Below are 113,349 nucleotides of genomic sequence, written 5' to 3'. Positions count from 1 at the left end.
TCGCTGCGTCTGCCCTCTCAGCCAGCTTTTGCAGCAAGGACATGAGATGATCATTGCCCTCCTGCGGAACAGCGAACACCGGCCTGCGCAGCTGGCGCGAGGCTTCCTCGTATATGGCGTAGTTAGCCATCAACTTGGCAAGTCTGCAGCAGATTGGGTCATGCGAACTCAGCCACTTTCATGTTGACCTCCATTTGCTGTTGCGATTTCCGGGCGGTCAGCTTTTTCGGGAAACCCGACGGCTGCTATCGGCCTTGCCCTTTGCCGAAGATGTCTTCGCGTCATAAGCCTGGCCAAAGTTCGTGCCGCCGAGATGGCCGCCGCCACTGGTGTTCTTCACCTGGCGCACTGCTCTCTGGATCTGCTGTTCGGCGCTGGTCTTTTTCATATGAGATTCCTTTTCAACAAAAAAGGCCGAGGACATCCCTCGACCTTTCGACATGCGGTCAATGCCAGTACATCCGTGTCAATGACCGATCATCGGTCAGGCTGCCCGAAGATTTTCGGCAGCGCTTTTGCCTGAGCGGCCATCGGCGACGATGTCGTAGCTCAATTTCTGGCCCTCGGAGATGAAGCTCATCCCGGCGCGTTCGACCGCCGAGATGTGAACAAAGATGTCCTTGGAGCCGTCAGTCGGCTGGATAAAGCCGAAGCCTTTGGTGGTGTTGAAAAACTTTACGATGCCGGTGTTCATGACGATTATCCTTTCAATCGCACGATTAGTCGCTGCCCGGCGAGAATCGCCGACAGTCATTTGATCGATGTCTGAAAGAAAAGATCCGCCAGCTGCGCTCAAGCGCAAAGCAAAGCTCTAAAAGCAAATTCGATAATCCAATATATAATCGGAATGTCGCGTTCTGCAAGAACGCGGAGGTTTTTATTTTGTACACCGGTCTCTTAAGGAATTTTGCGAGCGTCACCCGTCATGACTTTCCTGATGCTGAGACCGGGCATATTTGCTGCTAAATAGACCCAGTAGGCCTGTTTGCGGAGGCTCATCCGCATTCCAGTCTTGAACCAGTAGCCAACAGGGAACTCGCTTCCTCAGGAGAAGAGGCGCAGGCGACAAACGGCGAGCGCAGTGGACGTAGCGGTTGATTACAGACGGCGGAAAACGCCAGCGATTATGGTTTCGCTTGGGTCACGCCAATCACGCCAAAGATGCGAGCAAGGGTCGCGTTGTGGAGCGCCGGCAGCGGCACGACCACTTTGCTCTTTGAGAGGAAACAGGGCCGATCTCCTCCGCCCCGTGGTTTGGGGCAGCGGGACGGGATTCCGCAAACATTCGTCCTGCTATGTCAAGCCGTAGATCTGAGAGCCGATTTCGCCCCTAGACTCGATCAAGCCCAGGTCCTGAGCTGCGAAGGCTGTCTTCAGCCCGGCATGTCTGGGGCTGCTACGCCATTCTGCTTCATCAAGGTGTTGCAGGAGCCTTGCGAGCCGGTTCGCACGTGTCGGCGTAAATCCGGGAACGTTAGACCCATCCGAACGAGTAGAAGCGCGAATGGTTTTGGAAGCTTTACCCCTCAAGGCGCTCCTCCGTCGTTCAGGCGGGAGCACTTGGAAACCCTGAGCCGCCACTGCCTGGGAAGTCGTGACGGTTCCCGATTATGGAGACCCCGTGAGAAAGCGCAAGCGGACCGAAAGGTTTGTACGCGAACGCACCGAGTCGCGCCGCCCAGGTCACCCGCCTTTGCAAGCGTTTCGACAGGGTAGGGCTTCGTGATTGGTCCGGGGACTGTCAGCCGAATTGATTCGCTAATGTTCTGGATATGTGAGCAGGTAGTAACTGCCCGGTGCGGCCCGTTCCTGGGGACCGACCTCTGAGCTTTTTGGAGCCCGCAAAGCACCCCCTTTGCGGGCTCCTTTCGTCGGCACGGGCTGTAGCGTCAGGCGAGTAATTGGTCCATCAACGAGTTGAAGAGAAGGACGATCGCGCAGGCGGCGCGTCAGCAGACGTAACTGAAGCTCTTGTTAAAGCGGAAATTGTACCCATATATCTCTAATCGACCAATGATTGTTATGTCGAGCTGGAGCAAGTCTCCGCCCGGATTTCCCTTCAAAAGATCGATCTGTCCGGCAAGTGTCGCCGGGGACACGCCGGGTTTAGCCGTTCCCGTGAGCGTCATTTTTTTGTTGGCGGCCTTACCCCAAACAGAAGGAGGACAAGATGTCTTCCAATCAGTATCCCGCGTGTATCTCGCAAAACTTGGTGCGAATAAGTGCATTCGGCTATCATGAACAAGCAATGATCGCTGACTGCGTGTTAACGACGGCCGTCGTGCGAAAGCTGCCTCTGGCGAGCATAGGGCCCTCTTCCACGTCTCAGTGGAAAGCTCGAGCGCCGACGACGGCATAAAAATCATGCCGGAATGCGCAACCTCTCAACAGACGAAATCAAAGCGCAGCAAGCTGACAAAGTGGCAACCCGCATAAATTGCGGCGGATCAGTCGGTTTGTTGCCACGGCCCCTGCTCAAAGGAATCATAATGAACTACACATTCCGCCAATCTGCGGAAAAGCTGTTTCGTGCTGCCGAGATAGGCTCAAACGCGGAGAAACTCACGGCTCTGAGAAAGGGAATGCAGCTGCGACTGCGCGAGCTGCGAGAAACGGAGCGCACCGTCAGGGAAGCCAGCCGGGTCAATGCTCAGTCTCCTTCTGCAACGTGGAGGACAACCCCTTGAACCAGTTCGACTACACAGGCGTGGCAGGCCTGTATTCGGGCAAATCTCTCCGCGGGAGCAGGGGGCCACGTTACCGGCGTTTTGAGACGGCGGCCGAGGCTCTGCGTTTCGCGGTTGAAGACATGCCCAGCGCACAACAACTAGGTTCTCTCCTCGAAGTCGATGAGGCGCGGTTCGACCATAGACAGATCCGGGCGCTTTACGACGCGCCGGCGTATCCGCTGGCGCGCCGCATCAAGTAATTCCCCGTCTCCCGGCTCTTGCTACGTGCGGCGCTTATCCCAGGACGCAATAGGTATAGTTTGACCTCAATTAAACCGTCGGCCAGCCCAGGCGCTGATCCCGAATTGGCTTGGCTCAAGATCATCGCCGGCTACCGCAAGCCTATGTTGGCGCGAAGTGTGTACGAGCTTGCCGTGACCCTCATCCCGTTCGCGCTTCTGTAGGCCACTGCGGCGATCGCGCTGCAGTTCGAATACTGGATTGGCCTACTCCTGATCATTCGTGCGGCTGGCTTTCTGCTACGCATCTTCATGCTGCAGCATGACTGCGGGCACGGTTCGTTCTTTGGCAAACGACGCTTGGACGATTGGACCGGCCGCGTACTCGGTATCCTGACGCTCACACCCTACGACTACTGGCGACGCGCGCACAACGAACATCATGCCTCTGCCGGGAACCTGGATGAGCGCGGCGTTGGCGACATAACAACCCTCACGGTATCTGAGTATCGCAATCTGACTCCGAGGGGACAGCTTGGCTATCGCTTGTATCAGAATCCGTTCGTGATGTTCGGGATCGGCCCCGCCTTTCTGTTTCTCCTCAAGCAGAGGCTACCGTTCGGGATGATGCGCTCGGGCGCTCTGCCCTGGGTCTCGACCATGGCAACAAACGTCGCCGTTACCGTGTTGACGGCGCTATTAATCTGGAGCGTCGGGATTATCCCCTTCCTCTTGATCCATCTGCCGATCGTCCTCATTGCCGGATCCGCAGGCGTCTGGCTGTTCTACGTCCAGCATCAGTTCGAGGATACGCACTGGTCGAGACCACCGGTCTGGGCTTTCCCTTACGCTGCCATGCATGGGGCCTCACACTATGATCTGCCGCGCCCCTTGCGGTGGGTGAGCGGCAACATCGGCATGCATCATATTCATCATCTCTCCAGCCGGGTGCCGTTCTATCGGCTGCCTGAGGTGCTTCGAGACCATCCCGAGCTTGCAGATGTCGGCCGCATCAGCATTCGCGACAGTCTGGCCTGCGTCAAACTTGTTCTCTGGGATGAGAAACGGCAGCGACTGATTTCCTTTCGGGAGGCAAAGATGGCGTGATAGCAGCCTGTTGATAGCCTGGTTACCGCTCTTGTCGTTTCGCTGTTGCCAACGCTGAGCAAACGACTTGCACCCATCACTCTGCAAGTCTTGCAATTGTGCACTGCAGCATTACCTACAGCATCCGGGACGTCGGTTGGCTTTCCGCGAGCAGCGAGGAAGCCCTATGAGAAGTCTTTCGGATACTTTGCAGCGCCTGCAACGGTTTCGCACCGCGCCAATCAGGTCTACGGGTTCAAACCGGTTGAAGAAGCTGCAGAACCAAACCGTTAATCCCGGCGATCTGCTGGGGTGGTATCGTGTTCCCGGATCCGCGGATGCATCACGTCCAATCCCGCTTGTAGTAGTCTTACATGGTTGCACTCAGACGGCTGCCGGCTACGATGCCGGGTCGGGATGGTCGAAGCTGGCCGACGAATTTGGTTTTGCTGTTCTGTTTCCGGAGCAAACCCGCCAGAACAACTCCAATCTCTGTTTCAACTGGTTTTCCGATGGCGATATCCGGCGCGACGGCGGCGAGGTCCGCTCGGTCCGTGAGATGATCGGCGTGATGATCTCCGACCACAGCATCGACCCTACGAGGGTGTTCATCACGGGACTGTCAGCTGGCGGCGCCATGGCGAATGCCATGCTTGCCGCCTATCCGGAAGTATTTGCCGGGGGAGCTATTATTGCGGGCCTGCCCTATGGCGTTGCCTCGAGCATCCCACAGGCGTTCGACCGGATGCGCGGTCACGGTCTACCCTCTTGTGAGCAACTTCAGGAGCAGCTTCGTTCGGGGTCGAGCCATGCCGGCCCGTGGCCTACCATCTCCGTCTGGCATGGTACGGCCGACAAGACCGTGGACGAGCTCAATGCTCGGGCCATCATCGACCAGTGGAAAGCTACACACGAGGTAGGCAATCAACCCGGACGGTCTGGCGTAGTCGACGGGCAGGAACACCACGTCTGGACAAACAAGGCTGGCGCGGATGCCATCGAGCTTTACCGCATCGGCGGCATGGGACACGGCACCCCTATCGACACGTCAAGCGGCTACGGCTCGCAGGCACCGTACATGCTCGACGTCGGCATCTCGTCGACGGAGCACATCGCCCGCAACTGGGGTCTCACACCATCGTTTGAGCGTCGTGCGAATCCCGAAGCCGCGGGCGAAAGGCTCACGGGAGCGAAGTCTGATCGCAAGATCACGAATAATGTCCAGGACGTCATAGAGAGTGCGCTGCGGTCTGCGGGGCTGTTGAAATGACGCATCCGTGGCAATCAAGGCCCAGCCGCACGTTCTCACCGGATCGGCATCTTCGCAATCTCGGCTGAGCTTGGTGGCGGCACAACGAACTGGCGATACCTGAGCATACCCAATTGGGTTTGTGCATGTGAGGTGCGGAAATGCCAAAACTTTCCATACGCCATCGGACGACCTACAGCTACCGTAGCTGCGTTCAGCTCTCTCCTTACCGACTACTGCTGCGGCCGCGCGAGGGGCCGGAACTCCTGCTGCAAAGGCACCAGATTACAGGTTCTCCCCGAGGCAGGATTTCCTGGACAACCGATGTCTTCGGAAACGCAGTTGCGACCATGACGTTCTCGGAGCCGACCAAGCAGCTCGAAATCGTCAGCCGTGCCGATGTCGAACTGAAATCGGAAGCCTGGCCCGTGTTCGATATCGCTGCGCGGGCCGCAACCTACCCCTTCCTTTATGACGACCAGGACTGGAAGGATCTCGGCGCCCTCAGGGATATTCAATATCCCGATCCTTCTGGCGAATTGCAGCAGTGGGTCAAGGGCTTCGTCATGGGGAATTCGACCGATACGCTGTCGCTGTTGAAGGATCTGAGTGCCGGGGTCTCGAACGGCGTCGCTTACCAAGCGCGCGATACAGAAGGAACGCAGCCTCCGTTGGAGACCATTTCGTTGCGGTCCGGGAGCTGTCGGGATCTTGCGACGCTCTTTGCCGAAAGTGTCCGGGTTCTTGGCCTCGGGGCGAGGATCACGTCCGGATATCTCCACGACCCGGCGCGCATCCTCGTCGGTTCGTCGGCGGGGGGCTCGACCCATGCATGGGTTGAAGTGTTCCTTCCGGGTGCGGGATGGATCACCTTCGACCCGACAAACAGGAGCATGGGCAGCGCCAACCTGATCCCCGTGGCGGTCGCGCGCGACATTACCCAGCTCCTGCCGGTATCGGGAACGTTCATCGGTCCCGCGGACGCCTTTCAATCGATGGACGTCGCCATAGACATCGCCTTCATTGGCTGATGAAAGGTGAACGAAAGCCAGAAACGCTGTGACCCTGAATGACCCGGGTTTAAATTCAACGCGTCCCTTGCAAAATCAGAACTTGTACCCACATACCGTTCATCGACCATTGCTTGTGATGTTGGTCTGGAGCCTGGCTCCCGTCGGATTTCCTCTCAAATCATCGATCTTAACCCGCAAGGCATCGCGGGAACCACAACGATTGTTCTGAAAGGAAATCGTCATGACTACTGGTACCGTCAAATGGTTCAACACCACCAAGGACTTCGGCTTCATCCAACCTGACAATGGCAGCACGGACGTCTTCGTCCATGCATCCGCTGTCGAGCGCGCCGGAATGCGTTCGCTCTCGGATGGCCAGAAGATCTCCTACGAGGTTGTTCAGGACCGCAAGTCAGGCAAAAGTTCCGCCGAAAATCTTCAGGCAGCTTAAAGTTTTCATTCGCCGCGCTGACCACGGATGTACTGGCAGCAGAGCTGAGTGACTGTGAGAGGCCGGGTTAGCGCCCGGCCTTTTTGCTTTTGGACCGGGCTCTGACGGCTTTGATCCAACCCGACTTCTTAGGTGCGTCCGAGCACCAGACCGAAAGAAGATTATCATGACCATGACGAAGCAGGCATTTTTCAAGTCCGAAAAGATCTCCGCACGAGACAAGGCCGCGACCACGAGTGAGGTCGCGCGGCGGATCATTGAGACGGAGACGGCTAACCGGACCCGGAAAACAGCGCGTCTGCGCCAGTTGCGCGAAGCCCAGCCGATCGAGCCAAAGCCGATCCGCCCAACGCGGCGCCGCAAGACAGCAATAGCGGCTTGATGGCAACCGTTGACCGAAGCTGGTGGGGCAAACACCGCTTTCCTCGGATCAATGCCGTCTCGACGCATAACCGGAAGGACCGGATATGACTCCCACTCCTACAAATTTTCTACCAAGCTATCCCAATGCCGCTCCAGTAGCCGTCACCGTGATCAGCTTTGTTTTTGTCATGTTTTTGATCACGGAGGGCTGGCTGTGGTGAACATAACTCACATAAAGGAGTCGCTCCTGCGCAGGCTTCTTAAAAGAGCGGACTATGCGACGCTCGACCTGAAGCCCGAAGCGGGAGCAGACCACTTGGCGGAAACCACTCTCATAGAGCAGATCCGGTCCGGCATGATCGCGCCGGATGACTATCCCGCCTCGACAAGCACAGGCGAAACGCAAATCGCAGGCGAGCCAGCGGATCAAGCGACTATCTCGCGCGAGCAGGCGCATTCCCTCAACGAGATAAGCGCTGTCGGGGAAAGCTCCGGACCGGAAGAACAGATCGAATTTGCTGCGAGCTCCAACGGGGACCGTTGGTTCTTATGCGGGGACGGCAAGAACGGTGGCCGCTCTGTGCTGCATCGAGCCAATCCGGCGTCAGGAGGACACGAGACACACAGGTCTGTCGATGCCTTCCTCGCTTTGAAGCCCAATGGTCCTGAACATGAGGCGCTAAGAGTCCTGCTGAACGTCGTTGATTAGGCACGCCGGTCGCCGGCTATCGTCCTTTTGAACTTAAACATTCGGTTCGCTCCACCAGAGGTGTTAGCCCGCGAGCCGCCCAGGCTTGCTCACGGTACGACTTCACAAAAGTCCCTCATGCCAAGCCTGGTGCACCGTACGTATGCTGGGGCGAAACCCCAGGCTGTGTGCGAGGGACGTATCAACATGCAGGTACCAGGGATTTGCAAGAGGCTCGGAGTTCGGCGCCAACCTGGATCCGACCATACTAGTGAGTTCGTAGATAGATGAGGGCGCCTCGTCGGCCAAGTTCACGATGTGCCGATCGAAAGTGCCTTTGAGCCCCAGCGTGATTGCGTGAGCGATGTCACGATGATGGATCGTGCTCATGCGTTGCGCCGGATGCCAGGTGCTGACGTGCTTGGGAAGAGATTGAAGATGCCCATCACCGTCGCCATAGACGAAGGGGAAGCGAAGGATCGACCAGTTCAACCCGCTTTCGCGCAGTGCTTTCTCCGCGGCAACCTTGCTTGCGGGATAGGCGTGGTGAGGGTCGACCGGGTCGTCTTCTCTTCCCGGATGCGGATTGTCCTTGTTGTAGACGTGGCTGGTGCTCGACATGATGAACCGCGCATCGGGAGCATGCGCCTTCACGGCGGCAATCAGGTTGCGTGTCCCGTCGAGGTTGCTCTTCCAGATGAGGTCGGTATCCTGCGTGCGGAACACGGCGGCGAGATGCACGATAGCGGAAACCCCGTGAACGGCATTCGTCAGGGTCGAAGGGGTAAGGATATCGCCTGTAATCGCTTCTATTCCTTCTGGGCAGCCCTTGCCCGCCCGGAGCAGGACACGGCAGGCAAAACCGGCCTTCAGCAGTCGCGGCACAAGTCGCTCGCCAACGAGCCCGGTGGCTCCGGTGATCAATACTGTCATTCGTTCAATCCTTTCGCAACAGGGTCTGCAGTCGTTCGGTCGCTGACTTGAGGACACGGATGGTCGTGGCCAGATCGGCCTCGTCGATCCCGCCGAACGCAGCGTCGTGAATGAAAGAAAGATCAGGAATTTTACGCCACAGGGCCTCACCTGCGGCTGTCAGGGTCAGGAGGCGTTGACGCTGATCGCCTCCATTCGCGGTCTGCGCGACCAGATCCTTGCGGACGAGCGTGGCGATAATTCCGCTCAAGGTCGCGCGTTCAAGTTCAAGTGCGCGGCCGAGGTCTCGCTGGACGGATGGGCCGTTGTTGACGAGATACCAGAGAACATACCATTGCGTGGATCCCAAATCGAAGGGCCGCAAGCGCTCGTCCATCAGGGCCCGGCCCGCGAAGTAACACCGCTTCGTCCACGCTCCCACGGAAAGATCTTTGGTGTCCGCGTGATCGTCCATGAAAAGCGCCTATTCATTTCGTTCGCTACCATACGATAATTGCAAGGTAGCGAACGAATGTCAACGCTCAATACTGTCGGATTCGGATGAGGTGATCTCAGGGTGGGGCCAGAAAGCTGGACAGCCGTGTTGGACGGAAGCGACGGGCGATCAGGCGGGCATTCAGGTGACCATCCGCGATGCGGCCACGGCTTCAAGGTAGCCGCAGCCTCGGGCGTTCTGCATCGTAGTGCCCGACGCGGCAGTGACTGTGATGACCACGATGTCGTGGGAGCGCTATCGCCACCGCTTCACATGGTCGACAAGCGCCCGAAGCTTGGGAGCGAGGTTGCGCCGGCTGGGATAGTAGAGAAAGAAGCCGGCAAAGGGTGGGCAATAGTCCTGAAGGAGAGGGACCAACTGACCCGATCCGACATAGGGTCTGAACGTGTCTTCCATACCGAAGGTGATGCCGCCGCCGGCACAGGCCGTGCGGATCATAAGCCACATGTCGTTGGTGGTGATCTGCGGGTCGACAGCCACGTCGAATTCGCGCCCGTTTTCGCCGAATTCCCAACGATAGGGCGCGCTATGCGGCGCGGGGCGCCAGCCGATACAGCGATGGGCGGATAGTTCCGAAGGATGTTCAGGCTTTCCGAAGCGTTCAATGTAGGACGGCGCGGCGAAGGCGCCCTGGCGTTGGTCGCCCGAGACTGAAACGGCAATCATGTCCTGATCGATGACTTCGCCCAAACGTACCCCCGCGTCATAGCCTTCCGCGACAATGTCGAATTCCTCGTCCGTGACGGTTACGTCGATCTGAACTGAGGGAAAGGTGTCCGCGAAACGCGCCAGCAGCGGCCCGGATATGAACTGCTCGGCAATGGATGACACCGCCAGCCTCAACAGTCCACTCGGTGCGCTGTCGCGATCCGCCGTCGCGTCGAGCGCCATTCCAACTTCCGAAATAGCCGGTGCTAGCCGCTGATACAATTGCTCGCCAGCCTCTGTGAGATTGACGCTGCGCGTCGTTCGCTGCACGAGTGCGACACCTAGCCGATCTTCAAGGCGTCGGATGCTCTGGCTGACCGCTGGCCGTGTAACGCCTAGATTCTCTGCTGCCGCGCGAAAGCTCCGCGCTTCAGCGACAGCAAGGAAAACGGAGATGCCATTCAGATCGACTGCCATTGGTTAGACAGATTTACCAGAGTGGTCATCATTAGGCAAATTGTCCGATCTCATCGAGGCGCCTACCTTGGAACACGAGCTAGGACGAGGCCTGTCGACCGTTCACGCAGCTTCAGTGCCGGTCGATGGCTCTCATCAAGCTTTCAGCAGCCAGGAAAGGACCGAGACCATGACCAATCTCCCGGCATACCACCAAGTCGCCCGCGCTAGCCGAGCAGCTCTGATCACACTGCCATTGCTGTCGCTCTCCTTGCCGGGCGCAGCTATTGCCAACACCGCGGGAACGCAGGTGCAATCTGCGGAAAGTGCGGCAATCGAGCAACGGAACAAGGCTATCGTCGAAGCCGCCTTCGAAAAATGGCGCGGGGGCACCTATGTCTTCGGAGAGCTTCTCGCTCCCGACGTTATCTGGACGATCCATGGTTCCGGACCGGTCGCTGGCACCTATCGCAACCAAAAGGATTTCATCGAACAGGCATCGCGTCCCCTGACCAGTCGGCTCGCGACCCCGATCGCGCCCGAGGTACACAACATCTTCGCCGACGGCGACACGGTCATCATCCGCTTCGACGGAAGAGCGACCACGACGTCGGGCGCACCTTATCGCAACCAGTTCGTCTGGATACTCAAGATGAAGAACGGCCTCGTCGTCAGCGCGGAGGCATTTCTGGACCTCGTTGCCTATCAGCAGGTCGTCGACAACAACGCTCCACGGTCCGAGTGACCGACGCCTGCGGTTCGGCGGACCAGGACGTCTGCCGACCGATAGCCGCGCACCCATCCGCGATCGCCCTCAAGCCGAGAACGCTAACGCTTTACGGAGCCCGACCATGCGACAGCCATTTGCAGCAGTCATCACAGCGGCCACCCTCTCGATTCAGCCCGTAGAAGCACAGGAGACGAATTTGCAGCCGAACCATCCCTACGCCGGCATGTGGGTCACCGACGATAACCGTGTTCGCCATGAACTTCTGCCGAACGGGCGCTATGTCGAGGCCCGCGGCCAGCGCGAGCGAGCCTATGAGGGCCGTTACGAAGTCGGCGGAACGCATATCGAGTACTGGGACGACACAGGCTTCACCGCCGATGGGGATTTCGTCGATGCTAACACGCTTCACCATGGCGGTATGATATTGCGCCGCAAGTCGGCGACGCCCTGACATGCCGGCGAGCCTTCGCGATGCGAAAACGGGTGAGAGCAATGGTTTCCGCGGGCTTTCCCTCCGACATGGGCAGCCGCCATTCACCGTTGCCCTGTCATCGTTGCTTGTCTACCTCTCGCAGGAGATCGATGAACGCCCGTAGCGGTGACGGCACGTGGCGGCTGCGCGGGTAATAGAGCGCCAGCCCCGGTATCGGCGGGCACCATTCGTCAAGGACGGTCGCGAGCTGGCCGGACTCCAGAAACGGCCGGGCGAAGTACTCCGGCACATAGGCAATTCCACGCCCGTCCGCCGCCGCCTGCACGAGAAGATCACTGTCGTCGAGGGTGAGATTGCCCGGCGCGTCGATCGCGACTTCGGCGCCGCGTCTGGAAAACTCCCAGCGATAGCGCTTTCCGCTCGGTAGGCGCTGGCGGATACAGCAATGCCCGTGAAGATCGTCGGGCGTGTGCGGTTTTGCTCTGCCGTCGAGATAGGAGGGCGCCGCCACGGCGATGAAACGGACGTCGCCACCGAACTTCACCGCGACCATATCTTTCGGGACGGCTTCCAGCAGACGTACCCCCGCATCGAAACCCTGTTCCACGATATCGACGAGCCGACCTTCCGAAACCAGATCGAGCTCCACGTCGGGATAGAGATCCATAAAGCGCGGCACGACGTCGGAAAGGAGAATGCGGGCGCCGCTCTTGTTGGCATTGATCCGCAGGGAGCCGCTGGGGGTTCCGCGCTCCTCCGAGAGAGTATCGAGCGCCTGATCGAGATCCTGAAGGACCGGATCGAGCCGCGCGAGCAGGCGTGCACCGGCCTGAGTGAGCGACACGCTGCGTGTCGTTCGGTTGAAGAGCCGCACGTCCAATTTTGCTTCCAGGCCTATGATCGCGTGGCTAAGGGCGGAGCGTGAAACGCCCATGATGTCGGCCGCTCTGCGAAAGCTCTGGTGATTGGCCACCGCCGCAAAGGCCGCGAGATCGTTCAGACTAGGGCGCATCATTCGTGAATTATCCTCACCAACTCATACCAAACTGAAGATCTTATACCACCAATGTTGCTGTTCTACATCTTGAGGGACGAATAGATGAGGAAAATCACATGCCAAAGACATGGTTCATAACCGGCGCTTCTTCGGGGCTCGGTCTGGAGATGACGCAACAACTGCTCGCGCAGGGGCACAAGGTGATCGCAACACTTCGCCGCCCGGGAACGCTGGCGCAGCTGGAGCAGGAATACCGCGAGCGACTGGACATCGTTCAGCTCGATCTGGTCAAGCCGGAGAGCATTACCGCCGCCGTGGAAGGAGCCTTCCAGCGGCACGGCCAGATCGACGTGATCGTCAGCAACGCCGGCTATGGCCTGTTCGGTGCTGCGGAAGAGCTCGCGAATGATCAAATCGACCAGCAGATCGCCACCAACCTTACCGGATCCATCCATCTCATCCGTGCCGCACTGCCTCTTCTTCGAAGGCAAGGCGGCGGGCGGATCGTCCAGGTCTCGTCCGAAGGAGGGCAGATCGCATATCCGGGGTTCAGCCTCTATCACGCGACCAAATGGGGCATCGAAGGCTTTGTCGAAGCGGTGGCACAGGAAGTGGCTCCCTTCGGCATCGACTTCATCATTGCCGAGCCGGGACCGACCGGCACGAATTTCGGGGCCAATCTTGTCCACGCGACACCGATGGATGCCTACGATGAAACCCCGGCCGGCGCCGTTCGCCGGGCGATCAGCGACCGAAGCTTCGAGATCAGAGGAGATGCGGCGCGCACCGTGGCGGCAATCATATCAGCCGCCGAGAGCGCAACGCCACCACTGCGACTGACGCTGGGCAGCACGGCCTATTCCTCTATCTCGCAGGCGCTTTCCGCGCGCCTGTCCGCTCTCGAGGCGCAGCGGAAGGTGGCGAATTCCGCCGACAGGCAGGACCTGTGAACCCACCGGCGGTCTGGAAGCACCGACCTCATGAACCGGAAAGGAAACACCATGTTCATTCGACCAGTAATATGGGCGCTCGCCGTCAGCATTTCGTCTTCTGCTTTCGCGCAGGCAGCCGCTGAAAACCAGGTCGTCGGCACGTGGCGGATGATGTCGGCGACGATCGACCCCGGTGGAAAAAATATCGCCGCCTATGGGGAAAAGCCCAATGGTCTTCTCGTCTTCACGCCCGACATGCATTTCGTGGAAGTCCTGACCGATGCCGACGTCCCCCGGTTTGCTTCCAATGCTCGCGGCGAGGGTACAGACGATGAGAATCGCATGGCTATGGCACGCAGCATCGGGTTTTTCGGAACCTACACCGTCGATGAGAAGGGAGAATTCAGCGGCAACCGCGTCGAAGGCGCGACTTTTCCGAACTGGGTCGGCAGCGTGCGAACACGTAAAGACCTGACGCTCGATGTGAAGGGTGACCGCATGACCGAACAATTTCGCAGGCCAGAAGGTACCGAAATCAGGATCGAGTGGCAGCGCGTCAAATGAGGCCCAGGAGCATCCGCGCAGCTAGCAATTCCTTATCTGACGCGTGCAGGAACGGCGTCAGACCTGGCCTGCCAGTTGTAACTCCGCATGTAGTCGAGGAAGGCGCGCATGGCAGCGCTCGGAAGACGGCGGCTGGGATAGTATAGAAACCAGTGAGGCAAGATGGGGCTCCAGTCGGATAAAAGCTCCACCAGCCGTCCGCTTTGGACGTACGGCTTGGCGTAGTCATCGAAGACATGAGCGATGCCTCTGCCCGCAAGTGCCGCTTGCAGTTCATTGTGCGCAGAGCTGACCGTCAGGCGACCCGTCGGCGTAACTTCGATATCTTCGCCGCCCTCGTTGAACCGCCAGGTGACGAGCGTGCCGCCCGGAAAACGACGCCGTACACAGTCGTGGTCGCCGAGTTCGTGCGGCGTCTGCGGCTGTCCGCACCTCGCAAGATAATCCGGCGAAGCGACGATTGCATAGCGAAGCGCGGGTCCAAGCGGGAGCGCGATCATATCCTGCGCCAGTTGCTTACCGAACCGGACGCCGGCGTCGAAACCCTGTTCGACGATATCGATGACGGCCGCATCGCTGATGATCTCGATCTTCACCTTGGAATAAGCATCCATGAAGTCGAATACCAGCGGGCAGAGGAAATGATCGACAGCCGGCGCCGGCGCGTTGATTTTGAGGGTTCCAGATGGACTATCCCGCAACTCGTCGATCTCTGCGATAGCAAGCCTGATATCGCCAAGCGCAGGCGCCAGACGTTCAAGGAGACGCTGTCCCGCCTCCGTTGGAAACACGCTCCTCGTCGTTCGATTGAGAAGCCGGATGCCCAAAGCCTCCTCCAGATTATTCATTGTTTGGCTCAAGGCCGATGAAGATATCCCTCGCTCGAGGGCTGCCGCGCGGAAGCCGCCACAGCGCACGATGGCAACGAACACATCGAAGCTGTCCAGTCGGATTGGATCCATTGCGAAGTTTTTCTAATCAAGCTGATCAACTCATCACAGGTTATCAGAGCAATGGTCCCGTGTCATGATTGCCGAAATGAAAGCACTGTCCTGCGGAAACCTTCCTCGCCCACCATTCTCCGATCGAGGAAGGGTCGATGCAGTGCGCCCAGAAGAAGGAACGACAGATGAATGCCTTCACCCTCAACAGACGCGCCATCATGCTGTCCGCTGTCGCCGGCGCATCCAGCATGCTTCTGCCGAGCCTAGGTGGTTCTGACAAAGCCAACGCTCAGGCCGCGTCCCCGATGGCCGGTAATGCCGGGCATTATCGCTTCCGCGTCGGAGAGATCAGCGCCACTGTCTTGAGCGATGGCGTGATTGGCGGTCCACCACGCGTCTACGCCAGCAACGCCCCGGAGGCCGAGCTTCAGGAGGTACTGCGCCAAGCATTCCTGCCGACCGACCACATGACGCTCAATCTCAACACGCTGCTGATTGAAACCGGCGGCCGGCGGATCCTGATCGAGGCAGGCGCCGGCAAGACCATGGGGCCGAATGGTGGCCGGATCTTCGATAATCTCGCGGCGATCGGTCTCAGTCCTGCCGACATTGACGCCATCGTCATCTCCCATACCCATCCGGACCATGTCGGCAACTTGAGAACCGCAGACGGCGGCAAGGCGTTTCCCCGCGCCACGGTGTTTGTCCCGAAGGCCGACTGGGATTTCTTTGTCCGCACCGATCCGGATCTCTCCTACATGCCGGTCCCGGAGGAATTCCGTTTGCGTTTCGCCGCCAACATCAAGAACAGCCTTGAGCCGACCAAGAACGATGTCGAGCTCTATGAAGCCGGCGCCGAGATTGTGCCGGGCCTGACGACGATCGTCGCGTCCGGCCACACACCGGGCATGGCCACCTTCCTCGTTCATTCCGGAAAGGACCAACTGCTGCTGACGGCGGACCTTGCCTATCATCCCGTTGTCAACGTCGACAGGCCCTGGGTTCCGGGTCCGGACCGCGACAAGGAAACAGCCCTTTCCTCGCGTCGTCGCATCTTTGACAGGGCAGCGGCAGAGCGCATGCCGGTGCTTGGCTTCCACTATCCATTCCCCGGCCTCGGCCGGATGCTGAAGACCAATGGCGGCTACGCCTGGGTACCCGCCAACTGGCAGTTCTGACGGTTAAGAAAACAGGAGAGATCTCATGGACCGGGCAAAGATCAACAGACGCAGCTTTCTGGGAACGATGGGGGTAGCAGCAACAGGGCTGGCACTCGCCGCTCACGCCACGGCGCAGGCCCAGGAAACGAATGTCGTGTCGCCGGCCACTGGATCAAACCCTGATGTGCTGACCCGCACCTTGCCGCGTACCGGCGAACGGGTCACGACCCTGGGTCTCGGCACGTTTCTCACCTTCGATCTGAAACCCGGCGACCGCCGCGACGCCCTTCGGCAAGTCTTCGAACGTTATGTTGCCGCAGGTGGACGGGTCGTTGATACGTCACCGCTCTATGGCTCGGCCGAAGTCAGCGTCGGGCAGTTCATGGGCGAGTTCGAAGGATCGGATGAGATCTTCCTCGCCAACAAAGTCTGGTCGACAGGGGAATATCTTGGAGACGAGAGCCACGCGGTTGAAAGCTTTCGGCAGTCACGCATGCGGACATGGCGTGCCACGATCAATCTCATGCAATGCCACAGCATCACCAACGCCCCGGTCGTCATCCCGCTGATGAAGGCATGGAAGAAGGAGGGCCTGATCCGCCATGTCGGTGTGACCCATCACGAGTCGGCGGCGCAGGACCAGCTATTAGCGATCGTCCAACGCGACGAGGTCGATTTCATCCAGACGAACTACTCAATCTTCAACCGTGACGCCGAGCGCCGGCTTCTCTCCGCCGCCGCCGAGAAGGGCGTCGGCGTGCTGATCAATCTGCCGCTCGAAAAGGCCCGGCTGATGAAGGTGGTCGAGGGACACCCGCTTCCCGGTTTCGCAGCCGAGTTCGAGGCGACGAGCTGGGCGCAGTTCTTCCTGAAGTGGGTCATGGCGCATCCCGCGGTCAGCACCGTGCTCTGCGGCACGTCCAACCCCGACCACATGAGTGATAATGTCCAGGCGATGACAGGCTCGCTTCCCGACGAGCGCATGCGTGCCCGCATGGTCGCACATATGGAAACGATTCCCGGCTTCGGCTCTATCGGCACGATGCCGTGGTATCCCGGCAAGGAGAAGATGTATTCCGGCCTTATCCGGGAAGCACAGGCGAATGCCGCACAGCGCCTGCAGTGACCCACCTCGATTAACCGCCATTAAACCGGGAGAACGGTCTTGCCTTCCACCAGACGTTCGCTTCTGACGACCTTTCTGACGCTGCCCCTCATAGATGTGGCGAGAAGTTCGCCGTTTGCGCAGGCCGCTCCCGAACTGCCGCTGACGCCTGCATGTGACGATGAAGACGAACTGACCCTCGAACGGGAAGCCGGTCCCTTCTTCAGGAATTCCCCGCTCGAGCGCGATCTCTATCCGGATGCGCCCGGAGGCGAACGCATAACCGTCGCCGGTTTCGTCTTCGACACTCGCTGCCGGCCGCTTGGCGGCAGTCTCGTCGAGATCTGGCACGCGGACGAGAACGGCGACTATGACAGCGTGGGTTTCCGTCTGCGCGGGCACCAGTTCACCGACGGCCAAGGGCGCTGGTGGTTCAACACCATCGTGCCAGCGCTTTATCCAGGCCGTACGCGGCATTTCCATTTCAAGGTCCAGCGCCCCGGTGGGCGAGTCCTCACCACCCAGCTCTATTTTCCCGGAGAGACACGAAATGCTGGAGACAGGCTGTTTGACGAAGCGCTGCTTCTCGACATCAAGCAAACCGGTGACGGAAAGTTCGGACGGTTTGACTTCGTGACCTGAGGAAGGACAGCCGTTGGAAAGGATAGGGTTTAGTTGCGATACGAGCTTAAAGCCGGACGCCGCAAAACACGACGTCCGGAGGATGCGAGGCCTAAATCAGGCGTTGAAGCCGGCGTCTACGCTGAGAACTGCGCCGGTGATCAGACTTGCACCCGGACCTGCCAGAAACGCCACCGCGCTGGCGACTTCGCGGGGCTCGCCAAACCGGCCGAGCGATGTGAGGCTTCGCTGATAATTGGCATTCTCGCCATTTGCCGGGTTCATATCGGTGTCGGTCGATCCGGGGAGGACGAGATTGACGGTGATGCCTTGAGGTCCGAGTTCGCGCGAAAGGCCTCGCGTGAAGGACAGCAGCGCCGACTTCGACATGGCATAGGTCGTTACGCCCGTGAAAGGCACGCGCTCAGCCAGAGCTGAACCGATCGAGATGATCCGCCCTCCGGATGACAGATGTGGGATCGCCGCCTTGGCGAAGAGGACCGGCGCGCGAACATTCACATCGAGCATGGCCTGCAGGTCGGCGAGCGCCAGATCCGCGGTCATGCCGGCGGTTCCGATGCCGGCACTGTTGACGAGAATATCGAGCCCTCCAAGTGTGTCGACCGTTTGACTGACGGCGTGCCGAATGGCGTCCGGATCGGCACTGTCGGCCTGGATTGCAAGCCCACGCCGGCCTTTTTCCTCGATGGCCTGCACCACCGATGCCGCCCTGTCTGCCGAGCGTTGATAGGTGAACGCGACATCAGCGCCCTTTTCGGCGATCGCGATCGCGATCGCGGCTCCTATTCCTCGCGAGCCACCGTTCACCAGGGCACGCTTTCCAAGCAATTCCATCATCATTTCCTTTATGCAGTGATCGATGCATAAATAGGTAGCGGCATTGCAAATCGTGGTCAACTGATTTATGCAGTGGTCGATGCATAATAATTTTTCGACGCCTCCACCCAGCTTAACATCGATCCGTCCTGCGCGCGGGCGGCCGCGGGAATTCGACCGCCAGGCTGCACTTGCCGCCGCGACACGGCTGTTCTGGATCAAGGGTTATGAGGCGACCTCGATCGCGGACCTGACGGAAACGATGGGGATCGGGACCAAGAGCCTCTATGCGGCCTTCGGCTCGAAGGATGAGCTTTATGCGGAGGCGCTCAAATATTACTACACGACCTACGAAGGCCTGGTCTGGACCCGGTTCCGGAAAGCTGCGACCGCGAGGGAGGCGGCGCTGGCATTTCTTCAGGATTCCGCGATCGCCATGACCGGTGGAGATTGCGATTTGCCGCATGGTTGCATGGCAACGCTCGCTACCGTCGGCAGCGAAGGACACTCCGAACTGAGTGAACTCATGCGAGCGACGCGCGCAGGCGGTTTCGATATCCTCAAGGCGCGCTTCGACAGAGCGAAGAGCGACGGCGACCTTGAGGCCACGGCCGACACGACCAAACTGGCGAGATTCGTGCAAACGGTTCAAAGTGGGATGGCGATCCGCGCCCGCGACGGAGCGGATCGCGACGAACTCCATGCCGTGGCGGAAATCGCGCTTTCTGGCTGGGACCATATCACTGGCAACATCGATCACCGGATGCAGGGCAAGGCGTAATCCGTCGGATGAGTCCAGGTCGAACCGCTGCTCGTTAGAACGGATTTTTCTGAACATTGAATAACGGATACTGATGCGTCCGTTCGAATGACCTGCGGGTTCGACGTCGATTGATGCGATAGACGGCTGCGGGCGGAACATTGGCGAGGGTGCAGCCGATATACGTCGCTTTCAGGCCCAGACGGTCGAGCAAGGGTCTGGCGATCGGGCATCGTGGACCGTAGGTGAATTGGTAGAATGCTCCACCCGGGCGAAGATGCGAGAATGCCCCCTCCAGGATAGCATGCACCTTGCGCAACGGCATCGATAATAGAGGAAGTCCGCTGACGACGGCGCCCACCGGCGCTGAGGCATGGATCGGCAACTTGCGCAGTTGAGCAGCATCCATCTGAACGGTTTTTGCGGCTGGAAAACGGTCGCTAAGTTGGCTCGCAAACTCTGAACCATATTCGACCAGCACGAGATTTTCTTCAGCGACACCTCGATTCAGCAATGCTTCCGTAAAAACGCCTGTTCCCGGACCGAGTTCAATGACTGTGCCTGTGTCCGCAGAGATTTCGGTCGTCATGAGTGAAGACAACGCGCGTCCTGATGGCGTAACCGAGGCGACGCGAAGGGGCGCGGAAAGCCACGCCCGAAAAAACAAAAAGGCATCAGCAGTCCTGTTCGTCATCGCTCACTGGCTCCCGGATTAACGCGCATCGCGGATCGTCGCTGAAGCCGCCATAACACGGCCACAAGTCCCTCTGTGACAACAAGCAGGATGAGTATCTTCATTGCGAGCATGGATGAATTGATGCCGGGACTGGCCAAAACAGCGAGATAACCTGCGGCGATGAACAAGCCGTTCCACAAGACTATGCCGACTGCCACGCCAGCGGCAAACTGCAGCGTACTTGTGCCCAAGAGCCCTGCCGCCACAGGCGCGATCAGCCGAACTGTGGGAATGAGTTGCGACAGAATCGTCAGCGATTGTTCGCGGTCGCGCAGGGAGGACAATGTCCAGTCGATGCGAGGTTGCGATAGACCCACCCATCTGCCGACCGCGTAGAGAAGCGTTGCGGACCTCTTTCTCCCGATAACACGCACGAGAAAATAGAGACTGAGGGCGCCCATAAAACTCCCGAGCGTCGTTGCGATGACAGCGGTGTGGAGGGACCAAAGATCGCCGGCCGCGATACCTATGGCAACGAGAACGCCATAGGAGGGTAGGGCAGGCAAGAAACGCTCCGCCAGCCCGATCGCGATGAGGCCGAATATGCCGTATATCGCAATCCAGTCGACAAGATTTCCGAGCGGGTCCATCTCTTACCCCTCCCGCGCGACCGCTGTCGCGCCCGGGTCAGAGAGCACCGAGGTTGGAGCCTGCGTTTTGAACGAGATCCCGGTCAGTTTTTCCGACATCTCCCACAGCTTGTGCGCCACATGCTTTTCAATCGCCTGTGCCGGGATTTTTGCCTCCGTTGGATGTCCACGGGTTTCGCCCAGTCTATCGGGACCGTAATATCCGCCGCCTCGGGCCTCTGGGGATGTGGCTGCAAACAACGTCGGCAGCGCACCCTGTGCAACGGGCTGGAATAAGAACCACAAGAACGTTCTGAGAAGGCCTTGAGCACTGTGGCGCCCAGGGGCATTGTGAAGCAGATCGGTGCGTGACACGCCTGGGTGGGCAGCGATGCTGGTGATACCCCAACCCGCTTCTTCACTTCGCCGTTGCAGCTCGAAAGCAAACATCAGGCAGGCCAGCTTCGACTGAGTGTAGACGGGCATCGGCTTATAATGCCGTTCCGCTTGCAGATCGTCGAAGTTGGTTGCGGCGCTTGCGCTCCTAACAGCAATGCTGGAAAGCGTGACGACGCGTGGGGCTTGTCCAAGCTTGAGCAGCGGCAGCAAGTGGCCGGTCAAGGCGAAGTGGCCGAGATAGTTGGTGCCGAATTGAAGTTCGAAACCATCCCTCGTCGTCTGACGCGTCGGCGGCGTCATCACGCCGGCGTTGTTGATGAGCACATCGATGTGATCGCGCGTTTCCTTCAGTCTGTTGGCCAGTGCCTCAATCGACGCGAGATCACCAAGGTCGACGATCTCCAAAGCGACCGATGCCTGGGGCGCCTGTTCCTTAATGCGCCGGACAGCGTCTGCACCCTTCGTCGGATTGCGTCCTGCGATGATGACGTCGCCACCGGCGCGAGCCAGCGCAAGTGCATCTTCGAAGCCCAGACCACCAGTGCCGGTGATCAGGATCGTCCGCCCCTTCTGAGAGGGCATATCGTCAAGTCTCCACGATTTCGACATCGTCAGTCCCTTCGTCTTTCTGCTGGGGCAAGATCGTCCGCCGAAGACGCTATGTTCAGGGCACGTCTCCGGCGGACGGGAGGTCGCTGTGGGGTAAAGCGACCTTTCGCGGATCCGGAACGGGGCGGTTCCGGGATCCGAACCTATGCGTTGACATCCATCGGTCCGCCGAGAGGTGGCTTTGTGGCGATCTCGCGTGTTCGCCGCATCCATGCCGGAGACTCGGGAGTGACCCAGGTGGCTGCGAGGCAAGTTCACAGGGGTCGTCCGTCAGGCGATCCCGCCGTTTGCGAAGACGTTTTGACCATTGATCCAGGTCCCGTCCGGCGAGCAGAGAAGGCCTATGACATTTGCGATATCCTCTGGCTCGCCCAGCCGCCGGAGCGGGGTTGCTTCCGGTATGCCGCGAAGCGCTTCCTCCCCGTGCTGGCGAAGGAGTTGGGTATCGACAGCGCCTGGTGATATCGCATTGACCGAGATGTTACGGCCGCCCAGTTCCTTGGCGAGAACGTTCGAGTAGATCTCCTGCGCCGCCTTGGTTGCGGCGTAGGCTGCTGTGCCAGGAGGGCTCATATTGATGATAGTTGAGCTCAGGCTGATGATCCGTCCGCCATCGCGAATTCGTCGTGAAGCCTCGCGCAAGACATTGAAGCTCCCCTTGACGTTGGTAGCCATCATCCGGTCAAAGGCCTCGTCGGACATCTGCGCGAACGGACCGACATTCATAATCCCGGCATTGTTGACCACCACGTCCACGCCGCCGAAGGCCTCGTCATTTGCGTCGAACAGGGCCTTGACCGCAGCCGGATCTGCGACGTCTCCCTGGCGAACGATGGCCCGACCGCCCGCCGCCTCGATATCGCGAACGACCGCTTCAGCTAATTCGCGGTTGGTGAGGTAGTTCACCGTCACAGCGTACCCGTCCCGCGCCAGACGGCGGGCGGTCGCGGCACCAATGCCGCGGGACGAGCCGGTGACGACCGCGCCACGTTTGTCACTTGGTTGAGCGACAACGCCGGTATCGGACGACTGGGCTGATGCAATGCCGCTCATGGCGATAGCGGATGGCACGGCCGCTGCGAGGGCGAGGAACGTGCGCCGCGAATTGTCTGTGTTGGACATTTTCAATATCTCCTAAAGAGTTCGGATAGTTCGGCCTGCGACGGCGGTTGCCGGTCACTGACGGCGGAGGAACGTCGCGATACGTTGATTTGTGATCATGTAGACAATGCCTGCGAGAGCGCTTGCTAGTGGCACGATCAACAGACCAAGCCCGAGGCCGTTGGGAACGTCGGCTGCTGTTGCTGCATCACTCACAATACCGACGACCAGGGGACCGAGTGCCGGCCCGGCAAGGCCGGACGCGATCATGACGAGGCTGGTCGCCTGTGCCTGCCGTCCTGGACCGGCGATCAGATGCGCGGCACCAAAGCCCCATGGCAACATGAAGGAAAATGACAGCATTCCGGGCACGAAGAGCGCAATGGACATCCATCCAGTCGGGGCAAATAGTGCCGCTGTTGTCGTTGTACTGGCGATGAGGAACAGAATAGCCGGGGGACCGAGCACCCTGCCGCTACCTGAGCGGACTGCGTGATCAAACCAGCGTCCGCCGCCCAATGTTCCGAGAATACCCATCAGTCCTTGCAACATGCCGAACGAAACGCCGACTTCCGTCGCGGTAAAACCATGGGTGCGGATCAGAAACGGTATGGAGAAGGCATAAAAAGGTGCGCCTGCGAAGCCCAGGAAAACGGCGCCTGCGAACAACCAGCGGAAGGCCGAGGATGACAACAGGTAAAGGCTGGTTCGCAGAAAGGGTTCGTCCCGAGAGGATATACGTGGAAGCGAAGGGGTAGGACCGGCCACAAAAATGGTCAATAACCCGATCAGGACGCCGATGCCTCCGGCACCCATCAGAACAACGCGCCAACCAAACACGTCTGCTATCGCGCCACCCGCCGCAAACCCGGCCATCGTGCCGAGCGGAATGCCCATCGCGAACAGACCGATTGCAAGACCACGCCGCTCGGGACCGATCTTGCGGCCGATGAGAGCATGGCCTGCCGGCACCGCGCCAGCCTCGCCGAATGCGACGCCGAAGCGCGTGAGGGCGAGGAACATGAAACTGGCGGCAAAACCTCCGAGTGTCGTCATGACGCTCCAGATGAGGACGCAGGACACCAATACGAGCCGGGGAGAGCCCCGATCTGCTGCTCGGGCGAGCGGCAATGAGAGGAGTGCGTAGCAGACGGCAAACGCAAGACCGGTGAGCAGGCCCATCTCGGTGTCGGTCAGCTCCAGATCCCCTTTGATCTTTTCCGCCAGGATGAATGGCAATATTCGATCGATCTGCGAGAATGCGTTGATCAGCAAAAGGACGATGCATATAGCGGCCATTCGCAGGCCTGTTACGTATTCTCTGTTGGACGCAATGGGCGGCGCTCGTGTCTCTACAGGGTCTATTGACCGGGCGCCAATTTCTGTCATCTTGAGGTCACTCCTCGCTTGGTTGCACCCTTAAGCTAGATGGAGTGACCAATGACCAGAATGCCCGAACCTTCAAGAAACTTGCCTATTCCTACAAGTGAGGTGATAGTGCCGGCGAGGAGCCACATATTGCCATGGCCCCTGAAGCAAGCGGAGCCCCGCTTGAATACGCCATTGCTTTCAGCCGTCACCGCCTACATCGAGGACCAGGGAGGCGGCCAAGGCCTGTTTCCGACGGCCATAGAAGGCTTCAATATCGTCCGTTCGTTTCAGTCGATGATGCCAATGCGCAACATCTATCGGCCGTCGCTCTGCGTCGTCGTTGAGGGCGGCAAAGAACTGCAGCTGGGCGAGGAGCTGCTGCGCTACGGAACGATGGAGTGCCTCGTCGTTAGCGTCGGCGTACCAGCAACCGGTCAGATCGTCGAGGCGAGTGAGGAGACCCCGTACGTCGGGGTGATGATTGACTTTGACGTAGCAACCGTAAGGGAAGTCCTCGAACAATTGGAGGCGCTCCCTCCGCAGTCGGACACATCAGGTCCATGCGCCTTCGTCGCGAAGGTCGACCAGCCCTTGGAAGATTGCATCCTTCGCCTCGTTCGGCTGCTGGCGACACCGAAAGCGATTCCTGTTTTGGCACCTTCGATCGTCCGGGAGATCTGCTACTGGTTATTGAGCGGGCCGCACGGCGGCGAAATCTGCAAGCTTGCCTTGCCCGACTCGAACATTGAGCGCGTCGTCAGAGCTGTATCAGTCCTGCATACCAATTTTGCAGAGACGCTGAGAGTGGAAGAACTGGCTGATATTGCTCGGATGAGCCCGTCTTCGTTTCATCAGCATTTTAAGGCGCTGACGGCTATGACACCTCTTCAGTTTCAAAAGCAACTACGGCTGCTGGAGGCGCGCCGACTCATGGCAACGCAAGCTGTGAATGTCACTGAGGCTGCCTACAAAGTAGGTTACGAAAGTGCTTCTCAGTTCAGTCGAGAATACTCTCGAACCTTTGGTATCGCGCCCAAGCAAGATGCTTTGAAGCAACAACAACTCCAGGACCTGTATGCTAGCCGTGCCGTGCGTCTAGCGTAGTGTACTAGCGGAGCCGGTTATATAGCAATGCCCTGTCGACTCTCCTGCCTCGTATTGCAGCTGCCTTCGCGAGAGATGTGGCAGCGAAGACTTGTCTCAATCAGGTGGCCAGATTAACCGATTTCACGCGCATATCCTGCAAATCGCGAATAACTCCAGCTACTCTTCCAAAAAGGGTCGCGTGTCGGCGGTTCGGGTTGGTTCAAGGCGGGCATCTCGACAGCCGCCCTATACTATGCTTGAGAAGTTAGTATAGCGAGGATCACGGTGGGTAGTGCCTCGTTGGAGCGGAAGCGGGCAGCGTCCACTGGGGTAAAGTCGTAAAGCTTGCTTGCTGATGGCAACTATACTTGATGTGCTAAAAAGATATAGAGGCCGGCGTGATCAAGCAGATCCTGTGGCGCCCCGGCGCGGCAGGCTATCGCCTCGGCCACTGGTTCAGGCCCGCGAGCCGAGAATCCATTCGTGCCGAAATGAGTTCCGAGCGAAATGAACCTTTTCGGCTTCGCACACCTGCAGCTCAGCTTGCTGAACGAGCACTTGACTACACGCCTTATCGTGATGGTGGAAGCAATCGCCAACGCGTTCGTTATCTGTGCGTGAGGCAGTATCGTGAATCAGCCAGCGCTCCACTGCTGCGCCGCGGCTTCGTGTATCGTCTTCGAGGCGATCACTCAGAGCCCTCACTGGTAGCTGGCGCGTTTGGCGGGACGACCCTTCCAGGCGTAAAGAACGTGAGATATGCGACGGCCATAATGATCCCGATGACGAAAATGGTCAGTACAAACTTGATCGTGCCTTTGTTGGCTTTTTCCTCTGCACTGTTCATGGCCATGCAACAAGCCAGGGAGTAAAAGGTTCCTCCATCGCTCCCAGATGGCAGGGCTGGCGTAAGCTTGAAGCATCGAACTCTATAACAACGTGTTCGCAACGGGCAGCAGTTGAAAGTGCTCGTCTATTTGGCGCCCGGCGTGCGCATGCCTGCGGGATCGCAAAGACCGCCGCTTTTGTCTAACGACATTTGTGAATCGATCCAAGCGAACCGATTCACATTGCCGATGTCGTCTCGTTAGCTCGCAGGCCAACGAACAATCGGCAAATGCTAGATCAGAGTAATAGCGCAGCCTCCGGACTTCTATTCGTCGTTACCCGATGATGAACAGACGCTAACCCAGGAAAAGCTCCAGGACTCAGTGCGCGCCCGAGGCAGCAACCTCGCTACGCGAGAACATCGCGGCCTCATAGATGGTCAGTGCATTCGCGATGTCTCCAGGCCGAGCGGCCATGGCCTCGCCGAGCAGCGTCCCACCTGGCGTAAGAGTCAATCGGTAACCGACTGGCAGCGCGTTGATCGTTCGCGTGAACGATTGCGCGGAATGCGTCCTTGGTGGCTTCTTTCTGCGCGACTTCCTGACATAAGCCGCGCTCGATTGGAGCCTCCATCGACAGATCGTGCAGTTCCTCGACGATCCATTCTTCAGTCACCAGAGCAATTGCCTGTGGGCTTCACCAGCCAAATATAGGTTGCCGCGGTCCAGGAAAAGCTCAGGCCGCCGCAGCCTTCGCCTGTTGTGGGGTCAAAGTATTCGGCGAAGCCTTCGGTTTCGATGGCTGAGATGGTCGATTTGCGAAGCTGTTCAGCGAATTCGGGGCGGCCGTTGCGCTGCAGGCCGTCGATCAGCAGCCAGTTGATGATCGCCCAGGAGGGGCCGCGCCAGTAGCGTTTCGGCTCCCAGCCGGCAAAACCCGGCTTAGTGGTCGGGAAGGCGACTTTGAGACCCCTGGACCAGACGCTCATTTCGGCGACGAGCGCATCGGTGATGGACCTTTCGAGGTCGAGCGAGAGGAGGGGGATGAAGCCCGCTTGCGTCGGTGCCTCGATATCCTGACCGGAAACGAGATCGCGCGAGACGAAGCGCGAGAGGGCGGGGCGCCATTGCGCGAGGATCGCCTTACGGGTCTTTTCGTTGAAGGCGGCAATCTCGGCCACGTCCTCCGTTCGGCCGAGCTCGCGGGCGAGCGCTTCCAGCTCTTGGCCGGCCTTCAGCAGAATTGCCGTCGCCTGGATTTCGGCGACCTTGAAGGGCGCCTTCTGCCATTGCGCCTCCGGATTCCAGCCGCAGGCAGCGTAGTTATCGACGAGGTGGATGAAGCGCCTGTAGTCCTCGTCGCGCGGTCGCATCGAGGCGTTGACGTGGCCAGTATCCTTGCGCAGCACCGGCGTATCAGTCGTCGTCGGCACGCGGGCGAGCGCGACATCCCAGGCGGGCGAGTTGTCGCTGCCGCTTTCCCAGGGATGTAGTAGAGCGACGAGACCGGTGCCTTCAGGATCGCGGGCCGCATACCACCAGCGATGCCATCTCAGCGCCGCTTCGTAGAGCGGCAGGCTGCGCGCCTTGTCGCCGGCGGCGTCGTGAAGCTTCTTCAGGGCAATCGCAAATACCGGGGGCTGGGTGATGCCGGAGGTCTGGATCGTGTGGCTGGTCCGCCAGACGTTCGGGCCGGGGAAATAGGTGTCGCTCTTCTGGTGGAAGACGATATGCGGGATCATTCCATCCGCCCACTGACCTTCTGCCAGCCGCTCCAGTTCGCGATAGGCCCGGTCAGTATCGTAAAGCGCGAAACCCATGGCGACGAAGGCGGAATCCCAGTTCCATTGGAAGGGATAGAGCCGCTCCGTCGGCACGGTGTAGCCGCCTCTATCGTTGGCGACGAGGATGCGCTTGGCTTCGGCAATATGCACGTTCATTTATATGCTCCGGTATCTCAGGCCGCTGCGGCCGGAAAGGCCTTGCCGCTTTCGGGCGAAAGCCAGGTGATGCGTTTGCTATCGAGTTTGAGGCCGATCGTATCGCCGCTTCTGACGGTTTCCGAAGCCGCGAGGATGACACGCACCGGCTGCTCGTGGATCGAGCCGGTCAGGAGCAGATGCGAGCCCATCGGCTCGGCGACCCGCACTTTCATCTCCAGACCCTGTGGCAGTGGCGCGAGCTCGACCGCCTCGCCACGGAGGCCGAGAATGATCTCGCCGCCGGATTGAGCGGGGGTGGCGAGCCGTTCGCTGCCTGCGCAAACCTGGCCATTTGAGACCGGCATCCTGATGAAATTCATCGGCGGATTGCCGATAAAACCGCCAACGAAGCGTGTGGCGGGATGATTGTAGACGTCGATCGGCGTGCCAACCTGCTCGACGATGCCGCCGTGCATGACGGCAATACGGTCCGAGAGGCCCATCGCCTCCGTCTGGTCATGGGTGACGTAGATCGTTGTGGTTCCAGACGACTGCAGCACTGTCTTAAGTTCCGTGCGCATTTCCAGACGCAGCAGAGCGTCGAGATTGGAAAGCGGCTCGTCCATCAGCAAGACCTTAGGCTCGACAGCGAGTGCGCGGGCAACCGCCACGCGCTGGCGCTGCCCACCCGAAAGCTTGTTCGGGTAGCGGTCGAGATACTGCTCGATATGCAGAAGCCCGGCTGCCTTCTCAACCTGCGCCTTGACGCGTGCGTCCTCGGCCTTCTGCATTCGAAGGCCGAAGGCGACGTTTTCATAAACGCTCATGTGCGGGAAGACCGCATAGTTCTGGAAGACCATCGCGAGCCCGCGGTCCCTGGGTGCCAGTCCGATCACCGACTTGTCGCCGATGCTGACATCACCTGTGGAGGCGGTTTCAAGGCCGGCAATAATGCGCAGAAGCGTGGTCTTGCCGCAGCCGGAAGGGCCGAGCAGCGAAACGAATTCGCCGTCATTGATCGTCAGGGAGACCTCCTTCAGCGCGTCGAAGGCACCGAAGCTCTTGCGGATGCGGTTGATGACTATATTGGCCATGGGTGGAATCCCGTTATTTAGAAGAGATGCCCCAGATCGCGAAGAGGTAGCGTCTGACCGCGAAGATGAAGACAACGGAGGGAAGGATGAGCATCAGACCGCCGGCAAATCGGTAATGCATCGGGCTTTCGGACAGCACCGTCAGCAGATAGGCCGTTAGCGTTCGGTTGCGCACCGTCAGGACCGAGGCGGCAAAGACCTCGTTCCACGAAATGACGAAGGCGAAGACGGCGGTTGCGACGATGCCAGGCAGTGCCAGCGGCGCCACAACCTTGAAGAAGGCCTGAATACGCGTGCAGCCGAAGACCCAGGCGGCCTCTTCGAGTTCCTTCGGTACGCCGAGGAAGATGCCCTGGGTGACGAGCGCCGCAAAAGGCAGCGCCAGCACTGTGTGAATTAGGCCAACGCCGATGATCGTGTCGTAAAGGCCGAGCCGGATGAAGGAGACGGTAAGCGGCAGGGCCAGGATAGCCAGCGGGAAGGCACGGGTCAGCAGCACCAGGAGGCGGTAGCTGTCCTTGCCACGGAAATTGAAGCGAGCTAGCGCATAACCCGCCGGCGCTCCGAGCAGGATTGAGAGTGCCACCGTGATGCCCGCCGCTCCGAGGGAGTTGAGAAAGGACTGGACGACACCTTCGGTCTTCAGGAAGAGAACGAAGGGCTCCAGCGAGACCCTCGTCGGCAGTCCGGTTTTTGGCCAAACGTAGACGCCTTGGCGGCCTCCGAACGCGCCGAGTGCGACGAGATAGATCGGCACCAGTACCCAGGCGCAGAGAGCGGCAATGCCGCTCCACAAGAGCCAGCGGCGCGATGAGCTGAAGCTCGCGGGGCTGCCTGCCGCCGCCTGTTCGGTTGGGATGGCTGTTGTGCTCATGGCAGGCGCTCCGGATCGACCTTGATGGCTTTGAGGTAGATGAGGGTAGCGGCGAGCGAGACCATCATAATCATCACCGCGTAGGCCGCGGCGACGCCGTAGTTCTGGTTCTGGCTCTGCCAATTATAGGCTTCGCCGACGAGAACGGGGAAATTGCGTCCCCCCAGCGCGTAAACGACCGCGAAGACCTCGAAGGCGAGAACAGTGCGAAGGATCAGCGCCGATTGCAGTGCCGGGCGGATCAGCGGCAGGGTGATTTTCCAGAACCGCGTCCAGGGGCCGGCGCCGAAGATTTCAGCGGCTTCCTTGAACTCCTTCGGGACCTGGTTGAGACCGGCGACGATGATGATCATGACAATCGCCGTACCGCGCCAGATTTCTGCAATAGCGATGGCGATGAACAGCGCAACGGGCGTCTGGTAGGAAAGCCAACTCGCCTGCCGGTCGATGACGCCGAGGCCGAAGAGCAGCGAATTGAAATAACCGGTATTCTGCAGGATCGACAGCCAGACGAGGCCTGCCGCAAGGTCCGATATGCCGAGCGGGATCGTCCAGATCCACAGGATCGTCTCGCGGCCACGGCCGATTTTCGAAACTATCGTGCCCATGGCGAGCGCGATGGCGACTTGCACCGGCACGACGGCGATCGTTAGCAGGAAGGTATTTTGTACTGAACGGGTGAAATTGATGTCGCTCGCCATGCGTTGCATATTGGCGAGCGAGGGAACCCCGTCATCCGAAACCGCCAGCCAAATCGTCTGCGCTAGCGGCATGACGAAGAGTAGCGCCAAGAAGACGATGGAGGGCAGGATCAGCAGATAGGGGATCCAAGGTCGATTTTGGGTCATTTTTTCCCGCCTAGGAAAGCAGGTTTGCGGAAGGAATGTCCGGGCATTCACACCCGGACATCACGGCAGGATTACTCGACCGGGCAGGCGCCGTCGCTCTTGGCGTCGGGAGCCCAGCAGGGCGCCTTGGTCTCGCTCATGAGCTTGGCCATGGTTTCGCCCTGGGCCTTCAGGACGTCGGCGACCGGCTCGTTCTGCAGTACGATGCGCTGGAAGCTGTCCATGTAGACCTTGTTGAACTCGCCACCCTTGTCGCCGAGGCCGGCTGGGAGCAGGGAGATCACGGCGTCCTTGGAGGCCTGGGTCGCGGTGACGGCGCCGGCGAGAAGGGCCACACCCTTGTCGAGATCGGGCGGCAGCTGGACGTCCAGCGTCGGGAAGAAGCCAACTTTGTAAGCCGTGAGCAGCTGGGTCTGGGGCGTCGTCAGGGTTTCGATGACCTTCACGGCGCCGGCAGCATCAGGTGCGCCCTTCGGGATCGCCAGACCCGCGAGTACCGGCATGTAGCCGCGGCCCTTCGGCCCTGCAGGCGCCGGGAAGACCACGTAATCGTCAGGTGCCGCGGAGATCGCGGTCTTCAGGCGGGCGATGTGGTCCCAGGCGACCATGACTTCGCCGGCAGCCAGCGGCTCCTGCATAAAGTCGTAGCTGGTCGAATTCGGATTGACGTAGGCCCACAGTTCCTTGAGCTTTTCCCATCCTGCCGCAGCATCCGCGCTCCTGAAGGTGCGTACGACGCCGCCGGTAAAGGACGGGTAGAAGTAGCCTTGAAAATAGCGCGCCATCAGCCCTTTCGGTCCGGCCGGAAAACCGATTTGCGGCTGGCCAGTGGCTTCCTGCATCTTCTTGCCCCACTCGATGAGCTGGTCATAGGTGAGCGCGTTCACCTCAGCGCCTGCAGGCAAATACTGCAGGGCTTCCTTTTTGGCGGCCATAAGATAGGTCGCCTGCATCCAGGGGATATATTGCTGCGTCGGCTTGCCGAGCTTGCCGAGATCGAGGACCGGCTGCGGCATGCCTGAAGCGGCGAGCTTCTTGGCGAGATCGTCGAGGGGTTCGAGCTGCTGCTTGTCCGCGAGTGGCGAGAGCTCGCCGTGCAGGGCGCCGACAAGGCTGACCGTGTGCTTGCCGGTCCGGGCCTCGGCTTCCATGCGGACCGCGAATTGCGGCGGCTCCTCGACTACATAGTCGACGTCGCCGGCGTCCTTCAGAAGTTCTTCACGCACGACGGTAGCCTCCTCGATCGGACGAAGCTGCGTGGAGACGAAGACGGTCTGGGCAAGAACCGGTGGGGCGAATGCCACCACAGTCGAGGCCAAAACTCCGAATGACATGAGACGTTTCATTTTCTCCTCCAGTTGTTTTTGTGTGAATTATACCCCCCGGAATGGGCGGCGATGGCTCTCGCGGTCGACGAACTCGATTGCGTGAAGTTCCTGAAGCTCTTCGGCCGGTTCGCCATCGATGGCACGCAGCAGCAGCGACGCGAAATTCGCGCCGAGGTTTTGGCCGGTCATGCGCATGGTCGAAAGTGCCGGACTGGTGAAGGCGCCGATCGGCAGATCGTCGTGGCCGACGATGCTGATCTCGCTGCCGCCGTCTATCTCCCTCAGTGCCCGGAGCGCGCCGATCGCCATTTCATCCGTCGCGCAGACCAGCGCCGTCGGCCGTGATGGCTGGCGCAGCAGCTCGAGAGCGGCAAGATATCCGCCCTGTTCGGTTGGCGCGCCCTCGGCGCAGAGATCAGAAGAAAGGCCGACCTCATCCATGGCGACCTTCCAGCCCATTCGACGCACATGCGCAAAGTAATACTGCTGAGGCCCGGCGATATGGCCGATGCGGCGATGGCCGGAGCCCTGAAAGCGGGTGGTGGCCGCATGGAAGCCCGAAAAGCCGTCGCCGTCGATGAAGGGGTGCGGCGTTGGGCTTTCAGTCCGACCATTCGTGACGAAGGGAATGCCACGGGATTGAAGAAACTCTACGCGCTCATCGCGCCGTTTCGTACGGACGAGCAGCATGGCGTCGACACGGCGCCCGTCGACGAAGCGGCGGCAGATATCAAGCTCGCTTTCGCTGCGCGGCACCGGCGCGATGACCAGATTGAGCCCAAAGCTGGCCAAGTACTCGGCGCAGCCGGACAGCATGTCGAGGAAGTGCGGCGGGCCGACTTGGCCAGGATCGCTCGGAAGCGTGACGGCGACCAGTTCTGCGCGCTGCTTGCGCAGCCGGCGGGCGGACGCGTTCGGCCGGTAACCAGCCCTCTCCGCCGCTTCCCGCACCCTTTCGCGGGTAGCCACGGAGACATCGGAATAGCCGTCGAGCGCACGAGACACCGTAGTGATCGATAGTCCTAAGGACTGGGCCAGCTGTCGGAGGTTTGCCAAAGTCTCTCTCTCCAAAGATTTTCTGAGGATTTTCCAAAACGTTTTGGGAGTCAAGCGAAAACGTTTTGGCAGAATGCGTCCTTGGAAAAGTGGGAATGACCAATCTCAGCCGTCCCGACGAAGCGCACTGGATCGCACTTTCCATGCACATGGTCGCCACCCAGCCGCCGCCTGTCGTTGAACACCTCATGTTGGGCGTTCTGCGGAGCTGGGAGCGAATCCTTAAAATTTCGCCGCCGTCCGTCGCGCTCAAAACCTGCACTGGCATATAGAGGTCGAGCTGCAGTTTTGCGTGGCAAGCCCGGCGAGCAGGATGTCCGCTAAAAATGAAGCCGTTCGATCTCGTCTATCGGCACTGCAGGACGAACGACCTCTCTCTGGCGATGCCGATGGGTTTTTCTAAGAGCCGCGACTTGTTCCTTCAGGATCGCGCTACGACCCTAAAGAGCAGTTAAGCGAACCTTCGGAGCGAATGGTGTCAAAATCGGATAGCCACATCGAGCACTGGTCCCTTGGGGGTGCGCCGCCGTCCAATCTCCGACGAGCAAATGCCCGCTGCCTAAGATCTATTAAGCTCGATGCTCGTCGCCCCAAGCCATCAAAGGCAAAAATGTCTATCTTGCCAAATTTTGCCATTGCAGCTATGAGTATTCATATGAGCACAATGAACATTTCTCTCCCGGACCACCTTAAGAGCTTCGTTGATGAGCAGGTCGCGGGACGTGGTTATGGGACCAGTAGCGAATATATCCGCGAATTGATTCGGAGAGATCAGGACCGTCTTTTTTTGCGCGGGCTTTTGGTTGATGGAGCATCGTCCGTACAATCTGATCCCGCCGATGAGCGCTATTTCGGCGAATTGCGTGATCGTGTGCGTGGCCGGCACAGCAAGTGACAAACAAGTCCGTCATCCCTCGGGAGTTGGCTCGTAGTGACGTCGAAGCAGCCGTAGACTACTATATACTCGAGGCTGGAACTGAGATTGCCCTTGGCTTTATTGACGCCTTGGAAACAGCTTATGACCTGATCGCAAGGCATCCGGAATCGGGATCGCTACGATATGGATACGAGCTGGGATTGCCTGACCTGCGCAGCATTTCACTGAAACGATACCCCTATATCGTCTTTTATCGTGATCAAGAAGATCATGTTGATGTGTGGCGTGTGCTCCATGGGAAGCGGGACATTCCGCCGTCGATGCACGAGCCTGAGAATCATTGATTATAGGACATATTTGCAGCTGCCGATTTTCCTGACTTCTGGTTCCAATTCCGTCAACTGCATCCGTTTAGGTGGCCTCGTGCACAATTGAGTCTACGGATTTGGTTCCAATGCCGATAAATCCAAATGCGTGCGAACGAGCAAAAGTAGGCAGTGCTTATTGCTGCGCCTCGATTATCGACAAGACCGTGTTGGAAGATGCCGGCAACGCGTATCAGATTGAAATTCAGTTCGGCTTTGCAAAGCGTTCGATACGAAAGTTCTGCAGAGGAATATCCGTTCGGCCCGTCGCCATGATTTCGCCCATGACGTCGCCAACACCGGGTCCGAGTTGGAAGCCGTGGCCGGAAAAGCCGAATGCATGGAAGAGCCCCGCTGTCGTCGACGACGGCCCCATCACCGGAAGACCGTCTTCTTCATAGCCCTCGCAACCTGACCAGGTGCATATCACGGCGACCTCTTTTAGCGACGGGGGTCGGCAGCAGCGAACGAAGCTGACCCGGCAAGCGAGCCGGGTCTGCCTTGGCGTATCCGGTATCGAGTGAAACGTCGGTGCGCTCGGCGCCGCCACCGAAGACGATGTTGCCTCGTTCCACCTGCCGCAGGTAACCGCCGCCGTGATCATGCGCCCAGACGCCGACGACCGGGAGAATGTGATGGGGGAGAGGTTCGGTCACTCCCATTTGCGGGCCTCTGGCAGTAATCGGAACCGTCTCTCCGAACAAGCCCGCGACGCGCACCCCAGGCACCCGTCGTGTTCAGCAACATCGAGGCTTCATGCGAGCCCTTCGACGTTTCGACCTGAAATCCATAGGCACGTTTTCTGATGGCCCCGATATCGACATTTTCGATGATGTCGGCTCCCAGCTTTCGGGTAGCACTGGCAAAGGCAGGTGCGATCAGACGCGGGTTGCCGCTTCCATCGTTCGGGGAAAAGGATGCTGCGATCGCATCGGGGCCAAGACGGGGAAAGCGCGACCGCACGTCCTTTGCGGTCAGTTCCTCCAGTTCAAGCCTGGATTTCAAACGCGTGGCTTTTTTAATAATAGGGTCCTCGGTTCTGATCCAATCAACTGCCTCGACGCGGACACATCTAGACCGCGGCTGGTCGTCCAACGCGATTTTTGAATCGATCAAGACGGACCGATTCACTGGTGATGTCGTCTCGTTAATCCTCTTGCGCCATGAACGATCCGGCAAATTCCGGATCGACATAATAGCAGCTTCGTGGCCGCGATCGACCGTTGCCCACGCACTTCAGGGAAGCATACCTTTCAGTTCCTCTCGGGTCGACAAGAGTGACGGAATGTATCGGCTGATCACGGTCTCCATTCCCTCGGCAGTTGCCGCGAGCCCGACGTTCAATGCTGCGACAATGCGCCCGCGCGAGTTTAGCAAAGGGACCGCGACGGATCTCAATCCCAACTCGACCTCCTGGTCGATTGATGCATAGCCGCGCTCTCGCGTCGCCACGATCTCCGCCATCAGCGCCGAAATGTCGGTGATTGTTCTTTGAGTTCGCTGTGTCCGCGGGGAAGCTTCGAGCAGCCGGCGGATTTCATTATCAGGCAGCGCGGCAAGCAGCACGCGCCCCATCGATGTGCAGTAGGCTGGCAAACGGGAGCCTGGCATCAGGGAAATGGACATCACCCGGCGTTGCGCCGCTCGAGCCACATAAACGATCTCAGTCTCGTCAAGTATCGAGACTGAAGCGCTCTGATCAATGCTCTCCGACAACTGGTCCAGAAAGGGTTGGACGATCCGGGGCAACGGCATTGTCGCAAGGCATCCGGTTCCGAGACGCAACACGCGCGGCGTCAAGCTGAAGAACTTGCCGTCGTAAGCTGCATAACCGGCCGCAGACAGGGTGAGCAGGCACCGCCTCGCTGTTGCTCTGTCAAGGCCCGTTACCGCCGAGGCATCCGAAATGGATAGGCGCGGCTTCTCGAGACTAAATGCCTCGATGACTCTCAGACCCTTTGCGAGCCCACCCATAACGTCGCGTTCCTTGATTTCCATCCCAAGCCCCTCTCTTGTGCGATATTCGTACAAATTTCATATAACGCACAAAAACTTTGTCGTCCACGGGTCTGTTGATGTACACGATCACCGACAGACACCTGATCCTTGGTGGGAGGCAAAACGCGATGGACAAAACTGCCGAAAGTTTAAAGGAGGCGGTCGCCGTGATCCGTGACGGTTCGACCATCATGATCGGCGGCTTTGGCGGATCGGGGGCACCGATTGAGTTGATCCACGCGTTGATCGACAGCGGCCCGAAGAACCTCACGGTTATCAACAACAATGCCGGCAACGGTCGCATCGGCATCGCCGCCATGATCGACGCGGGCATGGTTAAGAAGATGATCTGCTCCTTCCCACGCTCTTCGGATCCGCGCGCATTTACAGATAGATACCTGGCAGGCGAGATCGAGCTGGAACTTGTGCCACAGGGAACGCTCGCAGAACGCATCCGCGCCGGCGGCGCCGGCATCCCCGCCTTCTACACCCCGACGAGCTTTGGAACGGAGTTGGCCGAGGGGAAGCCCATCGCAGAATTTGACGGTCGCCGCTATGTGCAGGAGCGTTGGCTGAAGGCGGATTTCGCCATCGTCAAGGCGCATGTCGGCGATACCTACGGCAACCTCACGTACAACAAGGCGGCCCGGAACTTTAACCCTCTGATGTGCATGGCGGCAACCCAAACGATCGTGCAGGTCTCCAGGATCGTACGGGCGGGCGAGATTGATCCGGAACAGGTCGTGACGCCCGGCATCTTCGTTGACCGCGTGGTTCAGGTGTCAAACCCGCAGCAGGAAGAAGAACTCATCCGGGCAGGCGCAGCTTATGCTCCGGCATACGAGGGAGTTAAGGCATGACCGTGAACACACGAGAAGACATCAAGCTTTCCAACGCTCAGATCGCCTGGCGGGCAGCGCAGGATATCGTCGACGGCGCCTATGTGAACCTGGGTATTGGCTTTCCCGAAATGGTGGCCCGTTACCAGCCGCCTGGCCGGCAGGCGATCTTCCATACCGAGAACGGAGTCCTTAATTTCGGTGAGGCACCAAAGGAGGGGGAGGAAGACTGGGATCTCATCAACGCCGGCAAGAAGGCCGTGACATTGAAGCCGGGTGCAGCCTTCTTCCATCACGCCGATAGTTTCGCCATGGTGCGCGGCGGCCATCTCGACGTCGCGATCCTGGGGGCTTACCAAGTTGCTCAAAGCGGCGACCTCGCGAACTGGCGGGTAGGCAGCAAGGGCGTCCCTGCTGTCGGCGGTGCCATGGATCTCGTGCACGGTGCGAAGCAGGTGTTTGTCATCACAGAGCACGTGACCAAGAACGGCGAACCGAAGCTGGTCGAGAAGTGCACCTTTCCGCTGACGGGGGTGGCTTGCATTACGCGCGTCTATACCAGCCACGCGGTCATCGACATCGTGGATGGCCGCTTCGTGCTGCGCGAGAAGCTGGCCGGAATGACGGTTGAAGAACTGCAGGCGATGACCGGCGCGCCGCTGGTCGTGGACGGTCCCCTCGAGGACCTCCTCGTACCCGAACTTTGAGGACTCGAAATGGCTGACGCATTTATCTGCGACTACATCCGCACGCCGATCGGCCGCTATGGCGGCGAGCTTTCTACTGTCCGCGCGGATGACCTAGGCGCGGTCCCATTGAGGGCGCTGATGGAGCGCAATCCGAACGTCGATTGGGAAGCGATCGCTGACGTCATTTATGGCTGTGCCAATCAGGCCGGGGAAGACAACCGGAATGTCGCTCGGATGTCGTCGCTGCTGTCCGGTCTCCCATCGAGCATCACCGGGACCACCATCAACCGGCTTTGCGGCTCAGGGATGGACGCCGTGATAACCGCTGCTCGCGCCATCAAGTCGGGCGAAGCGGATATCCTGATTGCCGGCGGCGTAGAAAGCATGAGCCGAGCTCCCTTTATCATCCCCAAGGCGGAGTCGGCCTTTTCCCGCAGCGCGGAAATCTACGACACGACGATCGGCTGGCGCTTTGTCAATCCTCTGATGAAACTGCAGTATGGGGTCGACTCGATGCCCGAGACTGGCGACAATGTCGCGATCGACTTCAACGTATCCCGCGAAGATCAGGACGCGTTTGCCGTCCGTTCGCAAGCGAAGGCCGCCGCGGCCCAGGCGAATGGCAGGCTTGAAAAAGAGATCGTCTCAGTAACGATAACGCAGCGCAAAGGCGACCCGGCCGTCGTTTCGAGGGACGAGCACCCACGGGCCACCAGCATCGAAGCCCTGGCAAAGCTGAAAACGGTGAACAAGCGCGAAGGCGCGACCGTCACAGCGGGTAACGCGTCAGGCGTGAACGATGGCGCGGCCGCCCTCATCATCGCCTCAGAGGAAGCCGCCAAGAAATACGGTCTCACGCCGATCTCACGCATCCTCGGCGGAGCGACAGCCGGCGTCGAACCGCGCATCATGGGGTTCGGACCTGCTCCGGCCACGAAGAAGCTCTGCGCTCGTCTGGGACTTGCGCCCTCGCAGTTCGACGTCGTCGAACTCAATGAAGCATTCGCCTCCCAGGGCATCGCCGTGCTCCGCGATCTGGGGATTTCCGAAGACGCGGAGCACGTGAACCCGAACGGTGGTGCTATCGCTCTCGGTCACCCCCTCGGCATGTCGGGCGCGCGTATCGCCGGTACGGCCGCGCTTGAGCTGTCACTGGGCGGCGGGACATACGCGCTCGCAACGATGTGTATCGGCGTAGGCCAAGGAATCTCGATCGCGCTCGAACGAGTGTAAGTCGGAATGCGCAAGCGACGGACGGACGGCTGCCTGCGCATCAGAATTAAGCTACCCTTCACCAGACAAGAATGAGGGACCTATGAGTAATTCTGATGATCACAGCGCTGCGGCGCGTCGCCGGGACGTGGGTATCGCGAAAGGCTACAGTGTCGAGGACCTCGCGGTCGCTACCGGACTGACGGTGGCTGAAATAACGGCGGCCGAGGAACCGAAGGGATCGACGCCGAAGCCCCACGTCGCACGGATCGAAAACGTACTAGGCTTAAGTTGAGATCAGTCAGGAGGGGCGATGGCCTTCTACTACCCGGTTGGCCTTCCGCTGAGCCTTGCTCAAAAGACTAGCAACAGGGTCAGACACTTCCTGAGGTGATGTAAACCTTCACCAGTCGCGTGGTCGCCACTTAGGGACGCCAATTATGGGAAGCCCGCGCGATGGTTTAGATTCATTTTACAAGCGATTTTATGTGGTGGTCATGAGTTCGAATCTGATCGAGAGCTGCCATCTATGCTCCTCTCTCTCGACTTAGTATCATTTCGACAATAGAGCCGCGGCCGGGTGGAGCGACCCATTTCATCGAGGGCGCCATTGAAAATAGCGAGGGATGATATATATTGCCGATATCATATATCGGAGCTTATCTCATGAGAACGTTAGTAGATATCGGCGACCCAGAAGTAAAAGCGCTGGACCGGTTGGCACAGCGGGAAAAAATGTCGAGAGCAGCGCTGATCCGAAAGGCGATTGATGACTTCCTCGCCAGGAACAATGCCGATATCGAAGCAGAAGCCTTCGGACTTTGGGGCGATCGAAAGATCGATGGTTTGACCTATCAGGAAAACATGCGCAGCGAATGGTAAAGTCTCTGTTCGACACGAATGTCTTGATCGATTATCTCAACGCAGTTCCACAAGCGCGAGACGAACTGGCAAGATATCGCGAAAAGGCGATCAGCATTATCACCTGGATGGAGATTCTCGTCGGTGCCAAGCCTGAGGTGGCAATCGGAACGCGCGCTTTCTTGGCCGGCTTTGCCGTCATCGCTGTCGATAACGCCATAGCCGAACGAGCAGTGTCTCTGCGACAACTTCATCGTGTCAAGCTTCCAGATGCCATTATCTGGGCAACCGCCAATGTTCACTCGATGTTGCTGATCACCCGAAACACGAAGGATTTCCCTCGCGAAATGCCGGACATACGGGTGCCATACGAAATTTGACCGCAATGTCTGGGCTGTTGCCAGCGCGTTCGGTTGCAGGCCCGGCAGCGGTTCGATTCCGTTTCAAGGCGCCGGATGGCGAAATGGCGCGATGGGCGGTTCTGATCCCTTATGTGGACGGCCCCCGACCCGCAAGATATTTCGAGATAATTTGATCTGATCGCTTGCGTCCATATGTCCGGCCTGTTGTTGCGTTCGCACATGAACGCTGGCCAAGATGGTTTCCGCGACACAGGTCCCAAACATCAAGACGGCCTTGACGGGCCGAAGGGATCACCGGGGTATCTTGTGTCTCGGATCGATCGATCACACCATCTGCTATTATCTTGCAAGTTGTAGTATTGCCTACACGTGATGAAGATCAGGGTACACGCGGTTTTTGCTTCCAGGTCTTCATGTGGCGCACCCGTTCAAAGCCGATCCTGATTGTGAGCTGTACGTTTCTCCGGAGACCATGAGTTTCCAAGCTATGCGCGCCATCTTGTTGGCGAGTGCGACAGCTGCCAGTTTAGGCGGCTTGCGCTTGAGCAGTTCCACCAACCAACGAGAGGCTTTGCCGGATCGCCGCGCGTGATGAATGACAGCGGTTGCTCCATTCACCAGGATAGCCCGCAGCGCTTCATCGCCGGCTCGCGTGATGCCACCGAGCCGCACCCTGCCGCCGGTCGAGTGATCCTTCGGCGTCAGCCCTATCCAAGCTGCGAACTGACGACCAGATTTGAAGAGCTCTGGAGCGGGTGTTTTCATTATCAAAAGAGCCGAACCGATTGGGCCAATGCCGGGAATGGTGTTGAGGCGTATGCTGCGTTCGTCGTTACGCTGCCATGCCTTTACCTTGACCTCCACATCCGCAATCTTTTTCTCCAGTTCAGCGTATTCCTCGGCCTGGCTGATGAACAATTCCTGCGCGAGCTCTGGCACAGTTTTCTCAGCTTTTATCCTTTCGAGCAGCATCGGAATATGTGCTAGCCCCTTAGCTGCGGAAATGCCGAATTCATTGGCGTAGCCTCGGATTGCGTTGGCGAGTTGGGTGCGGTTGGCTATGAGGCGGGTACGGACGCTGATCAGCATGAGTGCTGCTTGGTCATCACCTGTCTTGACTGGAACAAACCGCATCGTTGGGCGGGCCATCGCCTCGCACAGCCCTTCGGCGTCGGCAGCGTCATTCTTGTTCCGCTTAACGTAAGGCTTGGCGAGTTGTGGCGCGATCATCTTCACCTCATGTCCAAATGAGGCGAGTAATCGCGCCCAATGATGGGAACCACCACAGGCCTCGATCGCGACCGAAGTTGGCGGGCAGGTCGTGAAGAAGTCGATCATCTCCTTGCGTCGCATTCTCTTACGCAACACCGGCTCCTCTCCGGCATTCACGCCATGCAACTGAAAGACATGCTTTGACGTATCCATGCCAATACGAATAATCTTGTCCATGGGCGGCCCCTTCGATTGAGATCTTAACAGCTCATTCTGGCACATTTCGATGCCGTTCAGGGGCCGTCCACTCCAACATCAACTGCAACTGCGCCAGCTATCCTACTTCGTTGGGGTGGCTGGGGAACTTCGCCAGCATAGTTCCCCGTGCCGCCAAGCGGTTGTCTCACTCCCGGCTATGCACGTCAGAACTCGCTACAGGCCTTCGTTCACGCATACGATACTTCGACGCGCGACGAAGTAACTCGATCGACGGAGGGTTATTATCGGAGTGTCGAGAGGAACAGACTATGAAAACCATCGAACCGAAAATCCTGTATTTCGGCACCCCTGTCGCCATCGTCAGCACGCTTAACGAAGATGGTGGCACTAACCTGTCCCCGATCTCGTCCTTTTGGACATTGGGCTGGACGATGACCCTCGGCGTGCTCAACGATGCCAAGATGGCGGAAAACCTTCAGCGATATGGCGACTGCGTCGTCAATTTGCCCACGCCCGAGATGTGGGAGGCTGTCGAAAAGCTCGCCCCGCTAACAGGCAAAAACCCCGTTCCCAAAGAAAAGTCGGAACAGTTCCACTTCGCGAAGGACAAGTTCGCAGCAGCCGGGCTTTCGCGCCTCGAGAGCGAGCTCGTCAAGCCTCTTCGCGTGCGCGAATGCCCATTTCAGATGGAGGCGAGAGTTCTGTCGCTGAACGAGCTCGGCGGCGACAAGGTCGCTAAACTCGGAGGCGGGATGGCGGTCGTCGTCGAAGTGCTGCGTATCCACGCGGAGGAGGAGTTCGTCCTCGAGGGAACAGACCATATCAATCCCGACAAATGGTCGCCTTTGGTCTATAACTTCCGTCACTATTATGGCTTGGCGGACGAGGAACTAGGCCGAACCTTCAGGGCATAGGTCAGAAGGCGCTGCGGCTCATGAACCAGCGGGCGTTCAGGGAACACCGCAAATTATGGTATGCGCTGAAGAGAAAGGGAGAGGTCATCGAACTAGGCCAGTTTCCATCCTTCGTCGCGGTGGCCGAGGAGTTGCATTCGGCAGAGCCGCATCGAAGGTGAGTATCACCCAGTCCGGCTTGTCAGGCGCGATTCCCTCTGACACCGTTCGGAGGCGCTCCCTCATCCAGAAAATGCCGCGTTCCTAGTAGACTCGTTTGATCCTTCAATAGTCACCGGCTGCGGTCCTGCTCTACGCGGTTCACTGTATTGGCGATGACCTTCGCCGACCGGATGGATACATCTCTGAAAAGCCCAGGTGATCACAGAGACTACTCCGACTTCAAAGACTACACGCTTGCAAGATCTTGTCGGGGCCTTATGTCTGAAACCATGTAGACTAATATCTGGGATATTGCTTGAACAGAGCTCGGCCAGCGCTTCTTCTTCTCAGCGCATCGCTCATACCGGTCATCATCCTGGCAGCGGGAATGGCATGGTTCTTCGTGGCCGAACAGCGACAATCGCTGGATAACGAGCTCCGGAACATGGCAACTGCCATCGCGGCGACCGTTCAGCGGGAATTGGACACGCAGATCCAGCTGTTGTCGGTGATCGCTGATTCGCCGCGGTTCGATCTTCCGATTTCCCGCGCCAGTTTCGCCGAGACGGCCCGCCGTCTGCGTGAGCGGATCCCTCGGTGGGAGCAGATCCGCGTCTCGGATGAAGACGGGAACGTCGTACTGGCCTTCCCGCCAAAGGAGGCGGCCGCAAGCCGAGACGTCGATCTCGAAAGCCATGAGAGGGTTCTGCGTTCTGGAAACAGTGTAATCGGAAATGTCGTCGTCGGAGCGAGAGGACAGACGGCCTTTGCCATACGGGTTCCTATTCGGCGTGAAAATAACCTCCGCGCGGTCCTTTCGGCGGTTAATCGGCCTGCGATGGTGACGGATCTCATTCACACCACCGGTCTGCCGGAAACCTGGTCAGCCTGGATCGTCGACGGCGAAGGACGGCTGGTGGTGACGACGGCGGCCACCGATCTTTCCGGCAAGGGCGACAAAGAATTCGCTCGGGTTTTGGGAGATGGTACTGCTTCTCTTGCGACTGGCGGCGACCTTCGGATTGCCGAGGCACCTCTTGCCGAAACGCCTTGGCGAGTGATTGTAGGTATCCCTGTCGGACAATACGATCGGTTGGCGCAGAAGGCCTGGATGCTGGTAATCGCAGGCTCCGCTGTTACCGTCGTGCTCTCCGGCGCAGCTGCCTTTCTCTTGCAGCGGGAGGTCAGCGTACGCAACCGCGAACGGGAGAGTATTGCAAATTGGCAGCGGATGGACGCGCTTGGAAAACTCACGGGCCAGGCGGCTCATGACTTCAACAATCTCCTGATGGTGTTTCAGTCAGGTATCGAAGGGGTCAAGCGGCGAAGAGGCGATGAGCAGCGGGTAACGCAATTGCTTAATCATATGTCCGACGGTGTCTCACGGGGTAAGGCTATCACGCAACGGCTCCTGTCGTTTTCTCGGCGCTCGAACCGGGGTGCCGTGCATGTCGAACTCGACGTCAAGCTTTTGGACCTGAGGCCGCTGCTGCGCCAGGCGCTCAATGATGCCGTGGTGTTGGACATCGAAATTCCCGACGACCTTTGGCCTGTTCATGTAGATGATTCGGGCCTCGAAATCGCGCTGATTAACCTCCTTACCAACGCTCGGGAGGCAATGGAAAACGGTGGGCGAGTTACCATTTCGGCCCGAAACGTCCCGGAGGGAGCTGACGAGGATCGCTCCCTTCGAGGCGCGTTTGTGGCTATAACCGTCACGGACAGCGGACAAGGTGTTGATACCTCCAATCTGTTGCGAATATTCGAACCCTTCTTCTCGACAAAAGGAGACGGGCGCCCTGGTCTTGGCTTGACTCAGGTCCATACATTCGCCCAGGCGGCGGGCGGCGCTGTGAAAGTCACGAGCTTGATCGGCCACGGGAGCGCATTCACGCTTCTGCTGCCGAAGTCAAACGCGCCGCAGATACCTCGAGCGAGCGACAGATTGACCTCACAGCTGCCTAAGACGATTCTGATCGTCGACGATACGGCTGCGTCGCTCGACTCCGTGCGCCTTTCCCTGGAAGGGCTGATCGCGACGATTTATACCGCATCCGGCGGAAAGGACGCGCTCGCGATTCTGGAGCAACGTAGCGATATCGAAGCAGTGTTAAGCGATATCATGATGCCGGAGATGTCGGGCATTGATCTCGCGGAGGAATTGGGCAAGCAATATCCGCAAATTCGAGTCGTGCTTATGACCGGATACAGTGACAAGCTGGAGGCGGGACTGAAGATCGCGCGCCCGGTCCTCGTAAAGCCGTTCAAGATTGAAGACCTTGCCGCTGCTCTGGCCGCGGAGCAATCGAAGGCAACATTCTCCGACAATGTCGTGCGGTTGGATACGACGTGTCCTAAGATATGAATCGTAAAGAGCGAGAGGGTTTCGTTCCCTTGCGAACAAGAGCTGCCCCGGGTGGGAAATAAGACTTTAGTAGAACCAGCTTTCGCCAGGGGATCCGCTCGCTGCGTTCGCTCGGTTTCTGCCACCGGCACGTTGGCGCCGATGGCAATTGCAAGCATGTGCCGATGGTAACCGTCCCGCCTACTTTGCGCTCTCGGGAAAGGCGGGCAGGCGTGAAATATGGGTGGGATCGTGCTGGATGACGAGCGTTGCGTTCAATCCCGCCGTAACCGCCTCGAGGCGTTCCATTGACGCGAGCGAATCGGCACGGTTTTCATTGAAACCCGGCACACCGTGAATGACCAGATTATCCTCGAAATGCACCACATCACCGGAAAGCAGGACCGGACCCATCTTTGCAAGCTTTACGAGGAGGGCGGTTTCCCCTTTGGTATGACCGGGCATCGACAGCATCATTACGGAGCCATCGCCGAAGACGTCACGGTCGCCCGTCACGAGGTCGAGTTTCGCCTTGCCGTCGAGCCACGGTTTGACAAGGTCCGGTACGACCGCGAAGGGCGGGGGATTGTCGTGAAAAGCCTGCCAATCGGCGGCGCCGATCATTAGCGTGGCTTTCGAAAAGGTCGCAGCCTGTCCAAGATGGTCGAAATGGTTGTGGCTGATGCCGACGGTTGCAATTTGCTCCGGTTTGATGCCGATCTGCTTCAATTGTATCGGGATGTCGGTTTTGAGCGAAGCTCCGATCGGCTGATCCTCAGCCGGTGCCTTACCGATGAGATCGGCTGGAAGCCCGGTATCCCATAACAGGTAGTCGCCACCGTGGCGGATCACGTAGCAACTATCCGTTAGGACGCCTTTCTTGCCGGCAGAAGCGAACGTGTCCGAAAATATCGACAGGTCTTTGACGGCGATGTCTCCGCAATCGAGGCGCCAGAGTTCGAGGTCCGGGGCAGCGCGTGCCGGTGTGGAGGCGAGGGGCAGCGACACGGCCGCTAGCGCCATTGCAGAGGAAAGTTTGAAGGTCTTCATGAAGGTCTCCTTGTCTTGAAGGTCCTTCATGTGGCGTCCTTCGTCGCATGCTGTGCGCCAGATTCGTGATCACTTGGGCCCGAAACGCTCACCTGCGGTATTTTTTCTTGTTAGCCCTTCCTATAGATTCGCGATCATGAACATGATGATCCGCGACCACGGTTCCGAGCTTTCCCGCCGCCTGCTCGATCGACTCCGCCCGGTGGTGTCGGGAAAGCTCGATGTTGGGATGCATCCCTATGGCGGGCAGCTTTTTGCCTATTGCTGCTTCGACCGCGAACGGATGGCGGCTCTTCGACTTGATTGTCCGATGATCTGCGTCGTGCTTTACGGCCAAAAAGACGTGTGGCTTGGCGATCGCAGCCGCTCCTTTACGGCCGGCTCGCTCTTCATTTTGCCTGGCGGCGTGCCGATGGACGTGGTCAATATTCCAGATGACAAAACCGGCGTCTACGCGGCGTTGCGGCTTGACGTGCCGTCCCTGCCGGAAGGCATCCGACCGCTGTCGGTTGCTGAGCGAGCCCGTGGTGGCGTCGATCTGGACTCCGTGCCGCTCAGCGTCGATCTCGTCGAGACGATTGGCCACGCTGCATCCACGATCGCTGATCTAAGCGTCGGTGAAACGATCAAACGGCTCAGGCTGACGGAGGTCCTGGCACTATTGCGGCCACTTGCCGAGGCACGATCACTCTTCAGACAAAGCCTGTCGGACGACGTCGCCTGGCTGATCGCGACAGCCCCTTCGCAGGCGTGGAACGTTTCTGATGTCGCGTCAAAGCTAGGCATCGGCGCGTCAACGCTTCGACGTCGACTGACGATGGAGGGCACATCGTTTCGGGCGATCTTGCGACGCGAGCGTCTTAAGGCTGCGCAACATGCAATCACATCCGGCGCCACTGCTATCGCCGCCGCCGAGGCTGCGGGCTACGTCTCGCGCTCGCATTTTTCCCGGCGCTTTCGCGAAAGGTTTGGAACGAGTCCAACAGGGCGAGCCTAGCATCAAGGTCTTTCCACGCCGGCTGTACCTCCATAGGCGTCGTCACTTTGCGTGCATCATCCGAGGCAGTCGGTAAACTTAGGTTCATGGGTGGCCTCCAGGCGATTGATCAGGCATGGTGCGCCACCCAATGCCAGCATCTCCAATAGAAACCGCCGCCTTGGTGCAAGCGCCGCACCGTCGGCGCTTGCTACGGTTATTGCCCGTGCTTTCGTTCAGCTTGTCGTGATGCCCGCTGGCTCGCACCGACTTTGGGCTGATCGACGTCCGCCGCCGGAGGAGGCTGTAGGTGCCTTCATCATCAGCGATATAGACGGGCAGGCCTTCATCATGGCGAAAGATGGAACATTTCCTCGCGAAGCGGCGTATCCATCCGGTTTGATCATGTTGCGATCTAACGGATCGCGTTCGTTCATGGAGGAAATCGTGGCTCGAAAGAAAGAAGCGACATCACTCATTTCCGAAGGGGCCAAACTGGGAGAGCCGGTGCCACGGGGTATCGTTGACACCAACACGGCGTCAGTCGGCGTTAAACCGCAGCCGGAATTCGACGTGCAGGAAGAGCTCGGCGCTCTGCGAAAGCAGGTGGAAAGCATAAAACATCAGCTTGCCCAGGCCACTCGGCAGACGAAGGCGACCGTGAAGCGCTATCCTATTTCTAGCCTCGGTGTGCTCGCTGCCGTTGTCAGTGGCTTCGCCGTTGCGATAGTCGCATCACGTTCGACCATGCCCCGGTCGCGCTACGACCGGAGCCTCGGGGATCTTCGCGATCTCTACAACAGAGCACGCGGCCGCGTCGTCTAGTCAGATTTCGGTATTGCAGAAGAGCAGCATTCCCTTCAGCTTCGTTCCCGGGCGACGCAGGGGGAAGACATGCTCGACATCATCATTCACACCAGCCTTGCCATCATTGCGAAGACGGAGCGCCTGATAGAAAACGTCCAGCGTCATTGCGATGGCTTGGAGGACGTCCAGGAGGAGCTTGATCGCCTGTTGGACGTCCTGTTCCTGCTGGAAGACGCCGTGAACCTGTTGCGTCGAACCTTCGAGATGCGACCCGAAATCGCGCGCGGGATCATCCACGCCACCCTCCAATGAATGAGCAAGGATAACGAAAACCAACCTCCTTGCACGCCGATAAGAACGATTACTGATCGAGAAGCGGTGATGCGCTGCTCATTCCACGGACCGGTTAACGCCAACTCTGATTTCCGATGGCTTTCCGATGAGGAAAAAGCCCCCCAAGGGTGAGGCTGACCGTGATCAACGCAGTATGCCCGCAATTTAACCCCCGGGTGGTTGTGCGATGCTTGCGAACCTCATCCAGAGGTCGGCGTTATCGCTCCCTCTTTGTTCATTCGGTGAAACCCGAGATTGACTATTTCCTCGAAAATAAGAAGTAGATGAGCTGACGCAAGGCCCGACGACGCAGCTCTCCACCGCCCACAGGCGTGGCTCACCATCGCTCCGTGGCATTCATGATCGTGGCATTCGGGGCTCCCTCCGCTTGGCCGCCGAAGTCCGGGGTCTACGCCAGCGCAGTATTGCTGCGTCCGGCATCGTACAGACAATGGATTGCATGCGCGATTGCGGGCGGAGCGCGGAACTGTCGTTGAGCCAGAACGTTAAACTGCGGCCAAAGTCGAGGACAGGAGCCCATGCCCGGCAATCGCAATGAATGGATCGCAGCTCGAGCCTATTCTCTTTGGGAACAGGCGGGAAAGCCTTTCGGCCAAGACCAAGTCCACTGGCAACAGGCGGTCCTCGAACGCGACCTGCTCGAAAGGACCCAAGCATCTGCCGATGGATGGGAGGTTCTCGACCGGTCGCGGCCAGCAAGTGTAATCGAGCCGGAACCGCGAAGCGTGCTGGTTGTCGAGGACGAGGTGCTGCTCCGCTATGATATCGTGGATTTTCTTGATCAGGCGGGATACAAAACTCTGGAGGCGGCCAATGCCGACGAGGCGCTCGTGCTGCTCAACGCCAATCCGGTTGATACGCTTTACACGGACATCGATATGCCCGGCAGCATGGACGGTCTTGGTCTCGTAGCCAAGGTACGGCGGCAGTGGCCATCGACACGGGTGATTGTGACCTCGGGCCTGGTCAAGCTGTCGCACAAGGACACGGAAGCTGGGGTTACCTTCGTTTCCAAGCCGACTGCCGGCCCGGAGCTCTTAAAGCTCATCGCCTAGCCGCTGTCAGCGGCCCGCTTGATTCCGCCAAGGATCCTTCCCGCACGGGTCGTTCCGTCCCATGGCTGTTGAAATCGCTGCGATCGACACGATCCTGGCATGAGAGAGGTGATAGGAGACATCGCAGCGGAGGCGACGCCGGCGTCGGACCGGGGGCGGTCCCGCGCCAGCCGAAATAATGCGATTGTTAGATCTCAGAAGAATTTGTACGTCGCAGTCCTTGCCGCGGGCCGACAGCAAGGACGCGCCTGAACAAGTTGCCAACCTGAGAACGGCTTAGCAATTGGTTGCATAGTATCGTGGCCTGTATCGTCGCAAAGATTGGCAGGAACATTCGGCAGACTCATGGCGCCTCGGGACTTGCAGCAATCAAGGGCCGTGGTGGGATCGCCATGTGCCAATGAGGCGCTGACATCGCCAAGCGATCTCGACGCATCGATCCGGAGCGCGGCCCAACTTGGAAAAAAGAGGGCGGAAGTTGCACTCTTGGCAGTTTTGAGGAGTTGCGGTGGGAGCGTACAGATTGGAGGCAGGTGAGAAAGGGAGAGAGACACCCGCTGCACGATCCCGATTACAAAAGAAGTTGGCCTTTGTTCCCGCCTCCAGCCCGAATGAAAAGATGGGATGATCGCGCCTCAGAATATGCCGAATAACGCGATCATGTCGGAGGGTTCACAGTCTGCCTGGAACGCATGTGGGTAGCCAAAGGGAGGCACATGTGACCAGCCAAATGATTGGGCAGCGGATCCTCCTGGTAGAGGATGATTACTGTCAAGCGAGAGTCTACGCAACGGGTTTGAAGGGCCTGGGTGCGGACGTCGCTGGACCGTTTCGTGGCGTCAGCGACGCAATTAAGCAACTCCATTCCGGCGGGCCTGTAACGGCTGGCGTTCTGGACATAGACCTGAGCGGGGATATGGTTTATCCCGTCGCCGATGAACTCGCACACCGGGACATCCCTTTTGTCTTTGTGACAGGTTATGATCCCGGCGTCCTACCCGCCCGATTTGAAAACAAGACCGTTCTCAGCAAGCCTTTGACCTCCGAAGACATCGCTAGAGCGCTGGACAATCTCGCAACGGGCGAGGAAATCAGGAGGCAAGAGGTCTCACTGAACTCCATACTCAGGCGACTTCCGCGCTACGAATTAGATCTGGCGCTGCCCCATTTGCATAGGGTCGAGCTTCCGCAAGGCGAGATCCTGGAGCAGCCCGGGCACAAGATCAGCATGGTTTACTTCCCGCTTGAGTGCGTAGCGTCGATGATTGCGGTCGATTCGGACGGCAAACGCATCGAAGCAGGATTGGTCGGTAGAGAAGGAATGACGGGATTTGGTTTCGCTGTCGATGATGAGCAAACGCCTTATGATCTGGTCAATCAGATCCAAGGCACCGCTTTAGCCATGACCGCCGAAAACTTTCTTCCGATATTGGAGGTTTCAAGAAGCCTTCAGGCCCTTGCGATGCGATTCTCCAGGATCGATCCAACGCCAATCCATTCGTTCTCACGCACGACTATCTCGCAGTTATGCTAGGAGTTCGCCGCGCCTCGGTGACAAACACGCTGCATATTCTGGAAGGAAAACGACTGATCAACTCGACGAGAAGCCAGCTCGAAATCCGAGACAGAGAGGTTTGGTCGAAATTGCCGGCGGGGTCTACGGCATTCCAGAGGCCGAATACGCCCGGCTGATGGCTCTTCCGTTGCCTGGTGAGGGGCCCTTCTCTTCAGGAGCCGGTTAACGTGCTTCAGATGCTCGGCCAGTGTCCTCCGGATGCGCTAAACCTGGCGATCACGCGCGTCGTCCCATGGGAACCTCAAAGGCGGCGTGCGGCAGTGAGAGACTATGTCCAGCCGCAGGCGGCCCTGACTGCCCGGGGAACACGGCTTATGCGACGACCTCGTCGGGCTGGCGATTGCTACACGCGGCGGGAACCGCCCTGGTTCAACAACGTTGCGCATTAGGCCGAAGGCCGATCGGGGCTTGCAGGGGCGCTGACGCCAGGAGTTCTTCCATTCTGGAGTACGCAGAAAAAAGCGATACCGAAAGAACGGGGGGCTCGGGACGGAAAAGACGAGGCCGCCCGGCTGCGCGTCACCAGTTCAGCGTTCCTGGCGGAACGCTGTTACCGCCCCCGACTGACTGCTCGCAATCGAGCAACGTTGCCTAGGCACGTCTCCGCCTCCGCTGACGACCACTGTTTAAGCGCGTTGGCAACCCAATCGAACAAACGGTCCGGACCGATCTCGTCGAGAACCAAACGAGGACCTGGAGGTTCGAATCTCAGTGTCAGTGGAGGTAGAGTATGAACACCGCGCTCAAAGCATTCCTGTTGACCTTGGCCATCGGCCCAACCGCCATGCCATCAGTAGGTCATGCCCAAGTCGAGTTGCGGGGCCTGGCGGGGTCGAAATGCAACATCACGATCGCAACCGGTACCCAGATCCGAACTATGATTACGGCCCGCGGCGCGGCTGCGATCTCCGTGATGCCTTAGACAATGCTCGCGCTGCCGGTCTTCGCCGACCGCACATCATCAGGGAGACGCGCCGCAGCATCACCGTCGAAGGATTTACACGCAGCGGCAGGCCGGATCGCATACGCTTTGCCAATATCGGGGGCTGCCCCGAAATCTAAGTGTCAAAGCGCCCAGCCTGCTACGCGTTGCCCGGTCACGGTGGAGAGGAAAAAGACCGGCGGAAGATCCGGCGTCCTTCGCCTGTATGCCGGCAGACGGCAGAGGCATGAGATCCTCGCCTCAGATCTGCGTACGGCGGAGCAGGTAGTCCAGGCCACCGACGCGGAACCACTTGTAAGCATAGCCTTCGAGATAAAGGTGGTGGACACCGGCCTCGTCTGCCCGGCTGTCGGAGCCGTCGGCAATGTCGACAAGCAATTCGCTCCCTTGCCCTCGACCCGGATCGACCCGCACTTCAATGGGCTTTTCGTTGAGATTATGGACGATCATAACGGCATTGTTGCGCCAGTCATATCGGATGGCGAGGACACCTTCTTCCTCAACATCGATAACGCGGTAATCCCCCCAGCCGATCTCGGGCACCTCCTTGCGCATCCTGATCAGACGCTCCATCCAATTCAGCATCGAATCGGGGCTTCGGCGCTGATCGGCAACATTGATATGCTGAAACCCGTAGGCACCGCTGGATATCACCGGAACGACCGGCGCTTCGCTCTTGGTAAAACCAGCTTGCGGCTCGGTCGACCATTGCATTGGTGTGCGAGCACACTTGCGTTCCGGCAGTGAAAGATCTTCTCCCATGCCGATCTCATCGCCGTAGCGCAGCACGGGCGTGCCCGGCAGCGAGAACATTAGTGAATAAGCCATGCGCATGCGGTCACGGTTGCCATCGAGCATCGGCGAAAAGCGGCGCCTGATGCCGCGGCCATAAAGCTGCATATTCTTGTCGGGGCCGAAGGCTGCAAAAACCCGGTTGCGTTGCGCCTCGGTCAATCGACCAAGATCGAGTTCGTCATGGTTCCTGAGGAAATGGCCCCACTGGGCGGTCTGCGGTCGCGTCCGGGTCGCCTCGAGCGCTTTGGCAAGCGGCGCGCAATCGCTGCTGGCAAGGGCGTAGAAGAGTGTCTGGTTGACCTGGAAATTGAACATCATGTGCATTCTGTCGCCGTCCGCGCCGAAATAATTCACATCCGTTTTCGGTAGGACGTTGGCTTCGGCAAGGATGATCGCGTCGCCCTGGCGCCATTGCAGGAATTCACGAAAGGTCCGCAGCATGTCGTATTGTTCTACCGCTTTGTCTATGTCGGCTCCCTTCTTTGCAATGACGAATGGAACGGCGTCCATCCGGAATCCGGAGACGCCGAGCTGAATCCAGAAGCCCATAATTTTCAGGATCTCTGCTTGCACCTGCGGGTTGGCAGTATTGAGGTCGGGCTGAAAGTCGTAGAAGCGGTGGAAATAATATTGCCCGGCGACCTTGTCGCGGGACCAGGTTGTCTTCTGAACACCGGGAAAGACCATTCCCTGATTGGCATTTTCAGGCTTTTCCTTCGACCAGATATACCAGTCACGATAGGGCGAGCTCTCGTCCTTGCGCGCCGCCTGAAACCAGGGGTGCTCATCTGACGTGTGGTTGACGACGAGGTCGATCAAGACCCTGATGCCGCGCTGCTTTGCGCCATGCGTGAACTCGACAAAGTCGCCGAGCGTCCCGTAGCGCGGATCGACGTTATAATAATCAGAGACGTCGTAGCCATCGTCCTTGCCGGGCGACGTCTGGAACGGCATCAGCCAGATCGCGGTAATTCCGAGACCCGCAAGATAGTCGAGACGGCGTGCAAGGCCCTGGAAATCGCCGATCCCGTCACCGTTGGCATCCATGAAGGTTTCGACTGACAGACAATAGACGACGGCATTCTTGTACCAGAGATCGTTGATCATCGCATCCTTCCTTATTGGAGAACGCAATGGCGTATGCCGTTGATTGTTCCGCAGCCACTCAGCCCCTGGTTGGTCGCAGCAGGGGGGAAGAGGCGTGGAACGCTTCGCGTGTCGTTACGAACAGTTGCATCGGGCTTGGACGCCGCCCATTGATTCCAAGCGTACGAATTCTTGACATCCAATAGCTCACCATCCGAAAGTACCGCTTCGTCAGATCATGAGGATTGGATGGGCCCCACCAACGGCTTCACGATTGTCGGCAGGGCCGCCATCTCCGCACTAGCCTGCCTATTTGCCGCCCTGTGTTTCGTCTTGGCAGTCTGGCTGCATTCGAGCTATTCGGCGGCGGTCAAAAGCGGTGAGGATCAGGTTACCGCAACCGCCAAGATCGTCGCAGCCAATGCTGTCTGGATCAATTCACTTGCGCGTCAAACCCTTTATCGAATGGATGATGCCTTCGGGGCGGCAATTGGCCCGGACAATGGTGATCGCCTGAGGCGGCTGAACCTGGCAACGGCAGAGCTGCCAAGTGCAGCGACAGCCTATGTCCTGGCCTCCGACGGGTCGCTTATCTATTCGACCGACCGGGAGGGCACGCCGGCCGATATTGTCGATCGGACCTACTTTCAGCGGCTGGCCAACGGGGCAGAAGACTACACCTCGGCGATGACCGAGATGGCCAATACCGGAAAACGCGTCTTCCTGTCGGCTGCCCGTATCGAACGCGACCACAAGTTCCTCGGGGTTGCCGTTCTAGCCTTCGATACCGGAATGTTGCGTTCAATCTGGGACGCGTCACCGCTTGGACCCGGTTCCACTGTCAGCTTTTTTCGGCGAGATGGCAAACTGATCGCGCGCCATCCCGAACCGAAAGAAATGGTCGATCTCGGCAACTACGTGCTGTTTACGGATTATATGCGCAAGGCGACGTCCGGAACCTATAGTTCAGTCTCGCCTGTTGACCATGTTCGGCGTCTGGTGGCCTATCGCATTGTCGAGCGGACGCCATTCGTGGCGATCGCCTCCGCCGAGACTTCGCTAATCCTGAAACCCTTCTGGACGGATGTTGCGATCGTGGCGCTCATCACCGTGCTTGCCCTTGGCGCAAGTCTAGCCGCTGGATGGAAGATCCTTAGCCTGGCACGGGCCGATGCCCGTCACATGGCCCAATTGGCAGAAGCGCTGCGCACCAATCAGATCCTGATGCGTGAAATTCACCACCGCGTGAAGAACAACCTACAGACAGTCATGGCACTCGTGCGCCTGCAAGGCCTCCGGCCGGAAACGGTACAGAAGTTGAATGACCGGCTTCAGGCCATGTCCGCCGTTCACGAACAGATGTACGGCTTCGATCAGTTCAAAAGCGTCAATGCCCGCCAGCTCGTTCCGAGCCTGGCGCGCAAGCTGGTTGGGCTCAACGATCGGCCTATCGACCTGGCTTTCGAACTCGATGATATCGAGATCGATGCGGAAAAGGCGACGCCTTTTGCACTTCTGCTCAACGAATTGCTGACAAATAGCATGAAATATGCCTTCACTGATCGGCCTCAGGGGCTGATCCGCGTCCGGCTTTTGCGACAGCCAAACGATCTCGTGGTGTTCGAACTTGCCGATGACGGCATCGGATACGATCCGGCGGCGGCAAAGGCTGGCATGGGCAGCCGGCTGATCAAGGCCTTGGTCTCCGAAATGAGCGGAACCTTCACGATTGAGCGCATTAATGGCACCCTGTTCAGGGCGCAGTTGGCAGTGACGCGCTAGAGTAGGTCCGCCCGGAAGCGCCCGTTGGGCGGCAGTCGCGACGTCTGGCTGACGGTTGATGTGAAATCTCATCCGCCCTCCTTCCGCCGGCGGATGTGCCACGGGTGATCACGATCACGATGGCAAGGCGTCCTTGAACCGGACGACGGCTGCCAGTCTTCCAGTATCATCGACAATCTCGAAGGACTGCCCGTCGAGTTCCTTGCCGGACCTCAACCGCTCTGCCATGAGTTCGCGCGCATCGGCCTTGGCCTCCTCTATGGCGACCGCAAGGTTCGCGCAGTAGCTTCCCTCCTGATCCAGGATCAGATCCTCGCCGTCACGTATGTGGAAAAAATACCGCATGCTTCACCGTATCATTGTCTGCTGGGGGCCTGGCACCGCTTATGCCGGTTTGTGACTGCTTGCGCGGCTGCCGATAAGCCGTTCGAATTCCTGTTCGGGGACCCCATAGGATCCGGCGGCAAACGCCTCGAGACCGGCGCGATTGAGAATGACGACGGAGCCGCGCAGGGAGCGGATCAAACGATGCCCTTCCAGGACATGCAGGGCCGTCGTCACACCGGCGCGCCGGGCGCCGAGCATCAATGCGATATAATCATGGGTAATGGCCATCTCGTCGCTATCAAGGCGATCGTGGCACATTAGGACCCAACGGGCGAGCCGCTGTTCGAGGAGATAGCGACTGTTGGCAAGCGCGGTGTAGGCGACCTGCGTGGCAAAGACATGCATGTATTTGACGAGCGGGACCTGGAAAGTAGAACTCTTCATCGTCGCCTGCCGCATCGCCTCGATCGGCACCCGATATCCCGAACCGGCGATGTTCATTTCGACAACATAGGGAACGACATCGTCGCCGATGATGGTGGCGGTCGGCACGAAGCCTTCCCTCCCGAACATGCCGGCCTCCGCGGTCTGGCCTGTGGAAGAGACCGCCATGACCGCTCCGATCCCGCTTTCGGGAAAATAGACATAGTCGAGCTTTTCACGCGGTTTGGCGATCTGGAACTGCGAGGGAAGATCGACCCGTGCGAGATACGGTGCAAGCAGCGCAAAATCAGGTGGCTCGAGCGCGCTGAGCACGCGGTTTGATATTTGTGCTTGGCTTGGCGCCATCTCTGTCTCCCGAATGCCCATCGGGCGAGCTGCAATCGGCAGCTTGCGCCACGACAGTATCGAGTGAACTTTCGTGTGAGCTTCTGGTTCCCCAGCAACAGCATTCGCCGCCCTTGCGGCAGCAAGGTCGAGGTAGAGGCCGGCCACGCCAGCTTCTGTGCGTTAAGCCGCCTGCCGTGGGCCATCGGGCGATGCCACGGGGATTGTCGAATGTCAGCGCCGAAAAACGATCGTGCCCCGATAGCTTGGGCCTCATGCGGACAAACTATCCTCACTTAAGAAAATCATCGTCGACAGCGGCGGAAGGTCGAGTAGAAGCGATTGGCTGCGGCCATGGGCAACGATATTCTCGCTGCTGCGATCTCCACCGCTCGCCCCGGTGCCCCCGTAGATGGATGCATCGGTGTTGAGGATCTGCCGCCAATGACCCGGCAAGGGGACGCCCACCCGGTAACCGTGACGCGCAACCGGCGTGAAGTTGGAAATGACGAGGGCGACCGAACGCCGCTCGCCATCATAGCGCAGCATGGCGAGCACGGAATTCTCCGCATCGTCGGCGATCGCCCATTCAAACCCCGAGGGCTGGCTGTCGCCATGCTGCAAACAGGCGAAATAGCGGTAGATGCGGTTGAGGTCGCGCACCAGTCGCTGCAGAGCCGAATGACCCAGATCATCAAGAAGATCCCATTCCACCGAACCGTCATGGTTCCATTCCTTCGTCTGGCCGACCTCAGAGCCCATGAAGATCAGCTTCTTGCCGGGATGGCCCCACATGAAGCCAAACAGGGCTCGCATATTGGCCATCTTATGCCAGGCGTCTCCTGGCATTTTGGCAAGAATGGATCCCTTTCCGTGCACGACCTCGTCATGCGAGAACGGAAGAATGAAGTGCTCGCTGTAAGCATAGAGCATGCCGAAGGTCATCGAGCCGTGGTGATATTTGCGATAGACCGGATCGTCCGACATATAATGGAGCGTGTCGTGCATCCATCCCATATTCCATTTAAAATCGAACCCGAGCCCCCCGTCCTGCAGTGACCTGGTAATGTTCGGAAAGGCGGTCGATTCCTCGGCGATCATCAGCGCATGGGGAAAACGTTCATGGACGATGCTATTGAGATGCTTGAAGAACTCAATGGCCTCGAGGTTTTCGCGGCCGCCGTAGCGGTTCGGGATCCATTCGCCAGCCGCCCGGCTGTAGTCACGGTAAAGCATGGATGCGACGGCATCGACGCGCAATCCGTCGATATGATAATGCTCGAGCCACTCAAGGGCGCTAGCGATCAGAAAGCCTTTGACCTCGTTGCGACCGAGGTTGTAAATCAGTGTATTCCAATCCTGGTGAAAACCCTCTCGCGGGTCTTCGTGCTCATAGAGCGCCGTTCCGTCGAAACGTGCCAGCCCCCAGACATCCGTCGGGAAATGTGCCGGCACCCAGTCGAGGATGACGCCGATCCCGGCGCCATGGCAGCGGTCGACAAAATAGGCGAAATCCTCAGGCGTCCCATAGCGGCCGGTTGGGGCAAACAGGCCGAGCGGCTGGTAGCCCCATGAGCCGCCGAACGGATGCTCCATGACCGGGAGCAATTCGATATGCGTGAAGCCCATGTCACGAACATAGGGTATAAGGCGTTGCGATAGCTCGACCCAGTCGAGCATGCGCGCCCCATCGCTCATCTCGCGCAGCCACGAACCGGCGTGCACCTCGTATATGCTGACCGCCTCTACCTTTTTGTCGGTGCTGCGGCGGGCGGCCAGCCAGGCTGCATCGGTCCAGGCGAATGGATCGGCGGAGGCCACAACCGAGGCCGTCGATGGCGCCGGCTCCGCCGCCCTGGCGACCGGATCGGCCTTCTGGGCCAGCAGATTGCCGTACTGATCGAGAATCTCGAACTTGTAGCGCTCGCCAATACTCACCTGCGGAATGAAGATTTCCCAGACACCCGCCTGAGGCCGAAGCCGCATCGGATGGCGCCGGCCATCCCAACTGTTGAAATCGCCGACGACCGACACGCGCCGTGCATTTGGCGCCCAGACCCCAAAGCGCACGCCGGCAACGTCGTCGACCGTCATCGGATTGGCCCCGAGCGCACGCGTCAGATGGTAATGCGTGCCTTCGGAAATGAGGTGCAAGTCGAGGTCGCCGAGCAGTGGGCCGAACCTGTAGGGATCGTCGGTTACCTGGATCGCGTCAGGCCAGTGTACCCGCAAGCGGTAGGAGGCCGGTTCCGGCAGCACGGCGCCGAACAGGCCCGGAGGATGGGCGAGATCCGCAGCTGCGAGAAACCTGTCACTGTCGCGGGCGATTAAATCGACTCCGGAAGCCCCAGGTAAAAATATCCGGACACTCAGGCGACCATCGCCGCATTGATGGGGGCCGAGGATGGAAAATGGATCGCCATGGCGTCCCTCGGTGAGGGCCTGAATGGCATCCGGCCCCACACCGAAGAAGATGTCGCCGAGGTCTGTCGTCATGAGCGGCTCTCCGAGAGTCGGGTCAAGATATTGGTAAGGCCGTTCAGCGGTATCGGTAACCACTTGGGGCGATTGCGCGCTTCATAGGCGATTTCGTAAGCTGCCTTTTCCAAGAGGAAGACGTCGAGGATGCGTCTGACGTCAGCTTCCGAACTGGGCAGATCCGCAGAGGCTGAAAGCGCCTGTACATAGGCTTGCAAGAAAACCTGTTCAGCTTTGGCGCCAAACCGGGAAATGACCTCGCGCCGGCGTGCATCATGATGGTCGGAGATCGCATCGTTTTCGAGTTTTGCGGTCGCCGAAAGATAGTCGAGCGAGCGCAAAAGCCCGGCTACGTCCCGCAGAGGACTTGTCTTTGCCCTGCGTTCGGCAAGATTGCGCGCCGGTTCTCCCTCGAAATCGATGATGACGGCGTCGCCTTCCGTCACCAGCACCTGGCCAAGATGGAAATCGCCATGGGCGCGTGAAAGCAGCGTTCCTTTGGCTCCGTCAGCCAGTGCTCCTGCAAGCTCGATGATGGCGTCCCGTCGCTGAAGGAGAGATCCGGCCAGCCCATCCATTCCCTCGTCGATCCCCGTACCCATGTCGGCGAGCTTGGAGAAGGCGTATTCAATTTCGCCGGTGACGGATTTGCGGATGGTTTCAACGTCGGTCTCATCGGCCCGACGGGGCGAAAAGGCCTCGTCATCCGTTGGCCGGGACAGGAGCACATGCAGTTCGCCCAGCCGCTCCCCGATCATCGCGACGAAATTGACAAGCGGTCGCAACTGCTCGTCGGCCGTCTCCACGGCGACTTCCGTCATGACGATCTCGTCGGCGACACGTCTGAGGTTGGCAAGCATCCAGTTCCAAGCATCGCCCTGGTTGCGGATGGCGCCCTGGACGATGATCAGCGTCGAGCGCCGCCCGTCGCGATCGGTGCGGACGACTTCCCCTAACCAGGGCGCGGTATGGTCGTAGCCGTGCTCCGTCAGGTAGCGGGTCATCTCGACCTCCGGGTGAATGCCGACAAAGACATGTCGGATGAGCTTGATCATCGCCGCGTCGCCGACAATGAGCGAACTGTTGGATTGCTCCGCCGATAGCCAGTGGATCGGCATATCGTCTGACAGCGCCAGGCGGTCGAGCTTATCGGTCCCGATGAACTCGATCTGCCCCGTGCGCCCGCTGACGACGGACCGGTCGCGCAGGCCCAGCAGGACGCCGCGCGCCATCGTCTCGACAGCAAAACCATCCGTCAGGAAGCCGACCCGCCGACCTTGACGGATGCGAGCGAGCGATAGTTGCTGGCCGAGCACGTTGGGAGGTGTATCATCCCATTCGGCCGCAAGCGGTAGCTGATAGCTCTCCACATGATCGGGCAGCACGGCCTCAAGCTCGCCGAGAACGACGCCATCGGCGAAGGGAATAGGTGTGGCAGACACGAGCCGAGCCTCCTGAAGCGCCTGATCTTTGGCGCCGAACCAGCGCCGCTTGGACAGGTAGGCCGGCAGGATGTCGCGGCTGAGCATTGCCGCGTGCTGGGGCTGTTCGACAAGTTCGCTCAGGCTGCGTCGGATGACAACAGTAACGAAGTCGGCCAGTTGCTCGGGCGGCGCCGTGCGCCAGGCTGGGCCATCCGCCTCGCTGTTCAGCTGGAACCAGAAGAACCCGTAGGGCGGAAGCGTCAAAAGATAGGTGAGCTGCCCGATCGGCGGAAAGGGCGACATGCCGGTGAGTTCTATCGGGATGCGGCCTTCGAAAGCTGACAGATCGAGTTCGACGGCCTGGGGAAGGCGCGAGAGATTAGCAACGCAGAGGATGACCTCGTCTCCATATTCACGCAGATAGGCGAGGATCCGGCGATTGCTCGGCGTCAGGAACCGCAACGACCCACGTCCGAAGGCACTGTGACGACGCCTGAGCGCCAGCATACGCCGCGTCCAGTTCAAGAGCGAATGGGCGTCGGCGACCTGTGCCTCGACGTTCAGTGCCTCAAACCCGTAAAGGGGATCGGCAACAGGCGGCAGGACGAGGCGTGCCGGATCCGCCCGCGAGAAGCCGCCGTTGCGGTCGGGCGACCATTGCATCGGCGTGCGCACGCCATCCCTATCGCCGAGATAGATGTTGTCGCCCATGCCGATCTCGTCTCCATAATAGACGACGGGTGTACCGGACATCGACAACAAGAGCGCGTTCATCAATTCTATCCGTCGCCGGTCACGCTCCATGAGCGGCGCCAGCCGGCGACGGATGCCGAGATTGATGCGGGCCCGCTTGTCGGACGCGTAGGTCTCCCAGAGATAGTCGCGTTCGGCATCCGTCACCATTTCCAGCGTCAGCTCGTCATGGTTTCTCAGGAAGATCGCCCATTGACAGGTTTGCGGAATATCCGGCGTCTGTCGCATGATATCGGTAATTGGGAAGCGGTCCTCCTTGGCGATCGCCATATACATGCGCGGCATCAGCGGGAAATGGAACGCCATGTGGCATTCGTCCCCGTCACCGAAATATTCCCGCGTATCTTCCGGCCATTGATTGGCTTCGGCCAAGAGCATGACGCCCGGATGAGTGGCATCGAGGGCTGCGCGGATCTGTTTGAGGATCGCATGAGTTTCCGGCAGGTTCTCATTATTGGTGCCCTCCCGCTCGACCAGATAGGGAATTGCATCCAGCCGGAAACCGTCAATGCCGGTTTCGAGCCAAAAGCGCATGATATCGACGAGCTCCTCCATCACCGCCGGATTATCGAAATTGAGGTCGGGCTGATGGGAGTAGAAGCGATGCCAGTAGTAGGCGCCAGCGACGGGATCAAATGTCCAGTTCGATTTTTCCGTGTCGAGGAAGATGATACGGGTCTCGGGAAATTTGTGGTCATTGTCCGACCACACATAGAAATCACGCTCGGGACTACCAGGGCGCGCTTGGCGGGCGCGCTGAAACCAGGGATGCTGGTCGGAGGTGTGATTGATGACGAGTTCGATGATCACCCTGATATGGCGCTCGTGGGCGGCTTCGACGAACCGGCGAAAGTCATCGAGCGTACCATAGTCGGCGCTGACATTGCGGTAATCGGCAATGTCGTAGCCGTCGTCGCGGCGCGGCGAAGGAAAGAAGGGAAGAAGCCAGATGGCGTTGACACCGAGCGCTGCGATATAGTCGAGCTTCTGGTAGAGGCCTTGGAAATCGCCGATGCCGTCGCCATTGGCGTCGTAAAAGGATTTGATGTGCAGTTGATAGATGATCGCGTCCTTGTACCAGAGCGTATCGTCGGTGGTCGTCTTCCTGTCTTCTGCGAAGGCTGTATCCATTTCAGGCCTCTCCTGCCCTGACCCGCCATATGGCGAAGGGCAAATGGGCCGGGTCCAGCCTGATCGTTTGCCACTTTCCGGTGCGCTTGAAATTCTGGCCGCTGACGAGGTCTTCGAGTGCCAGCCCGCCTATATCGCTGAGGCCGAACTTCCAGAGCGGAAACTCGACGCTGCTCTCCTCGATTCCATGCGGGTTGAGAGTGACGGCAATCAGCAGGACGTTATGACGCCCGGCGTCTGCCTTCTCGAAAAACATGACGTTGCTGTTCGAAGAGGGCAAAAGCGTCAGGCCGAGATGCGAATGGAGCGCAGGATTGTCTCTGCGGATGCGGTTGAGCATGGCGATTTCCGCCTTGATGTTGCCGGGGCGGTCGTAATCCCAGGCGCGGATCTCGTATTTTTCGCTGTCGGCATATTCCTTGCGCTTGGCGTCGGGGCGTCCCTCGCAAAGCTCGAACCCGTTGTAGACGCCCCAAAGGCCAGACAGCGTAGCGGCGAGCGCGGCACGGATGACATAAGCCGGCCGCGGCGCGTTCTGCAGGAAGTCCGGGTTTATGTCGTGGGTATTGACGAAGAAATGCGGCCGGAAGAATTCGCGCACCTCGCTTGCGGTAAGCTCGCTCATATATTGTTCGAGCTCCCACCTTTCGTTGCGCCAGGTGAAATAGGTGTAGGACTGCGAGAAGCCGATCTTGGCCAGTCGGTACATGACCTTCGGGCGGGTGAAGGCCTCTGACAGAAAGACGACATCGGGGTGGCGCGCGCGAATGTCGCCGATCAGCCATTCCCAGAACGGAAAAGGCTTTGTGTGCGGATTGTCGACGCGAAACAGCCTGACACCTGCGTCGACCCACATCTCCACGATATCGCGCAATTCCACCCACAGGGCCGGGATGGCATTCTTGGCGTAGAAATCGACGTTGACGATATCCTCGTATTTCTTCGGAGGATTTTCGGCGTAACGAATGGTGCCGTCCGGACGCCAGTCGAACCAGCCGGGATGTTCGCGAAGCCACGGATGGTCGGGCGAGGCCTGGATCGCGAGATCAAGGGCGATCTCCAGCCCAACCTTTCTCGCCTCGTCGACCAAATGTTCGAAATCATCGAATTCCCCGAGCTCGGGGTGAATGGCCTCGTGGCCACCGGCTTCCGAGCCAATGGCATAGGGACTGCCCGGATCGTTGGGTGCGGCGACGAGAGAATTGTTGCGGCCCTTGCGGTTGGTGCGGCCGATCGGGTGGATCGGCGGAAAATAGAGCACGTCAAAACCCATGTCGCGAATGGCCGGCAGACGGGGGATCACGTCCTCGAATGTGCCGTGCCGGTTCGGATCGCCGCTCTGCGATCGCGGGAAGATCTCGTACCAGCTTGAAAAGCCGGCCTCACGTCGCTCCGATTCAACGCCGTAGACACCTGTGCGGCAGGAAAAGGGGCGCTGGTCGGCTCCCGCCATCAGCTCGGCAGTGCGCGGTGCCAGCAGGATGTCAAGCTTTGTGGCGCCCTCGCGGCGATCGAGTTCGCCAAGAAGCGCCTCAAGTTCGATCCGCTCCTCGGCCGCCATCGTCGCAGCCGGATCGGCCGCCGCCCCGCGTATCAACTCTTCCCCCTCGATGATTTCCAGACTGAGGTCGAGGCGGGCTTCGTGTTTCTTGACGAGCTCGTAGCGGAAGATCGCAAATGGGTTCTTCCAGGCTTCCACGCAGAACTCGAACCGGCCGACACGATCGAGAACGAAACTGCCTTTCCACCGATCGTTTTCGAAAAGGCCCATGCGCGCTTGGCGCCACTCTTCTTGTCCGCGCGGACGGAAGAGAAGCGCTGCCGACAGAAGATCGTGCCCATCGGCGAAGATATCGGCCTCCACGACCACCGTTTCGCCGATGATGCGCTTGACCGGGAAACGACCGTCATCGACTGCCGGCGCGACTTTTTCGATAGCGATGCGCGGCGAGGACGTCGCCTGGTCGAGCGGCAGGTCACCCTGCTTGGCCGTAATGGCGGCACGCGCTTGGGTCTTAATCAAACGGGCCTCGCCAGGCTTCAGGCGCAGGTCGGATGGGGCTGCATCCACGGGAACGAAGGGAGCGGCGGCCCGGTTGAGAATGGTCTCGGGAAGGAGGGCCGAGTGGCGCAGATCTCGGTTGACTGCAAGTAGCTCCACGGAGCGGGCGCTCCTGATGTCAGCCGCGTCAGCTTGCGAGATGACGGTCACATGGCTCGCAATCTCGCAATTGACAAGCTGCTTTGCCGCTTTGCCGCGGGCTGAAAGCAGATCGCGCAGCGCGCCGGTCAGATCGAAGGCGCCCTCGGCTCTTAGCCTGCGCAAGCCTTCGCCGTGCCCATATGTCGGGTCAAGCGGCAGCACTGCTCCGAATTCGAAACCCATCGGCACAAGAATACCGTCGCCGATCTCCGCGGCCAGGCGCAGGGCGCGGCGCGACCGCCGCTCGCGGATCTCTCTGCTCTCCGTGCCATGCGCAAGCCGCTTGCCGAAAGGGGGTTCGGGAAAGGCGATCTGCGGTCCGAGCAGGCGCTGCAGCCGATACTCTTCAAGCATCCAGCTTTCCCGCAGGTCCCACCATGCAAGCGAGATGAACGTGGCGTCGAGCCCGCAATCGCGCAGGCCGTTTCGAAGGGCAAAGGCAGTGCCGGGCGTATAGGCAAGAAAACTCGTTGACGCGTTTACGGCTCTCGCGGCACCGATCAGTTGCTGCCACTCGGCGATTTCCAGGACGTCGAGGCCGACAAGACGATAGCCAGCAATCCCGGCAGCGGCCAAGCGCGAAAGCCTTCCCTGCCACGCCTCGATCAGCCCGGGCGAGGTCGACGAGGGCGAGTCACGGAACGGCATCAGCGGCGATTGCCGCGGGTCGAGAGACGTGAGCGTGCGATCGCTGCCTTCGGCGCCTGCGCTGACCGCGAAGTCCAGCATCAATTTGATCCCGCGGCCGTTAGCCTCACCGGCCAGCATCGCAAGCGCTTCCTCGGCATCGCCCGAAAGGCCGAGGGCCGGATCGAGGCTGCCGTATTCCTGTGGGAAGAAGAGGCTGTCAGCCGTTCTATGAAACGGCGGGGCCGACAGCACGATATCGAAGCCAAGAAAGGTCGCGTGGTCGAAAATCTCAAGCCAGCGGTCTCTGCCCGACAGCAGAAGCGGATTGACATAGTAGATCCGCGGAGATTGAGGGAAAGCGGTCGAAGAGATTGCTGTTGTCATCACTCGGTCTGTCTCCGCGCGTCCGGTCGCATGAACAGTCTTTGAAGATTGCCGAGGTGAACCTGCAGGCGCTTTACTTGTTCCCACTCAAGGTGACAGATGGTGCAGAGAGCGGGATGGATCGGTTGCCGAGCGCCACGCATCATCGGATCCACGCGGCACGCGACCAACTGCTCGTCCCGCCTGCGACCCCTCTCCATACTGAAGTCCAGGCTCCGGTCCGACGACAGGTGGCGTTGCGGAAACCGACGATCGGCTCCATTCGGCTGAGGCAATGCGCGTCAAGGTTTCTGATGACGTTTGAAACCGGGCAGCGTCCCTTCCAGGACCAGCGGGGTCAGGATCGGCAGAGATCTGCTTCTATCGACTGGAGCCGATGATCCATGCGACGGCGGCAGTGACGGCGACGGCTGCGATCGGATTGTCCTTGACCCAGGCTCTCACCGCACCCAAGAGGCCTCCGCTGTGCGCCTTTTCGGGGGCCGGTGGCGCGCCGGCCACGGAGGTAACCGCGTGCGAAACGGGGTCGGAGGCTGGAAACGTATCCTCGAGTGCCTTGTCGAGTTCGCCCTCCTTTTCTTGCTCTTGCTTCCTTGCTTTGTCGAGTTCGTAGGCCTGGACGGCAGGGGATTTGGGTTGGTTCATGTCTTCCTCCATCTAATGGTCGCCTAACGCCGCCGAAAACTCCGAAGTTCCCAGGGGTTCCGTGCGGCGTACGGATTCCGTCTGCCGACGTCACGGTCTTTTGGCCATACAAGACCACCCGGTACCGGTGCCTGCGACGGTCGCGTAGTCCGGGAGTCCAAATCGACTGCAGCGAGCGGTGTCGGTGAGTCTCATCGCCAGACGGGCGGCGCAGGCGGTGGCGTTTGTGAGATTTCCTCGAAATCAGCCGGAATTCGGCAATCGGGACACGATCTTCATCGAAAAGGTCGACAGAGATCATATTGAGGGAGCCTCCGGCAGCCCTTCCGCAAGCCATTTGGGCAAGCGCCAGCCTGGCCAGGCGTAGAGGATGCTGGGCGTCGATCGGTCGGCTTATCAGGATGCCTGCGAGATCATAGCCGCAACGGTCATTGCCTGCATCCTTGAAGGGGCAGGGCACATCAATTCGGCTGGCGGTTGCTTTCGTGAGCTGGGCCACGAGCCGAGCTTGCGAGTTTGCGCTAGGTCCGATGCTGATGGTACTCGTGAGGGCAAATGGCATTACCGCCAGAAGAACGGGATGATCATCAGACACACTGGGCGCTGAAGCATTGGATCGGTCAACGCCAGGAGTTCAAACACGCCGCTTGAAGCACGTGGAGCCTAAGGAGACGTGCGGTTGCGACGCTCACGCGTTAATGATCGATGTTGGCCATTTCTGATAGACGCGCCTGTCCGACGAAGCTGGGAGAAGTCGCGCTGGTTCGGCATCATCGGCTGATGACCGCGGCCTATATGAACCGATGGCGCGATGTGCTCTCGCGAGAGGGCTGGCACCGGAAATGGTGTGCGGCAAAAAGGCAGACCAGCATTTCATTTATGCCCGTTCTGCGAACATGGTTAAGCGGAGCTAAATTCGGCGGGAACCGGAACGGTCGAGGGATATCGAAATGGGCGCAAGCGACGAATGTGTGAGACCATGGGAGCTGCGAAGAACACCTATTGCCGTACGGATTTCCTGCGCCATTTGAGTGTGCAGGTCACGGTTTCGATGGAGGCAGAGATGGCATCGAACGAGGAGCGCATCAGACAAAGGGCCTACGAGATATGGGAACGGGAAGGCCGGCCGCATGGCGAGGATATGAAGCACTGGCTACAGGCATTCCAGGAGATTGCGGCGAACGCGCAGACGGATAACCATGCCGTCAAGAAGCCTCGCGGCAAGAAGGCGGAAGCTACAGCTGTGGCGCAAAAGCCGAGGGCAAAGACGAAGACGGCCCCAGAGAGCGTTTCAACCACAAACCCGCCTCCTGCGCGTCAAAGAACCGCGCGAGGGGCGACAAGGCACTGAGTAAGCTATTGGCTATCGAGGCAGGTTCGACCCAACGCAAGATCGCGTCGCGGTCATCCCGCTCGGCGAAGTCACTCTTGAAGTGAGGATCTCCAGTCCACATCGCCGGGCGGGAGAGGTCGTCTCGGATGGCGCATCTTGTCGAGTTCATCCGACAGCGCAGGTAGTGATGCTCACAACGATAGTTGTCCCGGGCCGGATCCCACAGATCGTTGAGCCGGCGGCGAGAGAGATCGTAGAATCGTCTCTTGCCGATGGGAAGCACCGTGGCACCGCCTGAACACTGGAATTCCCTGCAGCAGATCGAGGTTTGGCCGAAGATATCGATATCCGAAGAAATTGAGGCGTGCGACATTCCGGTCTTGGACGGGCTTTCCACAATGCCATGGCAAGCACGGGTTTAAAACAAGAGCAGGCGGCAATCACCGCCAGTCGCGATCCCAACGATCGTCGCGCCTATATTCGCGCCATTCGCGATAGGGACGACCCCAGCCATAACCGCGATCCCAACCGTAATAGCTCGGCGGCGGCGCCCACCGATTGGGTCGGCAGAAGCCGCGTGGGCTCAAATGATAGCCGCGCCCACACGCATAATCGACCGTAAGGACATTCGGTTTGTTTGGCACGGCAACGCTGGCCACAGGCGCTGCAGTTGCCGCTCCTGAGGCTAATCCGGCCACGAGAAGGGCGATTGTGATAAGCAGTTTTCGCATCTGGATTCTCCTGATGTTGTTGGGAGATCTAGCGCGTGCTCGGGTGAACTGAGGCTGAAGACTCCGTTCACCCAAGTGACAGCTTCTGCCCTAATCGCGCTCCCACCGATCACGTCCGTAATCGCCCCGCCGATCGTTGCTGTCGGAAGGGGACGTCTGCAGATGCTCCAGCACCTGCAGAACGGCGTCTGCGCAATCCTTTGTGGAATCGCCATCGGCACACCTCAGGTCGACCCTGGTTTGGCCGCTCTCAATGTGAAACCTGGCGCCTCGCTCCCTGGGTCGCGAACGCCAACTATCGTCCGCACGCTCTTCGTTCTTGTGCGAAACGTTCGGCGGCGGTGGACTTTCCCTGCTTGATTGCGGGGCGGGGGGTGGAAGCGGCGAGGGTTCAGATGGGGCTGGGGCCTGCGCAAAGGCGCAAGTGGAAAGTAGACCAAAAGCAGCCACCGATAGTCCTATGGTTCTTCTCATGACATCACCTCACTTTGTGCGCAGGTAACGACGGGTTGTGGCGATAGTTCCTATTATGGAGCCATGACCGGCGCGCTTGGCAACAACCCAGGCGGCGCACCATCAGCACGGGGAATCCGATACTCGACCAGGTTGTGCGCCGATCACGTCGCTCTCGCCGACGGCAGCCTCCACCACGATGGCAGTGGCGCCTCTCAACCTCATCATTACCGATGCTTCGTCGGCGTTTGCCAAGGGCGGCAACGGTGGTGGCAATGGTGGGTGTAATGGCGGCGGCGGTGACGTTGGTGGTAGTAGCGGTGGCAGTGGTAACGGTGGAGGCAGCGGCGGTGATGGGGGGCAGCCACGGTAGCGGAAGTAGCGGCAACCACGGCGGCGGCAGCCAGAGCGGCGCTGGCGGGAAGGGTGGCGCACGCTCTGCGGGCAAGACTGGAAGCGGCCGTACTGACACAAGCAAAACAACGAAATCGAGCAAACAGACCGTCAGCACCAAAGATACTGCCAAAAAGAAGACCGCCGCCCGAGCGCCTGCGACAAATCCGGCAAAGAAGCCGGCGGCCGAGCTTGGCGGGCTGAACTCGTTGAAGCGTAACTATCATGCGTGGACGAATACCGCCGATCGAAAGATGGCTGCGATCTCAGCATTCGCCACTTTGAACATTCTTTACTCACCAGAGCAATTGCTTCTGGGTTTCACCAGCCACATATACGCCGCCGCGGTCCAGGAAAAGCTCAGGCCGCCGCAGCCTTCGCCTGTTGTGGGGTCAAAGTATTCGGCGAAGCCTTCGGTTTCGATGGCTGAGATGGTCGATTTGCGAAGCTGTTCAGCGAATTCGGGGCGGCCGTTGCGCTGCAGGCCGTCGATCAGCAGCCAGTTGATGATCGCCCAGGAGGGGCCGCGCCAGTAGCGTTTCGGCTCCCAGCCGGTAAAGCCCGGCTTAGTGGTCGGGAAGGCGACTTTGAGACCCCTGGACCAGACGCTCATTTCGGCGACGAGCGCATCGGTGATGGACCTTTCGAGGTCGAGCGAGAGGAGGGGGATGAAGCCCGCTTGCGTCGGTGCCTCGATATCCTGACCGGAAACGAGATCGCGCGAGACGAAGCGCGAGAGGGCGGGGCGCCATTGCGCGAGGATCGCCTTACGGGTCTTTTCGTTGAAGGCGGCAATCTCGGCCACGTCCTCCGTTCGGCCGAGCTCGCGGGCGAGCGCTTCCAGCTCTTGGCCGGCCTTCAGCAGGATTGCCGTCGTCTGGATTTCGGCGACCTTGAAGGGCGCCTTCTGCCATTGCGCCTCCGGATTCCAGCCGCAGGCAGCGTAGTTATCGACGAGGTGGATGAAGCGGCTGTAGTCCTCGTCGCGCGGTCGCATCGAGGCGTTGACGTGGCCAGTATCCTTGCGCAGCACCGGCGTATCGGTCGTCGTCGGCACGCGGGCGAGCGCGACATCCCAGGCGGGCGAGTTGTCGCTGCCGCTTTCCCAGGGATGTAGTAGAGCGACGAGACCGGTGCCTTCAGGATCGCGGGCCGCATACCACCAGCGATGCCATCTCAGCGCCGCTTCGTAGAGCGGCAGGCTGCGTGCCTTGTCGCCGGCGGCGTCGTGAAGCTTCTTCAGGGCAATCGCAAATACCGGGGGCTGGGTGATGCCGGAGGTCTGGATCGTGTGGCTGGTCCGCCAGACGTTCGGGCCGGGGAAATAGGTGTCGCTCTTCTGGTGGAAGACGATATGCGGGATCATTCCATCCGCCCACTGACCTTCTGCCAGCCGCTCCAGTTCGCGATAGGCCCGGTCAGTATCGTAAAGCGCGAATCCCATGGCGACGAAGGCGGAATCCCAGTTCCACTGGAAGGGATAGAGCCGCTCCGTCGGCACGGTGTAGCCGCCTCTATCGTTGGCAACGAGGATGCGCTTGGCTTCGGCAATATGCACGTTCATTTCATATGCTCCGGTATCTCAGGCCCCTGCGGCCGGAAAGGCCTTGCCGCTTTCGGGCGAAAGCCAGGTGATGCGTTTGCTATCGAGTTTGAGGCCGATCGTATCGCCGCTTCTGACGGTTTCCGAAGCCGAGAGGATGACACGCACTGGCTGCTCGTGGATCGAGCCGGTCAGGAGCAGATGCGAGCCCATCGGCTCGGCGACCCGCACTTTCATCTCCAGACCCTGTGGCAGTGGCGCGAGCTCGACCGCCTCGCCACGCAGGCCGAGAATGATCTCGCCGCCGGATTGAGCGGGGGTGGCGAGCCGTTCGCTGCCTGCGCAAACCTGGCCGTTTGAGACCGGCATCCTTATGAAATTCATCGGCGGATTGCCGATAAAACCGCCAACGAAGCGTGTGGCGGGATGATTGTAGACGTCGATCGGCGTGCCAACCTGCTCGACGATGCCGCCGTGCATGACGGCAATGCGGTCCGAGAGGCCCATCGCCTCCGTCTGGTCATGGGTGACGTAGATCGTTGTGGTTCCAGACGACTGCAGCACGGTCTTAAGTTCCGTGCGCATTTCCAGACGCAGCAGAGCGTCGAGATTGGAAAGCGGCTCGTCCATCAGCAAGACCTCAACTTGCCCCACGCCCGCAGGATCCGGCCACGTTCGACAGGGACCCTGTCACGCCAATCGACAAAGGCGTTCTTCGCAGCTTCGACGGCGGCATCGGCATCTTCGATCGAGCAGGCTGCGACACCGATGAGGTGCTCGCCGGTTGCTGGGTCGGTGACGTTGAGCGTCTTTGTGCGCGCAGCCCATGTGCCATCAAGAAAGGCACGGTGCTCGATGAAATCGGGTCGTTGCAGGTTCTTCAGCGCAGTGCTGGCGATGCCTTCCATACGGGGCTCCAAGTGGGGTTTACAAGGAGACTAACCGCGCGCAATGATCGATTAACTGCATTGATTTGTGTCAATCTGCAGGAATCGGGCTTTATTTGAAAACCTGCGCAGGATTTCTGCGTGACCACCCTCGACAGAGCTGATCGCGCGCTGCTTGACGCCGTCCAGAAGAATAATCGTCTGACCTCTGAAGAGCTGGCACAAATCGTCAATCTCTCACCAACTGCCTGTCAGCGACGGCTGAGGCGGTTGCGTGAGGAAGGGGTAATCGAGGCAGACGTGTCGATCGTTTCGCCCAAGGCTGTAGGGCGCGGCATCATCATGATCGTTCTTGTCTCTCTGGAGCGCGAACGGGCAGATATCGTTGACCGGTTCAAAGCGGCGATCCGCTCTACCAAGGAGGTGATGATCGGCTACTACGTGACGGGCGACGCCGATTTCATCCTGGTTGTTACAGCGAAGGACATGGAGGACTATGAAGCCTTCACGCGTCGGTTCTTCTATGAGAACCATGATATCAAAGGCTTCAAAACCATGGTCGTGATGGATCGAGTTAAAGCGGGCTTCGTCTTTCCGATAGAACATTGATTCTGCGTGAGATGTCTTTTGCGGCTGCCGTCGCCGAGTGGGTGGCTAAGTTTGGCCTGAACTTTGCTTTTCAACTTCGGCGCAGATCACGCGGCAATTTCGCTGATAACTGGCATCTCGACGAAAAGGTCATCTCGATGAAGGGTAAAAAATATTGGCTTTGGCGTGCGGTAGATACCGAAGGCTACATTCTCGATGCCTTGCTGCAAAGCCGCAGAAACAAAGGGCGGCACTTCGGCTGATGCGCACGGTTAATCAATGGCCGGCAGTCGAGTGCTTTGCGATCTCCAAGTCGCTGGTGCGTCTGGATCGAAGTCAATCCGCCGTTCTCGATGATGAAGTCAATGATGTATTCGAGGCCTTTTCCGCGCAAGGGATCCGTGAATGCGAACGGCCTTGACCCTCGCATACGGGCGGCGTCGATCCGCATCACCTCCAGATCAACGTTGACATAAAGGGCTAGCTCGGACTTGCTGATGATCAGGAAATCAGACTTCGTGATGCCCGGGCCGCCCTTGCGGGGAATTTCCTCGCCCTGACACACCGAGATGACGTAGAGGGTCAAAAATCGGCAAGATCGGGCGAAAAGGTAGCTGCGAGAGAGGACGATGTAAACGTCTCTAGTGATAACTAAAATTCGTAGAAGGATGAGATATTTCGTATTCGCTCAAGAGCCGAATGGCTTGTCCGATGGCCGTTTCAGCGGTTTCCGAGATTTCCTGAGCAATGGCGTCCGCGTTTTGAAGTAACTCTGCTGCTAACACGTCCATCTCTTTCCAAAGCGGATCTTGTTGAAGCTTAGCGACTCCAGCAGAGTATTGCAGCATCGATGCGAGCGCACGCATGACCGCCTCCCGCCGTTCAGCGCTCATACTCGCTAAGGTCGATCTGGACATGGTGCCCTCCTGGAAAAGGCTGTCCGAAAGATGACCGAGAAGTGGCGACAACCATTCTCCGGATGAGCTTCTCAAGCAGGTAGGGCGTTCGCTGTCTGTTGCAAGCCTTTCAATTCAATATCTTGCTGCCCGTCATCGGCTGGAAAATAAAAGGAACCCGCCACGGGGTGAGCGGCGAGCTCCAAGAAGCTCAGATGCCGGAACAGGTACCAAACGGACCAAGCCGCAGAGTAAGTCCACACTCGCCTTACATAAGCGAGTCAATTCGGCTGATCCTCCACCGTATCATCATTACATCCTAGCGCAGTTTGCAGCGTTTTGGCCTGCTGCCGGTTTCATGGACACCGAGATAAGGTGTTTCCGATGAAACTGGAGCGCATGAAGGCAACGAAGGAAGTTCAGCCGCGAGTACAAGCTTGAGGCGGTGAAGTTGGTGCGAGAGCGTGGGGTCAGCGTTGCGCCGGCATCCCGCGATCTGGATGTTCACGAGAATGTCTTGCGCAAGTGGGTAAGGCAATAGGGTGCCGACCCTGTGCAGGCTTTTCCTGGCCACGGGCAGATGAAGCCCGAGCAGCTTGAGATCGAGAGGCTTCGGAAAGAAGTCGCCAAGCTGAAGGCGGAGCGCGACATCTTAAAAAAGGCCGCCGCCTACTTTGCGAAGGACGTGATATGAAGTTCGCGTTATTGCAACGCACCGCCGCCACGATCACTTGATCCGGCGCAACAGCGGATAGTCCGGCGCATCGTAAAGCGCGCGGATATGGTTGTAGTCGAAACGCGCTTCATCTACTTCCGGCAGCGAACCTCGTTGCTGTATGTCCGCCATGTCTTCGACCGCGAAACGCAAGGCCTCGGCGGCTGTTTCGAAACGCCGGTAGCGAGGTCCCCTGCTTCCCCGTATCGCTTTGCCGGCATAAAGTCCTGCACCGCATGTGTAATCAAACCGGGTCAACTGGTTGTTCTCCGGATTTCGGAAGGGGAAGCGTGAACGCGTGCAGCTTCTCTGACAATGCGCTCCGTGTCTCGCAGCTCGCGCTTTCGAAGCGTCATCCCCTTTCGCAGTTTCATGAGCTTCTCGGCATTTGAGCCGGCTGCGACGCTAGGCGCCCGAAAACAGCTTGTCTGCCGATTGGCGGGGGCATGTAATTCATCATCGGGTCCTGCAATAGTAAGCGCGGTGGCGCGCCCTTTGGCGGTGACATTGGCGGGGCTCTTGATTTTTAATTTTTTGGAGAAACTTACCGTGTTGCCGGCCATAGGGATGATCTGCGAGCCAGATGGCGCGGGTGCTCCCGCTGCCGTCTTGTCTTTCTTCGGCTTGCGGATCTCTCGGTTGCTGCGCATTTGGCCATGGGTTTGTGCTCTGTCGCTTAGATAATTTATGGCGCTGCCTCATTGGTCTGAGCCGGGTCAGCGTATGTCAGGCGGCCGTCGCTAAAGTGGGAGGAGCGTTGTTCTGACGCACACACGGCCGTTCCAATCCGAGCCGAATTCGGGAAATGGCCTAAAGTCCGCCCAAGACAGCTTTTGCTGAACGCCGCGGCTAGCGGTGCCTGCCGGAGGCGGGCCCATGGCGATCGCGCTGGGGTTTCTCCGAACACCATCAAGAAGCATCTGTCTGCGATCTTCGCGAAGATGAGTGTCAGCCGCCGAGCGGGTCTCATCCGCCTCGTCATGGCTGCCGCCCTTAATCCGAACGTCGAACCAAGGGGCTTCACGCTGCGTTATATCAGAGACGTTACCGGCCAAGCATAGGTGCCAACAGCGTCCTCGCAAGCGACGCAGATACGCCTCTTGCCTGACAAGCGCGCCGGTTAGATCGGATGCCGTCTTTTCGATTCAGGCAAAGGCTTTTGCTCTGGCGAGGAAGTGCCCAGCTCAACAATCAAGTTTTTGTATCGCAGCTTCTGAAGCGGTGCATCCAGCCTGAGGATGAGCCCAGTCGGGACGTAGTCGAGAGAGACCTCGCCGAAGGCGGACAGGCTGGAGCTGACGAGCCTAGTGCCGAACCCCTTCTTGTTGGGAGTCTCCACCGCGGGACCCCCAACCTCTTGCCAAATGAAGCTCAGGCGCTCGTCGCCGGCCGCGTGGCGCACGGACCATTCTATTTTGACCGTCCCGGTATCTACGGATAGTGCCCCATACTTGTGGGCGTTGATGGCAAGTTCGTGCAGCACGAGGGAGAAGCACAGGGCGGCCTGTGGACCCAATTCTACCACGGGGCCGCTGGCTCTGATGCGCCCTGACGTCTCAAGTCCAAGATTGACTGCGGTGGCCTCGACAATCGTCGCCATTGTCGTACCCAACCAATTCTCCTGCAGCAGAATGTCGTGGGCTTTCGCATAAGCGTTGATCCGTGCCGAAATCGCCTGTTCCGCCTCCTCAAGCGAGTTGGCGTTTCGGAAAGACTGGCTGGTGATAGCCTGAACGACTGTCAGCGTATTCTTCATGCGGTGGGAGAGTTCATGCATCAGCACATGCTGTCGCTCCTCGTTTTTTCTCTGCTCGGTGTGATCTCTCAAAATCTTTACAAAGCCCTCGACTTCATCGTCATCCGACGTCAAAGCCATCATCTGACCCGACGCCCAGAACCGGGAGCCGTCCTTACGAACGTGCCAGCGCTCGTCGTTGCCATGGCCTTGCGCTAAAGCAGCGGCCATCTCCCGATGGACAATCCCTGCCTGCAGGTCTTCTTGCGTGAAAATTACCGCTGCGGATTTGCCGATAATCTCGGCCTCCTCCCATCCTAGGATCCGTCGCGCCCCCTCATTCCAGTTGGTTACCAAGCCATCGAGATCCATAGAGATGATCGCATATTCGATAGCGCTCTGGAGGATGGCCTCGAGAAAGCGCTCTCGGGAGCGACTGGAGGTGGAAAAGAGTTTCATAATTATATGGTGCGCCTGATCCTGCAGCGCTGCAAGGCTGGAAGCCCTCATTCTAATTTTGTAGCGGACGCCGGGACACATTTCGGTAAGTCTCGGAGGAGGGATCGCTTAGCCACACAACCTTTTCGGAAACAAAGATACGCAAACCGCGTTATCAGCTGATATCTTACAGAGCACAAACATGGCACGCCATTCGAAAGACAAACTCCATGGAGATGTGCCTTCGGTATCGTCAGACGCAGCCTCATCCGATCGGAAAGAGTTGGCGGCAATCGCTTTTGAACGCACCAGGATGCCGATGGTCGTCACAGACGCATTGAAAGCGGATCTGCCGATCGTGCTTGCAAATAAGGCATTTCTCGACCTGACAGGATACGCAGCGCAGGAAGTGCTTGGTCGCAATTGCCGCTTCCTGCAAGGTCCCGCGACCTCTCCGATCGCCGTCGCCGAAATTCGTGCCGCGATCGCCAACGAGAATGAGATCACCGTCGAGATCCTCAATTATAAGAAAAGCGGGGAGCAATTCTGGAACCGCCTGCACCTCAGCCCCATCCATGGGGATGACGGAAGGATCCTGTATTTCTTTGGATCGCAAGTCGACATGACAGAGTACCGGCGGATTGAAGCGCTGGAGGCATCCGAGCATCGTCTCCTCCTGGAAGTCGACCACCGGTCCAAGAATGTTCTGGCGATCGTCGACAGCATCGTCCGCTTGAGCAATGCCGATGATCCAGCCCTTTATGCCGCCGCCATTCAGCACCGGGTTCGTGCGCTCGCTCACGCCCATACCCTGCTCGCTGAGCGAGGATGGACGAACATTCCCGTGGAGGACCTCGTACGACAGCAGGTTACGCCCTTCGCCGCTACCCGCGCTTTTTTTGGGGGGCCGGACATCAGAATGCCTGCGCCGGTCGTCCAGCCCCTAGCGCTCGTGCTTCATGAGCTCGCCGTAAACGCAGCCCAGCACGGCGCGCTCACCGCTGCGCGAGGCAGACTTTCAATCAGTTGGAAGCCCAGGCCGTACGGCGCCGGGTTTAAAATCCGGTGGCAGGAGGTCGGCTCGCGCCCTCCACCTACATTAGCCAAACGCGGTTTTGGCACGGTTATTGTCGGGGCATTGGTCGAAAAGCAGCTAAAGGGGCGACTTCAGAAAACCTGGTCGGATGAAGGGCTGCTTATCGACATTGAGATCCCATCGGCAAGAGACTTGGCAGCAACATAACCGGCCCTCCTTTTCTATGAAAGACGATTTCTCGGGTGTTACGTCAAGCCGCATACCGCCTGCACCATGAGAGCGCAGCAACTATTGTGGCGAGATGGCTGCGCTTCATGATCAAGGGGCAAGGGCCGACGCCCGCATTCTCGTGCCCTGATTGTTGGAAGGGGCGGATGTCGCCGCCCGTCGGTAACGGTGACCTGGATCACCTTCCGTGAAGAAGGCTCGACTATCACACGATGATAGTTGACGATCACCCCGCCGAGGGCGGCCGCGGTGTTCGCCAGCCCTATTCAAGTCACAAGCGGGCGTTGCAAAAGCGGATCACCGGTGGAGTGGGTGGATGCCGTCCCGGCTGCGTTTACCGCTCCGACGTGTCCACACGTGTGACTACCGACATTCCAGGCCGCAGCCTTTCGGCCAAGGGCTGATCTCGATCGATAGCAATCCGAATGGGCAATCTCTGGACGATTTTTGTGAAGTTTCCTGTCGCGTTATCGGGCCGCAAAATGCTGAGGAACCGGTTGCGGGCGATAGTTCTTCGACTTTGCCTGTTAGTCGCGCCCGATTGAGCGCATCGACAGTGAACCAGACGGGCTGGCCGACGCGAATATCGTTCGTCTGGGTCTCCTTGAAGTTCGCAACCACCCACAGGTCCGAGGGCACCAGAAACATCAATTGCGATCCGGACGTCACAAATTGCCCCAGACGCACCGAGGCCTCGCTGATTTGGCCATCTCTCGGAGCCGTGATCACCGTATTCGACAGGTTGATGCTCGCGACCTCGACCTGCGCGTCCGCCATCCGCAATGCCGCCTGAAGCCCTTGTTTGGAAACCTCTGTGGATGTCAGCGTCTGCTCCGCGATCGCGATGGCAGCCTCGGCGCGCTTAACGCCCGCTTTGGCGGCGCTCAGGGTCGCCTGCGATTGCTCGGCCTGCGCTTGTGGAGTAACTCCCTGGCGGCCGAGTGCCTCTACCCGAGTGGTATCCGCCGATGCTCGCTGCAGCTCAGCCTGAGCCTGCAGAAGATCCGCCCTGCGCGCCACGATTTCCGCGCGATTTTGCGCCGTCGTCTGTTCCACGTTGGCCAAGTTTGCGATCGCCTGATCGCGCTGGGCCCCGGCCTGCTCGAGTTGTTGCCTGTAGGTTCTGTCATCGATCCTGACTAGCGTATCGCCGGTGCGAACCCTTTGAAAGTCGCGTGCCGGCACTTCGACCACATAGCCGCTCACCTGCGAAGCAAGAACAGTGATCTTGCCGCGAATAAAGCTGTTGTCGGTCGTCACGATGCTCGATGTGAAGGGCCACAGCCCCCATGCGAAGACGATGAGGGCTACGCCAGCCACCGCCACCACAAGCATCGCGGCAACTGTCAGGGGCTTAGGTGCCAACTTTTTCGGCGGAAAAGTAATGGCTTGCGCCTCCGTTGCGGAACCCTCCGCGTCTCCGGGCCAGTTCGGCGTCTTGCCGCCATCAGGCGACGGATCGAGACCCACAGGGGCGCCGCGTGACGGTTGCACCGACGGCCGCTCTTCGAAAACATCTGGCTCGCGATCTTTCATCTCGAGTGGACTCCTTCGATTCAGGCGGTGCTGGAGCCTGCCGCGACGCGCGCGAGGACAAAAGTGCGCGTCATCGCCCAGGCGAGAAAAATGCTCGCCAGCATCGTGTTCAAGACAATGACGTCGTTGTATGCACGAACATTCGACTCGCGCGTGGCGATTTGTGAGAGTGCGGCCACGCTCAGCGCGTTTCGAAGCGCAGGGTCCGTGATCACGTGCTTGTAGACCTGCGACTGGAGTGCAAGCCGCAATTCGACGGCCGGATCCGTCTGCTGGGTATGGGCAGATATAAGTGCCGAGTATTCGTGCTCGCGATATTGCTGAAAAGTAGCAAATAGCGCCGGCCCCGCCAATCCCCCGATTCCCTGCGTAATCGAAAAAAGCACGATAAAGGTGACCATATGGTCGGCACCCTCTGCCAGAGCGCGATTGACGCCGAAGAGAAGCAACGGTCCCATGAACATACCTGCAGCACAAGAAACAAAGAACTGGCTCACATAGAGGTCGTGTGGTCGGGTCAGATTGGTGGCGTGCCGGTCCATCAGCCCGCCGATGATGATCAGGACGACCGAGGCGGAGATCAGGGGTAGCGCCGTCTTAGGTCCGAAAAGCACGGCTGAGACGATGGTGCCTGTCAGCGTTCCGATGAATATCACCGAATAAAGCGACTGCAGTTGATCAGGCCCCATTCCCAAAGTCCGCATCAATCCCGTTGCGGCATAGGTCTGCTCCGACAGAAGCAGCCGGATGCTCAGCGCCCCCAAGGTGAAGCGTATCGTACCAGCCGTCCCTAGCCAGCGCGTGCGAACCAGTGGTCGCTGCCTGTGATGCTCGAGATAGAACGCGCACAGAAGAAGGAGCAGAGCAGTTATCAGCGCATACGCCATCCAGGACTGGTCTGGCCACCATTGAACACGGCCTTGCGCAAGCACGGCGACAATGAGCGCCAAGGCTGGGGAAATCAGGAGGAAACTCAAGACATCCAGAGGCTCGAATGCCTTTATCCGAATACCCGGCGGCAACTTCAAAACGAAGACGGCGGCGAGCGAACAGAGACCAAGGCCGAGCTCAAAAACATAAAGCACATGCCACTCGCCGATATCGAGTAATGGTACTGACAGTATCCACGCGAGCGGCGTCGCAAGCTGACCAATGCCAAGAGCTATACACATGCCTGCTCCAAGCTTGGCCTTCGGGAACGCCTGCATAACATAGAAATTGGCCAGTGCGCTGATGGGCGCCGAGGCGAACCCTGTCACTGCGCGGGCAAACAAGGTCATCGAATAGTTGTGGGCGGCAAGCTGAAGAACAGTCGCCAGGACGTAAGCCATGAGTCCGACTTCGGCGAACCGACGTATCCCAAATTGCTGACGGCACTTGAACAGGATCAGGTTGGAAGAAACGTTGACCATCACCCAGGCTGCAGGAAGCCACGCGCCTTCGATCGGCGTGAGCCCCAGTTCGCCTTGAATCTGCGGCAGGTTGGCCAACACCATAGCATTGCCGAGGCCGCCGGTTATGCCAACAAGCACCCCCACGAAAGCGTAGGCCAATCTCACCACTGGCGAATGATACGGCGTCGACGGCGAACCTGCCATTCGCGGCCGCTCGTCGGACGTCCAGTTCGGAATTGGTTCCAGATAGCGTGGCATTTTAGGGACAAGCCAACCGAATGCTGGATGCTAGTATAAGATGCGACGAATTGCTAGGATGACGCGAGTAAGGGATGCGCGCCCCGGGGGGACGACGCACGCTGGTGGGTTTCAAGAGCTTTGACGCCCACGGTTCTTTACACTGTCGTCCTACCGGCTAAAGCTCATTGGGAGCCAATGAGACGTCACGTCGAAGGTGATAGGCCCTTCAATGCCTTGAGCGCTCAGAATGTCAATCGGCCCAAATTTCACCGCTTATGGGCATGCCCTATAAACGTGCAGCGAACCCAGCGAGGAATGTTCAAGTCGTCGTCTATGAAGTATTTGCCAGGTGTCCGGACCGCTTGCTTCAGTTCACCCGCTGATGTCCCCTCGAAGGTGATGACGTCGCGCAATTGATGACCTCGCCGCAAAAAATCCCGGCGTCTCATCAAACTCATCGACAGCTTCATAGCCTTTGTAGTCCATTGTGGTCACGGTTTTATCTCCGCTTCGAGCAGTAAGCGATGGACGCACTCTACCGCTCCCTTGTCGGTTTCTTCCTGCGGGTGAGCGATGGAACACGGCGCGCACTCCGTTCAAGCCGAGCCGCACCCGCGACCATTACCCTTCCGTGATTTCCGCCGCACATGCAGCGAATGACGCTTCAATGTCCCGCCAGACAATCCGGCAAGATGCCTGGCACGAGTCCGGCCGGGTTAGTGGCGACAACCATTCATAGGCCATGCGTTGCTTATGAGCGGATTCGAGATTCTAAAATGGCTTATTAGCGCAGCAGGGATACCCGGCGCCCTCGCCGCCATGGTCCTTGCCTTGGCTCAATGCTATAAAGCCTGGTTGACGACACGGCGTGCCCATATCCGCCTCGGCAATTGTGAATTGAGGCTCCCAGCCCTAGGGAAGCCTTGTCTATTCTCTGCGAATGCGAGCGGCTCGCCGTGAGGCGCCGCCAGGCACAGCCTAATATTGACCCGAGCTCCGAAACCGAACATGTTGAGGCTTCTAAGGCATGCTCGCCGCGCCGGCTGACGAACCCCATACGCGCTTCGAGCATACAGGTCGCCGCCACCAGCCGGACCGGATCCGAAACCAGAGCCTTTTAAAGTCGGACGGCCTCAGACTCATTGCGCAGGATGGCGACGATCGCAGAGGTGTCGATCACCATCAGTTCGGAATTCTGTGCTCGTCATAGCCGACGATGTTCTCGTCGTTGCGATTGTCGAGCTCCGGCAGGCGCGCCACGCGCTCGCGGATGGCGCGGAATTCGCCGGGCGGGCACTCCTGGGCGGCATCGCGTTGCCCAGGCGACACAGACGTTCGCTGAGTGCCTGATGAATGGCGGCGGTCTTGCTGATGCCCTGGCGGCGGGCGAGCTCCTCGGCAAGGGCGACGGTGGCCGGCTTTTTGATGTTCAGGGACACGAGGGGACTCCAAAATCTACCTTTTATTGAAACGCTAAGCTGAAAATCAACACGCGATTTTGAGCCTGCCCTGGACGGCGTCGAGGCCTTCCTGAGCGTTGCCGAGCATCGCAATTTCCGTCGCGCTGCCGCTGAGCTCGGGGTGACTCCGTCCGCGGTTAGCCAGGCCATCCGGGCTCTCGAGAGCCGGATGGGGGCACGGCTTTTCATCCGCACCACGCGCAGTGTCGCTCTCACTGAGGCAGGAGAGCGCTACTTTTCACGGGCCAAGCCGGCCTTCGAAGAGCTCGTCGCAGCTAGCCGAGCAGCTTATGATCTGGGGCAGCAGCCGTCGGGGCTACTCAGGTTGGCCGTGCGGCGGGCCGTCGTGCCGATCCTCTTGGAACCTCTCCTTGCCTCTTTTTCGGAGGCCTATCCGGAGATCTAATTTCTTTCTTTGTCATGGACCTACCATTTCGGGTTCTCCTACGGTTTTCGAGGATTGAACCTGAATGCGAGGTGAAGAACGGACGCATGGTGCCGGCCCCGCATCCTTCATAGCGCGGAGAGTGGTCGCGCTATGGGCTGGGAAGAACGAGGAACCGGCGGGGAATTTTGACTGAATTTTGGTTCGTTGGGCAAGTCAGCAATAGGTGTAATGCGCTCGCACGATTGCCGGGTGCTGGTGGGACGCGGGGTGGAGGCATCCTGGTCCCATTGCATTCGACGAGTTCGCCGCTGTTGCGAAGCTTTGAAATCCCAGCTGAACGAGAACGTAGCCGTCTTGGTCAACGGCACGCCAAAGCCAATATTTCCGCCACACTGCTTGGCATAAGCCGGTTCGAATGTACGGCCCTATCGCCGGATCGTTGCGTGAGACGCGACAATGCCTAGCTCCGACAGTATTTCCTCGACCAACCGCAGGCTCAACGGAAACCGGAAATACAGCCACAGACAACGTGAAATCGCCGTCGGACGTCACTGTCGCCTGGAAACCTGCGTTTTCTGCCTGTTTCACATACAGCAGGAGCTCGCTTGGCGAAAACTGCTCATGAGATGCGTGATAGCGAATGGTGAATGTGGCCGTTCCTTTGCTGCTACAGCCGGTCAATATTCGTCGCGCGTACGACGATCTCGGCCTGTGACAGCTGCCTTTCCAATCTCTTGCGATAGTCGGCCCACCACAGACGGTCTACCTGCTCTGTCATGACCTCGACGACCACGATGCGATCGCGCTCGGTGTCGCCGCCATTGCTCCACAACCCTTCTGCCGGCGCATTGGCGTAAACCGTCACTCCGCCGAATAGATCCGTCAGCTCGCTACGGATACCATCCAGTGTTTGCTGCGCGAACTTCTCTGTAACAGGCAGAAGAATTTCGATGACGTACGGCAAAGCGGCCTCCTACGGCGTTTGAGCAGCTTAACTTCGCTGGGAAGCGACTGTTCCGGGAATTGCTGGAAGCTTCAGGCGTTTCGCTCCGACATTCTGAGTTTGGATAAAGCTGCTTGAGGGACAAGATGGAGTTTCATGCGCCGTACGGCCACGGTTTCGTCCCGATGCACCGCTTGCACGCCGGATTGCGAAGTCGCCAATCCCGCGGTCAATGCGGAGGCGGTTCTGGACCTCGCCCGGCGTGGGCACGGCCAACGATGTTGCTCTCATGGTGTTTCCGGAACTCTGCATCTCAGGCTATGCCATCGACGATCTGCTTGGCCAGGATACACTGCTGGACGCTGTCTTGATAGCGATCGGTTCCGCTAGCGACGACCTCAGCCCGGTCCTGCTGGTCGGCGCTCCGCTTCGGCACGAGGGCTGGCTATCTTGGCACGGTTTGGTACCGTGCTACCGCTATCACGCCGAGCAGCGCCTTCAAAGGACCACTCATATAGATCTCATCCGCACGGCGACTTATCCAGCTGTACTCTTGCTGATCCATCTTCGTCTCTGCCGGAAATCAAAACGCCGGCAGGAAGAGACGGTTCCTGCGCCAAACCGGTACCCGAAGGCATCGTTTTTTGGGCGCGGCTGTAACCGCGCCCCTTAAGTTCTTACACAACCGAAGGAGAAGCCTTGCCGAGCTTGATCGAAGGTTCACGGCCCCAGACCCGAAGCTTGCCGAGCTCCTGTACGAAAGCCGCGATCTCCTTGTTGTCTTTGAGCGTAAGCGTGCCTTCATCGAGGGAGGCGGAGATGCCAGCCTTGTCGAGGAGCGGCAGAGCGGACGGATCGTAGCCGATGTACTTGCAATGCTGGAAAGCATCTGCAACGAAGTCGCGGGCGGTCGCTTCCTTGACCAAATCCTCGATCGCCTGATGCGAGGTCAAAAGCGCAACAGCGTCAAACAGGACGGACGGCCCGCCATCGATCATGTGATTAGCGTCGATCCAGCTTCCATCGGACGCGGTCACCCCGCCGACCTTCGGTGCGATGATTTCGAAAACCGCCTTCTGCTTCGTGATCGCCTCAGTCAGAGCCTTTAGCAATTTGGCGTCGACGCCGTCGGCGACAAGGATTCCGAGCTTGCGGCCTTCGAAGCGTTTCGGTCCACGTTTCACGATGCTAAGCGCGGGCGAAGCATCCAGATCCTGCCTGGTCGGCATCGCCGCGTCCGCTGGCTTCGGCATCGACTGAAAGCCCAGCTTCTGAGCGACCGTCGTGGCGAGCGTTTCGTCGATGTTCATCAGGTGCGACACCATCCGCTGGCGGATCGCCGGAGTTTCGACCTTGCTGAGCTCGAAGGTGAGGGCCATGGCGATGTGCCGTTGCTCAGCACCTGTCTGGCTGATGTAGAACTGGCGGGCCTGGCTGTAGTGGTCGGCGAAACTTTCCGGACGCAGCCGCACCTTCTGACCTTGTTCCTCTGCGGGGAAGTGCCGATAGCCGGCCGACGGCGACTCCCGGGGTCCGACTCCGAAGGAGTTCGGCTGGTAGTTGACGCGGCCGGCCGGGTTGCGCATCGCCATGTGGCCGTCCTGCTGAAAGTTGTGGAAGGGACACTTCGGCGCGTTGACCGGAAGATGCGTGAAGTTCGGGCCGCCTAGGCGCTTGAGCTGCGTGTCAAGATAGGAGAAGTTTCGGCCCTGGAGCAGCGGATCGTTGCTGAAGTCGATCCCCGGAGGTACGTTCTGCGTCATGAACGCGACCTGTTCGGTCTCGGCAAAGAAATTGTCCGGCATCCGGTCGAGCACGAGACGACCGATCGGCTTCACCGGCAGAATCTCCTCGGGGATGATTTTCGTCGGATCAAGGACATCGAAGTCGAAAGTATCGGCGAACCCCTGATCGAAGAGCTGCACACAGAGTTCCCACTCGGGGAAGTTCCCGGATTGGATCGACTGCCAAAGGTCTCGACGGTGGAAGTCGGGATCGGCGCCGTTGATCTTGACGGCCTCGTTCCATGCGACCGACTGAAGACCGAGTTTCGGCTTCCAGTGAAACTTCACGAACGTGGACTCGTCCTTCTCGTTGACGAACCGGAAGGTGTGGACGCCGAAGCCCTCCATGAAGCGGAAGGAACGCGGGATGCTGCGATCCGACATGATCCACATGACCATGTGCATGCTTTCCGGCGTCAGGCTGATGAAGTCCCAGAAGTTGTCGTGAGCCGTCTGCGCCTGCGGGAAGGCTCGGTCCGGCTCCTGCTTGGCGGCGTGCACCATGTCGGGAAACTTGATCGCATCCTGGATGAAGAAGACGGGGATGTTGTTGCCGACGAGGTCCCAGTTGCCTTCCTGCGTGTAAAACTTCACGGCGAAACCACGCACATCGCGCGCGAGGTCGGCGGATCCTTTGTTGCCTGCCACGGTTGAAAAGCGCACGAACACGGGCGTCTTCTCGCCAGGACGCTGGAAGATGTCGGCGCGGGTGACATCGGACAAGGATTCATACGTTTCGAAGAAACCGTGCGCGCCATAGCCGCGGGCATGCACGACGCGTTCCGGAATGCGTTCGTGGTCGAAGTGGAAGATCTTCTCGCGGAAATGGAAGTCGTCGACCAGCAGCGGTCCGCGGGCCCCGACGCGAAGCGAATTCTGGTCGTCGGCGACCGGCCCGCCCAGAGAGGTCGTCAGCACGTCGGCGCCGTCCCCGGCGACCTGGTGAAGCTCGCCCCCAGCGCCGCGGTGAAGCTGCTGGTCGTGTATCGTGACGGTGTCGGTAGAGGCTGTCGAGCCCGAGGCTCGTGCGGTTCGTTTAGCCATGAGTGTCCCCGTTGATGATGATGGTCGATATCAAAAAGGCCGCCCCATGGACGGCCTTCCCAAAGACGCGACTGCTCTAGGCAGCCTTGCTCTTGCCCTTGGCATTCGCGGATGCCTTGGCAAGCTGCGTGAGTTTCTCGTCTGCCGCCTCCTCCTCGGCGAGGTTTGCCTGCAGGAGCGGCACGGCGTCCTTCAAGCCGAGCTGGTTTGCCCACTCGATGAGCGTGCCGTAGCGGGCGATCTCGTAATGCTCGACGGCCTGGGCTGACGAAATCAAGCCGGCATCGAGGGCTGGGGACCCCTTGAACTCCTCCATGATTTCTTCGCCCTCGGCAATGATGCCTTCGATGGCTTCACAGGTCTTTCCGCGCGCCGGCTTGCCGAGGAGTTCGAATACCTGCTCGAGGCGATTGATCTGGCCCTGCGTCTCGTCACGGTGCTGAAGGAAACCTGCTTTGCCCTCTTCGGAATCGGCGGCGCGCGCCATCTTGGGCAGCGCCTTCAGAATCTGCTTCTCAGCGAAATAGATGTCCTTAAGGGTGTCCAGGAACAGGTCGTCAAGTGTCTTCGTGGTAGCCATGCGTCGTATCCTTTATTGGAACGGTGGGTGTTTAAGTGAAGGGTTAATGGGTCGAGGCGCTGCGTCGTTGCATCATCGCGCCACATCGCTTTCGTAGTCGCGTCCGACGTGCGCCGTTCCCATAGCCCCGCCGATCCAGGCGGCGATGCCACCGACGGCAAGAGCGATAAAGCCGAGGATCGCCCCTGCCGAAAACGCCGTGGCGGCCGTCTGTGCGGCCTCGATCGCCTGCTGCTTAGCCTTGGCGATGGCGTCATTGTACTGCTGCTCATACTGGGCGACCTGCTGTTTGGCCTGATCGAGGGGGATATTCTGAGCCTTGGCGATAGCGTCGGCTGCGCGATTGCGCGCTTCCTCGGCCTTGGCTTGATCGCCGGTCAACGCAGCCCGTACGGAGGCAACCGCAGCATCGCGAAGGGCCGCCGGATCATTGCCGCCGCTTGCGTCACGGATGTTTCGCTCGATACCTCCCATCGGGTCGGTTGCGGTCGCAAGAGCCGGGGCAGCGGTGGTCGCGGCCGTTGCAACCGTCGAGCCCGCACGGGATACGATGCCACCGAGACCTGAGAAGACGCCGCCGACGAGTGCGCCGACGGATGTTGTCAGCAGGTACACCACAACAAGGGTTGTAACGGCCCATGACGTCACGCCATGCAACGCGCCGGTTGAGCGAACCGGACGCCCCGACAGGCGGCCGGCAATATAGCCGCCGACGAAGGACGCGATCAGGCCGCTGACCACAAACCACACCGCCGTTGTGACGGAAAGCATCTTGGCGCTCGGACTGTCGTTCGCAGCCGGGTCGATGACCGCGGCGCCGATGCCTGCGCCGAGAAGATTGAGCAGAAGCTGCACCACCAGTGCCACGGCGACCCCTGCGCATATCGACCCCCAGGACACCTTGTTGAAGGCAGCATTGAGGTAAGGATTTTCGTCGCGCGTATGTACATGAGCGATCGTCGAAACTGGCTCTGTCATCTTGGCTCCCCTCTTCTTCTTCACGACCTCGTGAGTGCGGTGCTAACTTAGATCCGGACAGAATGTTCCCACCTCGTGTGACACTGCACTTGTCGCATTGCGCACCGACCCCGCCTGCAAGCTGCGACTCCGAGATTGCTGCTCCACGCTGGGACACGAGGTCGTAGGCTACTATACTCACGCGAGACCGTGACGTCGGCGGCGATAGGACACGGACGCTGCGTCGGCAGCAGACACGCCAGATCCCAAGCGGCAAAGCCATAGTTCGTCTCGCAAGTAAGGGACATCACCGCACTGCGTCAGCCAAGTTAGCGGGTTAAAATGCTGATCGAGCTCTTTGACGCTGGAGGAGTGTCAATGAGATGTTTGGGCGATTCGCTGGAGCAGCGAGCTAACTTGCGATGATCGCAGTTCCCGTTCATCAAGCTCTATGCATTATTCTGCAAGGAGTCGTGTTTCGACTTGCAATTGCGTCCAGCCTCCCCACTTAAGATATAGTAGCAGCCACGGAACGGGCGCTGCTTTTTAGGGCCGCAAAAAAGCTCTAGCCCCAAACGGGAGGACGCGATGTCTTCCATAGCAAGAACTTCCAGACACGAACGCGCAATGCGATCTCTCAGTGGCTTGAGATATGGGGATTTCTTCATGAAATCGATCCCCCTCATGGCTGTCGCATTCATTCTGTACGTCATACTGCAAGGCACGTTCTGGTAGCATCCGGATTGCAGTTACAGAAATTGCGTGGTTTCCGGTGAGCGTTGGTCCAATCGACCAATTGGGGTTCCTATGTCAGAACGCACAACAGAATCTGAGATTACCTTTTCTCGTCCTTTTGCCCTAAGCGCTCTGGTCGTGCCGCTCGATGCGGGCACCTACCGAGTGATAGTAGATGAAGAACTGATAGAAGGACTGTCATTTCCCGCTTACCGAAGAACTGCAACGCATATCGAAATACCGGCCCTTGGTGTCAGTATCGGGACAAGGCAATTGTTGCAGGTTCATCCGCAGGACTTGGAGTCGGCAATCAAGAAGGATGCCGAGGGTAAGGAATAGCGAGCGGCCCTGTAACGGCACCTTATTTACAAAGGATTGCGGCGTTATGGTTTCTCGGGCTGGTCGACGGATAATGGTGGCCGCTTTGGCAATTGGGCTCGCTCTCGCGGTCCTTTATGGATTGAGCATCCCGCGCGATGCTCATGGAGAAACTAATGGCGCGGGCCCCTGGATGTCGCGTGCGACAGGATAGCTCAAGGCCAGCGCGACGTTCAAGTGACGGCCGCAACTGAGGAGAGCATCAAATGACTGCCACGAAGGCTCAACAGACTCGTTCGTTCAGATTGGCCAGGGTCTGGACAATTAGTGATTTTGCCAAGCGCTTCCGGCTTGACCGCCTTGAAGAGAAACGACTGCTGAAGCTGTTGGGGCCAACTGCGACAGAACGCCAGCTTCTGCTCAACGCCGGAAGAAGGCCGCTGAACCCCGCCGGGGACCTTTCATGAAGAAGGCACAAATGTGCATCCGATGAATATCGCGTCGGCAACTTTATTCAAGCCGAGATGGACAGCAATGTCGCATGTGCTCTCAATACTTGCCTCGCCTCAGTCTTAAGGACCAGAATCGATGTGCCCAACGCCCGAGGAACGAAAAACACTTAGACGCGTCCTCAAGCGGGCTGACTACGCTACTTCTGAGATGCAAGCGACCGAAGGTGATCGGCACTTGCAGGAGGTCGCTGTCATCCGTCGGATTGAGGCCGCAACTATCCCGACCGTCAATTATCCGGCCTCCAAACGGCAAAGACTGAACGCGGACTCTGCGGCTGTTTCAGCTTGGGAAAATGAGGGAGGGTCCGTTCTGCTATCGAAGCCAAAAACTTCCGCAGGAAGGCTAAGCCGTTCACACGGAGCAAATTCCATTGAACCGATAGGATAAGCCGAACTTCACGAAGGGATTCCCGAAATGTACAATGCCAAGCGCGATGGTTACGGGAACGGCGCAAACCTTGCCATTCCGTCCATGGGCGAGATCGAAGGCCGTATTACGGTATTGGAGGTTGTCGCAATGACCGCGTTGAGCCTCCTCATCAAAGACGGTGAAAAACATGCAGCCCAACAGGCGCTGTCGGCCATTCGCCGTGCGATGCGATTGAAATGCGAAGACATCAAGCTGTCATCCGCGGATGCCGATTCTGCGATTGCATATGCGCAGGAGCTTTTCGAGGCAACGTTCGAAAACATGGGCCGGGAAGAAGCAACGAAAACCATTGCACCTTCGACCAAACGCCGAGGCTCGCGCCCTTCCATACCCGGGTTTCAGAGCTAGGAGGATCATAAATTGGGCATTCGGGAAATGACCGAGCGCGAAAGCCGGGAAGTCGTTGCCCACCAAAATGTTGGGCATCTTGCCTGTGTCCGCGACAATCGACCTTACGTCGTGCCTGTCCACTATGCGTTCGATGGAGAAAAGCTCTATGTCTTTTCCCTGGCGGGGCAAAAGGTCGATTGGATGCGGAGCAATCCGAACGCTTGCCTTCTGGTGGAGGAAACCGGGGAACATCACCGTTGGAAGAGCGTCCTCGTTCAAGGCACCTATGATGAACTGCCGGACACTTCGGAACGGCACAATGAACGTCTTCACGCCTGGTCCTTATTACAAAAGCGGCCATTGTGGTGGGAGCCCGGCTCCTCCAAGCCCGGCACCGGCTCGGAGGGTAAGGAAGCTCCGATCTTCTTCAGTATCTCGATTGCTCAGATATCTGGCAGGAAATTGGTTGCGTCTTGAATGGCGTTAACGCCCTGAAGTCGCGGCAAGTTTGTACATCTGGAGGAGATCATGTCTGCAGAGACAGAGCGCGAAATATCCGCGCAGGAAATTTCGCTAGGTGCCAATCGATACCTGGGAAAGCCCTTCGAGCTGCTGACGCAGCGAGAGCAAGCGGTATTCCGGCGACTGGTTTTACGAAGGGCAATTACCCGCGATTCAAATCAGTCATTCGACGAGAAGCTCACCTCGGCTCAACGATTGGCAGACCAGGTCGCCAAGTTCGGCGGTTCTTGGACATTCATTGTTATCTTCGCCGTTGCGCTCGCCGTCTGGGTGGCGGTCAATTTGATCGCAGCCTCGCACGCCTTCGATCCCTACCCGTTCATATTCCTGAACCTGATCCTCTCCATGCTGGCGGCCGTTCAGGCGCCTGTTATCATGATGAGCCAGAACCGGCACTCTGCAAAGGACCGCGTCGACGCATCCCATGATTACGAGGTCAATCTGAAAGCGGAAATTGAAATCATGGCCCTCCACGACAAGCTTGACGAGCTACGAAGCACTGAGGTCAAAGCCCTGGTCGCACAGCAACAAGAGCAAATCGCTATGCTGACCCGATTGGTGATAGCATCAACGAAATAGGGGGCCTCTTGGCTGCAAGAGGGACGCAGTTCGGCACATCGAAATGCCGACAGACGCGAGTACCAGGTTCCGGAGCGTCGTGGTAGGTGCGCCAATCTCGTCGCATCGAGAGTGACGGTCGGACGCTTGGGCAGAACGTTTCAGTTCGGCGAATTCATCTTCCTGGTTCCGATGACCCTCATGTTGTTTCTTACCGCAGCACTTCCTCTTCTCCAGTCGTGGATCGGATGAAGCTCAAGGAATGTGTGTTTATTTCAACGCAAGACGGGCGCTTTGCGCTGCTTTCGCCGGCGGCGTCCCCTCGAATCTCACATCCTTGTGTTCCTGAATCGGCCTTATCATAAGGTTCAAGGTGCCAGGGGCACATCGCTTGTAACCGCTCGTTCCGACGAACGACTATTCACGATGATGATCGCGTATGGGTGGAGGCGGAACTCGAGGACTTCGGTGATCAAGCTCTGATGCGCGGGTTGGCTACCGCATTCCCGATTGTGCGTCCGGGGCTGTTCCTATCTTACTGCGGGCGTCGGACAAGGCCGGCCACAAAGCGTCTGACGGATGTTCCGCTGCCGTTGTCCCGCCTCCGCCCATGCGCGAGGTGCAAGTTCGCTGCAGTGACCTATGTCCTGATCGCCTGCGCCTCCCTTGCAACGGCCCACATGAAGCCGGCCAATTCTCGGGCAATTGCGGTGCAAACCACTGTTGTCCGTTTTCCCCGCGCGACCAGCATGCGATATCGAGCCGTCAATCGCTCTGAGCCTTCCACGCGATCTCTCTGACTGCCGGCGGCGCTTCCTCCATCCGGTATAGCTTTCTCGCGCCGACTTTTGGCGGGTAACGATAAGTCCACGCGCTCTCGACCAGCATGTGCCGAACCCGACCGTTGCCTGCCTTCTTGATCGAACCTCGTCTGACCGTCTCGCCCGTAGATCACTCATCAGGGATCAAGCCGAGATAGCCCATCAGTTGGCGAGGGCTCCCAAATCGGCTCACGTCGCCGACCTCCGTGGCGAATGTCACGGCGACGATCAGATCGTCCCCTTGCAGGGTCTGCAGCGCTCGAATGACCGGCGCCAGCGACCAGGTTGGGACAAACTCCTCGATCACCTTCTCCAGTCGTTCCACGCGCTCTTTCGAGACGCGGACCGCCTCAACCATTTCCTGCAAGGCAATCTGATGCGCAGGATGATCGAACTGTTGTTCCTCGAGCCAGCAAAGGTATCGCATCGTCCAGCCCTTCTTGCGTGGATAGATGCGACCGTGTTCGAGCATAAAGGCACTGATCTGCTGTCGGTGAACTCGCAACGTCTCGACAGCCGCAGCCCGAGCGCGAACGAGGTCTTGCATCGCCTCATGACCCTCATCGGGTACCCACACTGCCGTGAGCTCGCCGGCCCTCAATAGCCGGGCGAGCGCGAGTGCATCTCGACGATTGGTCTTTACTCTGTCGCCTGGCTTCCTGGGGATCAATGATGGAGCGACGACCACACATTCGTGGCCGAGCGATCGGATCAGCCGATGCAGCCCGTATCCGGTTGGTCCGGTCTCGTAGCAGAAATGAACGCAGTCAAACTTTGCGGCTATCCGCTGGATGATGCGTCGCATGCTTGCGACCGATGCATCAACCTCGCCCCAGAAGCGAATCTCTCCCTCCCGGCGGTATTCGGCGACAGCAATCGCATTCTTCCGCTTGGCAACATCGATTCCAACGAACACTTCTCTATAATCTGCCACGGCTCGTCCTCCTGTGATGAGGATCGGCTCGGCCTATCCGAGCAACCCTCGGAAGACCAGTGTAGGGCGAGCCACCTCGGCCACGAAGACGGACATACGGTCTTACGATGCTGGCATGATCTAAAGTTGTGAGGAGGGGACAATCCCGCTGATTCTGAAATATCCCTGAGCATGTCGCCGTGTCGGCTGCTGCAAAAGCATTGAGCAAAAGTTCTCGACGCCGGTTCCGCGCGATTTTGAAAGAATGGATCTGCCGCATCTATTCGTTTGAGTACTCGTGTGGGCGAGCGTCTCTGAGAGGAGCCCCTCGGAGAGTCCAGCGAGCTAAATCGCCGGTCGGCATGAGGATCGTAAGGCCGCTCGGATCCGGCAGTGCCGCTCTGTAGGTTACTGCCGGCGACGCAGAAGAAGACCATGCGTTCAACACTGCAGGTGAAGGCCGCATAGGCATTGTGCAGTGTTGGTATTCTATCTGTGGGTCCAGGATCGCATGATGTATCGACGGGAACTCACGATCTACTCATGTTGATCAGGTGCAAGGCAGAATTGCCTCTTGTAACCGCTGCAGCTGACAGCTTGCGATCGAATGTCGCCAGCTGCCCGCCATGTGCTTTGGCTAGCCCAAGCAGGTAGGTGTCAGTTACCTGTCCCGATGTTAGAATTTTCGCAGGAGCGATATCACCTGACCCGACAAGGCTCACATCGTCCGCCCAAAAACTGTGACCGGGGAGCGACCGCAATTTGCGGACGATCTCCATCACGAGTGACGGCGAACCGGGACAGTTGGGATATTTGGGGTTGCCGACAATCCGGATGACACCATTTTCGGTAATGGGGCAGGTAGCCCACGCGACCTGACCCATCGCCGTGAACCACTCGTGCGCATCATCATGAGCTACATGGCCCGGATCAATTAAGGCAATCAGTACATTGACGTCGAGCAGGAAAGTCACGGCAGTTCGTCACGCAAGGCGTTCACGATGTCGAGCGTCACTGGCGGCGCACCTGGCCGAACTGACAGGAGAGGAATGCCATTGCGCTCAGCGCTGCTGGGCGGTCGGCGAAGAGAACGTCTCGCCAGCTCAGAAATGACCTCGCCGACGCTCCGATGCTGCTGGGTTGCCATCGCTTTTGCCGCGATCAGGACATCGTCGTCGATTGCCAAGGTCGTTCTCATATTCGCCTCATCGCGCATCAATCATCACGCATCATATAAAGCAAGTGGTCGACCGTCTCAAGCTGGATACCAAAAAGACGCAGCAATGCAGTTGAAATCACATCCTTAAATCTGTCCAGGCCACGGGTCCCCGGTTCGATACCTGCTCGAGGCGAAAGTCTCTACACAAAGCGATGGTGAAATTTGCGTGCAACGCCGAGTTTGGGCGCCGAACTGCTGAAAATGCCAGTCGCCCGTGCGCTTCTCTTCCTCGACTTCAAGGCCCCAATCGACGTTCTTTTCCATGACGAAAGAGCTTGTCAGTGCGCCGTTATCATTGATCTCCAATACAAGCCTTGTGCCCGGCGGCAGTGGCTGGCCGGCCTTGGCGATGCCGGTCGTTTCTTTCAGGGCGTAGGCCAGCTCGCCGCTTGAGCCACGCCTGTAATCCCCATAAATGACCATTTGCTTGAAATCTTTGGGGAACGTCACGCGGTTAGCGGCCGTGGCGGTGAAGCCACTCGCTAAAAGGAGAATAGCTGCGAAAGTAGCAAAGAAAACAGAACGAAAACGTGACAAAGGCATGGGGACCCTTTCCTGCTGCGGGAGATGTGAGCGATTGGCGGCAATCGAATGTCTCCGGGTGCCAAGGTGCGCCCGTTTTAACGGAACGTCAGGCGTCGACGTCGAGCGCTTCCCTCGCGGCAGCTGCTCCGGTCAGAAAGTCGCATCGATATGACCGTTTCCACAGCATCCGTTTAGACGGAATTTTCTGCATAGGCGTAGAAAGGGCATTTCTGAATGGCGCTCAGCTAGGATGAGACCTGACCACAAGATTGGCGAGGTACCGGAGCGCATCCCCATGTCGGACTCGCCTGTGTTGCCTCTCGTCAGTGAACCGTCCGGTCAAAGTTTCGCTCACGCGTCCGCAGACGTTCACGGGGGGCATCGCCCCAGATTGACGCCAGTGCCGGCAACCGCGGCCACACCGGCTCCAAGTTTCATGACGGTACGGCGGTTGAGTTCCAACGGATTGTTGTTTGTCATGCGATGTCTCCTACCGTCATCAGGGCGCGTGCGACGACCTTCGGAGTCAGCTCGATCTTGAAGGCGTTGTGTCTACTCGATTTTGAGCCATCGACAGCGGCTGCGGCTGCTGTTCGAAGCGTTGCCTCGTCGATCGGCTTGCCTTTCAATGCACCTTCGACGGCACGAAGACGCCAGGGTTTGGTGGCGATACCACCAACCGCGATACGAACATCGCGAACGGTCTTTCCATCAGGTTCGAATTCGATCCCGACGGCGGCACTGGCCGCGGCAAACTCATACGAAGCGCGATCACGGGCCTTGAGATAGTGCGACCGCTTCAAGGCGGGGACACGCGGGACTTCGATCCCAACGATCATCTCGCCGGGTGACAGCTGATGCTCGAGGTTCGGCGTTTGCCCCGGAAGCAGGTAGAATTCATCGATAGGGACGCGGCGCTCGACAGAGCCTCGAATGAGCACAGTGGCGTCTAACGCCACGAGCGAGACGGCGAAGTCGCCGGGATAAATGACGATACATGCATCGCTGCTGCCGAGCACCGCGTGGTTGCGGTTGACGCGTTCAACCGCGGCGCAGCCTGAACCAGGATTGCGCTTGTTGCAGTTCGAGTAGGCTCCCCGGAAATAGGTGCAACGCGTACGCTGCATCAAGTTGCCGCCGATGGAGACCATGTTGCGCAGTTGTGCCGAGGCGGCCCGCCATAGGCTCTCGGACAGAACCGGAGCCATTTTAATGATATCGCGTGGGCAGCGACCTTGCTCATCTTAGCGAGCGCACCGATACGAATGACATCCGCCGAGACATTGATCGTGTCGAGACTTGGTAGGCGCGTGATGTCGACCAGACGTGCAGGGCGCTCGACATTGAGTTTCATGAGATCGAGGAGCGTCGTGCCGCCGGCAAGAAACTTGGTCTCCGGGTTGGCCGCCTCGGTGATCGCCGTCGTGGTATTTGCGGCGCGCAGATAATCAAACTGCCTCACAACGCAGCCTCGTTCTTTAGGCGGCTTGCGGCATCGCGGACCGCGGCCACGATATGTGGATAGGCGCCGTAGCGACAGACGTTGCCGCTTCTATATTCGCGGATCTGGTCGTCAGAACCAGCGTGGCCTTCGCGAATGCAGGCAACGGCTGACATGAGCTGCCCAGGCGTGCAGTATCCGCATTGGAAAGCGTCGTGCTCGATGAAGGCAGTCTGGACGGCGTGCAGGACCCTGCGGCCTTAGGGTGCTGGGGAAGCTGGATGCAAAAACTTCTATGATCTCGGTGAAATGAATCCGCGCGGGCAACGGAGAACGAACGGCGGAACGTGTGGAACCTGCCAACCAGTCTATCGACGCGCTTCAGCCACGCAGCACGCCTCCATTTTCAATAATGGCCGCCGGCGTATCGACATCAAGCAAAGCGGCTGGACCGATATCGATCATAATGACCGGGAGTTTGCTATCGGCGATCAACTCTCGTGCCCCAACATCACCTGACAGTCCGATCAAGCGGTCGTAGAGCATTCCGGGGAACAAGACGGGATGCCCAGGCTTGCCGTCAAAGCTGGCCCGCACGATCGCTTCCCCGCCGGAGTTTTGGAAGGCCTTGACCACGCTATCGATATGCTTGGTTGCGATGCCGGGCATGTCTGCCAACATGACGAGGACACCATCGCAATCAGCAATCTGAGGATGCGAAACCCCGCAGGCTACCGAACTCGCCATGCCCGTCAGGTAAGACGGATTATATAAGGTAATGATATCGAGGCCAGTCATGGCCTCTTCGATCTCTTCTTGCCGATAGCCCGTCACGGCGACGATCGGCGTAGCATTTGAGGCCAGCAATACAATTGCGGCACGCCGCACCAGCGGCACGCCATCGAACTCGGCCAGCAGCTTGTGCCGGCCGTTTTTTCCCATGCGCTTTGCCTGTCCGGCCGCCAGCAAGATCGCTCCTACTGAAACGCCTTCGCGTTGTTTCATGTTTCGGAACCGATCTGGTGATGGAACCGACGCAAGGAGGTCGTGACGCCTTGCGAATTCCTGATTAAGCTATCTCTAGCTATGACGAAAGCGCGCCGCAAGGCCACCCCGATTATGGTACTACGCCATGTTCCCGGGCAGCCTCCGCCACGCGATGCGCGCGAAGTATCTCGCCGCCGTGGTTGGAGACGAAGGTGCGCTGGCGTCTAACCGGCTGACATAAATGTCATTTGCGGTCTGCCTGGTCGAGACGCAGCGCGATAGGCACTACGCACAGCACCGCTATGGCGCTTACGATGAAGACGGCGCCAAAACCCGCATGGCCGGCTAGCAATCCCAGGATCGGTCCCGACACGCCCAACGCAAGATCCAGGCAAGCGGTATAGGCGCCCATGGCAACACCTCTTCCCTCTGGCGGCGCGCGCCGGACTGCTTCCACGCCAAGGCCTGGAAACACCAGAGCATAACCGAAACCGGTGAGGGCCGCGCCGACTGCTGCTGGGATGACGGACGAAGACAGTCCCATCAAGGCAAGGCCGACCGCCTCGATGATAACACAGGCCAGCGCGACCCGCGCCCCACCGATCCGGTCGGGCAGGTGACCGAACAGCAGTCGGGCGGTGATAAGCGCAACGGCGTAGGAGCTGAACGCTAGCCAGACCGGCATCCAGCCATGCGAAGCAAACAACAGGGACGCAAAGGATAGGATGGCGCCAAACCCGATACTGCTCAGGGCGGCACCGAGACCCGGGACCCAAATCTTGCCGATAGTCGCAAACGTGTTGGCGCGGCTCTGCCGGTTGGGAACCACCCCTCGAACGGGCATCACTAGTAAGAGGGCCAGAACCGGAGCAAAGACGGTCACGGCCGCAATCCCGACAAAGCCGGCGCGGTCGTAGATCGCCACACCGATCGGAGCGCTGATGGCAAAGGCCGCGAACATCGCTGTTCCCATCCAGGCGATCACCTTGCCCGCATGCTCGCCGCCCACACGGGCCAACCCCCAGACGGTGGCACCAGTGATGACAATGCTCTCCGCCGCGCCAAGCAGCGCGCGCCCTCCAATTAGGACAGCGACCGAAAGGTCCGAATCCGAGATGGCCAGGGACAGGGCGTAAACCAGGCCGACGGCGCACGTCGCGCCCAGTCCGACCAGCACGGTGAACTTGGCCCCATGGGTGTCACAGGTCCGCCCCGACCAGAAGCGCGAGAGGAGCGATGCTGCGAACTGGCTGCCGGTGACAAGGCCGACGACGAAGGCGCCGAACCCGAGTGTGTCGTGCACGTGTAGCGGCAGCACGGGGAGGCCCAGCCCGATAACCAGGAAGGCGACCAACACCGCTGCCATGATTGGCAGCAGCGCCATAAGTACGGTGTGGCGAGGAGATGGGATAGTAAGCTCGGTCATGATTGCAGGTCGGAGAGTTTGTAGCCGGGCTTCTTGTAAAGCGTGTCCGTCTTGTCGATGATATCCGGAGTGAAAACATGCTCGGCCCAATCCTTCGGCGCGACATCCTCGATGCTAACGGAAACCGCATCTGGGCCATAACCGAGCGTTTCGGTCACCGCGCGTGTAATCTCCTCGGCCAGGGCGAATTTCTCCGGCTCGGACCGGCCTGCAGCCAATTTCACGATAACATGCGGCATGATCTGATCCTTACGAATACTGGTTTCCCGTATCCCTGCAGTCGGCAGTGGGTTAAGAGCCGTACTGTTCGTCGGTAACGTGTTCCATCCAGTCCACTACCTTGCCGTCGAGATGTTCCTGGATGGCGATATGGCTCATGGCGTTCTTGGGTGCCGCCCCATGCCAGTGCTTTTCTCCGGGCTCGAACCACACCACGTCGCCAGGGTGGATCTCCTCGATCGAACCGCCTTCGCGCTGGACGAGGCCGAGACCGGTTGTGACTATCAATTTCTGCCCGACCGGGTGGGTATGCCAAGCGGTGCGGGCGCCAGGTTCAAAAGTTACGAGTGCCGAGGCTCCCCGGCGGGCGTCGTTGAAAGCAAAAAGCGGATCAACGCGAACGGTGCCGGTAAACCAGTCGGAAGGCCCCTTGCCGGAAGGCAGGGACCCGTTTCGGGTGATATCCATGACGGGATCTTCCTGTTGAGGCCCATGGCTGAGCCAGAATTGATCTTGGGAGTGGATTTTACCCCCTGCCGGGTCATCTGATTAGATGCTATAATCCAAATGAACTTATAGGCAGGGACGATAAATGGATGACGCGCTCGCCGGCTTGTCGGAATTCCTGGCGGTCGCGCGGGAACGCAGTTTCACACGGGCCGCCGCCAAGCTTGGCATTGCCCAGCCAACGCTGAGCCAGACCATCCGTGCTCTGGAAGAGCGGCTCGGCCTTCGCCTGCTGATCCGGACCACGCGCAGCGTCTCGCCGACCGAAGCCGGCGAGCGATTGCTGCGAACCGCGGGACCGCGCCTGGATGACATTCGCGCCGAACTGGAAGCCTTGCGCGAGCAGCGGGATAAGCCGACCGGCACGTTCCGCATCTCGGCAATCGACTTCACGGTGGATTACATTCTCTGGCCCCGGCTGGCGCCATTTCTGTCCAAGCATCCAGATATCAGGGTAGAGATTGCAATAGATTATGCCATGACCGACATCGCTGCCTCTGGTTATGACGCTGGCGTCCGGCTGGGCGACGTGGTGGCGAAAGACATGATTGCCGTGCCACTGACAGCGCATTCCCGCTTCGCGGTGGTCGGCGCGCCGAAGTATTTCGAGCAGCATGCGAAGCCCGCTATCCCTCAGGATCTGACCAGCCACCGCTGCATCAACCTGCGCTTGCCGACTTATGGCAATACCTATGCCTGGGAATTCGAGAAAGATGGGCAGGAGTTGCGCGTCCGGGTCGAAGGGCAGGTGGTGTTCAACGGGATCTTTCAGGTGTTAACCGCGGCACTCGACGGCTTCGGACTGGCGTTCATCCCTGAAACTTTAGCCGCGCCGCACATCGAAGCTGGCCGCCTGCGCCGCGTTCTCGAAGATTGGTGCCCGTACTGGGAGGGTTACCACCTCTACTATCCGACACGCCGGCAATCGTCGCCGGCATTTGCGCTGCTTGTCGAAGCGTTGCGCCACCGGGGCAGTTGAGCCGTTCGTCAGGTACTCTCCGCCATTCCTGCGACTGTGTCACAATCGCCACCGATCGCAAGAGCATTTTGCAGACGGACATCTGCCGCAGCCTTATCGATGCGTGCGGGCCATCATGGCAGCCAGCTTCAACAGTCCACCCGATCACTTATGTTCAGGAACGATAAGTCCAATCGATCGTTGAGCGCTAATAATCTGTTTTCACGGCGCTACGTTTAAGATGGTGCCGCTCGAAGCGCCTTCTGTCCATCTGTGGAACCGGAGCTTGCCATGCAAACCCCCAAGCAACTTGAAATCTCCCGACGAGACTTACTTATCACGTCCGCTGCAACAATGGCAGCGACCAGCGTCGCCGCACCGCTTGCGGCGGCAGCACAATCTTCGGGGAGTACGATGGACCTCACCACCTCTGTGGCATTTTCGGTGAACGGCGAGCAGCAGACCTTGGTAGTCGACAACCGGACGACCTTGCTCGACGCCTTGCGCGAACACCTGCATTTGACCGGCACGAAGAAGGGCTGCGACCATGGGCAATGCGGTGCCTGCACGGTCATGGTCGACGGCCGTCGCATCAATTCCTGCCTGACGCTTGCCGTCATGCACGACGGCGACACAATCACGACGATCGAGGGACTCGGCCAGCCCGGCAATCTCCATCCAATGCAAGCCGCCTTCGTCAAGCACGATGGCTTCCAATGCGGCTACTGTACCCCCGGACAGATCTGTTCGTCCGTGGCAGTGCTCGAGGAGATCAAAGCCAACATTCCGAGCCACGTCACCGAAAATCTGACCGAGCAGGCGGCCATCACATCGGCCGAAATCCGCGAGCGCATGAGCGGCAATATCTGTCGATGCGGGGCATACTCCAACATTCTCGATGCGATCAACGAAGTTGCAGGAGTGCCGGCATGAAGGCCTTTACATATGAACGCGCCTCCTCACCGGAGGCCGCGGCCAGGGCGGCTGCAAATAACCCCGAAGCCAAATTCATCGCCGGAGGCACCAATCTTCTCGACCTGATGAAGTTGGAAATTGAGAAGCCGACGCATCTCATCGACGTTAATGGACTCGAGCTGGACAAGATCGAGAAGACCACCGAAGGCGGCCTTCGCATCGGCGCCTTGGTGCGCAATACCGACCTGGCTGCAGACCAAGTGGTCCGTCGCGATTACGGCCTTCTCTCCCGAGCCCTTCTGGCGGGCGCGTCGGGACAGCTGCGCAACAAAGCGACCACCGCGGGCAATCTCCTGCAGCGGACGCGCTGTCCGTATTTCTACGACACTGCCCAGCCCTGCAATAAGCGCCAGCCTGGAAGCGGCTGTTCCGCCATTGGCGGCTTCAGCCGCCAGCATGCGGTGGTGGGCGTCAGCGACGGTTGCATCGCCACGCATCCGAGCGACATGGCGATCGCGATGCGCGCGCTCGACGCGATTGTCGAGACCGTCAAGCGGGACGGGACCCACCGCTCGATCCCGATCGCCGATTTTCACCGGCTGCCTGGCGATACTCCACAGATAGAGACGGTTCTCGAACAAGGAGAGTTCATCACCGCGGTCGTGCTGCCACCTCCGGTCGGGGGCAAGCACATCTACCGCAAGGTTCGCGACCGTGCGTCCTACGCCTTTGCCTTGGTATCTGTTGGCGCAGTCATTCAATCTGACGGAACGGGGAGGGTGGCTGTTGGCGGCGTCGCCCACAAGCCGTGGCGCGTCGATGCGGCGGACGCAGAACTCGGTAAGGGAGCAAGAGCCGCCGCCGGTATCCTCCTCGCCAACGCCCGTCCGACCGAGCAGAACAAGTTCAAGGTCGATCTCGTCGAGCGCACGCTCGGTGCCGTGATCGCCGAAGCGAGAGGCTGATCGCCATGAAGTTCGACACACCAGCAACCACCAATCCGATCGATCAGCTCAAGGTGGTCGGCAAGCCGATCCACCGTATCGACGGCCAGCTCAAGACAACCGGCAAGGCGAGGTATGCCTATGAATGGCATGATCCGGACATGCCCTATGTCTATGGCTATCCTGTAGGATCAACCATCGGCAAGGGACGCATCAAGACGATGAACGTCGATGCCGCAAAGCGCGCCCCCGGCGTTCTTGCCGTCGTCACCACGCTCGACGTCGGCAACCGGGAGAAGGGCAAGTTCAACACCGCACGCTTGTTCGGCGGTGACGAGATCCAACATTACCATCAGGCAATCGCGGTAGTCGTCGCAGAAACCTTCGAGCAGGCCCGCGCTGCGGCCAATCTTGTGAAGGTGGATTACGCCGAAGACAAGGGCGCCTATGACCTCGCCGAGGCAATGAAGTCGGCGGTGAAGCCGAAGGATGCCGGCGGCGCTCCGCCCGATACGGCGGTCGGAGATTTCGACGGCGCCTTCAAGTCCGCCGCAGTCACCCTGGACGAGCGCTATTCGACGCCGGATCAGTCGCATTCGATGATGGAACCGCATGCGTCAATCGCCGCGTGGAATGGAGACGAAATCACCGTCTGGACATCCAGCCAGATGATCGACTGGTGGCGGTCCGATCTTGCAACCACGCTGGGCGTCGATAAGGAAAAGATCCACCTGATGTCGCCCTTCATCGGAGGCGGCTTCGGCGGCAAGTTGTTTCTACGGGTTGATGCCGTTCTTGCAGCTTTCGGTGCCAAGGCGGCAAAGCGTCCCGTCAAGGTCGCCTTGCCTCGTCCCTTCATCCCCAATAACACGACACATCGTCCAGCGACGATCCAACGGCTCAGGATCGGTGCGGGCCGTGATGGAAAGATCACTGCCATCGCGCACGAGAGCTGGTCAGGCGACCAACCGGGCGGCCAACTTGAAACGGCGGCGATGCAGACGCGGCTTCTCTATGCGGGTGAAAACCGCATGACGGCGATGCGGCTGGCGACGCTTAACCTTCCCGAAGGCAACGCCATGCGTGCACCCGGCGAGGCGCCGGGCCTTATGGCTCTCGAAATTGCCATCGACGAAATGGCCGAGAAGCTTGGCATGGATCCCGTGCAGTTTCGCATCCTCAACGATACTCAGGTCGACCCGGAAAAACCCGACCGTCCCTTCTCCCATCGTGACTTCGTCGGTTGCCTCAAGCTGGGGGCGGAACGCTTCGGCTGGAGCGGCCGCGGCCGTCCTGGAGCCCGACGCGAAGGCACCTGGATGATCGGCACGGGCGTGGCCGCCGCCTTTCGCAACAATCTGTTGCTTCCGTCCGGCGCACGGGTGCGTCTTGACAAGGAGGGCATCGTCACCGTCGAGACCGACATGACGGACATCGGCACTGGCAGCTATACGATCATCGCTCAGACCGCAGCGGAGATGATGGGCCTGCCGATCGACAAGGTCGCTGTGCAACTTGGGGATTCCCGCTTTCCGGTCTCCGCAGGCTCTGGCGGACAGTTCGGTGCAAACTGTTCGACCTCGGGCGTCTATGCCGCCTGCGTCAAGCTGCGCGAGGCAGTCATCGAGAGGCTCGGGCTCAACGCAAGCGACGTGGTCTTCGAGAAGGGCGCCGTCCGCTCAGGGACCAGATCGGTTTCGCTCGCTGAAGCTGCCGGTCCAGACGGACTTGTCGGCGAAGACAAAATCGAATGGGAGAAGCTGTCGGAAAGCCATCAGCAGTCGACGTTCGGGGCTCATTTCGTCGAGGTTGGCGTCGATATTGCCACCGGCGAGACCCGTATCCGCCGCATGCTCGCCGTCTGTGCCGCAGGCCGCATTCTCAACCCGATTACGGCGCGAAGCCAGGTGATCGGCGCGATGACGATGGGTGCAGGTCTAGCTCTATCGGAAGAACTTGCGGTCGATACCCGCCGTGGCTTTTTCGTCAACCATGACCTCGCCGGGTACGAGGTGCCAGTGCATGCCGACATCCCTCATCAGGAAGTGGTCTTCATGGATGAGACCGACCCGATGTCTTCGCCGTTGAAGGCGAAGGGCATTGGCGAGCTTGGCCTGTGCGGCGTATCGGCGGCGATCGCCAACGCGATCTATAATGCGACGGGAGTTCGCCTGCGGCATTACCCGATGACCCTCGACAAGCTGATCGGCGGATTACCAGACGTTGCCTGATCAACCGCGGTGGCCCGTTCGGCCAACGCAACCCTTCGAGGACCCGACTTGAACGAGACTTTCATCGCGACAATACCCGCGCCCGTAAGGGCGAGCTCGATTGACGATCCGGCATACATCCTCGGCTTTGCGGTCGAGGCCGCGGGATGCGGGGGCGCGGCGCTCGCAACCCTGGTGGAGATCAGGGGCGGCGCAGCGCGGGCTCTTGGCGCGCATGTTGCCGTTGCGGCAGACGGTAGATTCTGCGGGTATGTTTCTGGGGGATGCGTCGAGGCGGCGGTGGCAGCCGAAGCTTTGCAAGCCATTTCGGAAGGCCGCGATCGGATTGTCAGGTTCGGCGAGGGGTCGCCATTCTTCGATATCGAACTGCCCTGTGGTGGGGGCATCACCATTGCGATTCATGTTATCCGCGACACAAGTATCTTGGCGGATGCCCTTGGTGATCTGGCCAACCGTTGCTCAGTCGCTCTGGCTTACACGCCCCAATCGCAGACCCTTGCGCGGGCTGATACGGTTCCGCTGCGATCGAAGTGGTTTGAACGTGCGTTCGTGTCGGTCTATCGTCCGCGAACGCGGGTCGTAATCTCCGGTCAAACGGGTGAAGCCGAGGCAGTTCGTCGTCTGGCAGACGTGTCAGGCTACGATGTCCAGGTGGTAGATAGCACTCGGCTTCGAGTGGATCAGGGCGCTATTCTTATCGATGCGTTTACGGCTGTCGTACTCCTCCATCATGACTTGGATTTGGAAGCAAATGTCCTGAGTGAAGCCTTGGCATCTCCGGCATTCTATATCGGCGCTCTTGGAAGCACTCGGACCCATCGCCGCCGCATCGAACGGCTGCGGTCGCGCGGTATTCCTCCAAAGTCCTTCGAGCGGATCAAGGCGCCGATCGGATTATTTGGCCCGACCCGGGATGCCACTTCGTTGGCGCTCTCGGTTCTCGCCGACGTTGCCGCCGCTCGGCTTGAGGTATTCGCATCACCGTGACACTTTCGCAGACGATGGAGCCCAAATCCTATCCGGAGATGCCTCGACAAAGAGTAGCTCCGATGGTCGACCCGTTCTGCCGCTTGGTGACTTACCTGCGCGTCTCTGTCACCGATCGCTGCGACTTCCGGTGCACCTACTGCATGGCGGAAAACATGTCTTTTCTGCCGAAAAAGGACCTGCTGTCGCTGGAGGAGCTCGACCGGCTATGTTCGGCATTCATAGCCAAAGGCGTGCGCAAGCTGCGGCTCACGGGCGGTGAACCCCTTGTGCGCAAGAACATCATGCATCTGGTCCGCTCAATCGGCCGTCATATCGAAATCGGCGATCTCGACGAGCTGACACTCACGACCAACGGCTCGCAGCTCGCCCGGTTCGCCCAGGACCTTTATGACTGCGACGTACGCCGTATCAATATCTCACTCGACACGCTTGGTCCGCAAAAATTCAAAGATATCACCCGGTGGGGTGATTTCTCAAAGGTCATGGAGGGCATCGATGCGGCCCAGAAGGCGGGATTGAAGATCAAGCTCAATGCCGTCGCGCTCTAGGATTTCAACGATGGGGAGATTGCCGATATGCTGCGGTTCGCACATGGTCGCGGCATGGATCTCACCGTCATCGAAACCATGCCGATGGGCGAGATTGACGAAGACCGCACTGACCGCTACCTGCCTGTGTCCGTGCTGTGCCAAAATCTTGAAAAGCAGTTTACGCTCAAGGATATCCCGTTCAAGACGGGCGGCCCTGCCCGTTATGTGGAGGTCGCAGAGACCCGCGGCCGCCTAGGGTTCATCACGCCGATGACCCATAATTTCTGTGAGGGCTGCAACCGCGTGCGCCTCACCTGCACCGGCACGCTCTACATGTGCCTCGGCCAGAACGACGCCGCCGACTTGCGCGGGGTTTTGCGAGCCACGAAAGACCCAGCCGCATTGGCAGCGTCTATAGACCAGGCGATCGCCCGCAAGCCGAAAGGCCATGACTTCGTCATCGATCGCGAAAACCGCCCAGCAGTCCATATGAGCGTAACGGGCGGCTGATGAAGCCGAGAGCCGGTTGCTGTTGCTACAATGTTGCACGTAGAGCCGTTTGCGCGACAAACTCGCCCGTTCGTTCTTAAACAGGATCTATATCTTAGGGAGGTTCTGGTCAACGCGATCTCAGGCGGTCTCGAACGTCCGTATGTCCCATGGATCACAAAGCCCTCGAAAGGTCCTGTCGGGTTTGGCTTGCTCAGGGGACGAAAATTAAATGCCTTATATCGTCGGAAACGATATCATTTCGATTTTTCAATTCTGATCTTAACATTACCTGGGCGATCGAAGAACGAAACATCTCCTTCGACCTGACCCAGAACAACGATCCCCGGCGACGGTACGCTTCCACCGCGGTAATAAATTACGAAATCCCCCGAACTCCAAAGGCCAAGCGTCCCAGCCGAGAATTCGCGCTGACGTGGCGCTGACGGTAACGCTGTAGGCAGATCGCCTGTCTTTTCTTGACGCAGGTGATCATCCATCTCGAGCGTCAATGGCAGCATGTCAAAAAGAGCGCGAGCAGCCGGGTTGTCGGTCAACTGGGCCGTCACCTTGCCCCAGTCGGACGAAATCAAAATGCGATCTTGAGCCATAGCGGATCCCCCAATTGTCATCGTAAGCGAAGCGGCGATAAGTGCGACTGTTGCGAAGTGTTTCATGCTTGACCAACCTTTGAGTGAGAGCGGTAATTTTCGGCTGACCTGAGAGCGGTCAACGAGTAATGGGAGAACACCGCGAAACCCGCCATGACAGCGGTCCAATGCGCGAAAAAAGGCGTCACCGACGCGGTGAAGTCCCAGAAATCCAGGCTGTAGCCGAACATTAGCTTTGTCGGGACACCGAGAACAGCAAAACTCCATGCGCCGAAGGCCAGAAGGATCAAAGCTGAAAGCCTGAGCACGCCTGCGCTAAACCCGGAGGGACTAAGCCCGAACAGCGTCGCCACCGAGGACATCACTCGCGTCCAATGCGTGCCGACATGGACGGCAATGATCATCACCACCCAGTAAGCCGAGAACCAGTGAAACTCCACGACGCTGGCGTCAACTGAATACTGGAAGAAGCCCGATATCGAATGGGAGGCCGCGGCGCTGGTAATAAGCAGCACGGCAATGTTTATTATGAGCCACGTGTGTATGGCCGCGACGATCCACCGACGAGCGTTGTATTGACCGAGGCGCAACTTCAAGAACCGGTGCCTGTTGATGAAGAGATGCCATGACAGATGTCCGAAAAAGACTACGCCGAAGAACTCGTGCGGGCCATTGTCGAGCCACCAGTAGTCAAGTGCGAGGATCACCAGCGCGGCCATGCCAGCTGGAAGGCAAAGGCGGTTGGCGGCTAGTCGAAGCATGACCTGGCTCCTACCACCATCAGAGCGCATCATCATCGGAGATGGCTCCATCAAACGTGAACATGAACTGTTCGGACTGGCGTGACCGGTGACATGAGTAACGACGAGCGACGTTCTCATCCACCTTGACGGTCTGATCTGGCCAGAACCACTGATATTCCCAGTCTTCGGCGCCATCGCCAACCTTCTGGCCTACAAGGTACCGTGTCAGTACATCGCTTTGGTAGTCGACAAGGACCATATGCGTGCCAGTGGGAACGGGCTTGCCAGCTTTGAGAGCAGCCAGGGCCTCGGGGCTCCTCAGCATGTGCTCGCGCGTGATCCCTCGCCGCACCGTGGTAAAGTGCTCCAGCCGAGCAAGGGGTGGAAATGTCACCGAGTTTGCAGCCGCCAGTGCCTTGGTCGGGATTAGTTCGGGTTCGGAAAGGAAGTATCCGGCTAAAACGACCGCGAAGGGTAGTGCCATCAAGCCGGACCACCGATAGATTCTCATGGTTTTATCCTGTGCTGATCGATGAACCGCGGCCGACTGTTTGCCTCGCAATGCGCAAGCGTATTTTGAGCTCGCCTAGGATGTCTCGGTCGCCACCGCGACGGCCGAAACAGATGGACGGAGTGAAGCCACGGGCAACTTCCGCGCCGGCTCGATTCCCATTCACGCGAGGTGCTGATCGAAGAAGCGCTTCAGCCTGTCGAACGGGATAAGATCAACGCGATCGTAGAGATCGACGTGACCGGCCCCCTTGATCCAGACCAGTTCCTTCGGCTCCGCAGCCCGATTGTAGGCGTCCTGGCTGAATTCCTTCGAATGGGCCTGATCGCCGGAGATGAACAGCATCGGGCGAGGGGAGATCGTCTCGATGTCGTTGAACGGGTAGAAGTTCATGAACTTAACGGCGCTGCTCAGGGTCGGCTTCGTCGTTGTTTCTCTGGCGACGCCTGCAGGTGTGAATTCACCGCGCAGCGTGCGGTAGAAGTCATAAAACTCGCGCTGGATCGGATCCGTTTCGGCCTTCAGTTCGAGCGTCGTGCCACCGGTGTACTGGATGTCGGCACCATCAACCTCCGCCCAACGCTGTTCGGCGGCCGTTGCGATGAACTGCTTACGCTGTTCGACCGTCTGGGACTTGTTCAATGCATCACGAAAAGCAGCGCCCATGTCGTACATGCTGACGGTGGCTATAGCCTTGATGCGGGGATCGATCTTTGCCGCGCTGATCACAAAACTACCGCTCCCGCAGATCCCGATCACGCCGATGTTCTGTCTGTCGACGAAGGAACTCGACCCCAGAAAATCGACGCCGGCGCTGAAGGCCTCCGCATAAATCTCCGGAGAAACCAGATTGCGTGATTGTCCTTCACTCTCGCCCCAGAACGGTAAATCGAGAGACATGGCGACAAAGCCCTCTTCCGCCATCTTAGTGGCATAGAGGTTAGCGCTCTGCTCCTTTACGGCGCCCATAGGGTGACCGACGACGATAGCCGCCGTCTTCCTTGTCCGATCGAGATCCTTGGGCAGGTAGAGGTTGCCAGCGACCGATGTCTGATACTGGGTTTTGAAGGCGACCTGGTGAGAGGTCACTTCATCGCTGGTGTAGAAATTGGCTGCGCCGTTGGACCTGTCTTGGGCCTCTGCAAGGTTCGTGTCGGACAGGGACGTCGCCGCGATGGCCGCGATGCCGGCACCGGTCATTTTGAGCACTTGCCGGCGGTCAAAGCCGAGCTTCGAGGTCCGGGGATGGTCTTGGTTTTGGTTGGTCATCTCTCTTTTCCATTTGTTCGATGATGCGATGGCTGTCGGGATGAATGGGAATTCCGCCAGTTTCATCCGCGCCTTGAAAGACGCCCCGCGACAACTGCCAAAAGGCATGAACCGACGAGAAGCACTGCGGCGAACAGGAAGGTTGTCCACCAGCCTTGGCTATCGAACAAAATGCCTCCGATAGATGCCCAAGGGTGATTGCGAGTTGAATGGCCGCCACCTGCAGCCCGCCACCGGCCTCCGCATCGTCGGGCATGGTGCGGCTAAGCCAGGTGCCCCAGCCAACGGGAGCAGCAGTGCTGAACAGACCCCAGCCGATCAGAAGGATGGCGGTGATTGTCGGCGACGAGCCGAATGCGATCAGAGCCAACGCGATCGAGGCCATGACCAATGGGATTGCGCCGAGAATGGTGAAAAGTCGATGTTGCAATAGCTGGCTGACGATAGTGGTCCCGGCGACACCCGCCAGGCCCATCAGCAGGAGAAGTAGAGAGAGGGTCGAGATCGAGACAGACGTCACGGTTTCCAGGAATGGGCGCAGGTATGTGAAAAGGGCGAACTGGCCCATGAAGAGCAGCATGACCGAGACCATACCGATTGCGACCGGGGGACGGAGCAGCAGCCGGAATACATACGACGGCCCCTCGCTTTCACGCGGCGGCAGCGCCGGCAAGCTGGTCCACTGCCAGGCAAGAGCAAGCAAAGCGAGCGGTACAACCGCAAAGAACGCGCCACGCCAACCGATATAGCTTCCGAGCAAACTCCCAAGAGGAGCAGCAATCGTTGCTGCGATGGCGTTCCCGGCGTTGAGCATCGCAAGGCCCTTGGGGACTGAGCCTGTTGGAACCAGCCGCATCACGATTGACGTCGACATCGACCAGAAGCCGCCGATGGCGATACCCAGTAGAGCTCTGCCGATCATCAGCACGAGATAGTTGGGGGCAAATGTGACGATCGTTCCGGATACCAACAGGATCAACGAGAACGACAAAAGAACCAAACGTCTGTCCAATCGGCGCGTCAGCCCCGCCACGAAGATGCTCGTGAGGACGGCGAAAACACCCGAGATAGAGATAGCCTGCCCGGCGCGACCCTCCGTGACCCCCAGTTCAGTGGCGATCGGCGAGAGAAGGCTCGCGGGCATGAACTCGGAAGCAATAAGGACGGCAACACAGAGAGCCATCGATATGACCGCGCCCCAAGCTGCAATTGGGACTGCGGGATCTGTGGCTTTCGCGCTTGAGGTTTTGATGCCGTCAGCGCCGGCGCGGGAGCGTGTGAGAACTTGCTGGGTCATGACGGCAATATAGGCCGAACGCAGTTCCCGCATTAGTCATTGCAATTCGCTTGGACTTATCGATTGATGACATTAATGAATCATTTCTGGAGACGAGCATGAAGAGGGAAGATCTTAACGATATGCTTTGGTTTCTGGCAGTCGCGGAAGAACGAAGTTTCACCAAGGCGGCCGCGAAACTCGGCACGTCACAATCGACGATCAGCCATACGATCAAGAAGCTCGAAGCGCGGATGGGATTGCGCCTTTTGACGCGCACTACCCGTAGCGTCGTTCCGACCGAGGCGGGTGAGAGGCTGATCCGCTCGCTGGCACCCCGCATTGAAGAGATCGAGACCGAGATCGACGCGCTTATGGAGATCAGGGACAAGCCATCTGGCTATGTGCGGATAACGCTCTCCGATCACGCTTTGCAGAGTGTTGTCTGGCCGAAACTGCGCTCGGTCCTCAAAAACTACCCCGACATCAAGGTCGAGCTTAACAGCGACAATGGCTTCCGGAATATCGTAGAAGAAAAGTTCGACGCAGGCGTGCGGCTTGGCGAAAGTGTCGACAAGGACATGATTGCTGTCCGCATTGGGCCCGACTGGCGACTAGTCGCCGTGGGATCTCGTAAATATTTTGCCACTAAACCTATTCCTGAAACGCCGCAGGATCTTGTCGGCCATAATTGTATCAACCACCGGCAGTCCCACCTGGGCGGGCTATACGGATGGGAATTCGAGAAGGACGGCAGGGAGCTACGAGTCCGTGTTGAAGGGCAGCTCACCTTCAACACATCTTACGCCATGATCGACGCAGCGCTGGAGGGCTATGGCATTGCTTACGTGCCTGAAAACCTCGTGGAATCGCTGGTCGCAGCCGGAGAGCTGGTACAGGTTCTTGATGACTGGACGCCGTTGTTCCCGGGATATTACCTCTATTATCCAAGCAGAAGACAAAATTCACCGGCCTTCAAAGTGGTAGTAGAGGCATTACGTGTCTAGTCCGGCGAAAACTATCGTCGCGCGAGACAAAACCGTTGGGGGGAATAGGGACTCGATAATGAGTGCGAGGATCTTGCTCTCAAAGTCGAGCGGGTGTTCCCGACCTACAAGCCGACGTCGTGCGGATCGCGCGCCGGTCGCCCGGCACCGCCCGGAATCCCGAATTTTCGCGACATTTTCAGCTGCTTCGGTGTTTGCCGGGGCGACATTTTTTGATCGCGCCGACGTTCAAGGCGAGGCAAGTGACCCGCCTTTTATCCAAGACTACCAGCGAACCGATCGGCATTATCTCTCCCCCTGAAACTGCTCGGTGGTAAAGTCGGCGAACACACGGCTCTTCGAGCGCGACGAGTTCGACCTTATTGCCATCGGGCGCGTGCTGCTTACTGATCCGACTTGGGTCGTTAAAGTCGAGGGCGGTGATTTCTCGAGTTTAAGAGGATTCGACCCAGCGTCCTTATCGGAGTTGGTCTAAACAGCCGGAGTGACGGATGCAGCCTATCCGCCGTTCGTCGCTCCGTTTCTGGCTTGTATCTATCAAGGCGGAGGGCTTTCAGTATTTCGTCGGCGGAGAAGGGCGCGAGGCGTCATCGCCCTCATCAGACAGTGAGATTGTGGGCAGAGAAGCTCGGCAGACACTTCCCCCTTTATAGGGCCTTCTGCCTATTATGCCGTTTACGGTCTCGTAGCTTGAGGGCCCAGCGAGATAAGTTTCGAGACTGCAACCATAAATCGAGTCACAATATACCGAAAACTAAAAGTTGACATTGTGCAGCGGATAGTCCAAGCGATCGTCGATATTTGCTTGCTAAGCTTTGGTTACCGCGCGATTGGCACCGCGCCTTGAACGAATCTTCCTTTCAAAAATCGTTATCACCATCCGCGGCGCGCGAGCGCTGTGGTTCCTCTATGGTTATGAAAGGGTTCGTCATGACCACTGGCACAGTTAAATGGTTTAATTCCACCAAGGGCTTCGGCTTCATTCAGCCTGACAATGGCGGCGCCGATGCGTTCGTCCATATTTCTGCCGTCGAACGCGCGGGCATGCGCGAACTCGTCGAAGGCCAGAAGATCGGCTTCGAAATGGAGCGCGACAACAAGTCGGGAAAAATGTCGGCTTGCAATCTCCAAGCTGCCTAACACCCGGTATTCGCTTTCCTTTGACCACGGATGTACTGGCACTGTTGAAAGCACGATACCAACCGAGGTCAGGCAGTCAGCCTGGCCTTTTTTTGCCGCCATATTCTGGCGGTCTGACTCAGGAAACCCCATGTCACAGATACACAGCAAATCTCGCCAGCGGGCGGAGATTGCCTTCGCCAATGCTCAAACGCAGTTCTTCGCCCGTAACGGCGCGGTCGAAGAGCTCGATTCCATCGTTCGCTCCCGCAAGGAAAAGACCCTGCGGCTTCGAGAAGCACGGCTGGCAAAAGAAGCGCAGGACCGTGCGACAGCGACGGCCTCTCTGCTCGCCAAAAGAGCGAAATGTTAATCGGCCCTTTAATTGCGGGTGTTTGTCAAGCGCCTGCAACATCCTTGCCGGGGTCATGGTCCTTTCCGAGGTCGTTGCCTCATGATGTTGTTCGGGTCGAGTGCTTCAACGTGTCCATCGATGTGCCTGTTGGGCCATCAGCCGATTGACCGAAGTCACCGCAACCACCGTCCCGGCGGGGATATTGCAGACCCCGTCTAGGGCCTGCAAACTCGGGTTTAGTT

At 58.9% G+C, this 113,349-nt stretch carries 105 protein-coding genes and 16 pseudogenes; 54 read left to right on the top strand and 67 right to left on the bottom strand.

The window, feature by feature from the left end:
- Positions 1-217: 217 nt before the first annotated feature.
- Positions 218-388 carry a hypothetical protein gene (locus FHX15_RS26525; protein ID WP_184401330.1) on the bottom strand — a complete coding sequence of 57 codons (171 nt, stop codon included), beginning with the start codon at positions 386-388 and terminating at the stop codon, positions 218-220.
- Positions 389-484: 96 nt separating this feature from the next.
- Positions 485-694 carry a cold-shock protein gene (locus FHX15_RS26520; RefSeq protein ID WP_184401397.1) on the bottom strand — a complete coding sequence of 70 codons (210 nt, stop codon included), beginning with the start codon at positions 692-694 and terminating at the stop codon, positions 485-487.
- Positions 695-2,683: 1,989 nt separating this feature from the next.
- Here FHX15_RS26520 and FHX15_RS26515 point away from each other — a divergent pair.
- From FHX15_RS26515 to FHX15_RS26490, 6 genes and pseudogenes are all read left to right on the top strand, one after another.
- Complete coding sequence (locus FHX15_RS26515; protein WP_184401329.1) at positions 2,684-2,929, top strand: hypothetical protein; 246 nt, start codon at positions 2,684-2,686, stop codon at positions 2,927-2,929.
- Between the two features lie 60 nt (positions 2,930-2,989).
- Positions 2,990-4,015: pseudogene (locus tag FHX15_RS26510) on the top strand (fatty acid desaturase).
- A gap of 166 nt (positions 4,016-4,181) precedes the next feature.
- Positions 4,182-5,264, top strand: coding sequence for an alpha/beta hydrolase family esterase (locus tag FHX15_RS26505; RefSeq protein WP_184401328.1), 1,083 nt, complete (start codon positions 4,182-4,184; stop codon positions 5,262-5,264).
- Positions 5,265-5,404: 140 nt separating this feature from the next.
- Positions 5,405-6,274, top strand: coding sequence for a transglutaminase N-terminal domain-containing protein (locus tag FHX15_RS26500; protein WP_184401327.1), 870 nt, complete (start codon positions 5,405-5,407; stop codon positions 6,272-6,274).
- A 223-nt stretch (positions 6,275-6,497) separates the two neighbouring features.
- Positions 6,498-6,707: a cold-shock protein gene (locus FHX15_RS26495; protein ID WP_184401326.1), complete on the top strand. Its 210-nt coding sequence runs from the start codon at positions 6,498-6,500 to the stop codon at positions 6,705-6,707.
- 166 nt (positions 6,708-6,873) lie between these two features.
- Positions 6,874-7,089 carry a hypothetical protein gene (locus FHX15_RS26490; RefSeq protein ID WP_184401325.1) on the top strand — a complete coding sequence of 72 codons (216 nt, stop codon included), beginning with the start codon at positions 6,874-6,876 and terminating at the stop codon, positions 7,087-7,089.
- 117 nt (positions 7,090-7,206) lie between these two features.
- Here FHX15_RS26490 and FHX15_RS26485 read toward each other — a convergent pair whose 3' ends face one another.
- The 4 genes from FHX15_RS26485 to FHX15_RS26470 all read right to left on the bottom strand — a co-directional run bounded on the left by FHX15_RS26485 (position 7,207) and on the right by FHX15_RS26470 (position 10,312).
- Positions 7,207-7,500, bottom strand: a complete 294-nt coding sequence (locus tag FHX15_RS26485) for a hypothetical protein (protein WP_184401324.1) — start codon at positions 7,498-7,500, stop codon at positions 7,207-7,209.
- 381 nt (positions 7,501-7,881) lie between these two features.
- Positions 7,882-8,691 carry an NAD-dependent epimerase/dehydratase family protein gene (locus FHX15_RS26480; RefSeq protein ID WP_184401323.1) on the bottom strand — a complete coding sequence of 270 codons (810 nt, stop codon included), beginning with the start codon at positions 8,689-8,691 and terminating at the stop codon, positions 7,882-7,884.
- A gap of 4 nt (positions 8,692-8,695) precedes the next feature.
- On the bottom strand, positions 8,696-9,145 hold the full coding sequence (locus tag FHX15_RS26475; RefSeq protein WP_148147260.1) for a MarR family winged helix-turn-helix transcriptional regulator: 450 nt from the start codon (positions 9,143-9,145) through the stop codon (positions 8,696-8,698).
- 276 nt (positions 9,146-9,421) lie between these two features.
- The gene (locus FHX15_RS26470; protein ID WP_184401322.1) at positions 9,422-10,312 is read right to left on the bottom strand and encodes a LysR family transcriptional regulator; all 891 of its coding nucleotides are present in this window, start codon (positions 10,310-10,312) and stop codon (positions 9,422-9,424) included.
- Between the two features lie 169 nt (positions 10,313-10,481).
- Here FHX15_RS26470 and FHX15_RS26465 point away from each other — a divergent pair, with 169 nt between their 5' ends.
- Together FHX15_RS26465 and FHX15_RS26460 are read left to right on the top strand one after the other, a co-directional pair.
- Entirely contained in the window at positions 10,482-11,036 is a 555-nt protein-coding gene (locus FHX15_RS26465) for a nuclear transport factor 2 family protein (protein WP_184401321.1), read from the top strand.
- A 106-nt stretch (positions 11,037-11,142) separates the two neighbouring features.
- Positions 11,143-11,472, top strand: coding sequence for an Atu4866 domain-containing protein (locus FHX15_RS26460; protein WP_184401320.1), 330 nt, complete (start codon positions 11,143-11,145; stop codon positions 11,470-11,472).
- 97 nt (positions 11,473-11,569) lie between these two features.
- Here FHX15_RS26460 and FHX15_RS26455 read toward each other — a convergent pair whose 3' ends face one another.
- A complete protein-coding gene (locus tag FHX15_RS26455; RefSeq protein ID WP_184401319.1) occupies positions 11,570-12,469 on the bottom strand; it encodes a LysR family transcriptional regulator in 900 nt (299 codons plus the stop codon).
- Between the two features lie 98 nt (positions 12,470-12,567).
- On the opposite strand from FHX15_RS26455, the gene FHX15_RS26450 reads away from it, so the two are divergent.
- Together FHX15_RS26450 and FHX15_RS26445 are read left to right on the top strand one after the other, a co-directional pair.
- On the top strand, positions 12,568-13,401 hold the full coding sequence (locus FHX15_RS26450) for an SDR family oxidoreductase (RefSeq protein ID WP_184401318.1): 834 nt from the start codon (positions 12,568-12,570) through the stop codon (positions 13,399-13,401).
- A gap of 51 nt (positions 13,402-13,452) precedes the next feature.
- Positions 13,453-13,947 (top strand): lipocalin-like domain-containing protein, encoded by a 495-nt coding sequence (locus FHX15_RS26445; RefSeq protein WP_184401317.1) that lies wholly within the window; start codon positions 13,453-13,455, stop codon positions 13,945-13,947.
- A gap of 32 nt (positions 13,948-13,979) precedes the next feature.
- On the opposite strand, the gene FHX15_RS26440 is transcribed toward FHX15_RS26445, so the two are convergent.
- Complete coding sequence (locus FHX15_RS26440) at positions 13,980-14,909, bottom strand: LysR family transcriptional regulator (RefSeq protein ID WP_184401316.1); 930 nt, start codon at positions 14,907-14,909, stop codon at positions 13,980-13,982.
- Between the two features lie 167 nt (positions 14,910-15,076).
- Between FHX15_RS26440 and FHX15_RS26435 the strand changes: the two genes are divergently transcribed.
- The 3 genes from FHX15_RS26435 to FHX15_RS26425 are packed head-to-tail and all read left to right on the top strand — an operon-like array spanning position 15,077 to position 17,798.
- A complete protein-coding gene (locus FHX15_RS26435) occupies positions 15,077-16,069 on the top strand; it encodes an MBL fold metallo-hydrolase (protein WP_184401396.1) in 993 nt (330 codons plus the stop codon).
- A gap of 25 nt (positions 16,070-16,094) precedes the next feature.
- Positions 16,095-17,177, top strand: coding sequence for an aldo/keto reductase (locus FHX15_RS26430; protein WP_184401315.1), 1,083 nt, complete (start codon positions 16,095-16,097; stop codon positions 17,175-17,177).
- Between the two features lie 39 nt (positions 17,178-17,216).
- The gene (locus tag FHX15_RS26425) at positions 17,217-17,798 is read left to right on the top strand and encodes an intradiol ring-cleavage dioxygenase (protein WP_184401314.1); all 582 of its coding nucleotides are present in this window, start codon (positions 17,217-17,219) and stop codon (positions 17,796-17,798) included.
- 96 nt (positions 17,799-17,894) lie between these two features.
- Here the strand turns inward: FHX15_RS26425 and FHX15_RS26420 are convergent, their stop codons facing one another.
- Positions 17,895-18,635, bottom strand: coding sequence for an SDR family NAD(P)-dependent oxidoreductase (locus FHX15_RS26420; RefSeq protein WP_184401395.1), 741 nt, complete (start codon positions 18,633-18,635; stop codon positions 17,895-17,897).
- Positions 18,636-18,714: 79 nt separating this feature from the next.
- Between FHX15_RS26420 and FHX15_RS26415 the strand changes: the two genes are divergently transcribed.
- A complete protein-coding gene (locus FHX15_RS26415; protein ID WP_246779097.1) occupies positions 18,715-19,395 on the top strand; it encodes a TetR/AcrR family transcriptional regulator in 681 nt (226 codons plus the stop codon).
- A gap of 34 nt (positions 19,396-19,429) precedes the next feature.
- Here the strand turns inward: FHX15_RS26415 and FHX15_RS26410 are convergent, their stop codons facing one another.
- From FHX15_RS26410 to FHX15_RS26390, 5 genes are all read right to left on the bottom strand, one after another.
- Positions 19,430-20,068, bottom strand: a complete 639-nt coding sequence (locus FHX15_RS26410) for a class I SAM-dependent methyltransferase (RefSeq protein ID WP_184401312.1) — start codon at positions 20,066-20,068, stop codon at positions 19,430-19,432.
- Complete coding sequence (locus FHX15_RS26405; protein WP_184401311.1) at positions 20,065-20,700, bottom strand: DedA family protein; 636 nt, start codon at positions 20,698-20,700, stop codon at positions 20,065-20,067. Before FHX15_RS26405 ends, FHX15_RS26410 begins: the two co-directional genes overlap by 4 nt.
- A 3-nt stretch (positions 20,701-20,703) precedes the next feature.
- The gene (locus FHX15_RS26400) at positions 20,704-21,660 is read right to left on the bottom strand and encodes an SDR family oxidoreductase (RefSeq protein ID WP_409527037.1); all 957 of its coding nucleotides are present in this window, start codon (positions 21,658-21,660) and stop codon (positions 20,704-20,706) included.
- 297 nt (positions 21,661-21,957) lie between these two features.
- The gene (locus FHX15_RS26395) at positions 21,958-22,809 is read right to left on the bottom strand and encodes an SDR family oxidoreductase (protein WP_184401310.1); all 852 of its coding nucleotides are present in this window, start codon (positions 22,807-22,809) and stop codon (positions 21,958-21,960) included.
- Positions 22,810-22,863: 54 nt separating this feature from the next.
- Complete coding sequence (locus tag FHX15_RS26390; RefSeq protein WP_184401309.1) at positions 22,864-24,177, bottom strand: MFS transporter; 1,314 nt, start codon at positions 24,175-24,177, stop codon at positions 22,864-22,866.
- Positions 24,178-24,339: 162 nt separating this feature from the next.
- On the opposite strand from FHX15_RS26390, the gene FHX15_RS26385 reads away from it, so the two are divergent.
- Together FHX15_RS26385 and FHX15_RS26380 are read left to right on the top strand one after the other, a co-directional pair.
- Positions 24,340-25,263, top strand: coding sequence for an AraC family transcriptional regulator (locus FHX15_RS26385; RefSeq protein WP_184401308.1), 924 nt, complete (start codon positions 24,340-24,342; stop codon positions 25,261-25,263).
- 380 nt (positions 25,264-25,643) lie between these two features.
- Entirely contained in the window at positions 25,644-26,117 is a 474-nt protein-coding gene (locus FHX15_RS26380; RefSeq protein WP_184401307.1) for a hypothetical protein, read from the top strand.
- Between the two features lie 623 nt (positions 26,118-26,740).
- Here FHX15_RS26380 and FHX15_RS26375 read toward each other — a convergent pair.
- From FHX15_RS26375 to FHX15_RS26350, 6 genes are all read right to left on the bottom strand, one after another.
- Positions 26,741-28,012: an amylo-alpha-1,6-glucosidase gene (locus FHX15_RS26375; RefSeq protein ID WP_184401306.1), complete on the bottom strand. Its 1,272-nt coding sequence runs from the start codon at positions 28,010-28,012 to the stop codon at positions 26,741-26,743.
- Between the two features lie 17 nt (positions 28,013-28,029).
- Entirely contained in the window at positions 28,030-29,088 is a 1,059-nt protein-coding gene (locus FHX15_RS26370; protein WP_184401305.1) for an ABC transporter ATP-binding protein, read from the bottom strand.
- 13 nt (positions 29,089-29,101) lie between these two features.
- Positions 29,102-29,962 (bottom strand): carbohydrate ABC transporter permease, encoded by an 861-nt coding sequence (locus FHX15_RS26365; protein WP_184401304.1) that lies wholly within the window; start codon positions 29,960-29,962, stop codon positions 29,102-29,104.
- Positions 29,959-30,810 (bottom strand): carbohydrate ABC transporter permease, encoded by an 852-nt coding sequence (locus FHX15_RS26360; protein WP_184401303.1) that lies wholly within the window; start codon positions 30,808-30,810, stop codon positions 29,959-29,961. Before FHX15_RS26360 ends, FHX15_RS26365 begins: the two co-directional genes overlap by 4 nt.
- Positions 30,811-30,881: 71 nt before the next feature.
- Entirely contained in the window at positions 30,882-32,156 is a 1,275-nt protein-coding gene (locus FHX15_RS26355) for an ABC transporter substrate-binding protein (protein WP_184401302.1), read from the bottom strand.
- 27 nt (positions 32,157-32,183) lie between these two features.
- Positions 32,184-33,194, bottom strand: coding sequence for a LacI family DNA-binding transcriptional regulator (locus tag FHX15_RS26350; protein ID WP_184401301.1), 1,011 nt, complete (start codon positions 33,192-33,194; stop codon positions 32,184-32,186).
- A gap of 95 nt (positions 33,195-33,289) precedes the next feature.
- Between FHX15_RS26350 and FHX15_RS31155 the strand changes: the two genes are divergently transcribed.
- From FHX15_RS31155 to FHX15_RS26335, 3 genes are all read left to right on the top strand, one after another.
- On the top strand, positions 33,290-33,466 hold the full coding sequence (locus tag FHX15_RS31155) for a hypothetical protein (RefSeq protein ID WP_246779095.1): 177 nt from the start codon (positions 33,290-33,292) through the stop codon (positions 33,464-33,466).
- A gap of 383 nt (positions 33,467-33,849) precedes the next feature.
- On the top strand, positions 33,850-34,089 hold the full coding sequence (locus FHX15_RS26340; RefSeq protein WP_246779094.1) for a type II toxin-antitoxin system ParD family antitoxin: 240 nt from the start codon (positions 33,850-33,852) through the stop codon (positions 34,087-34,089).
- Positions 34,086-34,415, top strand: a complete 330-nt coding sequence (locus FHX15_RS26335) for a type II toxin-antitoxin system RelE/ParE family toxin (protein WP_184401299.1) — start codon at positions 34,086-34,088, stop codon at positions 34,413-34,415. The genes FHX15_RS26340 and FHX15_RS26335 overlap by 4 nt, the downstream gene beginning before the upstream one ends.
- Positions 34,416-34,641: 226 nt before the next feature.
- Here FHX15_RS26335 and FHX15_RS26330 read toward each other — a convergent pair.
- Together FHX15_RS26330 and FHX15_RS26325 are read right to left on the bottom strand one after the other, a co-directional pair.
- Positions 34,642-35,429: pseudogene (locus FHX15_RS26330) on the bottom strand (NAD(P)/FAD-dependent oxidoreductase); the annotation flags it as partial.
- A 243-nt stretch (positions 35,430-35,672) separates the two neighbouring features.
- Complete coding sequence (locus FHX15_RS26325; protein ID WP_184401298.1) at positions 35,673-36,434, bottom strand: IclR family transcriptional regulator C-terminal domain-containing protein; 762 nt, start codon at positions 36,432-36,434, stop codon at positions 35,673-35,675.
- Between the two features lie 128 nt (positions 36,435-36,562).
- Between FHX15_RS26325 and FHX15_RS26320 the strand changes: the two genes are divergently transcribed.
- From FHX15_RS26320 to FHX15_RS26295, 6 genes are all read left to right on the top strand, one after another.
- Complete coding sequence (locus FHX15_RS26320; protein WP_184401393.1) at positions 36,563-37,294, top strand: 3-oxoacid CoA-transferase subunit A; 732 nt, start codon at positions 36,563-36,565, stop codon at positions 37,292-37,294.
- Complete coding sequence (locus FHX15_RS26315) at positions 37,291-37,980, top strand: CoA transferase subunit B (protein WP_184401297.1); 690 nt, start codon at positions 37,291-37,293, stop codon at positions 37,978-37,980. Before FHX15_RS26320 ends, FHX15_RS26315 begins: the two co-directional genes overlap by 4 nt.
- Positions 37,981-37,989: 9 nt before the next feature.
- A complete protein-coding gene (gene pcaF, locus FHX15_RS26310) occupies positions 37,990-39,195 on the top strand; it encodes a 3-oxoadipyl-CoA thiolase (protein WP_184401296.1) in 1,206 nt (401 codons plus the stop codon).
- Positions 39,196-39,277: 82 nt separating this feature from the next.
- Positions 39,278-39,469: a helix-turn-helix transcriptional regulator gene (locus FHX15_RS26305; protein ID WP_184401295.1), complete on the top strand. Its 192-nt coding sequence runs from the start codon at positions 39,278-39,280 to the stop codon at positions 39,467-39,469.
- A 371-nt stretch (positions 39,470-39,840) separates the two neighbouring features.
- Positions 39,841-40,056 (top strand): CopG family transcriptional regulator, encoded by a 216-nt coding sequence (locus FHX15_RS26300; protein ID WP_184401294.1) that lies wholly within the window; start codon positions 39,841-39,843, stop codon positions 40,054-40,056.
- Complete coding sequence (locus tag FHX15_RS26295; protein ID WP_184401293.1) at positions 40,050-40,415, top strand: type II toxin-antitoxin system VapC family toxin; 366 nt, start codon at positions 40,050-40,052, stop codon at positions 40,413-40,415. The genes FHX15_RS26300 and FHX15_RS26295 overlap by 7 nt, the downstream gene beginning before the upstream one ends.
- 393 nt (positions 40,416-40,808) lie before the next feature.
- Here the strand turns inward: FHX15_RS26295 and FHX15_RS26290 are convergent, their stop codons facing one another.
- Positions 40,809-41,846: an IS110 family transposase gene (locus FHX15_RS26290; protein ID WP_184401292.1), complete on the bottom strand. Its 1,038-nt coding sequence runs from the start codon at positions 41,844-41,846 to the stop codon at positions 40,809-40,811.
- A 290-nt stretch (positions 41,847-42,136) separates the two neighbouring features.
- On the opposite strand from FHX15_RS26290, the gene FHX15_RS26285 reads away from it, so the two are divergent.
- Complete coding sequence (locus tag FHX15_RS26285; protein ID WP_184401291.1) at positions 42,137-42,742, top strand: flavin reductase family protein; 606 nt, start codon at positions 42,137-42,139, stop codon at positions 42,740-42,742.
- Positions 42,743-43,271: 529 nt separating this feature from the next.
- Positions 43,272-45,248: a response regulator gene (locus tag FHX15_RS26280; protein WP_184401290.1), complete on the top strand. Its 1,977-nt coding sequence runs from the start codon at positions 43,272-43,274 to the stop codon at positions 45,246-45,248.
- 180 nt (positions 45,249-45,428) lie between these two features.
- Here the strand turns inward: FHX15_RS26280 and FHX15_RS26275 are convergent, their stop codons facing one another.
- Complete coding sequence (locus tag FHX15_RS26275) at positions 45,429-46,307, bottom strand: N-acyl homoserine lactonase family protein (RefSeq protein WP_246779093.1); 879 nt, start codon at positions 46,305-46,307, stop codon at positions 45,429-45,431.
- Positions 46,308-46,413: 106 nt separating this feature from the next.
- Between FHX15_RS26275 and FHX15_RS26270 the strand changes: the two genes are divergently transcribed.
- Both FHX15_RS26270 and FHX15_RS26265 read left to right on the top strand, forming a co-directional pair.
- The gene (locus FHX15_RS26270) at positions 46,414-47,274 is read left to right on the top strand and encodes a helix-turn-helix domain-containing protein (protein WP_246779092.1); all 861 of its coding nucleotides are present in this window, start codon (positions 46,414-46,416) and stop codon (positions 47,272-47,274) included.
- Positions 47,275-47,700: 426 nt separating this feature from the next.
- Positions 47,701-48,078: a hypothetical protein gene (locus tag FHX15_RS26265; RefSeq protein ID WP_312861914.1), complete on the top strand. Its 378-nt coding sequence runs from the start codon at positions 47,701-47,703 to the stop codon at positions 48,076-48,078.
- On the opposite strand, the gene FHX15_RS26260 is transcribed toward FHX15_RS26265, so the two are convergent.
- Entirely contained in the window at positions 48,079-48,357 is a 279-nt protein-coding gene (locus tag FHX15_RS26260) for a hypothetical protein (RefSeq protein WP_184401288.1), read from the bottom strand.
- 575 nt (positions 48,358-48,932) lie between these two features.
- Here FHX15_RS26260 and FHX15_RS26255 point away from each other — a divergent pair.
- From FHX15_RS26255 to FHX15_RS26245, 3 genes are all read left to right on the top strand, one after another.
- Positions 48,933-49,469 carry a response regulator gene (locus tag FHX15_RS26255; RefSeq protein ID WP_184401287.1) on the top strand — a complete coding sequence of 179 codons (537 nt, stop codon included), beginning with the start codon at positions 48,933-48,935 and terminating at the stop codon, positions 49,467-49,469.
- A gap of 718 nt (positions 49,470-50,187) precedes the next feature.
- Positions 50,188-51,003, top strand: coding sequence for a hypothetical protein (locus FHX15_RS26250; protein WP_184401286.1), 816 nt, complete (start codon positions 50,188-50,190; stop codon positions 51,001-51,003).
- Entirely contained in the window at positions 50,997-51,161 is a 165-nt protein-coding gene (locus FHX15_RS26245) for a hypothetical protein (RefSeq protein ID WP_246779091.1), read from the top strand. The genes FHX15_RS26250 and FHX15_RS26245 overlap by 7 nt, the downstream gene beginning before the upstream one ends.
- Positions 51,162-52,228: 1,067 nt before the next feature.
- On the opposite strand, the gene FHX15_RS26240 is transcribed toward FHX15_RS26245, so the two are convergent.
- Complete coding sequence (locus FHX15_RS26240; RefSeq protein WP_184401285.1) at positions 52,229-53,890, bottom strand: alpha-amylase family protein; 1,662 nt, start codon at positions 53,888-53,890, stop codon at positions 52,229-52,231.
- Positions 53,891-54,118: 228 nt separating this feature from the next.
- Here FHX15_RS26240 and FHX15_RS26235 point away from each other — a divergent pair, with 228 nt between their 5' ends.
- A complete protein-coding gene (locus tag FHX15_RS26235) occupies positions 54,119-55,651 on the top strand; it encodes a sensor histidine kinase (protein WP_184401284.1) in 1,533 nt (510 codons plus the stop codon).
- A gap of 114 nt (positions 55,652-55,765) precedes the next feature.
- Here FHX15_RS26235 and FHX15_RS26230 read toward each other — a convergent pair whose 3' ends face one another.
- The 6 genes from FHX15_RS26230 to FHX15_RS26205 all read right to left on the bottom strand — a co-directional run bounded on the left by FHX15_RS26230 (position 55,766) and on the right by FHX15_RS26205 (position 66,394).
- Complete coding sequence (locus tag FHX15_RS26230) at positions 55,766-55,996, bottom strand: DUF6894 family protein (RefSeq protein ID WP_184401283.1); 231 nt, start codon at positions 55,994-55,996, stop codon at positions 55,766-55,768.
- A gap of 39 nt (positions 55,997-56,035) precedes the next feature.
- A complete protein-coding gene (locus FHX15_RS26225) occupies positions 56,036-56,767 on the bottom strand; it encodes a Crp/Fnr family transcriptional regulator (RefSeq protein ID WP_184401282.1) in 732 nt (243 codons plus the stop codon).
- Between the two features lie 252 nt (positions 56,768-57,019).
- Positions 57,020-59,242, bottom strand: a complete 2,223-nt coding sequence (gene glgB, locus FHX15_RS26220) for a 1,4-alpha-glucan branching protein GlgB (RefSeq protein WP_184401281.1) — start codon at positions 59,240-59,242, stop codon at positions 57,020-57,022.
- The gene (treS, locus tag FHX15_RS26215) at positions 59,239-62,532 is read right to left on the bottom strand and encodes a maltose alpha-D-glucosyltransferase (RefSeq protein WP_184401280.1); all 3,294 of its coding nucleotides are present in this window, start codon (positions 62,530-62,532) and stop codon (positions 59,239-59,241) included. The genes glgB and treS overlap by 4 nt, the downstream gene beginning before the upstream one ends.
- A gap of 1 nt (position 62,533) precedes the next feature.
- Positions 62,534-65,749, bottom strand: coding sequence for a maltotransferase domain-containing protein (locus FHX15_RS26210; protein WP_184401279.1), 3,216 nt, complete (start codon positions 65,747-65,749; stop codon positions 62,534-62,536).
- Between the two features lie 360 nt (positions 65,750-66,109).
- Positions 66,110-66,394 (bottom strand): hypothetical protein, encoded by a 285-nt coding sequence (locus FHX15_RS26205; RefSeq protein WP_184401278.1) that lies wholly within the window; start codon positions 66,392-66,394, stop codon positions 66,110-66,112.
- A 373-nt stretch (positions 66,395-66,767) separates the two neighbouring features.
- Here FHX15_RS26205 and repC point away from each other — a divergent pair.
- Together repC and FHX15_RS26195 are read left to right on the top strand one after the other, a co-directional pair.
- Positions 66,768-66,978: pseudogene (gene repC, locus FHX15_RS26200) on the top strand (replication initiation protein RepC); the annotation flags it as partial.
- Between the two features lie 395 nt (positions 66,979-67,373).
- A complete protein-coding gene (locus FHX15_RS26195; RefSeq protein WP_312861912.1) occupies positions 67,374-67,745 on the top strand; it encodes a DUF2934 domain-containing protein in 372 nt (123 codons plus the stop codon).
- 422 nt (positions 67,746-68,167) lie between these two features.
- Here FHX15_RS26195 and FHX15_RS26190 read toward each other — a convergent pair whose 3' ends face one another.
- The 4 genes and pseudogenes from FHX15_RS26190 to FHX15_RS26175 form a co-directional block, all read right to left on the bottom strand.
- On the bottom strand, positions 68,168-68,458 hold the full coding sequence (locus FHX15_RS26190) for a GCG_CRPN prefix-to-repeats domain-containing protein (RefSeq protein WP_184401277.1): 291 nt from the start codon (positions 68,456-68,458) through the stop codon (positions 68,168-68,170).
- A 1,138-nt stretch (positions 68,459-69,596) separates the two neighbouring features.
- The gene (locus tag FHX15_RS26185) at positions 69,597-70,868 is read right to left on the bottom strand and encodes an amylo-alpha-1,6-glucosidase (RefSeq protein WP_184401276.1); all 1,272 of its coding nucleotides are present in this window, start codon (positions 70,866-70,868) and stop codon (positions 69,597-69,599) included.
- A gap of 18 nt (positions 70,869-70,886) precedes the next feature.
- Positions 70,887-71,489 (bottom strand): annotated as a pseudogene (locus FHX15_RS26180) (ABC transporter ATP-binding protein); the annotation flags it as partial.
- On the bottom strand, positions 71,477-71,755 hold the full coding sequence (locus FHX15_RS26175; protein ID WP_184401275.1) for an aldehyde dehydrogenase family protein: 279 nt from the start codon (positions 71,753-71,755) through the stop codon (positions 71,477-71,479). The gene FHX15_RS26175 and the pseudogene FHX15_RS26180, both read right to left, overlap by 13 nt.
- 120 nt (positions 71,756-71,875) lie before the next feature.
- Here FHX15_RS26175 and FHX15_RS26170 point away from each other — a divergent pair, with 120 nt between their 5' ends.
- Both FHX15_RS26170 and FHX15_RS26165 read left to right on the top strand, forming a co-directional pair.
- The gene (locus FHX15_RS26170) at positions 71,876-72,343 is read left to right on the top strand and encodes an Lrp/AsnC family transcriptional regulator (protein WP_184401274.1); all 468 of its coding nucleotides are present in this window, start codon (positions 71,876-71,878) and stop codon (positions 72,341-72,343) included.
- 29 nt (positions 72,344-72,372) lie between these two features.
- Positions 72,373-72,590, top strand: a pseudogene (locus FHX15_RS26165) (DDE-type integrase/transposase/recombinase); the annotation flags it as partial.
- Between the two features lie 69 nt (positions 72,591-72,659).
- Here FHX15_RS26165 and FHX15_RS26160 read toward each other — a convergent pair.
- A pseudogene (locus FHX15_RS26160) lies at positions 72,660-72,946 on the bottom strand (GTP-binding protein); the annotation flags it as partial.
- 17 nt (positions 72,947-72,963) lie between these two features.
- Entirely contained in the window at positions 72,964-73,239 is a 276-nt protein-coding gene (locus FHX15_RS26155; protein WP_184401273.1) for a hypothetical protein, read from the bottom strand.
- A gap of 424 nt (positions 73,240-73,663) precedes the next feature.
- Here FHX15_RS26155 and FHX15_RS26150 point away from each other — a divergent pair.
- A pseudogene (locus FHX15_RS26150) lies at positions 73,664-73,932 on the top strand (transposase); the annotation flags it as partial.
- Between the two features lie 13 nt (positions 73,933-73,945).
- On the opposite strand, the gene FHX15_RS26145 reads toward FHX15_RS26150, so the two are convergent.
- From FHX15_RS26145 to FHX15_RS26135, 3 genes are all read right to left on the bottom strand, one after another.
- The gene (locus tag FHX15_RS26145) at positions 73,946-74,191 is read right to left on the bottom strand and encodes a hypothetical protein (RefSeq protein WP_184401272.1); all 246 of its coding nucleotides are present in this window, start codon (positions 74,189-74,191) and stop codon (positions 73,946-73,948) included.
- The gene (locus FHX15_RS26140) at positions 74,188-74,583 is read right to left on the bottom strand and encodes a hypothetical protein (protein ID WP_184401404.1); all 396 of its coding nucleotides are present in this window, start codon (positions 74,581-74,583) and stop codon (positions 74,188-74,190) included. Before FHX15_RS26140 ends, FHX15_RS26145 begins: the two co-directional genes overlap by 4 nt.
- A 470-nt stretch (positions 74,584-75,053) precedes the next feature.
- Entirely contained in the window at positions 75,054-76,133 is a 1,080-nt protein-coding gene (locus FHX15_RS26135) for a sensor histidine kinase (protein WP_184401389.1), read from the bottom strand.
- Positions 76,134-76,308: 175 nt separating this feature from the next.
- Here FHX15_RS26135 and FHX15_RS26130 point away from each other — a divergent pair, with 175 nt between their 5' ends.
- Entirely contained in the window at positions 76,309-77,349 is a 1,041-nt protein-coding gene (locus tag FHX15_RS26130) for a PAS domain-containing protein (protein ID WP_184401271.1), read from the top strand.
- A 384-nt stretch (positions 77,350-77,733) separates the two neighbouring features.
- Here the strand turns inward: FHX15_RS26130 and FHX15_RS26125 are convergent, their stop codons facing one another.
- The 5 genes and pseudogenes from FHX15_RS26125 to FHX15_RS31605 all read right to left on the bottom strand — a co-directional run.
- The gene (locus FHX15_RS26125; RefSeq protein WP_246779089.1) at positions 77,734-78,906 is read right to left on the bottom strand and encodes an HlyD family secretion protein; all 1,173 of its coding nucleotides are present in this window, start codon (positions 78,904-78,906) and stop codon (positions 77,734-77,736) included.
- Positions 78,907-78,926: 20 nt separating this feature from the next.
- Positions 78,927-80,504: an MFS transporter gene (locus FHX15_RS26120; RefSeq protein ID WP_184401270.1), complete on the bottom strand. Its 1,578-nt coding sequence runs from the start codon at positions 80,502-80,504 to the stop codon at positions 78,927-78,929.
- A gap of 1,057 nt (positions 80,505-81,561) precedes the next feature.
- A pseudogene (locus FHX15_RS31615) lies at positions 81,562-81,723 on the bottom strand (type II toxin-antitoxin system VapC family toxin); the annotation flags it as partial.
- On the bottom strand, positions 81,723-81,869 hold the full coding sequence (locus FHX15_RS31610) for a hypothetical protein (protein ID WP_312861924.1): 147 nt from the start codon (positions 81,867-81,869) through the stop codon (positions 81,723-81,725). The pseudogene FHX15_RS31615 and the gene FHX15_RS31610, both read right to left, overlap by 1 nt.
- A gap of 20 nt (positions 81,870-81,889) precedes the next feature.
- Positions 81,890-82,150 (bottom strand): annotated as a pseudogene (locus FHX15_RS31605) (type II toxin-antitoxin system VapB family antitoxin); the annotation flags it as partial.
- On the opposite strand from FHX15_RS31605, the pseudogene FHX15_RS26110 reads away from it, so the two are divergent.
- Positions 82,050-82,403, top strand: a pseudogene (locus tag FHX15_RS26110) (LysR family transcriptional regulator); the annotation flags it as partial. The pseudogenes FHX15_RS31605 and FHX15_RS26110 overlap by 101 nt on opposite strands.
- A gap of 405 nt (positions 82,404-82,808) precedes the next feature.
- Here FHX15_RS26110 and FHX15_RS31835 read toward each other — a convergent pair.
- The 5 genes and pseudogenes from FHX15_RS31835 to FHX15_RS26085 all read right to left on the bottom strand — a co-directional run.
- Positions 82,809-82,924: pseudogene (locus tag FHX15_RS31835) on the bottom strand (IS6 family transposase); the annotation flags it as partial.
- 131 nt (positions 82,925-83,055) lie between these two features.
- Positions 83,056-83,352 carry a hypothetical protein gene (locus FHX15_RS26100; RefSeq protein ID WP_184401269.1) on the bottom strand — a complete coding sequence of 99 codons (297 nt, stop codon included), beginning with the start codon at positions 83,350-83,352 and terminating at the stop codon, positions 83,056-83,058.
- A 656-nt stretch (positions 83,353-84,008) separates the two neighbouring features.
- Positions 84,009-86,159 (bottom strand): catalase C, encoded by a 2,151-nt coding sequence (gene catE, locus FHX15_RS26095; RefSeq protein WP_184401268.1) that lies wholly within the window; start codon positions 86,157-86,159, stop codon positions 84,009-84,011.
- A gap of 76 nt (positions 86,160-86,235) precedes the next feature.
- Positions 86,236-86,739 carry a ferritin-like domain-containing protein gene (locus tag FHX15_RS26090; RefSeq protein ID WP_184401267.1) on the bottom strand — a complete coding sequence of 168 codons (504 nt, stop codon included), beginning with the start codon at positions 86,737-86,739 and terminating at the stop codon, positions 86,236-86,238.
- A 72-nt stretch (positions 86,740-86,811) separates the two neighbouring features.
- Positions 86,812-87,717 carry a PhnA-like protein gene (locus tag FHX15_RS26085; protein ID WP_184401266.1) on the bottom strand — a complete coding sequence of 302 codons (906 nt, stop codon included), beginning with the start codon at positions 87,715-87,717 and terminating at the stop codon, positions 86,812-86,814.
- Between the two features lie 786 nt (positions 87,718-88,503).
- Here FHX15_RS26085 and FHX15_RS26080 point away from each other — a divergent pair.
- The 5 genes from FHX15_RS26080 (at position 88,504) to FHX15_RS26060 (ending at position 91,122) form a co-directional block, all read left to right on the top strand.
- A complete protein-coding gene (locus FHX15_RS26080) occupies positions 88,504-88,770 on the top strand; it encodes a hypothetical protein (protein ID WP_184401265.1) in 267 nt (88 codons plus the stop codon).
- A 245-nt stretch (positions 88,771-89,015) separates the two neighbouring features.
- Positions 89,016-89,216: a hypothetical protein gene (locus tag FHX15_RS26075; RefSeq protein WP_184401264.1), complete on the top strand. Its 201-nt coding sequence runs from the start codon at positions 89,016-89,018 to the stop codon at positions 89,214-89,216.
- Between the two features lie 517 nt (positions 89,217-89,733).
- Complete coding sequence (locus FHX15_RS26070; protein WP_246779087.1) at positions 89,734-90,039, top strand: hypothetical protein; 306 nt, start codon at positions 89,734-89,736, stop codon at positions 90,037-90,039.
- 12 nt (positions 90,040-90,051) lie between these two features.
- Positions 90,052-90,498 (top strand): pyridoxamine 5'-phosphate oxidase family protein, encoded by a 447-nt coding sequence (locus FHX15_RS26065; RefSeq protein ID WP_184401262.1) that lies wholly within the window; start codon positions 90,052-90,054, stop codon positions 90,496-90,498.
- Between the two features lie 51 nt (positions 90,499-90,549).
- The gene (locus FHX15_RS26060) at positions 90,550-91,122 is read left to right on the top strand and encodes a DUF1003 domain-containing protein (RefSeq protein WP_184401261.1); all 573 of its coding nucleotides are present in this window, start codon (positions 90,550-90,552) and stop codon (positions 91,120-91,122) included.
- Positions 91,123-91,741: 619 nt separating this feature from the next.
- On the opposite strand, the pseudogene FHX15_RS26055 reads toward FHX15_RS26060, so the two are convergent.
- The 11 genes and pseudogenes from FHX15_RS26055 to FHX15_RS26005 all read right to left on the bottom strand — a co-directional run bounded on the left by FHX15_RS26055 (position 91,742) and on the right by FHX15_RS26005 (position 99,120).
- Positions 91,742-92,856, bottom strand: a pseudogene (locus FHX15_RS26055) (IS110 family transposase).
- A 509-nt stretch (positions 92,857-93,365) separates the two neighbouring features.
- Entirely contained in the window at positions 93,366-93,809 is a 444-nt protein-coding gene (locus FHX15_RS26050; RefSeq protein WP_184401260.1) for a TA system VapC family ribonuclease toxin, read from the bottom strand.
- Positions 93,806-94,033 (bottom strand): CopG family transcriptional regulator, encoded by a 228-nt coding sequence (locus tag FHX15_RS26045; RefSeq protein ID WP_183749925.1) that lies wholly within the window; start codon positions 94,031-94,033, stop codon positions 93,806-93,808. The genes FHX15_RS26050 and FHX15_RS26045 overlap by 4 nt, the downstream gene beginning before the upstream one ends.
- Positions 94,034-94,138: 105 nt before the next feature.
- The gene (locus tag FHX15_RS26040; protein ID WP_184401259.1) at positions 94,139-94,597 is read right to left on the bottom strand and encodes a hypothetical protein; all 459 of its coding nucleotides are present in this window, start codon (positions 94,595-94,597) and stop codon (positions 94,139-94,141) included.
- Between the two features lie 351 nt (positions 94,598-94,948).
- Positions 94,949-95,059 (bottom strand): twin-arginine translocation signal domain-containing protein, encoded by a 111-nt coding sequence (locus FHX15_RS26035; RefSeq protein ID WP_184401258.1) that lies wholly within the window; start codon positions 95,057-95,059, stop codon positions 94,949-94,951.
- A pseudogene (locus FHX15_RS31830) lies at positions 95,056-96,041 on the bottom strand (FAD binding domain-containing protein). The gene FHX15_RS26035 and the pseudogene FHX15_RS31830 overlap by 4 nt, the downstream one beginning before the upstream one ends.
- Positions 96,038-96,268: pseudogene (locus FHX15_RS26025) on the bottom strand ((2Fe-2S)-binding protein); the annotation flags it as partial. The pseudogenes FHX15_RS31830 and FHX15_RS26025, both read right to left, overlap by 4 nt.
- Before the next feature lie 133 nt (positions 96,269-96,401).
- Positions 96,402-97,025, bottom strand: a complete 624-nt coding sequence (locus tag FHX15_RS26020) for an NTP transferase domain-containing protein (protein WP_184401257.1) — start codon at positions 97,023-97,025, stop codon at positions 96,402-96,404.
- A gap of 226 nt (positions 97,026-97,251) precedes the next feature.
- Positions 97,252-98,433 carry an arabinose transporter gene (locus FHX15_RS26015; protein ID WP_184401256.1) on the bottom strand — a complete coding sequence of 394 codons (1,182 nt, stop codon included), beginning with the start codon at positions 98,431-98,433 and terminating at the stop codon, positions 97,252-97,254.
- Positions 98,430-98,672 carry a tautomerase family protein gene (locus FHX15_RS26010; RefSeq protein WP_184401255.1) on the bottom strand — a complete coding sequence of 81 codons (243 nt, stop codon included), beginning with the start codon at positions 98,670-98,672 and terminating at the stop codon, positions 98,430-98,432. Before FHX15_RS26010 ends, FHX15_RS26015 begins: the two co-directional genes overlap by 4 nt.
- A gap of 52 nt (positions 98,673-98,724) precedes the next feature.
- On the bottom strand, positions 98,725-99,120 hold the full coding sequence (locus tag FHX15_RS26005; protein WP_184401254.1) for a cupin domain-containing protein: 396 nt from the start codon (positions 99,118-99,120) through the stop codon (positions 98,725-98,727).
- A gap of 124 nt (positions 99,121-99,244) precedes the next feature.
- Here FHX15_RS26005 and FHX15_RS26000 point away from each other — a divergent pair, with 124 nt between their 5' ends.
- The 6 genes and pseudogenes from FHX15_RS26000 to moaA all read left to right on the top strand — a co-directional run bounded on the left by FHX15_RS26000 (position 99,245) and on the right by moaA (position 106,237).
- Positions 99,245-100,138 carry a LysR family transcriptional regulator gene (locus FHX15_RS26000; RefSeq protein ID WP_184401253.1) on the top strand — a complete coding sequence of 298 codons (894 nt, stop codon included), beginning with the start codon at positions 99,245-99,247 and terminating at the stop codon, positions 100,136-100,138.
- Positions 100,139-100,408: 270 nt separating this feature from the next.
- Positions 100,409-101,050 carry an aldehyde dehydrogenase iron-sulfur subunit PaoA gene (gene paoA / locus FHX15_RS25995; RefSeq protein ID WP_184401252.1) on the top strand — a complete coding sequence of 214 codons (642 nt, stop codon included), beginning with the start codon at positions 100,409-100,411 and terminating at the stop codon, positions 101,048-101,050.
- The gene (locus tag FHX15_RS25990; RefSeq protein ID WP_184401251.1) at positions 101,047-101,997 is read left to right on the top strand and encodes an FAD binding domain-containing protein; all 951 of its coding nucleotides are present in this window, start codon (positions 101,047-101,049) and stop codon (positions 101,995-101,997) included. Before paoA ends, FHX15_RS25990 begins: the two co-directional genes overlap by 4 nt.
- A 5-nt stretch (positions 101,998-102,002) precedes the next feature.
- Positions 102,003-104,207: an aldehyde oxidoreductase molybdenum-binding subunit PaoC gene (gene paoC, locus FHX15_RS25985; RefSeq protein ID WP_184401250.1), complete on the top strand. Its 2,205-nt coding sequence runs from the start codon at positions 102,003-102,005 to the stop codon at positions 104,205-104,207.
- Between the two features lie 63 nt (positions 104,208-104,270).
- On the top strand, positions 104,271-105,194 hold the full coding sequence (locus tag FHX15_RS25980; protein ID WP_409527038.1) for an XdhC family protein: 924 nt from the start codon (positions 104,271-104,273) through the stop codon (positions 105,192-105,194).
- Positions 105,195-105,208: 14 nt separating this feature from the next.
- A pseudogene (gene moaA, locus FHX15_RS25975) lies at positions 105,209-106,237 on the top strand (GTP 3',8-cyclase MoaA).
- Positions 106,238-106,473: 236 nt separating this feature from the next.
- Here the strand turns inward: moaA and FHX15_RS25970 are convergent.
- From FHX15_RS25970 to FHX15_RS25950, 5 genes and pseudogenes are all read right to left on the bottom strand, one after another.
- On the bottom strand, positions 106,474-106,893 hold the full coding sequence (locus FHX15_RS25970; protein ID WP_246779086.1) for a cyclophilin-like fold protein: 420 nt from the start codon (positions 106,891-106,893) through the stop codon (positions 106,474-106,476).
- The gene (locus FHX15_RS25965) at positions 106,890-107,588 is read right to left on the bottom strand and encodes a hypothetical protein (RefSeq protein WP_184401248.1); all 699 of its coding nucleotides are present in this window, start codon (positions 107,586-107,588) and stop codon (positions 106,890-106,892) included. Before FHX15_RS25965 ends, FHX15_RS25970 begins: the two co-directional genes overlap by 4 nt.
- A 19-nt stretch (positions 107,589-107,607) precedes the next feature.
- Complete coding sequence (locus FHX15_RS25960) at positions 107,608-108,081, bottom strand: hypothetical protein (RefSeq protein ID WP_184401247.1); 474 nt, start codon at positions 108,079-108,081, stop codon at positions 107,608-107,610.
- A gap of 162 nt (positions 108,082-108,243) precedes the next feature.
- Complete coding sequence (locus FHX15_RS25955) at positions 108,244-109,350, bottom strand: alpha/beta hydrolase (RefSeq protein WP_184401246.1); 1,107 nt, start codon at positions 109,348-109,350, stop codon at positions 108,244-108,246.
- Between the two features lie 62 nt (positions 109,351-109,412).
- A pseudogene (locus tag FHX15_RS25950) lies at positions 109,413-110,647 on the bottom strand (MFS transporter).
- Positions 110,648-110,745: 98 nt separating this feature from the next.
- Here FHX15_RS25950 and FHX15_RS25945 point away from each other — a divergent pair.
- The 3 genes from FHX15_RS25945 (at position 110,746) to FHX15_RS25935 (ending at position 113,125) form a co-directional block, all read left to right on the top strand.
- Positions 110,746-111,633 (top strand): LysR family transcriptional regulator, encoded by an 888-nt coding sequence (locus FHX15_RS25945; RefSeq protein ID WP_184401245.1) that lies wholly within the window; start codon positions 110,746-110,748, stop codon positions 111,631-111,633.
- Positions 111,634-112,563: 930 nt separating this feature from the next.
- On the top strand, positions 112,564-112,773 hold the full coding sequence (locus tag FHX15_RS25940; RefSeq protein ID WP_067966826.1) for a cold-shock protein: 210 nt from the start codon (positions 112,564-112,566) through the stop codon (positions 112,771-112,773).
- 130 nt (positions 112,774-112,903) lie between these two features.
- On the top strand, positions 112,904-113,125 hold the full coding sequence (locus tag FHX15_RS25935; RefSeq protein WP_184401244.1) for a hypothetical protein: 222 nt from the start codon (positions 112,904-112,906) through the stop codon (positions 113,123-113,125).
- Positions 113,126-113,349: the final 224 nt, after the last annotated feature.

The sequence above is a fragment of the Rhizobium sp. BK650 genome, assembly GCF_014195325.1.
Taxonomy (GTDB): domain Bacteria; phylum Pseudomonadota; class Alphaproteobacteria; order Rhizobiales; family Rhizobiaceae; genus Rhizobium.
This window is presented reverse-complemented; position numbering and strand designations above follow the sequence as displayed.

Coding starts and splice junctions, on each gene's coding strand:
- FHX15_RS26405 (WP_184401311.1), bottom strand. CDS start 20,700: ATGGACCCGCTCGGAAATCTTGTCGACTGGATTGCGATATACGGCATA.
- FHX15_RS26210 (WP_184401279.1), bottom strand. CDS start 65,749: ATGACAACAGCAATCTCTTCGACCGCTTTCCCTCAATCTCCGCGGATC.
- FHX15_RS25965 (WP_184401248.1), bottom strand. CDS start 107,588: ATGCTTCGACTAGCCGCCAACCGCCTTTGCCTTCCAGCTGGCATGGCC.
- FHX15_RS26415 (WP_246779097.1), top strand. CDS start 18,715: ATGCATAATAATTTTTCGACGCCTCCACCCAGCTTAACATCGATCCGT.
- FHX15_RS26290 (WP_184401292.1), bottom strand. CDS start 41,846: ATGGACAAGATTATTCGTATTGGCATGGATACGTCAAAGCATGTCTTT.
- FHX15_RS26000 (WP_184401253.1), top strand. CDS start 99,245: ATGGATGACGCGCTCGCCGGCTTGTCGGAATTCCTGGCGGTCGCGCGG.
- FHX15_RS26090 (WP_184401267.1), bottom strand. CDS start 86,739: ATGGCTACCACGAAGACACTTGACGACCTGTTCCTGGACACCCTTAAG.
- FHX15_RS26080 (WP_184401265.1), top strand. CDS start 88,504: ATGTCAGAACGCACAACAGAATCTGAGATTACCTTTTCTCGTCCTTTT.
- FHX15_RS26325 (WP_184401298.1), bottom strand. CDS start 36,434: ATGGAAATCAAGGAACGCGACGTTATGGGTGGGCTCGCAAAGGGTCTG.
- FHX15_RS26410 (WP_184401312.1), bottom strand. CDS start 20,068: ATGACGAACAGGACTGCTGATGCCTTTTTGTTTTTTCGGGCGTGGCTT.
- FHX15_RS26320 (WP_184401393.1), top strand. CDS start 36,563: ATGGACAAAACTGCCGAAAGTTTAAAGGAGGCGGTCGCCGTGATCCGT.
- FHX15_RS26460 (WP_184401320.1), top strand. CDS start 11,143: ATGCGACAGCCATTTGCAGCAGTCATCACAGCGGCCACCCTCTCGATT.
- FHX15_RS26295 (WP_184401293.1), top strand. CDS start 40,050: ATGGTAAAGTCTCTGTTCGACACGAATGTCTTGATCGATTATCTCAAC.
- FHX15_RS26175 (WP_184401275.1), bottom strand. CDS start 71,755: ATGGAAGGCATCGCCAGCACTGCGCTGAAGAACCTGCAACGACCCGAT.
- FHX15_RS26340 (WP_246779094.1), top strand. CDS start 33,850: ATGAGCACAATGAACATTTCTCTCCCGGACCACCTTAAGAGCTTCGTT.
- FHX15_RS31155 (WP_246779095.1), top strand. CDS start 33,290: ATGACCAATCTCAGCCGTCCCGACGAAGCGCACTGGATCGCACTTTCC.
- FHX15_RS26455 (WP_184401319.1), bottom strand. CDS start 12,469: ATGATGCGCCCTAGTCTGAACGATCTCGCGGCCTTTGCGGCGGTGGCC.
- glgB (WP_184401281.1), bottom strand. CDS start 59,242: ATGACGACAGACCTCGGCGACATCTTCTTCGGTGTGGGGCCGGATGCC.
- FHX15_RS26395 (WP_184401310.1), bottom strand. CDS start 22,809: ATGTCCAACACAGACAATTCGCGGCGCACGTTCCTCGCCCTCGCAGCG.
- FHX15_RS26230 (WP_184401283.1), bottom strand. CDS start 55,996: ATGCGGTATTTTTTCCACATACGTGACGGCGAGGATCTGATCCTGGAT.
- FHX15_RS26480 (WP_184401323.1), bottom strand. CDS start 8,691: ATGACAGTATTGATCACCGGAGCCACCGGGCTCGTTGGCGAGCGACTT.
- FHX15_RS25935 (WP_184401244.1), top strand. CDS start 112,904: ATGTCACAGATACACAGCAAATCTCGCCAGCGGGCGGAGATTGCCTTC.
- FHX15_RS25960 (WP_184401247.1), bottom strand. CDS start 108,081: ATGAGAATCTATCGGTGGTCCGGCTTGATGGCACTACCCTTCGCGGTC.
- FHX15_RS26440 (WP_184401316.1), bottom strand. CDS start 14,909: ATGGATCCAATCCGACTGGACAGCTTCGATGTGTTCGTTGCCATCGTG.
- FHX15_RS26270 (WP_246779092.1), top strand. CDS start 46,414: ATGAACATGATGATCCGCGACCACGGTTCCGAGCTTTCCCGCCGCCTG.
- FHX15_RS26315 (WP_184401297.1), top strand. CDS start 37,291: ATGACCGTGAACACACGAGAAGACATCAAGCTTTCCAACGCTCAGATC.
- FHX15_RS26020 (WP_184401257.1), bottom strand. CDS start 97,025: ATGAAACAACGCGAAGGCGTTTCAGTAGGAGCGATCTTGCTGGCGGCC.
- FHX15_RS26360 (WP_184401303.1), bottom strand. CDS start 30,810: ATGACCCAAAATCGACCTTGGATCCCCTATCTGCTGATCCTGCCCTCC.
- FHX15_RS26085 (WP_184401266.1), bottom strand. CDS start 87,717: ATGACAGAGCCAGTTTCGACGATCGCTCATGTACATACGCGCGACGAA.
- pcaF (WP_184401296.1), top strand. CDS start 37,990: ATGGCTGACGCATTTATCTGCGACTACATCCGCACGCCGATCGGCCGC.
- FHX15_RS26300 (WP_184401294.1), top strand. CDS start 39,841: ATGAGAACGTTAGTAGATATCGGCGACCCAGAAGTAAAAGCGCTGGAC.
- FHX15_RS26240 (WP_184401285.1), bottom strand. CDS start 53,890: ATGATCAACGATCTCTGGTACAAGAATGCCGTCGTCTATTGTCTGTCA.
- FHX15_RS26015 (WP_184401256.1), bottom strand. CDS start 98,433: ATGACCGAGCTTACTATCCCATCTCCTCGCCACACCGTACTTATGGCG.
- FHX15_RS26010 (WP_184401255.1), bottom strand. CDS start 98,672: ATGCCGCATGTTATCGTGAAATTGGCTGCAGGCCGGTCCGAGCCGGAG.
- FHX15_RS26525 (WP_184401330.1), bottom strand. CDS start 388: ATGAAAAAGACCAGCGCCGAACAGCAGATCCAGAGAGCAGTGCGCCAG.
- FHX15_RS26255 (WP_184401287.1), top strand. CDS start 48,933: ATGCCCGGCAATCGCAATGAATGGATCGCAGCTCGAGCCTATTCTCTT.
- FHX15_RS26365 (WP_184401304.1), bottom strand. CDS start 29,962: ATGAGCACAACAGCCATCCCAACCGAACAGGCGGCGGCAGGCAGCCCC.
- FHX15_RS26070 (WP_246779087.1), top strand. CDS start 89,734: ATGGGCGAGATCGAAGGCCGTATTACGGTATTGGAGGTTGTCGCAATG.
- FHX15_RS25955 (WP_184401246.1), bottom strand. CDS start 109,350: ATGACCAACCAAAACCAAGACCATCCCCGGACCTCGAAGCTCGGCTTT.
- FHX15_RS26280 (WP_184401290.1), top strand. CDS start 43,272: ATGGCATGGTTCTTCGTGGCCGAACAGCGACAATCGCTGGATAACGAG.
- FHX15_RS26370 (WP_184401305.1), bottom strand. CDS start 29,088: ATGGCCAATATAGTCATCAACCGCATCCGCAAGAGCTTCGGTGCCTTC.
- FHX15_RS26060 (WP_184401261.1), top strand. CDS start 90,550: ATGTCTGCAGAGACAGAGCGCGAAATATCCGCGCAGGAAATTTCGCTA.
- FHX15_RS26195 (WP_312861912.1), top strand. CDS start 67,374: ATGGGAGCTGCGAAGAACACCTATTGCCGTACGGATTTCCTGCGCCAT.
- FHX15_RS26125 (WP_246779089.1), bottom strand. CDS start 78,906: ATGAAAGATCGCGAGCCAGATGTTTTCGAAGAGCGGCCGTCGGTGCAA.
- FHX15_RS26235 (WP_184401284.1), top strand. CDS start 54,119: ATGGGCCCCACCAACGGCTTCACGATTGTCGGCAGGGCCGCCATCTCC.
- FHX15_RS26435 (WP_184401396.1), top strand. CDS start 15,077: ATGAATGCCTTCACCCTCAACAGACGCGCCATCATGCTGTCCGCTGTC.
- FHX15_RS26275 (WP_246779093.1), bottom strand. CDS start 46,307: ATGAAGGACCTTCAAGACAAGGAGACCTTCATGAAGACCTTCAAACTT.
- FHX15_RS26355 (WP_184401302.1), bottom strand. CDS start 32,156: ATGAAACGTCTCATGTCATTCGGAGTTTTGGCCTCGACTGTGGTGGCA.
- paoA (WP_184401252.1), top strand. CDS start 100,409: ATGCAAACCCCCAAGCAACTTGAAATCTCCCGACGAGACTTACTTATC.
- FHX15_RS26505 (WP_184401328.1), top strand. CDS start 4,182: ATGAGAAGTCTTTCGGATACTTTGCAGCGCCTGCAACGGTTTCGCACC.
- FHX15_RS25970 (WP_246779086.1), bottom strand. CDS start 106,893: ATGAAACACTTCGCAACAGTCGCACTTATCGCCGCTTCGCTTACGATG.
- catE (WP_184401268.1), bottom strand. CDS start 86,159: ATGGCTAAACGAACCGCACGAGCCTCGGGCTCGACAGCCTCTACCGAC.
- FHX15_RS26450 (WP_184401318.1), top strand. CDS start 12,568: ATGCCAAAGACATGGTTCATAACCGGCGCTTCTTCGGGGCTCGGTCTG.
- FHX15_RS26045 (WP_183749925.1), bottom strand. CDS start 94,033: ATGAGAACGACCTTGGCAATCGACGACGATGTCCTGATCGCGGCAAAA.
- FHX15_RS26490 (WP_184401325.1), top strand. CDS start 6,874: ATGACCATGACGAAGCAGGCATTTTTCAAGTCCGAAAAGATCTCCGCA.
- FHX15_RS26205 (WP_184401278.1), bottom strand. CDS start 66,394: ATGAACCAACCCAAATCCCCTGCCGTCCAGGCCTACGAACTCGACAAA.
- FHX15_RS26420 (WP_184401395.1), bottom strand. CDS start 18,635: ATGATGGAATTGCTTGGAAAGCGTGCCCTGGTGAACGGTGGCTCGCGA.
- FHX15_RS26075 (WP_184401264.1), top strand. CDS start 89,016: ATGACTGCCACGAAGGCTCAACAGACTCGTTCGTTCAGATTGGCCAGG.
- FHX15_RS26470 (WP_184401322.1), bottom strand. CDS start 10,312: ATGGCAGTCGATCTGAATGGCATCTCCGTTTTCCTTGCTGTCGCTGAA.
- FHX15_RS26305 (WP_184401295.1), top strand. CDS start 39,278: ATGAGTAATTCTGATGATCACAGCGCTGCGGCGCGTCGCCGGGACGTG.
- FHX15_RS26035 (WP_184401258.1), bottom strand. CDS start 95,059: ATGACAAACAACAATCCGTTGGAACTCAACCGCCGTACCGTCATGAAA.
- paoC (WP_184401250.1), top strand. CDS start 102,003: ATGAAGTTCGACACACCAGCAACCACCAATCCGATCGATCAGCTCAAG.
- FHX15_RS26400 (WP_409527037.1), bottom strand. CDS start 21,660: ATGCCCTCTCAGAAGGGGCGGACGATCCTGATCACCGGCACTGGTGGT.
- FHX15_RS26040 (WP_184401259.1), bottom strand. CDS start 94,597: ATGCCTTTGTCACGTTTTCGTTCTGTTTTCTTTGCTACTTTCGCAGCT.
- FHX15_RS26500 (WP_184401327.1), top strand. CDS start 5,405: ATGCCAAAACTTTCCATACGCCATCGGACGACCTACAGCTACCGTAGC.
- FHX15_RS26185 (WP_184401276.1), bottom strand. CDS start 70,868: ATGAACGTGCATATTGCCGAAGCCAAGCGCATCCTCGTTGCCAACGAT.
- FHX15_RS26140 (WP_184401404.1), bottom strand. CDS start 74,583: ATGCGCAGCAACCGAGAGATCCGCAAGCCGAAGAAAGACAAGACGGCA.
- FHX15_RS26155 (WP_184401273.1), bottom strand. CDS start 73,239: ATGTCCAGATCGACCTTAGCGAGTATGAGCGCTGAACGGCGGGAGGCG.
- FHX15_RS26465 (WP_184401321.1), top strand. CDS start 10,482: ATGACCAATCTCCCGGCATACCACCAAGTCGCCCGCGCTAGCCGAGCA.
- FHX15_RS26120 (WP_184401270.1), bottom strand. CDS start 80,504: ATGGCAGGTTCGCCGTCGACGCCGTATCATTCGCCAGTGGTGAGATTG.
- FHX15_RS26445 (WP_184401317.1), top strand. CDS start 13,453: ATGTTCATTCGACCAGTAATATGGGCGCTCGCCGTCAGCATTTCGTCT.
- treS (WP_184401280.1), bottom strand. CDS start 62,532: ATGGATACAGCCTTCGCAGAAGACAGGAAGACGACCACCGACGATACG.
- FHX15_RS26430 (WP_184401315.1), top strand. CDS start 16,095: ATGGACCGGGCAAAGATCAACAGACGCAGCTTTCTGGGAACGATGGGG.
- FHX15_RS25990 (WP_184401251.1), top strand. CDS start 101,047: ATGAAGGCCTTTACATATGAACGCGCCTCCTCACCGGAGGCCGCGGCC.
- FHX15_RS25940 (WP_067966826.1), top strand. CDS start 112,564: ATGACCACTGGCACAGTTAAATGGTTTAATTCCACCAAGGGCTTCGGC.
- FHX15_RS26390 (WP_184401309.1), bottom strand. CDS start 24,177: ATGACAGAAATTGGCGCCCGGTCAATAGACCCTGTAGAGACACGAGCG.
- FHX15_RS26495 (WP_184401326.1), top strand. CDS start 6,498: ATGACTACTGGTACCGTCAAATGGTTCAACACCACCAAGGACTTCGGC.
- FHX15_RS26375 (WP_184401306.1), bottom strand. CDS start 28,012: ATGAACGTGCATATTGCCGAAGCCAAGCGCATCCTCGTCGCCAACGAT.
- FHX15_RS26225 (WP_184401282.1), bottom strand. CDS start 56,767: ATGGCGCCAAGCCAAGCACAAATATCAAACCGCGTGCTCAGCGCGCTC.
- FHX15_RS26520 (WP_184401397.1), bottom strand. CDS start 694: ATGAACACCGGCATCGTAAAGTTTTTCAACACCACCAAAGGCTTCGGC.
- FHX15_RS25945 (WP_184401245.1), top strand. CDS start 110,746: ATGAAGAGGGAAGATCTTAACGATATGCTTTGGTTTCTGGCAGTCGCG.
- FHX15_RS26475 (WP_148147260.1), bottom strand. CDS start 9,145: ATGGACGATCACGCGGACACCAAAGATCTTTCCGTGGGAGCGTGGACG.
- FHX15_RS26130 (WP_184401271.1), top strand. CDS start 76,309: ATGGCACGCCATTCGAAAGACAAACTCCATGGAGATGTGCCTTCGGTA.
- FHX15_RS26285 (WP_184401291.1), top strand. CDS start 42,137: ATGAAAACCATCGAACCGAAAATCCTGTATTTCGGCACCCCTGTCGCC.
- FHX15_RS26005 (WP_184401254.1), bottom strand. CDS start 99,120: ATGGATATCACCCGAAACGGGTCCCTGCCTTCCGGCAAGGGGCCTTCC.
- FHX15_RS26190 (WP_184401277.1), bottom strand. CDS start 68,458: ATGCGAAAACTGCTTATCACAATCGCCCTTCTCGTGGCCGGATTAGCC.
- FHX15_RS26245 (WP_246779091.1), top strand. CDS start 50,997: ATGCTAGGAGTTCGCCGCGCCTCGGTGACAAACACGCTGCATATTCTG.